Origin of the sequence: Sporosarcina sp. 179-K 3D1 HS (genome assembly GCF_047228905.1) — a bacterium.
Lineage (GTDB): Bacteria > Bacillota > Bacilli > Bacillales_A > Planococcaceae > Sporosarcina.
The window spans coordinates 1-115343 of sequence record NZ_JBFEGI010000003.1 but is presented as its reverse complement, the minus strand read 5'-3'; the positions used below and the strand labels follow the sequence as shown (position 1 = coordinate 115343).

119 protein-coding genes and 3 pseudogenes (1 of these 122 running past the window's edge) are annotated in these 115343 nt (G+C 44.7%); 78 read left to right on the top strand and 44 right to left on the bottom strand.

Annotated features, from left to right (window positions below):
• From AB1K83_RS05710 to AB1K83_RS05675, 8 genes are all read left to right on the top strand, one after another.
• On the top strand, positions 1 to 571 hold the final stretch of the coding sequence (locus AB1K83_RS05710) for a type I restriction endonuclease subunit R, EcoR124 family (protein WP_413057200.1). 2105 nt of this gene lie to the left of the window's left edge; only the last 571 of its 2676 coding nucleotides appear in the window; the start codon falls outside the window, past its left edge; the stop codon is at positions 569 to 571.
• Between the two features lie 59 nt (positions 572 to 630).
• Complete coding sequence (locus AB1K83_RS05705; protein ID WP_413057199.1) at positions 631 to 828, top strand: type I restriction enzyme endonuclease domain-containing protein; 198 nt, start codon at positions 631 to 633, stop codon at positions 826 to 828.
• A 147-nt stretch (positions 829 to 975) separates the two neighbouring features.
• Positions 976 to 1956, top strand: coding sequence for a hypothetical protein (locus tag AB1K83_RS05700; RefSeq protein ID WP_413057198.1), 981 nt, complete (start codon positions 976 to 978; stop codon positions 1954 to 1956).
• A 338-nt stretch (positions 1957 to 2294) separates the two neighbouring features.
• Positions 2295 to 3608, top strand: coding sequence for a hypothetical protein (locus AB1K83_RS05695; protein WP_413057197.1), 1314 nt, complete (start codon positions 2295 to 2297; stop codon positions 3606 to 3608).
• A 965-nt stretch (positions 3609 to 4573) separates the two neighbouring features.
• On the top strand, positions 4574 to 4657 hold the full coding sequence (locus AB1K83_RS05690; protein WP_413057515.1) for a putative holin-like toxin: 84 nt from the start codon (positions 4574 to 4576) through the stop codon (positions 4655 to 4657).
• 416 nt (positions 4658 to 5073) lie between these two features.
• Entirely contained in the window at positions 5074 to 5301 is a 228-nt protein-coding gene (locus tag AB1K83_RS05685; protein WP_413057196.1) for a hypothetical protein, read from the top strand.
• A gap of 355 nt (positions 5302 to 5656) precedes the next feature.
• Positions 5657 to 7129, top strand: coding sequence for a BCCT family transporter (locus AB1K83_RS05680; protein ID WP_413057195.1), 1473 nt, complete (start codon positions 5657 to 5659; stop codon positions 7127 to 7129).
• 61 nt (positions 7130 to 7190) lie between these two features.
• A complete protein-coding gene (locus AB1K83_RS05675) occupies positions 7191 to 7859 on the top strand; it encodes a hypothetical protein (protein ID WP_413057194.1) in 669 nt (222 codons plus the stop codon).
• Positions 7860 to 8028: 169 nt separating this feature from the next.
• Here the strand turns inward: AB1K83_RS05675 and AB1K83_RS05670 are convergent, their stop codons facing one another.
• Positions 8029 to 8829, bottom strand: coding sequence for an IclR family transcriptional regulator C-terminal domain-containing protein (locus AB1K83_RS05670; RefSeq protein WP_413057193.1), 801 nt, complete (start codon positions 8827 to 8829; stop codon positions 8029 to 8031).
• A gap of 116 nt (positions 8830 to 8945) precedes the next feature.
• Here AB1K83_RS05670 and AB1K83_RS05665 point away from each other — a divergent pair, with 116 nt between their 5' ends.
• The 8 genes from AB1K83_RS05665 (at position 8946) to AB1K83_RS05630 (ending at position 17384) form a co-directional block, all read left to right on the top strand.
• On the top strand, positions 8946 to 10088 hold the full coding sequence (locus AB1K83_RS05665; protein ID WP_413057192.1) for a muconate/chloromuconate family cycloisomerase: 1143 nt from the start codon (positions 8946 to 8948) through the stop codon (positions 10086 to 10088).
• The gene (locus tag AB1K83_RS05660) at positions 10075 to 10542 is read left to right on the top strand and encodes a DUF3237 domain-containing protein (protein ID WP_413057191.1); all 468 of its coding nucleotides are present in this window, start codon (positions 10075 to 10077) and stop codon (positions 10540 to 10542) included. The genes AB1K83_RS05665 and AB1K83_RS05660 overlap by 14 nt, the downstream gene beginning before the upstream one ends.
• A gap of 14 nt (positions 10543 to 10556) precedes the next feature.
• Positions 10557 to 11387, top strand: a complete 831-nt coding sequence (locus AB1K83_RS05655) for an alpha/beta hydrolase (protein WP_413057190.1) — start codon at positions 10557 to 10559, stop codon at positions 11385 to 11387.
• A 12-nt stretch (positions 11388 to 11399) separates the two neighbouring features.
• Complete coding sequence (locus AB1K83_RS05650) at positions 11400 to 12092, top strand: CoA transferase subunit A (protein WP_413057189.1); 693 nt, start codon at positions 11400 to 11402, stop codon at positions 12090 to 12092.
• Positions 12085 to 12738, top strand: a complete 654-nt coding sequence (locus tag AB1K83_RS05645; protein WP_413057188.1) for a 3-oxoacid CoA-transferase subunit B — start codon at positions 12085 to 12087, stop codon at positions 12736 to 12738. Before AB1K83_RS05650 ends, AB1K83_RS05645 begins: the two co-directional genes overlap by 8 nt.
• A 275-nt stretch (positions 12739 to 13013) precedes the next feature.
• Complete coding sequence (locus AB1K83_RS05640) at positions 13014 to 14825, top strand: XylR N-terminal domain-containing protein (RefSeq protein WP_413057187.1); 1812 nt, start codon at positions 13014 to 13016, stop codon at positions 14823 to 14825.
• A gap of 198 nt (positions 14826 to 15023) precedes the next feature.
• Entirely contained in the window at positions 15024 to 16568 is a 1545-nt protein-coding gene (locus AB1K83_RS05635; protein WP_413057186.1) for a 4-hydroxyphenylacetate 3-hydroxylase family protein, read from the top strand.
• Positions 16569 to 16601: 33 nt separating this feature from the next.
• Positions 16602 to 17384: a dioxygenase gene (locus AB1K83_RS05630; protein ID WP_413057185.1), complete on the top strand. Its 783-nt coding sequence runs from the start codon at positions 16602 to 16604 to the stop codon at positions 17382 to 17384.
• 101 nt (positions 17385 to 17485) lie between these two features.
• On the opposite strand, the gene AB1K83_RS05625 is transcribed toward AB1K83_RS05630, so the two are convergent.
• The 3 genes from AB1K83_RS05625 to AB1K83_RS05615 all read right to left on the bottom strand — a co-directional run bounded on the left by AB1K83_RS05625 (position 17486) and on the right by AB1K83_RS05615 (position 21144).
• Positions 17486 to 17665, bottom strand: coding sequence for a hypothetical protein (locus tag AB1K83_RS05625; protein ID WP_413057184.1), 180 nt, complete (start codon positions 17663 to 17665; stop codon positions 17486 to 17488).
• A 37-nt stretch (positions 17666 to 17702) separates the two neighbouring features.
• Positions 17703 to 20045, bottom strand: a complete 2343-nt coding sequence (gene helD, locus AB1K83_RS05620) for an RNA polymerase recycling motor HelD (protein WP_413057183.1) — start codon at positions 20043 to 20045, stop codon at positions 17703 to 17705.
• 241 nt (positions 20046 to 20286) lie between these two features.
• Positions 20287 to 21144, bottom strand: coding sequence for a transporter substrate-binding domain-containing protein (locus AB1K83_RS05615; protein ID WP_413057182.1), 858 nt, complete (start codon positions 21142 to 21144; stop codon positions 20287 to 20289).
• A 187-nt stretch (positions 21145 to 21331) separates the two neighbouring features.
• On the opposite strand from AB1K83_RS05615, the gene AB1K83_RS05610 reads away from it, so the two are divergent.
• The 10 genes from AB1K83_RS05610 to AB1K83_RS05565 all read left to right on the top strand — a co-directional run bounded on the left by AB1K83_RS05610 (position 21332) and on the right by AB1K83_RS05565 (position 32083).
• Positions 21332 to 23326, top strand: coding sequence for an acyltransferase family protein (locus AB1K83_RS05610; protein WP_413057181.1), 1995 nt, complete (start codon positions 21332 to 21334; stop codon positions 23324 to 23326).
• Between the two features lie 149 nt (positions 23327 to 23475).
• Complete coding sequence (locus AB1K83_RS05605; RefSeq protein ID WP_413057180.1) at positions 23476 to 24753, top strand: polysaccharide deacetylase family protein; 1278 nt, start codon at positions 23476 to 23478, stop codon at positions 24751 to 24753.
• Between the two features lie 20 nt (positions 24754 to 24773).
• Positions 24774 to 25271 (top strand): sigma-70 family RNA polymerase sigma factor, encoded by a 498-nt coding sequence (locus AB1K83_RS05600; protein ID WP_413057179.1) that lies wholly within the window; start codon positions 24774 to 24776, stop codon positions 25269 to 25271.
• Entirely contained in the window at positions 25268 to 26341 is a 1074-nt protein-coding gene (locus tag AB1K83_RS05595) for a S26 family signal peptidase (RefSeq protein ID WP_413057178.1), read from the top strand. The genes AB1K83_RS05600 and AB1K83_RS05595 overlap by 4 nt, the downstream gene beginning before the upstream one ends.
• A gap of 162 nt (positions 26342 to 26503) precedes the next feature.
• Entirely contained in the window at positions 26504 to 27883 is a 1380-nt protein-coding gene (locus tag AB1K83_RS05590) for an S-layer homology domain-containing protein (protein WP_413057177.1), read from the top strand.
• 134 nt (positions 27884 to 28017) lie between these two features.
• A complete protein-coding gene (locus AB1K83_RS05585) occupies positions 28018 to 28827 on the top strand; it encodes an S-layer homology domain-containing protein (RefSeq protein ID WP_413057176.1) in 810 nt (269 codons plus the stop codon).
• A gap of 129 nt (positions 28828 to 28956) precedes the next feature.
• Positions 28957 to 29394 (top strand): hypothetical protein, encoded by a 438-nt coding sequence (locus AB1K83_RS05580; RefSeq protein ID WP_413057175.1) that lies wholly within the window; start codon positions 28957 to 28959, stop codon positions 29392 to 29394.
• Between the two features lie 177 nt (positions 29395 to 29571).
• Positions 29572 to 30351 (top strand): conserved phage C-terminal domain-containing protein, encoded by a 780-nt coding sequence (locus tag AB1K83_RS05575; protein ID WP_413057174.1) that lies wholly within the window; start codon positions 29572 to 29574, stop codon positions 30349 to 30351.
• Complete coding sequence (locus AB1K83_RS05570; protein ID WP_413057173.1) at positions 30348 to 31625, top strand: replicative DNA helicase; 1278 nt, start codon at positions 30348 to 30350, stop codon at positions 31623 to 31625. The genes AB1K83_RS05575 and AB1K83_RS05570 overlap by 4 nt, the downstream gene beginning before the upstream one ends.
• Entirely contained in the window at positions 31622 to 32083 is a 462-nt protein-coding gene (locus AB1K83_RS05565; RefSeq protein WP_413057172.1) for a hypothetical protein, read from the top strand. Before AB1K83_RS05570 ends, AB1K83_RS05565 begins: the two co-directional genes overlap by 4 nt.
• Before the next feature lie 78 nt (positions 32084 to 32161).
• On the opposite strand, the gene AB1K83_RS05560 is transcribed toward AB1K83_RS05565, so the two are convergent.
• On the bottom strand, positions 32162 to 32878 hold the full coding sequence (locus tag AB1K83_RS05560; RefSeq protein WP_413057171.1) for an SH3 domain-containing protein: 717 nt from the start codon (positions 32876 to 32878) through the stop codon (positions 32162 to 32164).
• A gap of 475 nt (positions 32879 to 33353) precedes the next feature.
• A pseudogene (locus AB1K83_RS05555) lies at positions 33354 to 33680 on the bottom strand (YnfA family protein).
• 198 nt (positions 33681 to 33878) lie between these two features.
• Between AB1K83_RS05555 and AB1K83_RS05550 the strand changes: the two are divergent.
• From AB1K83_RS05550 to AB1K83_RS05525, 6 genes are all read left to right on the top strand, one after another.
• Positions 33879 to 34796: an ABC transporter ATP-binding protein gene (locus AB1K83_RS05550; protein WP_413057170.1), complete on the top strand. Its 918-nt coding sequence runs from the start codon at positions 33879 to 33881 to the stop codon at positions 34794 to 34796.
• Positions 34789 to 35568, top strand: a complete 780-nt coding sequence (locus tag AB1K83_RS05545; protein WP_413057169.1) for an ABC transporter permease — start codon at positions 34789 to 34791, stop codon at positions 35566 to 35568. The genes AB1K83_RS05550 and AB1K83_RS05545 overlap by 8 nt, the downstream gene beginning before the upstream one ends.
• Positions 35569 to 35696: 128 nt before the next feature.
• A complete protein-coding gene (locus AB1K83_RS05540) occupies positions 35697 to 36371 on the top strand; it encodes a response regulator transcription factor (protein WP_413057168.1) in 675 nt (224 codons plus the stop codon).
• A gap of 20 nt (positions 36372 to 36391) precedes the next feature.
• A complete protein-coding gene (locus tag AB1K83_RS05535) occupies positions 36392 to 37300 on the top strand; it encodes a sensor histidine kinase (protein WP_413057167.1) in 909 nt (302 codons plus the stop codon).
• Positions 37301 to 37381: 81 nt separating this feature from the next.
• Complete coding sequence (locus tag AB1K83_RS05530) at positions 37382 to 37909, top strand: D-glycero-alpha-D-manno-heptose-1,7-bisphosphate 7-phosphatase (protein WP_413057166.1); 528 nt, start codon at positions 37382 to 37384, stop codon at positions 37907 to 37909.
• A 136-nt stretch (positions 37910 to 38045) separates the two neighbouring features.
• The gene (locus tag AB1K83_RS05525; RefSeq protein WP_413057165.1) at positions 38046 to 38801 is read left to right on the top strand and encodes a class I SAM-dependent methyltransferase; all 756 of its coding nucleotides are present in this window, start codon (positions 38046 to 38048) and stop codon (positions 38799 to 38801) included.
• A gap of 41 nt (positions 38802 to 38842) precedes the next feature.
• On the opposite strand, the gene AB1K83_RS05520 is transcribed toward AB1K83_RS05525, so the two are convergent.
• Positions 38843 to 39694, bottom strand: a complete 852-nt coding sequence (locus AB1K83_RS05520) for a LysR family transcriptional regulator (protein ID WP_413057164.1) — start codon at positions 39692 to 39694, stop codon at positions 38843 to 38845.
• A 356-nt stretch (positions 39695 to 40050) separates the two neighbouring features.
• Between AB1K83_RS05520 and AB1K83_RS05515 the strand changes: the two genes are divergently transcribed.
• On the top strand, positions 40051 to 41028 hold the full coding sequence (locus tag AB1K83_RS05515) for a 2-hydroxyacid dehydrogenase (protein ID WP_413057163.1): 978 nt from the start codon (positions 40051 to 40053) through the stop codon (positions 41026 to 41028).
• A 74-nt stretch (positions 41029 to 41102) separates the two neighbouring features.
• Here AB1K83_RS05515 and AB1K83_RS05510 read toward each other — a convergent pair whose 3' ends face one another.
• Positions 41103 to 41504: a hypothetical protein gene (locus AB1K83_RS05510; RefSeq protein WP_413057162.1), complete on the bottom strand. Its 402-nt coding sequence runs from the start codon at positions 41502 to 41504 to the stop codon at positions 41103 to 41105.
• Between the two features lie 124 nt (positions 41505 to 41628).
• Between AB1K83_RS05510 and AB1K83_RS05505 the strand changes: the two genes are divergently transcribed.
• From AB1K83_RS05505 to AB1K83_RS05475, 7 genes are all read left to right on the top strand, one after another.
• Positions 41629 to 41958: a PadR family transcriptional regulator gene (locus AB1K83_RS05505; RefSeq protein WP_413057161.1), complete on the top strand. Its 330-nt coding sequence runs from the start codon at positions 41629 to 41631 to the stop codon at positions 41956 to 41958.
• Complete coding sequence (locus AB1K83_RS05500) at positions 41951 to 43141, top strand: DUF2812 domain-containing protein (protein WP_413057160.1); 1191 nt, start codon at positions 41951 to 41953, stop codon at positions 43139 to 43141. Before AB1K83_RS05505 ends, AB1K83_RS05500 begins: the two co-directional genes overlap by 8 nt.
• Entirely contained in the window at positions 43131 to 43268 is a 138-nt protein-coding gene (locus AB1K83_RS05495) for a hypothetical protein (protein ID WP_413057159.1), read from the top strand. Before AB1K83_RS05500 ends, AB1K83_RS05495 begins: the two co-directional genes overlap by 11 nt.
• 265 nt (positions 43269 to 43533) lie before the next feature.
• Complete coding sequence (locus AB1K83_RS05490; RefSeq protein WP_413057158.1) at positions 43534 to 44775, top strand: MFS transporter; 1242 nt, start codon at positions 43534 to 43536, stop codon at positions 44773 to 44775.
• A gap of 521 nt (positions 44776 to 45296) precedes the next feature.
• Positions 45297 to 45509, top strand: a complete 213-nt coding sequence (locus tag AB1K83_RS05485) for a hypothetical protein (RefSeq protein ID WP_413057157.1) — start codon at positions 45297 to 45299, stop codon at positions 45507 to 45509.
• A gap of 148 nt (positions 45510 to 45657) precedes the next feature.
• Complete coding sequence (locus tag AB1K83_RS05480; protein WP_413057156.1) at positions 45658 to 46140, top strand: nucleoside deaminase; 483 nt, start codon at positions 45658 to 45660, stop codon at positions 46138 to 46140.
• A gap of 67 nt (positions 46141 to 46207) precedes the next feature.
• Positions 46208 to 46447 (top strand): hypothetical protein, encoded by a 240-nt coding sequence (locus AB1K83_RS05475; protein WP_413057155.1) that lies wholly within the window; start codon positions 46208 to 46210, stop codon positions 46445 to 46447.
• Positions 46448 to 46497: 50 nt separating this feature from the next.
• Here AB1K83_RS05475 and AB1K83_RS05470 read toward each other — a convergent pair whose 3' ends face one another.
• Positions 46498 to 46701 (bottom strand): cold-shock protein, encoded by a 204-nt coding sequence (locus AB1K83_RS05470; protein ID WP_413057154.1) that lies wholly within the window; start codon positions 46699 to 46701, stop codon positions 46498 to 46500.
• Positions 46702 to 46997: 296 nt separating this feature from the next.
• On the opposite strand from AB1K83_RS05470, the gene AB1K83_RS05465 reads away from it, so the two are divergent.
• The 4 genes from AB1K83_RS05465 (at position 46998) to AB1K83_RS05450 (ending at position 51449) form a co-directional block, all read left to right on the top strand.
• Complete coding sequence (locus tag AB1K83_RS05465) at positions 46998 to 48230, top strand: YbfB/YjiJ family MFS transporter (RefSeq protein WP_413057153.1); 1233 nt, start codon at positions 46998 to 47000, stop codon at positions 48228 to 48230.
• Positions 48231 to 48389: 159 nt separating this feature from the next.
• Entirely contained in the window at positions 48390 to 49619 is a 1230-nt protein-coding gene (locus AB1K83_RS05460; RefSeq protein ID WP_413057152.1) for a YbfB/YjiJ family MFS transporter, read from the top strand.
• 114 nt (positions 49620 to 49733) lie between these two features.
• On the top strand, positions 49734 to 50990 hold the full coding sequence (locus AB1K83_RS05455) for a DNA polymerase IV (protein ID WP_413057514.1): 1257 nt from the start codon (positions 49734 to 49736) through the stop codon (positions 50988 to 50990).
• Positions 50991 to 51083: 93 nt separating this feature from the next.
• Positions 51084 to 51449, top strand: coding sequence for a cytochrome-c oxidase (locus tag AB1K83_RS05450; protein ID WP_413057151.1), 366 nt, complete (start codon positions 51084 to 51086; stop codon positions 51447 to 51449).
• Positions 51450 to 51508: 59 nt separating this feature from the next.
• Here AB1K83_RS05450 and ilvA read toward each other — a convergent pair whose 3' ends face one another.
• Positions 51509 to 52783, bottom strand: coding sequence for a threonine ammonia-lyase IlvA (ilvA, locus tag AB1K83_RS05445; protein ID WP_413057150.1), 1275 nt, complete (start codon positions 52781 to 52783; stop codon positions 51509 to 51511).
• Between the two features lie 176 nt (positions 52784 to 52959).
• Here ilvA and AB1K83_RS05440 point away from each other — a divergent pair, with 176 nt between their 5' ends.
• From AB1K83_RS05440 to AB1K83_RS05425, 4 genes are all read left to right on the top strand, one after another.
• On the top strand, positions 52960 to 53292 hold the full coding sequence (locus AB1K83_RS05440) for a YolD-like family protein (protein ID WP_413057149.1): 333 nt from the start codon (positions 52960 to 52962) through the stop codon (positions 53290 to 53292).
• A gap of 190 nt (positions 53293 to 53482) precedes the next feature.
• On the top strand, positions 53483 to 54193 hold the full coding sequence (locus AB1K83_RS05435) for a cytochrome c biogenesis CcdA family protein (protein ID WP_413057148.1): 711 nt from the start codon (positions 53483 to 53485) through the stop codon (positions 54191 to 54193).
• A gap of 51 nt (positions 54194 to 54244) precedes the next feature.
• Complete coding sequence (locus AB1K83_RS05430; RefSeq protein WP_413057147.1) at positions 54245 to 54577, top strand: thioredoxin family protein; 333 nt, start codon at positions 54245 to 54247, stop codon at positions 54575 to 54577.
• Entirely contained in the window at positions 54570 to 55103 is a 534-nt protein-coding gene (locus AB1K83_RS05425) for a CcdC family protein (RefSeq protein ID WP_413057146.1), read from the top strand. Before AB1K83_RS05430 ends, AB1K83_RS05425 begins: the two co-directional genes overlap by 8 nt.
• 46 nt (positions 55104 to 55149) lie before the next feature.
• On the opposite strand, the gene AB1K83_RS05420 is transcribed toward AB1K83_RS05425, so the two are convergent.
• Positions 55150 to 55557, bottom strand: a complete 408-nt coding sequence (locus tag AB1K83_RS05420) for a DUF2621 domain-containing protein (protein WP_413057513.1) — start codon at positions 55555 to 55557, stop codon at positions 55150 to 55152.
• A 131-nt stretch (positions 55558 to 55688) separates the two neighbouring features.
• Between AB1K83_RS05420 and AB1K83_RS05415 the strand changes: the two genes are divergently transcribed.
• From AB1K83_RS05415 to AB1K83_RS05395, 5 genes are all read left to right on the top strand, one after another.
• The gene (locus tag AB1K83_RS05415) at positions 55689 to 55907 is read left to right on the top strand and encodes a DUF1659 domain-containing protein (RefSeq protein ID WP_413057145.1); all 219 of its coding nucleotides are present in this window, start codon (positions 55689 to 55691) and stop codon (positions 55905 to 55907) included.
• 19 nt (positions 55908 to 55926) lie between these two features.
• On the top strand, positions 55927 to 56145 hold the full coding sequence (locus AB1K83_RS05410) for a DUF2922 domain-containing protein (protein ID WP_413057144.1): 219 nt from the start codon (positions 55927 to 55929) through the stop codon (positions 56143 to 56145).
• Positions 56146 to 56275: 130 nt separating this feature from the next.
• Positions 56276 to 56404 (top strand): YvrJ family protein, encoded by a 129-nt coding sequence (locus tag AB1K83_RS05405; RefSeq protein WP_413057143.1) that lies wholly within the window; start codon positions 56276 to 56278, stop codon positions 56402 to 56404.
• A 111-nt stretch (positions 56405 to 56515) separates the two neighbouring features.
• Positions 56516 to 57109 carry an SCO family protein gene (locus AB1K83_RS05400; RefSeq protein ID WP_413057142.1) on the top strand — a complete coding sequence of 198 codons (594 nt, stop codon included), beginning with the start codon at positions 56516 to 56518 and terminating at the stop codon, positions 57107 to 57109.
• A 24-nt stretch (positions 57110 to 57133) separates the two neighbouring features.
• Positions 57134 to 57805, top strand: a complete 672-nt coding sequence (locus AB1K83_RS05395) for a lytic transglycosylase domain-containing protein (RefSeq protein WP_413057141.1) — start codon at positions 57134 to 57136, stop codon at positions 57803 to 57805.
• A gap of 46 nt (positions 57806 to 57851) precedes the next feature.
• Here the strand turns inward: AB1K83_RS05395 and AB1K83_RS05390 are convergent, their stop codons facing one another.
• Positions 57852 to 58106, bottom strand: a complete 255-nt coding sequence (locus AB1K83_RS05390) for a GlsB/YeaQ/YmgE family stress response membrane protein (RefSeq protein WP_413057140.1) — start codon at positions 58104 to 58106, stop codon at positions 57852 to 57854.
• A 260-nt stretch (positions 58107 to 58366) separates the two neighbouring features.
• Between AB1K83_RS05390 and AB1K83_RS05385 the strand changes: the two genes are divergently transcribed.
• A complete protein-coding gene (locus AB1K83_RS05385) occupies positions 58367 to 58978 on the top strand; it encodes a hypothetical protein (protein ID WP_413057139.1) in 612 nt (203 codons plus the stop codon).
• A 55-nt stretch (positions 58979 to 59033) separates the two neighbouring features.
• On the opposite strand, the gene AB1K83_RS05380 is transcribed toward AB1K83_RS05385, so the two are convergent.
• On the bottom strand, positions 59034 to 59579 hold the full coding sequence (locus AB1K83_RS05380) for a cysteine hydrolase family protein (RefSeq protein WP_413057138.1): 546 nt from the start codon (positions 59577 to 59579) through the stop codon (positions 59034 to 59036).
• 300 nt (positions 59580 to 59879) lie between these two features.
• Between AB1K83_RS05380 and acnA the strand changes: the two genes are divergently transcribed.
• The 3 genes from acnA to AB1K83_RS05365 all read left to right on the top strand — a co-directional run bounded on the left by acnA (position 59880) and on the right by AB1K83_RS05365 (position 63571).
• Positions 59880 to 62597 (top strand): aconitate hydratase AcnA, encoded by a 2718-nt coding sequence (gene acnA / locus AB1K83_RS05375; protein WP_413057137.1) that lies wholly within the window; start codon positions 59880 to 59882, stop codon positions 62595 to 62597.
• 249 nt (positions 62598 to 62846) lie between these two features.
• A complete protein-coding gene (locus tag AB1K83_RS05370) occupies positions 62847 to 63272 on the top strand; it encodes an acyl-CoA thioesterase (RefSeq protein ID WP_413057136.1) in 426 nt (141 codons plus the stop codon).
• Positions 63272 to 63571 (top strand): hypothetical protein, encoded by a 300-nt coding sequence (locus AB1K83_RS05365; RefSeq protein WP_413057135.1) that lies wholly within the window; start codon positions 63272 to 63274, stop codon positions 63569 to 63571. The genes AB1K83_RS05370 and AB1K83_RS05365 overlap by 1 nt, the downstream gene beginning before the upstream one ends.
• Positions 63572 to 63753: 182 nt before the next feature.
• Here AB1K83_RS05365 and AB1K83_RS05360 read toward each other — a convergent pair whose 3' ends face one another.
• On the bottom strand, positions 63754 to 64287 hold the full coding sequence (locus tag AB1K83_RS05360) for a GNAT family N-acetyltransferase (protein ID WP_413057134.1): 534 nt from the start codon (positions 64285 to 64287) through the stop codon (positions 63754 to 63756).
• A 310-nt stretch (positions 64288 to 64597) separates the two neighbouring features.
• Between AB1K83_RS05360 and AB1K83_RS05355 the strand changes: the two genes are divergently transcribed.
• Both AB1K83_RS05355 and AB1K83_RS05350 read left to right on the top strand, forming a co-directional pair.
• Positions 64598 to 65470 carry an alpha/beta fold hydrolase gene (locus tag AB1K83_RS05355; RefSeq protein ID WP_413057133.1) on the top strand — a complete coding sequence of 291 codons (873 nt, stop codon included), beginning with the start codon at positions 64598 to 64600 and terminating at the stop codon, positions 65468 to 65470.
• A gap of 16 nt (positions 65471 to 65486) precedes the next feature.
• Positions 65487 to 66974 carry an acyl-CoA synthetase gene (locus tag AB1K83_RS05350; protein WP_413057132.1) on the top strand — a complete coding sequence of 496 codons (1488 nt, stop codon included), beginning with the start codon at positions 65487 to 65489 and terminating at the stop codon, positions 66972 to 66974.
• Positions 66975 to 66977: 3 nt separating this feature from the next.
• On the opposite strand, the gene AB1K83_RS05345 is transcribed toward AB1K83_RS05350, so the two are convergent.
• On the bottom strand, positions 66978 to 67271 hold the full coding sequence (locus tag AB1K83_RS05345; protein WP_413057131.1) for a HesB/YadR/YfhF family protein: 294 nt from the start codon (positions 67269 to 67271) through the stop codon (positions 66978 to 66980).
• Positions 67272 to 67311: 40 nt separating this feature from the next.
• Positions 67312 to 67914: a glycerol-3-phosphate 1-O-acyltransferase PlsY gene (gene plsY / locus AB1K83_RS05340; RefSeq protein ID WP_413057130.1), complete on the bottom strand. Its 603-nt coding sequence runs from the start codon at positions 67912 to 67914 to the stop codon at positions 67312 to 67314.
• Positions 67915 to 68238: 324 nt separating this feature from the next.
• Between plsY and parE the strand changes: the two genes are divergently transcribed.
• From parE to AB1K83_RS05315, 5 genes are all read left to right on the top strand, one after another.
• Entirely contained in the window at positions 68239 to 70212 is a 1974-nt protein-coding gene (gene parE, locus AB1K83_RS05335; protein ID WP_413057129.1) for a DNA topoisomerase IV subunit B, read from the top strand.
• Positions 70209 to 72638 carry a DNA topoisomerase IV subunit A gene (gene parC, locus AB1K83_RS05330; protein ID WP_413057128.1) on the top strand — a complete coding sequence of 810 codons (2430 nt, stop codon included), beginning with the start codon at positions 70209 to 70211 and terminating at the stop codon, positions 72636 to 72638. Before parE ends, parC begins: the two co-directional genes overlap by 4 nt.
• A gap of 508 nt (positions 72639 to 73146) precedes the next feature.
• Positions 73147 to 73848: a response regulator transcription factor gene (locus AB1K83_RS05325; protein ID WP_413057127.1), complete on the top strand. Its 702-nt coding sequence runs from the start codon at positions 73147 to 73149 to the stop codon at positions 73846 to 73848.
• On the top strand, positions 73845 to 75329 hold the full coding sequence (locus AB1K83_RS05320; protein WP_413057126.1) for an ATP-binding protein: 1485 nt from the start codon (positions 73845 to 73847) through the stop codon (positions 75327 to 75329). Before AB1K83_RS05325 ends, AB1K83_RS05320 begins: the two co-directional genes overlap by 4 nt.
• Positions 75298 to 76377, top strand: a complete 1080-nt coding sequence (locus AB1K83_RS05315) for a LolA family protein (protein WP_413057125.1) — start codon at positions 75298 to 75300, stop codon at positions 76375 to 76377. Before AB1K83_RS05320 ends, AB1K83_RS05315 begins: the two co-directional genes overlap by 32 nt.
• Positions 76378 to 76887: 510 nt before the next feature.
• Here the strand turns inward: AB1K83_RS05315 and AB1K83_RS05310 are convergent.
• The 9 genes from AB1K83_RS05310 to AB1K83_RS05270 form a co-directional block, all read right to left on the bottom strand.
• Positions 76888 to 77259, bottom strand: coding sequence for an rRNA methyltransferase (locus AB1K83_RS05310; RefSeq protein WP_413057124.1), 372 nt, complete (start codon positions 77257 to 77259; stop codon positions 76888 to 76890).
• Positions 77260 to 77277: 18 nt separating this feature from the next.
• On the bottom strand, positions 77278 to 78045 hold the full coding sequence (locus tag AB1K83_RS05305; RefSeq protein WP_413057123.1) for an LAGLIDADG family homing endonuclease: 768 nt from the start codon (positions 78043 to 78045) through the stop codon (positions 77278 to 77280).
• A 335-nt stretch (positions 78046 to 78380) separates the two neighbouring features.
• The gene (locus AB1K83_RS05300) at positions 78381 to 78464 is read right to left on the bottom strand and encodes a putative holin-like toxin (protein ID WP_413057512.1); all 84 of its coding nucleotides are present in this window, start codon (positions 78462 to 78464) and stop codon (positions 78381 to 78383) included.
• A 151-nt stretch (positions 78465 to 78615) separates the two neighbouring features.
• Positions 78616 to 80214 carry an FAD-dependent oxidoreductase gene (locus AB1K83_RS05295; RefSeq protein ID WP_413057122.1) on the bottom strand — a complete coding sequence of 533 codons (1599 nt, stop codon included), beginning with the start codon at positions 80212 to 80214 and terminating at the stop codon, positions 78616 to 78618.
• A 365-nt stretch (positions 80215 to 80579) separates the two neighbouring features.
• A complete protein-coding gene (locus tag AB1K83_RS05290) occupies positions 80580 to 80888 on the bottom strand; it encodes a DUF3784 domain-containing protein (RefSeq protein WP_413057121.1) in 309 nt (102 codons plus the stop codon).
• A 217-nt stretch (positions 80889 to 81105) separates the two neighbouring features.
• Complete coding sequence (locus AB1K83_RS05285) at positions 81106 to 81453, bottom strand: Fe3+-siderophore ABC transporter permease (RefSeq protein WP_413057120.1); 348 nt, start codon at positions 81451 to 81453, stop codon at positions 81106 to 81108.
• A gap of 126 nt (positions 81454 to 81579) precedes the next feature.
• Positions 81580 to 81777 (bottom strand): hypothetical protein, encoded by a 198-nt coding sequence (locus AB1K83_RS05280; RefSeq protein ID WP_413057119.1) that lies wholly within the window; start codon positions 81775 to 81777, stop codon positions 81580 to 81582.
• Positions 81778 to 82914: 1137 nt separating this feature from the next.
• Positions 82915 to 83289: an ADP-ribosylglycohydrolase family protein gene (locus AB1K83_RS05275; RefSeq protein ID WP_413057118.1), complete on the bottom strand. Its 375-nt coding sequence runs from the start codon at positions 83287 to 83289 to the stop codon at positions 82915 to 82917.
• Positions 83290 to 83300: 11 nt separating this feature from the next.
• Positions 83301 to 83804 carry an ADP-ribosylglycohydrolase family protein gene (locus AB1K83_RS05270; protein WP_413057117.1) on the bottom strand — a complete coding sequence of 168 codons (504 nt, stop codon included), beginning with the start codon at positions 83802 to 83804 and terminating at the stop codon, positions 83301 to 83303.
• Positions 83805 to 83909: 105 nt separating this feature from the next.
• Here AB1K83_RS05270 and AB1K83_RS05265 point away from each other — a divergent pair, with 105 nt between their 5' ends.
• The 3 genes from AB1K83_RS05265 to AB1K83_RS05255 all read left to right on the top strand — a co-directional run bounded on the left by AB1K83_RS05265 (position 83910) and on the right by AB1K83_RS05255 (position 86819).
• On the top strand, positions 83910 to 84068 hold the full coding sequence (locus AB1K83_RS05265) for a hypothetical protein (RefSeq protein ID WP_413057116.1): 159 nt from the start codon (positions 83910 to 83912) through the stop codon (positions 84066 to 84068).
• Between the two features lie 66 nt (positions 84069 to 84134).
• Positions 84135 to 85406, top strand: a complete 1272-nt coding sequence (locus AB1K83_RS05260; protein ID WP_413057511.1) for a LysM peptidoglycan-binding domain-containing protein — start codon at positions 84135 to 84137, stop codon at positions 85404 to 85406.
• 162 nt (positions 85407 to 85568) lie between these two features.
• Positions 85569 to 86819, top strand: a complete 1251-nt coding sequence (locus AB1K83_RS05255) for a copper amine oxidase N-terminal domain-containing protein (protein WP_413057115.1) — start codon at positions 85569 to 85571, stop codon at positions 86817 to 86819.
• 57 nt (positions 86820 to 86876) lie between these two features.
• On the opposite strand, the gene AB1K83_RS05250 is transcribed toward AB1K83_RS05255, so the two are convergent.
• Genes AB1K83_RS05250 through AB1K83_RS05240 form a run of 3 tightly spaced genes read right to left on the bottom strand, consistent with a single transcriptional unit; the run spans position 86877 to position 88942 of the window.
• A complete protein-coding gene (locus tag AB1K83_RS05250) occupies positions 86877 to 87569 on the bottom strand; it encodes a TIGR02206 family membrane protein (RefSeq protein ID WP_413057114.1) in 693 nt (230 codons plus the stop codon).
• 29 nt (positions 87570 to 87598) lie between these two features.
• Complete coding sequence (locus AB1K83_RS05245) at positions 87599 to 88267, bottom strand: YdeI/OmpD-associated family protein (protein WP_413057113.1); 669 nt, start codon at positions 88265 to 88267, stop codon at positions 87599 to 87601.
• Positions 88268 to 88297: 30 nt separating this feature from the next.
• Positions 88298 to 88942, bottom strand: coding sequence for a hypothetical protein (locus tag AB1K83_RS05240; RefSeq protein ID WP_413057112.1), 645 nt, complete (start codon positions 88940 to 88942; stop codon positions 88298 to 88300).
• Between the two features lie 108 nt (positions 88943 to 89050).
• Here AB1K83_RS05240 and AB1K83_RS05235 point away from each other — a divergent pair, with 108 nt between their 5' ends.
• Positions 89051 to 89470 (top strand): hypothetical protein, encoded by a 420-nt coding sequence (locus tag AB1K83_RS05235; RefSeq protein ID WP_413057111.1) that lies wholly within the window; start codon positions 89051 to 89053, stop codon positions 89468 to 89470.
• A 105-nt stretch (positions 89471 to 89575) separates the two neighbouring features.
• Complete coding sequence (locus AB1K83_RS05230) at positions 89576 to 89968, top strand: hypothetical protein (protein WP_413057110.1); 393 nt, start codon at positions 89576 to 89578, stop codon at positions 89966 to 89968.
• Positions 89969 to 90023: 55 nt separating this feature from the next.
• Here the strand turns inward: AB1K83_RS05230 and AB1K83_RS05225 are convergent, their stop codons facing one another.
• A complete protein-coding gene (locus AB1K83_RS05225) occupies positions 90024 to 90782 on the bottom strand; it encodes an SDR family oxidoreductase (RefSeq protein WP_413057109.1) in 759 nt (252 codons plus the stop codon).
• Between the two features lie 155 nt (positions 90783 to 90937).
• Between AB1K83_RS05225 and AB1K83_RS05220 the strand changes: the two genes are divergently transcribed.
• Together AB1K83_RS05220 and AB1K83_RS05215 are read left to right on the top strand one after the other, a co-directional pair.
• Positions 90938 to 91723, top strand: coding sequence for an alpha/beta fold hydrolase (locus AB1K83_RS05220; RefSeq protein WP_413057108.1), 786 nt, complete (start codon positions 90938 to 90940; stop codon positions 91721 to 91723).
• A gap of 109 nt (positions 91724 to 91832) precedes the next feature.
• Complete coding sequence (locus AB1K83_RS05215) at positions 91833 to 93083, top strand: amidohydrolase family protein (protein ID WP_413057107.1); 1251 nt, start codon at positions 91833 to 91835, stop codon at positions 93081 to 93083.
• Between the two features lie 76 nt (positions 93084 to 93159).
• Here the strand turns inward: AB1K83_RS05215 and AB1K83_RS05210 are convergent, their stop codons facing one another.
• Positions 93160 to 93654 carry a DUF1641 domain-containing protein gene (locus AB1K83_RS05210; RefSeq protein ID WP_413057106.1) on the bottom strand — a complete coding sequence of 165 codons (495 nt, stop codon included), beginning with the start codon at positions 93652 to 93654 and terminating at the stop codon, positions 93160 to 93162.
• Between the two features lies 1 nt (position 93655).
• Positions 93656 to 96592 (bottom strand): formate dehydrogenase subunit alpha, encoded by a 2937-nt coding sequence (gene fdhF, locus AB1K83_RS05205; protein ID WP_413057105.1) that lies wholly within the window; start codon positions 96590 to 96592, stop codon positions 93656 to 93658.
• 161 nt (positions 96593 to 96753) lie between these two features.
• On the opposite strand from fdhF, the gene fdhD reads away from it, so the two are divergent.
• On the top strand, positions 96754 to 97542 hold the full coding sequence (gene fdhD, locus AB1K83_RS05200; protein WP_413057104.1) for a formate dehydrogenase accessory sulfurtransferase FdhD: 789 nt from the start codon (positions 96754 to 96756) through the stop codon (positions 97540 to 97542).
• A 67-nt stretch (positions 97543 to 97609) separates the two neighbouring features.
• Entirely contained in the window at positions 97610 to 97798 is a 189-nt protein-coding gene (locus AB1K83_RS05195; RefSeq protein ID WP_413057103.1) for a hypothetical protein, read from the top strand.
• 453 nt (positions 97799 to 98251) lie between these two features.
• Here the strand turns inward: AB1K83_RS05195 and AB1K83_RS05190 are convergent, their stop codons facing one another.
• From AB1K83_RS05190 to AB1K83_RS05180, 3 genes are all read right to left on the bottom strand, one after another.
• Complete coding sequence (locus AB1K83_RS05190; protein ID WP_413057102.1) at positions 98252 to 98452, bottom strand: helix-hairpin-helix domain-containing protein; 201 nt, start codon at positions 98450 to 98452, stop codon at positions 98252 to 98254.
• Between the two features lie 217 nt (positions 98453 to 98669).
• A complete protein-coding gene (locus tag AB1K83_RS05185) occupies positions 98670 to 100415 on the bottom strand; it encodes a GMC family oxidoreductase (protein ID WP_413057101.1) in 1746 nt (581 codons plus the stop codon).
• A 15-nt stretch (positions 100416 to 100430) separates the two neighbouring features.
• On the bottom strand, positions 100431 to 101270 hold the full coding sequence (locus tag AB1K83_RS05180) for a gluconate 2-dehydrogenase subunit 3 family protein (RefSeq protein ID WP_413057100.1): 840 nt from the start codon (positions 101268 to 101270) through the stop codon (positions 100431 to 100433).
• Positions 101271 to 101503: 233 nt separating this feature from the next.
• Between AB1K83_RS05180 and AB1K83_RS05175 the strand changes: the two genes are divergently transcribed.
• Positions 101504 to 102358 carry an MBL fold metallo-hydrolase gene (locus AB1K83_RS05175; protein ID WP_413057099.1) on the top strand — a complete coding sequence of 285 codons (855 nt, stop codon included), beginning with the start codon at positions 101504 to 101506 and terminating at the stop codon, positions 102356 to 102358.
• Positions 102359 to 102559: 201 nt separating this feature from the next.
• Here AB1K83_RS05175 and AB1K83_RS05170 read toward each other — a convergent pair whose 3' ends face one another.
• From AB1K83_RS05170 to AB1K83_RS05135, 8 genes and pseudogenes are all read right to left on the bottom strand, one after another.
• A complete protein-coding gene (locus AB1K83_RS05170; RefSeq protein ID WP_413057098.1) occupies positions 102560 to 102961 on the bottom strand; it encodes a MarR family winged helix-turn-helix transcriptional regulator in 402 nt (133 codons plus the stop codon).
• A gap of 74 nt (positions 102962 to 103035) precedes the next feature.
• A complete protein-coding gene (locus AB1K83_RS05165) occupies positions 103036 to 103437 on the bottom strand; it encodes a sporulation protein (RefSeq protein WP_413057097.1) in 402 nt (133 codons plus the stop codon).
• 69 nt (positions 103438 to 103506) lie between these two features.
• Positions 103507 to 104178 (bottom strand): ATP-binding cassette domain-containing protein, encoded by a 672-nt coding sequence (locus AB1K83_RS05160; RefSeq protein WP_413057096.1) that lies wholly within the window; start codon positions 104176 to 104178, stop codon positions 103507 to 103509.
• A gap of 5 nt (positions 104179 to 104183) precedes the next feature.
• Positions 104184 to 104879, bottom strand: coding sequence for a molybdate ABC transporter permease subunit (gene modB, locus AB1K83_RS05155; protein ID WP_413057095.1), 696 nt, complete (start codon positions 104877 to 104879; stop codon positions 104184 to 104186).
• Between the two features lie 15 nt (positions 104880 to 104894).
• Positions 104895 to 105674, bottom strand: coding sequence for a molybdate ABC transporter substrate-binding protein (modA, locus tag AB1K83_RS05150; protein WP_413057094.1), 780 nt, complete (start codon positions 105672 to 105674; stop codon positions 104895 to 104897).
• 207 nt (positions 105675 to 105881) lie between these two features.
• Positions 105882 to 109051, bottom strand: a pseudogene (locus tag AB1K83_RS05145) (ATP-binding cassette domain-containing protein).
• A gap of 149 nt (positions 109052 to 109200) precedes the next feature.
• A complete protein-coding gene (locus AB1K83_RS05140) occupies positions 109201 to 109908 on the bottom strand; it encodes a DNA alkylation repair protein (RefSeq protein WP_413057093.1) in 708 nt (235 codons plus the stop codon).
• A 34-nt stretch (positions 109909 to 109942) separates the two neighbouring features.
• Positions 109943 to 110315, bottom strand: a pseudogene (locus AB1K83_RS05135) (VOC family protein).
• A gap of 263 nt (positions 110316 to 110578) precedes the next feature.
• On the opposite strand from AB1K83_RS05135, the gene AB1K83_RS05130 reads away from it, so the two are divergent.
• The 4 genes from AB1K83_RS05130 to AB1K83_RS05115 all read left to right on the top strand — a co-directional run bounded on the left by AB1K83_RS05130 (position 110579) and on the right by AB1K83_RS05115 (position 114154).
• Positions 110579 to 111583: a zinc-binding dehydrogenase gene (locus AB1K83_RS05130; RefSeq protein ID WP_413057092.1), complete on the top strand. Its 1005-nt coding sequence runs from the start codon at positions 110579 to 110581 to the stop codon at positions 111581 to 111583.
• Between the two features lie 251 nt (positions 111584 to 111834).
• Positions 111835 to 112155, top strand: a complete 321-nt coding sequence (locus AB1K83_RS05125; protein WP_099675914.1) for a YbjQ family protein — start codon at positions 111835 to 111837, stop codon at positions 112153 to 112155.
• 3 nt (positions 112156 to 112158) lie between these two features.
• Positions 112159 to 112392: a hypothetical protein gene (locus AB1K83_RS05120; RefSeq protein WP_413057091.1), complete on the top strand. Its 234-nt coding sequence runs from the start codon at positions 112159 to 112161 to the stop codon at positions 112390 to 112392.
• 154 nt (positions 112393 to 112546) lie between these two features.
• Complete coding sequence (locus tag AB1K83_RS05115; protein ID WP_413057090.1) at positions 112547 to 114154, top strand: acetolactate synthase large subunit; 1608 nt, start codon at positions 112547 to 112549, stop codon at positions 114152 to 114154.
• 87 nt (positions 114155 to 114241) lie between these two features.
• Here AB1K83_RS05115 and AB1K83_RS05110 read toward each other — a convergent pair whose 3' ends face one another.
• Both AB1K83_RS05110 and AB1K83_RS05105 read right to left on the bottom strand, forming a co-directional pair.
• Entirely contained in the window at positions 114242 to 115012 is a 771-nt protein-coding gene (locus AB1K83_RS05110; RefSeq protein ID WP_413057089.1) for a DUF4097 family beta strand repeat-containing protein, read from the bottom strand.
• Positions 115013 to 115109: 97 nt separating this feature from the next.
• Positions 115110 to 115343 (bottom strand): hypothetical protein (locus AB1K83_RS05105; RefSeq protein WP_413057088.1); only part of this gene is annotated, 234 nt, incomplete at its 5' end.

The window sequence follows — 115343 nt, the reverse complement described above, 5'->3', positions numbered from 1 at the left end:
CACCGTGAAGGGTTCCCTGATGGAGGAAGGCGGAGAAGGAGACGGACCTGAGCCGGATTACTCGGAAATCGAATTTTACGGGGACTATACGGCGAAGCTCTACGACATCGACTCCACTTACATCGATCGGCTACTGGAAACATACGCGGCCAACAATCAAGATACCCGTGGAGAAATTGAAAAGGCGTTGCAGAAACTGAACAAATCTCCAGCTGTGAAGCATGTCTATGAAACGATCCTAAATGACATCGATGCGGAGAAAATAGACAAAGATGAGGATATACTCGTAGTCAAGCGACGCTACTTCACGAACGCATATGAAGGCGCAATCGAGAATCTTTCGAACACATGGTTTGTGAATGAAGACCAGCTCCACCTGTCAGCCATCCAATACGTACCGGGATCCGACACCATCCCGAACATCGGAGGCATCCTCGATAGCAAGCAATTTGATAAGTATAAAGAGGTTAACCCGGAGGCCAAGCCGTTGAAATATGGGCCGCAGATGAAGCGGGAGTGGCTGCAGGTGTTGAATGAGGAGATTGTGCCTTATGGGGAGGAATTGCGGTGAGGTAGTTTAAACTAGTTTGTAAACAGTAAACCATTATTGGAAATAGGTGTAGGTTCTCATTGAATTCTCAATGGCTCTGGAACCAGGCACCTCTTCTATATAAAGCCGGTGAAAATGTGGGAATGATTCAGGAAGAAATAGCGCTCTACGATGCCCAATCTTCACCCGACACAGCTGAACAAGTACTTGACGGCATCTTGATTGTAATTGTGCATGAACTGACAAATGTGATTAAAGTAAATATGAACATAGATTAGAACTTGAGGAAGTCTGCTAGACTAAGATGCAGACTAAATACGGTGACTGTGAAGAAATACAGATATCCGCCAGATTTGCAGAAGATGGCGGTGGAGACGTTGAGGCGGGGAATATGTAGAAATAGAAAATTGGAAGGAGTAATAGTGGTGAAAAGATACCTAAAGCACCCAATTGATTACCAAATCCAAATAAATTTAGTTCGTGATTTTAGATATTTTCTGTCAAATCAACTCTTACAGTACGGTGTAAAAGTGCCTCCAGATGATTCAAAAGTAATTTTGAAGTTTTTTGAACTGCAAAGAAGAGTAATAGCGAAGAGACCTAGAAAAGTTCTGATTTCGAAGGACTTTTCTTATCCTCCCGAAATTGCAGCTAGGGTTATGAAGTTGATACGGAAGATTGAGTCTGGGGAAAGTTTACTACCACATTTAAGTAGGAAGTTTTTAGACCCAAATTTCCATGATGCATTATTAAACGATTGGGGGATTCACCATCTTCATTTGGGTACTGAAATAGATAACGATGGCTTTGTTAACCGTAATAGAAGTGATTTTATTAATGATTATCTTCTATTTTTGAGGATCACTGATAAGCACGCGTATCTAATAAAAATTGGAAAGCACGGAGAATGGGCAAATAAAACCCTGTTTGAAATATTGCATAAGTATTGGCCGGATAGTATCTCACAATATAGGATAGTAGACGGTTTAAGTATAATTGGAAATGAGCCTACGGAGAAAGAACGGATGAAATTAAGAAAATCGGGTGCGATTACTTTAACATCTGTAAATGATAAAGCTGTATATTATCCGGTTGGCGGTGGATATGCAACGTCTCAAAATAGTCTTGAAGCTGTAAGGCAATCTCATTACTATTCTAACATGCTTACCTATGCAGAGATTAATATAAAAAGTAATATATCACATATATATATAAGCTTAAAACGGTTATATAGTAAAGTAGATAAAAGTTTGAATTTTCAACTTTTCATTTTCGGTAGCAAATTTTATGTGTGGGAGACAAATAGTAATATATTTATTTGTCTAACTAGAAATAGAGCATGGCGTATTCCGTTAAGTTCAAATGGAAGCAGTACAGTCGATTTCCTTCGATTAGAATTAGAATGACTTTACTCCAAAACTCCAACATTCCAATTGCCAAAAAAATCATCAAGGTCACTCTATTTTCAAGAAAGTTTTTGGCTAATCTTTGAATGGAGGAATAGCTTATTAAAAATTAAAGAGTCAATAATTAATTAGGAATTACGATCGAGCAGACTCTTACTCGAAAATATAAATACCATGGCTAATAAAATTGTTAATTATTGTTACATAATCTTGATTGATTATGCGCATGCAGTTAATAAAAAATTTATGTTTTTTACCAGTACTCCTACAATTATTGATATATTCATCAGCCTTTTGCCTTTTCATTGTGAAAAATTCGTTTTGAGGAGGACTTAATTATGTATGATGGATTACCTAATACAATTGCATCATCCAAACTAATTAATAAAGAATTATTAAAAGAAAAAATCTATGAGGGACCTATTCATTTACAAACAACCGATCACATCATTACACTTGAGGGAATAATAACTTACTCTCAAAAACCACGTCCTAAAATCTTATTTAAGGGAAGAATTGTAGTAGATGGTAAATTAGATTTTTCAAAATTGAATAGTTGGCAAGCTACAACAGATAATGGTTTGAACGGTTCGGTTTTAATTACATCCTTTGAATTTAATTCAAAAGGAGAAAAGCAAATTGGAGGTGAGTTTACTTATGAAATTTGCCAGCAAGACTTTCAACCTAAGGAAAAGATCTGCTTTTCTGTCTTAAACTTTGTTAACAATCGTGGTCAAATGGTTCGGTATGGAGATAGAGTTTATGCTGGGAGGATAAGTATTCAGCATAACGGCTACAAAATTATAATTGATAAAATCCCGGATAGCAAGAAAGTCTTTGATCAGTTAAAGAGAAATGGACGCTTCTCCATAACTCATGTTGGTCAAATTTACAGAAATGATAATAATGATATTGATTTTAAAGAAGTTGAAGAACTACTCGATAAAATAATGTGGACTCTATCATTTGCTGCCGGACACCAGGTAGGTATAGGTCATATATTCAACAAAACGGCAGAGGGCATACATATCACACACTATAGGCTTCCTCTAATAGCAGAATGGAAGCAACATTCCACCTGGTTTCCTTCAAATACGCTTGGCTCTTTAGAAAGTGTAATCGAAGGATTTTTGAACTTGATGGAAGATAACTTTTGGAACTCGCAGATTCCGATTCTATTATCTGGATACTTTGATAGCTTTGGTCCTTCTTATATTGAAAATAAAATTATTGTTTTACAAGCAACGTTAGAAACTCTCTCTTGGTCTTACTTAGTAGAGGAAACAAAAAAGGTAACTCCCGGTAAATTTAAAGCGAGTCGGGCTTCAACTAAAATTAGAAGAATATTGAATGAATTTAACATTGAGGCAACTTTGACTGGAAATCCAACATTAGAAAAACTTATAGACCAATATGAAGATGGTCCGCACCTCTTTACTAAAGTGCGGAACGATATAGCTCACCCAAAGAAAAAATTAGTTAGTCTAGATACCGATACACTTTATTACATATGGAGAATGGGAGTAAGATATTTTGAATTGATTATGTTAGGGTTGGCGCAATATAAGGGAGTTTACAGGGATTCGTTATTAGCACCTAACTTTGAGGGAAAAATGATTAGGGAAGTTCCATGGGTTCAACCGAAGAGCTGAATTTTGAAGATACTTAGTTAGCAATAGCAGTATAAACCGCAACAATAATTCCTAATTATATCTGAATTTTAGGGAGCGTAGGCTAAGACTTGTTTCATAAAGCATTTCAGTTTTAGGGTACCTGATTGAATTCTGAAGTTTGATTTTATAGCGTAATTCAAAGCAGCAGTTTGCGTCAATGACGTGAATAAATGGAGGTGAGACTTTACGAACACTTCATGAAAAAGGATTTGAAGAATTTTAGCCCTTCTGGCAAAGTTGTTTGAGGGAGGATTGACTTCAACTACCCCAATTTAATAACACGCAATTATATGAAATTAATTTTTCGGATGTCATTCCTTACGAAATTTACATAGGTACTATTAGATACCAAGACAATAAGGTTATTTTTTGCCGACAAGAGATCAGGCTCGCATTGGACGAAGGAGCAATTGGGTGACTACTCAAAGTCTCCATAAGTATCTGCGTACTATGTAAAGAGGGCTTTTTCCTTTTTATGAATTAAAGTTTAACGCATGACAAAAATCTAAATTTGAAACGTGATTATCGAATTCTTGAGGAGTTAGGATATAGGGTGCAGGACTCTAAAGGGTAGAAACCGACAAAAGTGCTTTGATAGGCAATATCTTTTTGAATGATGAAAACATTGCTCACCGGGTTGGGAACTTATGGAATCATTGTTTACTGTTGCGTTGATTAAGGCCTATTTTAAAGGAGACAAATATGAAGAATGGTTTAATTTCTTGCATGCCGTAGATTAGTTAGTGAAGGATGCCGAGTTCCAGTGAATTATCAATCGGAAGCCGGCACTTTTATTATGGGAGTGGATAAGATCATTATGCCGGTCTTGCAACGACCCTTACCCGTTTATAGGATTTAGAACATATGTATGCTACAATAAAAGAGTAATAGAATAGGTTACTCAAGGGTGGTCGGCCATTTCCCGGTAGAAGGGAGGTGGTCGCATGTCAGTATCTGAAGCGCTAATGCTCATGTTAACATTCGGAGTATTAATCGTAGCGATATTGTCGTTCCACAATAAAAAATAATCCATCCTTGAGTGGGTGCTCATAGCGGATGGATTATTTTATCTAGCGAGCTGATCTCCCTTGTAGGGAACCTGCTATTACAGACCGCCTAATTAGTAGCGTTGGGCGGTCCTTTTTAGTTTATGCATTTGTTGAAAAAGTATTCTAGTTACCTGTATTGTATTGCATGTTGTTAAGTATTTCAAGCAATCTGTTCGCGAAATGGCCTGTTAGGTTCTCATTAAATTTTGAATTTCACCTGAACCTAGAATTATTTAATAATTTCGCCCCTGTTTTTGCAATAATAACTTAGTTTTGCCGCTTAATTTTCCATTAAATTGCCGTTATCGAATTGTATATACATTTACAACATTTTATTTTTTAACGATTTTATAATATGATGTCAGTAAGATCAACAATATCGTGAGGTGAGCAAAATGGATAAAGATCCGATGTTGCAGGAAATTCTTCATGCCCTAAAACTCCATGGCGAGCATATCGATAAGCGTTTTGAAGAGATAGATCGGAAGTTTGAGGGAATGGACAGAAGATTCGACGACATTACCGTCCGATTGGACCGGATTGAAAAAAAGCAGGACATTCAGCAGATTGAAATTGCTGATGCGCATGAAAAGATTAATTTTGTCACCCGCACTGTCAGCTAACATGACGACATCCTCCGTAATATGCAAAATTAGTCCTCGATATTGTCGTTTAACCATAAAAAAATAATCCGTCCTTTATGGCCAGCTCATAAAGAATGGATTATTTCTTCCAGAAGCTGACCCCTTGAAGGGAACCCGCCATTACCGACCGCCTAATGTTACCAGCATTGGGCGGTCTTTTTTAGTTTATTCAGTGAGCCGAGGGTGCCTGGCACCGTGCTCAGGCAGTTGTGTTTAGACTTCCGTTCGAACGGGTATAATTAAGCGCTAACCTGGTAAGTAGCTATCTCACCGAGAAAACTACATGGTAACCGCGGAGCTTTAATAGTGGAAGAGGTGGAAAGGGGATATTGAATTGCATATCACCAGGGTATTTTGGTATGCGGTCGTTATTTGTATAGCGATTGTACTATGGGGTTCGCTTGCCCCAGATCATTTAAACGAGATGACGGTTGCAGCGACTGCATTTATTTATGACCATTTTGGATGGTTTTACATATTTGTCATTGTCGCGATGATCAGTTTTTGTATTTATATGATGTTTTCCCGTTTTGGCAAGGTGAAGTTGGGAAAGGAAAATGAGAAGCCTGATTTCAGTTTCCTTGCCTGGTTTGCCATGTTGTTCAGCGCGGGCATGGGCATCGGGCTGATGTTCTTTACTACAGCGGAAACCATCTCACATGCTTTCATCAGTTCGCCGAATGCGACGCCAGGGTCCGATCAGGCGATTATCGAGTCCCTTCAATACGCCATGTTTCACTGGGGCCTGCATGGCTGGGGGCTCTATAGCATTGTAGCACTGGTACTGGCTTACTTTAAATTTCGCGTCGGTGCTCCGGGATTGATCAGCGCTACGCTTGAGCCGTTATTTGGCCAGAAGATGATGCGGGGCACAGTGGGTCATATCGTGGATACGCTTGCGATCTTTGCGACTGTCGTCGGTGTCGCATCCACACTCGGCTTCGGATCCGCGCAAATTAACAGCGGTTTGACGTATTTGTTTGACGCCCCCAAAACGTTCTGGTTCCAACTGATCATTCTGTCGATTTCGACAGTATTATTCATTCTATCCGCATGGTCGGGCATTGGACGGGGAATCAAATACTTGAGCACCCTTAATATTGCCGTGGCCTTTATCCTTTTACTTCTCTTGTTTGTAGTGGGTCCGTCCATGTACATTTTAAATCTCTTTACAACCTCCATCGGTAAATATGCAGGGAATCTCATTGAAATGAGTTTTGAACTGAAGCCGCTGGATGGAACCCAGCGCGAATGGATCAATGCGTGGACAATCTTTTATTGGGCCTGGTGGATATCGTGGGCACCATTTGTAGGAATGTTCATCGCACGTGTTTCAAAAGGCCGTACAATCAGGGAATTTGTCGGAGGTGTATTACTTGCCCCGACACTGGTCACATTCATTTTCTTTGCAGTATTTGGTGGATCGGCATTATACTTGGAGCAAAATGGACTGGCCCAGTTGTCCGCATTGGTTACAGAGACGGTGACATTCGGCATGTATGAGCATTATCCGCTTGGCACCGTCTTATCCATCATTACCGTGTTTGTCATTGCGATATTTTTCATCACATCTGCGGATTCTGCCACATTCGTACTCGGCATGTTCAGTACGGGCGGACAATTGAATCCTTCCAATGTGGTCAAAATCATTTGGGGGCTTGCGTTATCCGCGATGGCCGCCATTGTCATGTATTCCGGAGGCATTAAAGGCTTCCAAAATATGCTCATCATCTCAGCGTTGCCTCTTTCCCTGATTATCGTTTTGATGGTCGCCTCCTTTTATAAGATCATACAGCAGAAAGAGTGATTCGCTACACAGGGGATGGCAGGTGACAATGAGCAGGATAAAATCATAAGGTGGGATCATTGTGAATCTGTTGAACGTTAGAAAAGGACAGTTTGTCTACTATCAAAACAAGCTGCACAAAGTGTATTCTGTAAAACCTTTCTTTAAAAAATCGGTTCATCTAATCCGATTAGAAGACTTGGAGCAGGAACTCGTAACTGCGAAAGAAATCACTTTGTATAGACCAAAGCATTTAGATAGTTTTCTGTTCAATTATCAACGATATACGCTTCATAAAGACGTGAAAGCAAAAGTCGGTGATTATATATTGATCATCAATCCTAAGCCGGACTCCTTGGATCATCACCACTTGCACGCAATGGAAATCGTATCTTCGATAGAAGCGAATGGTGTGATTAGCAATAAATCGAATGGGATCAGGCATAGCGAGTATTGGGTCATGGTACCAGGTCTGGAAGAGGGTGCAACCATCATCGATCTGGAACACCCGGATCCGCAAGCTTCCAGTGCACACGAAGCGATAAAGCAAGAACCAGAAGTCCAGTCAGGTCCAACTTATATCCCTAAAATAGGCGATGTTTTCCAGAAAAATAATTGTGACCCCGTCATTCAGGCAATGGTCATTGCGATTAGAGGAGAGATAATCTATTTAGGAGGAGATATGGAGGTCCACCTGGATGAATTGACGAACAGTAATGCTTGGAGCTTAATTGCACACGTGCCTTTGTGAAAGGTGCCTGTGCGCCAAACAACCGTGTTTGTTTGAATAAACACGAATGTTTAAACATTCACGATTATTTCTTGCACAGGCACCACTTTTCCATCTTTCCGTTATCCCCGAGAATTGTAGCTACTAAAAGAGGATTCACCTGGTTTGTTGCAGCCAGATGGATCCTTTTTTATAGTTGAGTGATCCGATGGGACTTGGACAGGTCCGAGCTAATTTGGTCGGCGGTTTGCAGCAGCAACGGAAGAAATTTTTCTTCAATAAGTTGGCTATTTATACGATCGGCATGCGATGAAATATTGATCGCGGCTACTGTTTTCCCTTGATGATTTTTTATGGGGGCTGCTAACGAGCTGAGTCCTTCTTCTAATTGCTGTTCTACGAATACCCAGCCATCTTTTTTTATTTGCTCCAGCCGTGCCAATAAGGCAGCTGGATCGACGACTGTTTGTTTTGTGAATGATTGTAAATGTATTTCCTTGAAAAACTGTTCCTTCTCTTCAGTAGATAAATATGCCATCAACACTTGTCCCATGGAGGTTGCGTAAGCAGGTAATTTGGAACCCACCTCCAAAGAAATAGCCATGATCCGTTTTGTCGGGATTCTGGCAACATAGACAATGTCTGTTCCGTTTAAAACAGAAATAGAAGTCGATTCTCCTGTTTGTTCGACTAGTTTTCTCATATGAGGATGGGCTATTTCCCAAATGTTTTTGGAAGATAGATAAGAATAGCCTAAAGAGAGGACTTGAGCAGTTAACGAAAAATGGCCCTCCTCAGATATAGCAAACCCTAAACTTTCTAATGTAAGTAGTATTCTACGGACCGCTGGCCGGCTCAACCCTGTAATTTTCGCAGCTTCCGTTACAGTGAGCGTTGGATTTTCATGTGAAAATGCCTGGATTACAAGTAAACCGCGTTCCAATGATTGGATAAAATCAGCGTTATTAATGGAATTATCCGAAAACTTCATTGACAATCTCCTTACTTTCATGTTTATATTAAAGTGTACGATATACGATATAATTGTACGTTTATCGTACAACATATACTATTTTCTTGCAAGACTCAAAGTAAAGGAGAATAAGGATGAAAACAGCGATTAAACAGCTTCAATCCGTAATTGTGGATGTTCCAATCAAAAGACCTCATCAATTTTCTACCGAAATTGTGACAACGAAGAGTTTTTTGATCATTCAAGTAGAGTTGGAGAATGGTCTAATTGGGATTGGAGAGGGAACGACGCCGGGCATTTGGTGGAATGGTGAAAGTACCGAGACGATGCAGCTTGTAATTGAGCAGTACATCAAACCGCTTCTCATCGGGAAGGACCCAAGGAATATTGAGCAGTTATTGCAGTCGTTTGATCGTCATGTACGTGCCAATCCATTTGCAAAAGCGACAGTCGAGATGGCGCTGTTTGATGTCGTCGGCAAAATCTACAATGCGCCAGTCCATCAATTATTAGGCGGCTTATTTCAAGAGGCGATCGATGTGAAATGGGCGTTGGCGACAGGAGATGCGGATGCCGATATCGAAGAAGGAAAAGAGCTTGTCCGCAGCAAGCAATATAAAGATTTTAAAATCAAAGCAGGTAAATTCGAGCCGGCTGTCGATGCGGCACGTGCGGTGAAAATTGCGGTAGGGCTGCGGGGAATTTCCACAATCGGCATTGATCCAAATGGTTCTTGGGACAGAGGAACGACGGTCAGATGGATGGATCGACTACACGAAGCGGGAGTCGATTTCCTCGAACAGCCGCTTTCTCCGTTAGATTTTGAAGGGGCAGCCAAATTGGTGGAGATGAAAAAAGTACCTGTCATGGCGGACGAAAGCGTCGCGACCATTCAAGATGCGCACAGACTCGCCCAAGAAAGGGCAGCGGATATCTTTTCACTTAAAATCCATAAATCGGGTGGGATGCGAAATACATTGAAAGTGGCAGCGATTGCAGAGGCAGCAGGGATTTCCTGCTTTGGGGGGACGTCGCTTGAAAGTTCAATCGGATCGGCGGCAAGTATCCATGCGTTCGGCGTGTTAAGAAATTTAGACTACGGTTGCGAAACATTCGGGCCGCAATGGCTTGCAGATGATCTTGTGAAAAAGCCGCTTGCATTTCAGGATGGCAAGATCAGTATCCCTTCCGGTCCGGGACTAGGTGTCGAATTGGATGAAGCAAAGATTGAGAAATATAAAAGAAGGCAGGGGGTACTCGCAAATGGCGTACTTTGATGCACCTCATTTAACTTTTTTATTTGACCTGGAGCTGCAGGTGGAAAAAGCGCATTTGCCGGGGACGACGCCAATCGGAAACAGAAGAATTATCCGGGTGGAGGGCGGTCATTTTAGCGGCGGAGAGGTAAGTGGAAAAGTCATTCCCGGCGGAGACGACTGGATTACGGTACGCCAAGATGGAACCATTATTCAGGACGTCCGTATTTTACTTCAAACCGACGACGATGAACTGATCATGATGTCTTACAGAGGAATTCGAACGGGTCCCAAAGAGGTGCTTGCGCGGTTGGATCGAAATGAAGAAGTTCATGTGGAGGAGTATTATTTCAGAACCAATCCGGTATTTGAGACAGCATCCGAAAAATACGATTGGATGAATAAAAGAATCTTTGTTTCAACAGGACAGCGGTTGGCAACGGGAGTAAAGTACTCTGTTTATCAAGTAGATTAAGAGGCGGTGGAAATATGATCAAAGAATTTCCTCTTGAAAGTGATGTGAAACTGGCGGGCTGTGATACGCCGGGAGAAAAAGGGACGGTCATTGCGCTGCACGGGCTTACGGGCAATCATAAAACGTTTTATCATTATCGAAAGCTTTTGGAGAACGAATACCGGTTTATTACTTACGATTTACGCGGCAGAGGGAACAGCAGTCCGGCAGATGAACAGACTTCCTTATTTCAGCATGCGGAAGATTTGAAAGCGTTCATTGCCAAGAATGAAATTACACGCCCGATCCTGATGGGTTATTCCATGGGGGCTTATATTTGCGCCCAAGTGGCAAGCGAAACCGATGTGGAAGCGCTGATTTTGCTGGACGGAGCAGGAACGACTGAAGAGCGGCAGCGTGGGTTGATCCTTCCTTCTTTGAGCCGCTTGGAGAAGACATATGAATCTCCGGATGATTACGTCGCCCAAACGAGAAAGATTTACGAGTCGCTGCATATTAAATGGGATGACATCATTGAAGATATTGCCCGGTATGAAGTGAAAAAAGCGGCAGAAGGCTATCGACATAAGTCAGAATCCTCTGACATGGAGAAGGATTTTAACAGTTTTTATGAATTTCATCCGAAGAAAGTGTTTGAAAAGATTTCCTGTCCCATCCTTCTTGTGATTGCAATCGGTAAATTAGGAGAAAAAGAGTCTTTATTCACAAAAGAAACGTATACAGAAACAATTTCTGCCGCGAAGGAGATCACCACAATGGAAGTACCGGCAAACCATTACACGCTCCTATTCGAAAAACAACCTGAAGTGGAAGAGAGCATTAATGCGTTTTTACACAATTTGTGAAGAGGTGACGAGATGTATATAGACAAACAAATATCCATTTCTGATGCGCTTGCCCATATTCAATCAGGACAAACCATTATGGTCGGAGGATTTGGGTTAATCGGCAGTCCGCTGTCGGTCATTCAACATTTGACAGAGCATGATGTAAATGAACTGACTGTAATCAGTAACAATGTAGGGGAGGCTGGAAAAGGGCTTGGCCTGCTGCTAAGGCAAGGGAAAATAAAAAAGGCGATCGGTTCTTATTTTACAAGCAACCGGGATGTGGCGAAGTTTTATAATGAAGGGAAAATCGAACTTGAACTATTGCCGCAAGGAACGTTATCCGAAGCAATCCGGGCAGGGGGAGCAGGAATCGGCGGATTTTATACGAAGACTGCAGTAGGAACGGATTTAGCAAAAGGGAAAGAGATCAAGGAAATGAAAGGGGAAACATACTTGCTGCAAGAGAGCTTGACAGCAGATGTTGCGATTGTGAAGGCTTGGAAAGCGGATCGTTTAGGCAACTTGGTTTATTACAAAACGGCTCAAAATTTCAATCCGAATATGGCGACAGCGGCTTCGTTTGTTATCGCGGAAGTGGATGAAATTGTGGAAGTCGGGGAGTTGTCTCCAGAGGAAATTATAACCCCTCATTTATTTGTAGATGCCATCGTCAAAAGTGAGTGGGCGTTAACGAAAGAAGGGGTGAGACAGATTGGATAACAGCAGGGAATTGATCGCAAAACGGGCGGTGCAGGAACTGACTCCTCATTCGATTATTAATCTGGGCATCGGGATTCCCACGTTGGTTGCGGAGTATATTGACGATACGCAGCATATTTTACACACGGAAAACGGTATGCTGGGGGTCACGTCGGTTGAAGAAAAAGACATCGATCCCCTTATTGTGAATGCTGGCAAACTGCCTGTCGGTGAGGCAGTCGGCGCTTCTTATTTTAGCAGTGCGGATTCATTCGGGATGATTCGCGGGGGACATATTGACGTGGCGATTCTAGGTGCACTGCAAATTGATGCGAAAGGAAGGATTGCGAACTGGGCCATTCCGGGAAAAGATATTATCGGTGTTGGTGGCGCCATGGATTTGCTGGAAGGTGCGAAGAAAATCATCATTACCACAAATCATACAGCGAATGACGGCAGCCCTAAATTTGTAGAGACGTGCACGTTCCCGATTACCTCTGAACGGGTGGCCGATACGATTATTACCGATTTGGCCGTTTTTCAATGGCGGGGAGATCATTATGAACTTGTGGAACTAATGGGGAACAGCACTTTAGAAGAAGTCCAGGCGAACACAACGGCAGCTTACACTATTAGCGAGCAAGTATTCCAGCAGGAAAAAGTGTGAGGTAATAAGTACACTGGAGGCTTGTAGATTTTATGTATTTAATAAGGATTGCGCTAAAAATGATTAGTGAAAAATGATGATGTATACCAAGTTGTCATACATCATCATTTTTTCTTAATGATAGTCTGTGCGTTCGAAACCAGGTCGATAGAAAGCATTATTCCCGTACTATATGCAACTCGGATTGCTAACATATATAGTAAGTTCTTGAGGTTTTTAAAAGCGTTTACAATTACTGTGATAAAAATATATAGTACAAAAGGGAGAAGGACAGGATGAAAGCGAATCAGTTATTGCTGCAAAACTTAATTGATATCAATCCTCGCACCGGCATCATTAAACTCCATGACAAACGGATGGGGTTAATTCCCATAGAAGCTTTAGGGATTTTACGTCATGATTTAATAAATACGCTTGGAAAAGAACGAGCAAAAGGTTTCTTAATGCGCTACGGCTGGGCTTGCGGTAAACAAGCTGCCGAATCGTTAAAGGAAAATTACGAATGGAAATGTATAAGAGAACTCGTGATGTCGGGAACAGCTATGCACACCCTTGAAGGAATTGTCACAGTGGAGCCGGATGTTTTAGAAATAAAAGGGGATCATTTATATTTTACAGGATACTGGAAAAATTCGTTCGAAGTTCTCAACCACTTGACGGAAAAAGAGATTAGCAGTGAAGCGGTTTGCTGGACGCTAATCGGCTATGCTAGCGGTTATTTAACGAGCGCTTTTGAAAAAGAAGTCGTGGCGTACGAAAAATACTGCCGTGGGAAAGGGGATGCGGATTGCTATTTCGTCGCTGAAACGGTAGCGCATTGCGATGAAGAGCATTTAAAAGACTTACGCTACTACAAAACTGAATCCTTGCAGACTGTTTTGGAAGACGTCTATTCGGAGATTGAACAATTGAATAAAAATATTATCGAATCCGAAGAAGCCCAAAATCAGCTGACGGAGCTTTTTCTGCAAGGGAAGGATATTAACGAAACGACAAGTGCGATTGGCCGCATCCTGGGCCGCAGTATTGTAATTGACCACTATAAAGAAGTATATTCCTCTCATTTTCACTGTCCTGCAGAGGAAGCCGCCTATCAAAAGCGGGCGGACAGCGGAGTCATTAAAAATGAGCAAGACGGATTGTTTTTTGAAACATTTACGATAAATAGTCATAATACGTGGCTTGGGAATTTGACGATCATCGGAAAATGTAAACCGAACCAAAGGGAACTGTTAATTATTAAACGGGCACTCATGGTATTTACCATTCAAATGTATCACCAAAGTAAAATGACTGAATCGCTTTTGACGAAAAGAGAGCATTTTTTTGATGAAATGATTGAAAATAGATTTATCGATAATATGAATTTGAGCAGACAAGCAGCTGTTTTTGGATTTAATACAAAAGAACCGCATTGTATTATTACCCTTAAAATTCTACCTGAAAAAATGAGAGGACGGGTGTTACATTTTTTAGCAAAAAACGATACTGAAATAGATTTATTTATGAAAGATAATTATATTGTGATTATCTTTGGCGCTAGCAATGATCAAGAAGTCCAAGATTTTTCAGTGCGGTTAATGAATGGCATTAAACGGCATGTACCGGATGTTATTTTGCATATCGGTTCCGGGCGGATTGCTGAAACGGTCCATGATATAGGGAAAAGTTATGTGGATGCCACACGGATCTGTGATTTTGTTCAGCTGACGTATCCGATTAGCAGCAGGGTGGCGACCTATAATGATCTGGAAGGGATTATGATGTTTTTAAATGGCGCAGACCATCAAGAATTGATCAAGTTTTACAAGAAAACCATTGGCACGTTAGTGGATTATGATAATGAAAATTCCGGTAATCTGCTCATTACCCTGAAATCGTATTTAGAGAATAACGGCAATCTACAGCAGACAGCATGTGATCTGCATTTGTCCATCGCCGGCTTGCGTTATCGGATTGAGAAAATTGAATCACTCAGTGAGATCGATTTGAAGACAGGATCGGGACGGTTTAATGCACAGCTCGCTACAAGAATTTACTTTGGGTTGAAAATCATTAATTCTTCTAACACTGCTATCGAGATATAGGAGCAATCCACTAGTCATCTGTATCGGTTATGAATCGAACCAGATGACTTTTTTAGGCCTGGATTTGTGGTACTTAGAGTCCTCCGCAAAAACTGCTAGTCATCGTGAAGTATTTACTATCTATTTGCAGTTACAGATAGTTATGAATTGGTGTAATATTCAATTAAGTAAAGTGATTGCAAAAAAGGAGGAGTATTCTTGACTACACAACAAGCAGTTAGAGTCCCATTGACAGGCGCAGAATATCTTGAAAGTCTCAAGGATGATCGTGAAATTTGGCTGCACGGTGAGAGAGTTAAAGATGTGACAACCCATCCTGCATTCCGGAACAGTGCCCGTTCGATTGCACGCCTTTATGATGCACTGCATGATCCAGAATATCAAGCTACGTTAACGAGAGAAACCGATACAGGAAATGGCGGGTTTACGCAACGCTTTTTCCAACCCGATACAACTGCGGAGGATTTATTCAAAACACGTGATGCGATTGCGCAATGGGCTAAAATGTCCTATGGCCAAATGGGAAGATCCCCAGATTACAAAGCTTCCTTTCTGGCAACCTTGGGCGCAAATCCGGAGTATTACGGAAAGTACGAGGCTAATGCAAGAAGATGGTATAAAGAAGCGCAGGAGAAAAACTGGTTCTTCAACCATGCGATCATCAATCCGCCAGTCGACCGCAATAAGCCGCTGGATGAAGTGAAAGATGTCTTTGTTCACGCAACAGGCGAAACAGAAGAAGGCATCCTCGTCAGCGGAGCAAAGATGGTCGCCACGGGATCGGCACTTACCAACTATAACTTCGTCGCACATTATGGCGCGCTTGCCATTCCAAAGGAAGAACACGCACTTGTCTTTATCGCGGATATGAATACACCCGGCGTAAAGCTGGTCTGCCGTTCCTCCTACGAAATGAATGCAGCTGTGACCGGTAGTCCTTTTGACTATCCATTGAGCAGCCGGTTCGATGAAAATGACTCTGTGCTTGTTTTTGAAAACGCTCTCATCCCATGGGAAAACGTACTCGTTTACCGGGATATTGAAAAAGCGAACAACTTCTTTGCTGAAAGCGGATTTCTCCATCGCTTCACCTTCCATGGCGTGACAAGGTTCGCCGTAAAACTCGATTTTATCGCCGGGCTGTTAATCAAAGCGCTTCGAGGAAATGGAACCGATACCTTCCGCGGGGTTCAAGCCAATTTGGGGGAAGTCATCGCCTACCGGAATATGTTCTGGGCGATTAGTGATGCGATGGCATTGAATCCGGAAAAGAGCGCGAACGGAACATTGCTGCCGAACTTGAATTACGGATTGGCGTACCGTGTATTCATGTCCGACGGGTGGTCGCATGTGAAAAATATTGTGGAGACGGTCGTCGGGGGCAGCCTGATTGTCCAGCCTTCCAGTTCAATGGACTTTAAAAATGCGGAGCTGCGTCCGCTCATCGATAGACTTTACCGCGGATCCAACGGGATTGAGGCCGAAGAGAAAATCAAGGTGATCAAATTGCTATGGGACGCAATTGGTACAGAATACGGTGGCCGTCATGAGTTATATGAACGGAACTATTCGGGCAATAACGAGAATATCCGGATGGAGAACTTGATTGTCGCCCAAGCGAACGGGAATGCCCAAGAGTTCGAGGATTTCGTCCAGCAATGTATGGATGACTATGACTTGGATGGCTGGGTGAATCCGACTTGGATCAACAATGATGATATTCAAGCTTATCAGAAAAAATGAAATACAATCTATAACAATGGGGAGGAATTTGGAATGGTAAAACAAGTTGCAAAAAAGAACGAACGGGTGGAAGAGGTCTTTGCTTTATTTATTAAACACGTGAAAAACTTCCTACAAGAAGCGCATTTAAATCATGAGGAATATACAAACTTTGTCAATTGGGCAGATCGGCTGGGGCGCAAAGGGGAATTGCCGCTGTTTGCGGATGTGTTTTTGGAAACCCACGTGTTGAGAGCGATGTACACGGACAAGCCCGGCACACAGCCATCTCTTCTAGGCCCATATTTCATTGAGGGATCGCCTTTGATCGAAACAAAGGACGGCAAAATCCTTGAATTGACGCAGCGTCCTGATGAAGCTGGAGAAGTTATGTACTTTAGCGGGAATGTAAGCAGTACGGATGGCAAGCCGCTTGCGAATACCCGCGTGGAAATGTGGCAAAATGATGCGTCCGGAAAATATTCCGCATTCGATTCAGACGCACCTAGATATAACTTCAGGGGCCATTTCTTCACAGATGAAAATGGGGATTTTACTGTAAAAACAATCGTCCCGCTTCCGTATTCCATTCCGACTGACGGTCCGACAGGAGAGTTTTTGGAGTATACGGAGCAGCATCCGATGCGTCCGGCCCATCTTCATCTAATGTTTGAAGCGGAGGGGCATGAAACGCTCATTACGCAAGTGTTCTTTGAAGGGGATGAATGGCTGGAAACGGACGTGGCCGATGGGGTGCGTTTAGACTTAATGACGACACTTGAGGAGAAGGATGGCTATAAAGTATCCTCATTGGATTTTGTAATGCGTAAAAATTAATAATCTCAAATGACGAGGGGATGATACAATCCCCTTGTTTTTGTATCAACAGGAGTGAGGGGCATCTTGTGCGGTCCAAACAGAGTATGTAAAGAAGGGATTTACGGAAGGAATTGTAAGATGAATAAAGAGGAAGCGGTCTGCGCGACAGCTTCCTCTTTTTGTTGTTTTTCTTCATCCTGATATTCGAGCAACCGGCCGTCCAAGCGTTCCAGCTGCTTGACCTGCGAATGGGGGAAACCCTCCATGTTCGTTTTCTGGAACATATCCAGCAAGAACAATGTATTTTCCCTTTTGCGAAAAAGCACCAACCAAGTCTTACGTCAAGCGATGAAGTGAACTTTCTTCTGCAATCGTGCGCAATAAAGGGCTAGGTTCGCCTACGCTGTATAAATGCAAATAATGCATAGCCCGGGTGCACGCCGTATAAAATAATCGACGCAGGCTGTCATCTCCGTATACTTCCGCGGATGCGTTGTAAATGATAACCGCGTCGAATTCAATGCCTTTGGCCAAATACGCCGGTATGACGACAACGCCTTGCTCGTATTCAACCGATCCGCTCTTCACGAGCTTGATATCCTCAATACCGCGCAAGGAATCGTATGCAGCAGCGCTTTCCGCTGCAGATTTGCATATAATCGCGATGGTGCGATACTGCCGTTTCTGTAAGTCTGCCACTTTGGATGTAATGGAGCGATGCAATTCCGCTTGATTGGACAGTTGCGTCAATTGGGGTTTCTCGCCACCGCGGTCGAACGCTTCAATCCGTTCGCCGTTCGGGACGAGTGCACGCGTAAATTCGACGATCGGTCTTGTGGATCGGTAGCTGCGGGTCAAGTTGATGGCCGCCGTTTCATCCGGACCGTATAAGCTAGTCAACGTTTGAAAATCAACCATTTCACTTGCATGGGCGAATATGGCTTGGTTAAAGTCGCCGAGCACGGTCATTTTGGCGGCAGGAAACAGACGCTTCAAAAATTCGAACTGGAACGGGGAGTAATCTTGTGCCTCGTCTACTAGTATATGTTTGATTGAACTGTTCGTTTGAAAGCCTTGAATCAGCTCTTTCATTAATAAAAACGGTGTGGCATCTTCGTAAAACAGTTTCCTTTCATCTAGCATTTTCACGGTAGACCGGCAAATATTCGGCCATTCCTCTGGTGCTTCCTGATCCATCCATTGGCTGATCCGGTTAGGGTCTGTGAATAGATTCCTATAAATTCCCTTGATATTGACGAACCGCAACGCTTTGATCCGTTTACGTATCGGTCTTAACTTCTGTCGGACAAGGAAGCGGGCTAACGCATCAGGATCCATTTCGTAATCATGAATCGCTTCTCCCCGAAAACCGCGCTTTTTCGCCAAGTAGGTGAATGCTTGGTCGTACTCCTCATCGCTAAGCAGTTCGATTTCCTCCTGTACCCATGGCTTCTTTCGTTCGTTCCTTTCAGCTTCATTTATTTGCTTTAATAACCAATCCTTCAATTTTTCAAGTCTGCTATGAAATCGGAGTTCGGTGTCCCTGCTATAAAACCGTTCCGCAATTTGTGCAGCGGTCACGATTGGCGTTCCTCTGAAATTGATCTGCCTGAATACCATACCGGATACCTCAAGCGATTCCCGGTATGCCTGGAGCGCTTCGAAAAAGTGAGGGGTGGCCTTGAATCGGATGCTTGCCATCCTTGTTCGATATTCCGGGTTATCCTTTGCAATCAAAACATATTCCAATTGGTCGTACGGATTTTCCACTTTAAATTCATTTTTCAACCGATGATCCAAATATTCCTGGAATGTGACTTGCTGCATATTCTCTTCGCCGAGCTCTGGCAACACATTGGAAACGTAACTATTAAATAAAGAATTCGGTGAAAACAGAATGATTTGATCGGCTGTTAGCACATCGCGATTTTTATAGAGTAAATACGCAACCCGCTGCAGGGCTGCCGATGTCTTCCCGCTGCCGGCTGCGCCGTGCACAATGAGCATCCGCCCTCGATCGTGCCGGATGATCCGGTTTTGTTCCTGTTGAATGGTGGCTACGATACTGTGCATATGTTTGTCTGTCCCTTTACCCAGCACTTCTTGTAAAACCTCGTCTCCAATCGTAAGGCTCGTATCGAACATCGATTGGATCAAGCCGCCACGAATGAGGTACTGCCATTTTTTCTCCAATGTTCCATGGATGACACCTCCCGGGGTAGCGTACTGTGCAGGACCAGGTGGGTAGTCGTAGTAGACACTCGAGATCGGAGCCCTCCAATCGTATATCAGAATGTCTTCTCCGCTTGGATCCATGAGCGTGGAAATGCCGATATAGATTCGTTCTGTAGTCGGAGTTCCATCTTCAATGAAATCGATGCGACCGAAATAGGGCATCTCTTGCATCCGCCGCAAAGAAGCTAATCTCTTGGAGGCATGTCGATGCGTGCTTTGGTTGACGGACAGTGCTTGAGCTTCTTGTCGTAAGCCGATGATCGTCTCCAGATAATCGTCGAACGTATCCAAATTCACTTTTACTTCATCCCAAAAATGTTTGCGGATCTTCACGACTTCCTTCCGCCGCCTGGAAGTTTCATCCTCCAATTGATTGATTTGCTCCGCAATCGTCTCCATTACGGAGTTCACTCGTTCTTGCTCCTGGCGAAGTTCCAAGTCCATATCCACCACTCCTTATTAAAAATAAAGGTTGACAAAAAAGGATTTCATGAGATACAATTAAAATAGGGTAACTATACATAAAAAACCATTTAAAGTGTATCCTTATAAACTTACCATAGTTTCTCTTTTTTATCAATGTGTTTTCCCGATCAAAAAGCCATAATTTTATTAATAAAAAAGAAGAGTGGAGGCCGCCTGCATAAACGGTTTCCACTCTTCTTTCTATTTACTGCCGGGTTTGTCATTCTTCTACTTCTTCACTGTCCGGATTGATTCCAAATTCATTCCGTAATTCTTCAAAAACGCCTTTCAGTTCCATTTCTTCCATCCAGAAATTGACGGTGTTCAGGAACTGTTGATCGCCTTGCTGCATGAGATACCCAAATTGACTTGGCTCCCACGGGTTTTCGGATAATGCTGCATACAGGACGTCGTTTTCCCTTGCATAGTGGATGGCTTCGATGCTATCGGTGATCATGACATCGACTTCTCCGCTCGCAACCTTACCTGGGATATCTAGATTGTTTTGGACGACAATTACTTTTGCTTTTGTAATATTTGCATCAACAAATTTTTGGTTTGTCCCACCAGGATTCACTCCAATGGTCACGTCAGGTTGATTGATTGCTTCTAAGCTCGTAAACTTGTCCTTATCTTCTGCGCGTATCAGTGGTGATTTTCCAAATGGAATATATCCGTGTGAAAATTGTGCTTTCATTTGTCTTCCCATATTCCGAGTGATTCCACCCATGGCGATATCAAACTTATCTGCCAGCAAATCATCCATTAAAGTAGGCCATGTAGTAGCAACGAACTTTACTTCGACCCCCAATTCTTTTGCAAGTGATTTGGCTGCCTCGATATCATACCCCTCATATTGTTTCGTTTCTGGGTTGAGGTAGGTGAACGGTTTATAGTCTCCCGGTGTCCCTACTCGGATATAGCCCTGGTCAATAATTTTATCCAACCTGGAATCAAACAGGGATTCTTTAATAACTTCCTTATCTTTTTCACTGGCTGCTGAGGTGAATAATGAGTAGGTCAAAAACCCGGTTATTGCTAGAACAACTGCTAATACTGCTTTCAAACTATTTTTCATTCCCAAAGCCCCCTATAATATTCATACTATTTTAATAATTATATCTATTGCTTGATAGCTTGTCAATTATCCAACCGTCTGCATAAGATCCCTCCAATATTTTTAAAAAACCTTTGAAACTTTTCCCGAAAATCTCCGTCTGTACGTTGCTAACTAGAAGTATGATGGCTGGGAGTGTAGTGGTCGAATGAAAGATTTAAAGCAAACTCAAAAAAGATATCGCCCGGAGATTGAAGGGTTACGTACGATTACGACGTTGTTAATAGTCATTTATCATATTTGGCTGGGGAGGGTATCCGGAGGCATTGATGTATTCTTTGTTCTATCCGGCTATTTGATAACCATGTCTCTTCTATCGAGAATGGAGAGAGCGGGTAAAGTGCACCTTGGGGAGTTTTTAATGGGACTCGCGAAAAGGCTGTTCCCTCAAGCCTTATTGGTCATCATCATGATTGGAAGTCTGGCATTGCTGTTTTTACCTTCGTTGGAATGGAGCCCGATCATTGCCCATATGGCCGCGTCTACGCTCTATTTTGAAAACTGGCGTTTGGCGTTCGATGCGGTTGATTATTTAGCGCAGGATCATGCGGTAAGTCCATTTCAACATTTTTGGTCATTGGGTGTACAAGGGCAATTTTATATCCTATGGCCGATTTTAATCACTACTGTGTATGCTCTAGCCCGGAAAGTCTTGAAAACGCCGGTGCGTAAAACGTTTTTATTAGTATTGTTCGTCGTCTTCATCTGTTCGATCGGTTATTCTATATATCAAACAACAGCGAATCAGCCTTGGGCGTATTTTGATACGTTTGCACGCATGTGGGAATTTAGCATTGGCGGGATGTTAGCATTGGTTGTACCGTATGTATTTCTGAATAAATGGCTAAACACGGTGCTGGGTTGGTTGGGGCTCTCTATCATTTGTGTAACAGGTTTCTTGCTTCCGGTCTCAACGGGGTTTCCCGGTTATCTAGCGCTAGTTCCGATTAGCGGGGCATTATTGGTGTTAATCGCTACCGAAAATAGTACGAAATTCGGTGTGGATCGATTGTTAAGCGTCAAGCCGCTGACTTTTCTAGGCGGCCTTACTTATGGGATTTATTTATGGCATTGGCCACTTTTGATTTTCTATAAGGCAGCGACGGATGTAGAAACCGTTCCGATCGTCGAGGGGATCGTCATTATCATGGCGACGGTTCTTTTATCACTGCTCTCCACAAAATTACTGGAAGCACCGATTTTGAAGTTGGATAAAAAAAGAATGAACGGCAAACTTGCGGCTGTCTTATGCGGCCTGTTGGTCGTAACAGGAAGTTCCATACTAGCCATTACTACATATATCGAAAAGGCGAAGGCCGATGCGCTGGTCGCCAGTTATGATGAACAAGACTTTCCGGGAGCAAAGGCTGTCTATGAGAATACCGAACCCCCAAAAGGAATCGATCCCATTCCGGCCTCTATCGATATTCAATCAGATCTTCCTTCTTTTTATGAGAATCCAAACTGCTTTGCGAAAAATAGTGTCCATGTACAGAAATGTTCATATGGAGTGGTAGCGGATCCCATCTATACAGTTGCGCTTGTCGGCGGATCGCATTCTGGACATTGGTTTCCGGCCCTGGAAGTTTTAGCAGAAGACCTGAATTTCCAGATTGACGTCTACAATCATGATGGCTGCCGATTTACAAACGAAGATCCGGAGCGGCACTTAACCGAGGCTTGTTTACAGTGGAATGAGAATTTGATCAAACATTTAAAGGAAGATCCGCCAGACTTGGTTTTCACCACGTCCACATTGAATAAGCGAAAGACGATACCGACTGGTTATATTAATCAATGGAAAGAGCTGGAGGGGATCACCACGATATTCGCTGTACGGGATAATCCTCGGATGAAAAAGAATATCCCTAGCTGTCTAGAAAAAAATAACAACCCGCTGCGCTGTGCAATTTCTAGGGACGAGGGAGTGTCGAAGGGAGTGCCTTGGGAGAATACAGAAGGCATTCCTTCGAACGTGGTTTTCGCAGACCTCACGGATTATTTCTGTGATCAAACCACTTGCTTTTCCGTCATCGGGAACATCATCGTGTATCGTGACGATAACCATATCACAGCAACGTATGCAAAAACATTAGCTCTTCCTTTAAGGGAACCTTTGAAGCAGGCGTTGGAGGGTTTATAAAAAGAGCATGTCTGTTGTCTGTGTTACAGAATAAAAAGAATGCCAGGTTCTCCATTTTTTCAGTCAAAAAAACTTTTTAAAAAATCTTTGAAACTTTTTCTGAAATTCTCCGTCTGTACGTTGATTAAATCGGCAGTGGGGGAAAATAGATGAGAAAAATGTATAGTAATGCGCTGTTGCTTGTGTGCTTAAGTGTAGTGATGCTATGGATTGGTGCGAAATGGAATGTGGTGGAGTCGGCGTTTTTTAAGGGGCTCGGAGGCGCGTCTGCAGAGGAGGAACCGTTTGTCATAGAGAGAGAGTTTGAGCGGGTTCTGACATTGCCGGAGCGACAGCCCATTTATATGAAGGGGGAAGCCTTTATTCAAATTGGCGAGTTGGAGGCCAATCAGCCGGTTGTTGTCACAGGTGAGAATGAGGTGTATTATGAGCTTCGTCTAGGAAATATGACTGCCTTTGTCCGGAAGGGGAAGGAAACGGTTGAAAAAAAGAAGCTTTCGACATTGGTGCGTACGGAGCGGTTCGCTGCTGTCAGTACGCTGCACAAGACCGCAGTGTATGAGGAGGCGGACTTGCAAAGCGCCATTTTCCTGCAGCTGGAAGAAGGGTATCGCTATCCAATCATAAAAGAGATAGAGGATTGGTATATCATAGCCATCGGAGAGCGGCCGGGATATATCGAGAAGCAGACCGTTACGTTGGACAAAGGTCTGCCTGTGTTGGTTTACCACCATATATTGCCGCGCGATCTGATGGAAACGACAGCAAGTACGATTTCGTTGGAGGCGTTTGAGCAGCAGATGGAGTATTTGTCGGATCATCAATTCATGACGCTGACCGCACATCAGCTCTATGATTATTTGGAAGGTCGTCTAGTTGTACCGGGCAAAGCCGTGCTCATCACCTTTGACGATGGTTTATTATCGACAAAGGAATATGCGTATCCGATTTTGAAACAATACGGGTTTCGTGCGCTTCAGCACATCATTTCCTCACGTACGGATCGTGCACAAGGCGTGCAAACTTTTCACACGGAAGGACCGTTGCAGTATTTAACTGCTGCCGATTTGAATGAGTTGGCGGATGTTTTCCAATTTGAAGCACATACGTATGAGTTGCATTCACTTCAGAATGGTGTAGATTTAGGTGTTGGGTTAGACCGTTCTCAAGAAGAAATAGTCCTAGATTTACAGAGGAATTTGGAGCAAGTGCCGGCAGCCGTTTCATTAGCTTATCCATATGGACATTATAATGAAGCATTTATCGCTGCGGCTAAAGAAGTCGGGCTGTTGGTCGGTTTTACCACAAGTGAGGGTTACGCCAATCGGAGTGCTTCCAACTATGAAGTCTGTCGGTTTGGAATGACAGAAAATAGGTCATTTGAGCAATTTGTTGCGTATGTGGATGGGGACATGACGTGGCCGTAGAGAAGGGTGATTTTTCGTAAATGAATGAGATGGATCAAATAATCGATGAGCATTCGCGCTATTTAGTGCGCATCGCTTATTTATACGTAAAAAATTGGTCGACTGCAGAGGATGTTGTACAAGAAGTCTTCATTACTTATTTTCAAAAGAGCGACCAATTCCGCAATGAGGCGTCACTAAAAACGTATTTGACGAAAATGACAGCCAATCGTGCAAAAGATTATTTGCGCTCGTGGAAACATAAAAAAGATGTGCTGTTTGATACCATTTTCGCTTCGGCGCAAGGCGTAGAGGAGGTCGTGCTGGAGCAGGAGCAGCTGGCTTCATTAGAAAAGAATCTTTTCCAGCTTCCGTTGAAATACCGCGAGCCTTTAATCTTATTTTATTATGATGAGCAGTCGATAGCGGACATTGCAAGCTATCTGAAGCTCAATGAAAATACTGTGAAAACACGGCTGCGCAGGGCGAGGCAGCAACTGAAGGAATTTTTTGAGGAAGAGGAGGTGATGGGCAATTGAATGATTTCAAACAGAAGCTCGATCAAATGATGGGCGATACAACGGAGCAGGAAAGACGGATCAAGCAACGTGTGCATGAAAATCTACGGCCAACGGCGAAAAGTTTTTCCTGGCAAGTGCTGTTTGCCGCGGTGGCGGCACCTGCATTGGCACTGTTCCTAATTTTTACAGTGAACCCTTCCGATCTGCTTTCTTCCGATCAGGGACGGGGTGTTCCGTATGATCCGCTGGATGATTTGGCAAAGATTTCGGCGCTGCAAAAAAAGAAGCAGCTGTCAGTGGTGGAGTATGAAGAGTTTGCGGAATTACCGCATTTCGATCAAGTGGACGGTTTGTATTATATCGATAAAGAACCGTTCTCATTAGACGGAAGTTCTGATACCTTCCATACCGTCATCGAGCGCAAAGAGAACCTATTCGATGAGGTTGTCTATGAAGCAGGGGATATTGTACGAACGATGACCAATACGACAAGCCATTTGCCGACCTATAACGATGTCTATTACGAGGTCATTGCAGTCCCGGGAGATCGGGTTGTGTTGAAAAATGGACAGCTGAAGATTAATGGCAAACCGTTGCAATCCGAAATTATGAATCGGTATGAAAAAATGGGCATCACGATTGCAGGCGGGTACGACCAGGTGTTGAATGCACGGGAATATTTCTTATTGAACCATTTCCCGGCAAATGGAACGATGCAGGGGGCCACCATCACGCCCGTACACAAAATCTATGGGGAAGTGGTCGGCGTTGCAACGGAGGAACGTACCGATTCGATGTATTTGGATTATGTATCGGGACAGCTGACGGGTGACTATAGACCGGAGCAATACTTTGATTTGTATTTATATGACGAGCTGCTTGGCTTTCAAAGCTTGCCACAGACGCCGGTATTTACACAACTCAACCGGTTGGGTGAATTGTTTCTAGAGGCTTCTTACCGAAAAACGATTCCTGTTTCAGAAAATGAAGTGGAAATCCGCTATCAATATGGGAGAGAAGGCGTCGCGGAACAAGTGTTTCATATGAAGCGGGATACGGATACGGGTAGCTGGGTGATAGAAGAATAGGTATGGGTGTTGGGGGAATGGGAACCCCGGCACACTTCAAGAATTGATGGAAACCAGGTTGGCAACTGCCCAGAAAAACCAAGCCGTCAACCAACCGCTTATGATATAGGTGCACCAATCTGGTTTTCTACCGATTCATCAAAAATATGGAGGTGTTTCATCTTGATAAGTAAGCGAGCCGCAGTAATAATGACTCTGCTACTCCTATTCGCAGCCATTCCATTCCGAGTGCAGGCTGCCGCCAAATTTTCCGACGTTGATACACATTGGGCGAAGAATGAGATCATGTACTTATCCGAACGCAATATCATTGGTGGTTATCCGGACGGTACATTCAAGCCGAATGAGCCGATCACCCGGGCGCAGGCTGCGGCCATGCTCATCAAAGCGTTGAACATTCCGCTGACAGAAGATGCGTCCGTCCAGTTCAAAGATGTATCGAAGAATTCACCGTACTACGCAATTCTCGCGACGGTGAATGAAAAAGGGATTCTTCGGGGCGATAATGGTTTCATGCGTCCCGGTGAAATAACATCCCGTGCGCAAATGGCTGCGATTTTGCGACGTGCGTTCAACTTGCCGCTTGACAAGCAACCGACATTTGTCGATGTCACGCCGGCTCACTGGGCGTATCAGGACATTAATGGGATTGCGAAACAGCGAATTGCGGGCGGGTCGGACGGCCAGTATATGCCGGCAAACCCTGTTACCCGTGCACAATTTTCGGCATTTCTGGTGCGAGCGCTGGATGATGACATGAAACTCAGCCGCTATCATTCTTATGTCAGTATGAAAGGCATAGCTGTTGAGCATAACGGATCCTTATATACGATCTCTCCGGATTGCTATACATGCGGGAAACTGATCAAAAAGGATTTGAAATCAGGCAAGGAAGAAGTGTTATTAAGCAATGAAGATTTTTCTTCTGATGGCGGCACATATGTTGTCAGGTTCAATAAAGGATTCCCGCTCATCGTCTATAACGAAGAAATTTTTCTACCGTTTTGGTCTGCGGTCCATGAAATGACCGATGTCCCGTTTTCATATGGGTTGATTCGTACGAAGACGAGTATGGAGGATGCGCCCATTGACTCTGCTTTGATGAAAGGAATGGGTGGGCGGACATTCCGCAATCTATTTGTTTGGAATGATCGAATCTACTATACGAATGAAAAAAATCAAGATGAACCTTATTTAGAATGGAATTTTAACCAAAGCATCCCGCAAGACAGTCCGCTTATCCTCTATTCGACAGCGATGGATGGCAGCGATCAGAGAAAAGAATTTGCGTTCAATGCACGGATCATTTTTGATGAAGTATCCGCTATGCCAAGCGTTCCTTATGTGAATCAAAACAATAAATCAGTATTGTACGATCACTCAACCATGTACTATTTCAACAAGGCAGGCGTCTTCAAGTATAGTCTGCTAGATAAAAAGGCGAGCAAGATTTCGAATGTGTTGGCAAAAAATATGGAAGCGACAGCTACGCAGTTAATCGTCACGGATCAAAATGGGAAGAAACATACGTTGAAGAAATAATATTAGCAAGTACCAGGTTGGTAGCTGACCAGAATATAAAACTGTCAACCAACCGTTTATTATAGGGCGTACCAACCTGGTTTTCAGAGATAGAGAGCCTAAGGAGGCATCGAAACTCAAGGAGGATTATCATTTTGAAAAGCAAACTAACCGCTGTGTTGATGGCTTTCCTGCTTCTATTCACGGCAGTGCCAGCTCAGGTAAAGGTACAGGCTGCTACACAGTTTTCCGATGTACATAACCATTGGGCGAAGAATGAGATCAAGTACTTATCCGAACGTCATATCATCGGCGGCTACCCGGACGGCACCTTCAAGCCGAATGAGCCGATCACCCGGGCGCAAGCCTCTGCCATGCTCATCAAGGCATTGAACATTCCCCTGTCGGAAAATACGTCTGTCCAGTTCAAGGATGTATCGAAAAATTCACCGTACTACCAGATTCTCGCAACGGTGAATGAAAAAGGGGTCCTCCGGGGCGACAACGGCTACATGCGTCCTGGCGAACAAACTTCGCGGGCACAAATGGCCGCGATTTTGCGCCGCGCGTTCGAGTTGCCGCTCGATAAGCAAGCGACCTTCATTGATGTCACGCCCGCACACTGGGCGTATCAGGACATCAACGGAATTGCGAAACAGCGCATTGCGGGTGGATCGCACGGCAAATATATGCCATCGAATTCCGTCACTCGTGCACAGTTTTCCGCATTTCTAGTCCGTGCACTGGATGATAAGATGAAACTTAGCAAATATCGTACGTATGTGAGCACGAAAGGGAAGATTGTGGAACAGGATGGCTATTCCTATTTTACCGAACTAGCCAAGGACGATAACTATTTTTATCAAGTTGTGAAAGAAAATAAAACAACCGGCAATAGGGAAGTATTGTTGAAAACCACGGAAATCTCGAAAAGTGCATGGGATACTGATAGCGTGAGTTACTAGCATCAAGACACCCGGTTCGTTCTCTATAACGATGAGATTTTCATACCCTACCATAGTGGCGGATTTGCGGAAGCTTTTGAACTTCCGTTTGCTTACGCAGTGATGAAAATCACGACGGATGGACAGAATTTGGTGAAAATGAAAGAGCCGGGCAACTTCGAGTTGAACCGCAACCTATTCATCTGGAACGACCGTGTCTACTTTACGTTTGAAAGGGACTACTTGCCTGGTGTCCATGCAGATGAATTTAAAGACACTACGCTCGACCTCTATTCGACTGCTATGGACGGCCGCAGTGATAAGCGGAAAGAACACGCCTTTGTCGCACGCGCAACGTATGACTTATTTGATGAATATGGAAATAGGGAAGCAGGGGCAGACAACCTTTCTGTGTTGTACGACCACTCCACGATTTATTATTTTAATAAAAAAGGAGTCTTCAAGTACAGCCTGCTTGATAAAAAGACAAGCAAACTCTCGAATATCCTTGGGAAAAGGATAGAGGCCACGGATACGGAGTTGATCATAACGGACATAAATGGCAAGAAACATACGTTGAAGAAATGACAAGGTGCATGCCTATAAAATATGTGATGAATTTATAAAAAGAGTGGAAGCGTCCATACGACGTTTTCCACTCTTTTTTATATGGCCGAAATATTTTCACTCCAACCTGTATCCTTTTCCAAAATCAGTATCTATCTACTTGTTGAAAGGGATATTTACTATGTTGGAGGGATACTCATGAATTTACTGATCAACGAGTCACCATTGCTCATTCTGCCTTCATTGGCAAAGAAAGTCGGTTTGAACGAGTCGATCATATTGCAGCAGCTGCATTTCCGTTCGCTCATTTCGCACTATGCAAAAGACGGCTATCGATGGGTGTGTAAAACGTACGAGGAATGGCAGGAGGAGTTTCCGTTCTGGTCGCTCGATACCATCAGACGGGCGATCCGTAAGCTGGAAACCGGGGGAATTGTCATTTCGACGTCTGCGTTCAACCGGATGAAAATGGACAAAACAAAATGGTATCGGATCGACTATGCAAAGTGCTCATCACCGTTTGGGCAATCTGCACCGTCGATGCCGGCAAAACCATCTCACGGAGAAGGGCAAATTGCCCTGTCTGAAGAGGGCAATCTGCACTCACCAATAACTAAAGAACTTAAGAATAATAAAAAAGATATTGTCGAGACACGTCCCGACGTCGTAGTTGAAGTGATTGATTACTTGAATGAACGGACAGGGAAGAGCTTCAAGACGAATTCAAAATCGACGGGACGGATGATTGGAGGCAGATTGTCGGAAGGCTATACACTCGATGATTTTAAATCAGTCATCGAAACGAAGGCTAGGCAGTGGTCGGCTGACCCGCGGATGCGCCATTACTTACGGCCGTCCACGCTGTTCGCGCCAACCAATTTTGAAAACTATCTCAACGAGGCGCCTGCCCGGGAACCGGAACGGAAGCAGGTACACCGGGCGCCCGTGCTCGATTTCGGGAAGGGGGAAGTCGAATGAGCGGTTTGGAACTGGCAGAAAAAAGCTTGCTGGGCACGATGTTTGCGGAAACTTATTTGATTGGCGACGGCGGTTTGCAGGAAGCGTTCTTCACGAAAATAGCGCATCAACGTATTTTCACACTCATGCGACGACTCGCTGCAGAACACAGGGCTGTCGATTATATTACCGTCCTGACGATGGCGGAACCGGCGGAGCTCGGGGGTGCCAATTACGTGTCCAATCTGCAGAACTTCGCCAACCCGGCCCGGTTCGACGAATACAAAGCAATCGTCATTGGGGAATGGAAGACGAGGGAAAAGCAGCGCATTCTGCAGCTGGCACAAGTTGAGAATTGGTCGATCGTTGATATTCAGAAAGCGTTCGATAACCTAGAGGCTGAAAACTCGGCGCAAGAAGAGGCTTCCATTCAAGATGATCTAGCCTCGTTGTACGAACTCCCTTTCCAACCAGTACGAGAAGAAGGAGGTACGCCGGCAGGGTTGCGGGACCTCGACAACTTGCTGAACGGCTTTCAGGACAGTGAATTGACGATCATCGGCGCCCGTCCGTCGATGGGGAAAACGGACACGCTGAATCATTTGGCACTCCATGCGGGACTGGCGGGACATTTGCCAATCATCTTCTCGCTGGAAATGAGCCGCAAATCCATGATCACGAGATTGATTGCGTCCGCCGGCGGCTATAACCGGTTGCGGATGCGTAATCCTCACCGCTACTTCGATGAGAAGCAAAAAGCGGGATGGACTCAAACGATCGGCTTTCTGGACGGGGCCGGCATCCACATCGATGACCGCAGCGGGTTGACAGTCGGGCAAATCAAGGCGAAAGCCCGGCACATCATCAAAACGAATCCCGATAGGAAGCCGATTATCTACATCGACTATTTGCAGTTGATCCGCCCCGACAATATGCAGGACGACCAAACTCGCAAAATCGGACAAATCAGCTACGACTTGAAAAACATGGCGAAGGAATTCGGCTGTCCCGTCGTTTGCCTATCGCAATTGAGCCGGGGAGTGGAAGGGCGTAAGGACAAACGGCCCCTCATGAGCGACCTGCGCGATTCCGGAAATATCGAGCAAGATGCGGACGTCATCTGCTTTCTCTATCGGGACGGTTATTATGACAAAGACAGTGAAGACGGCAATTTGCTTGAAATCATCGTGGCGAAGCATCGGAACGGACCGACCGGAACGGCGACGGTCGCCTATAGGAAGGAAACCGGAAAGCTCTTTGATATCAACTGGGATGAAAGGAAGGGGTTGGCATGACAGTGACAGTGAAGGAAGTGTTCGACTTCGCAGTGGAAACGGATATGACCCAGTTGGCGCATCGTATCTACTGGGCGCTTGGGGAACGATTAGTGGAGTTGCAGGATGATAGTGAACTACTTCATGGACTTCCTTACGATGATCCGGCGATTGACAGCATGACGGAACGGAACGTGCTTGGCATCGGGCGCGTCCAGCTGTTCGTCCTCGAGACAGCAAACGTTGAGTGGTATTCCTTCATCCTCGCTGAAAGCTCTTTCGAGGCCTTCCATCTGCATGCAGATCTTTTCCGAGAAAGGCCGAGGAACGTCACAAGATCGGAACGGCTCATGATTCCGGAGATGTTGCTGGCGGATACGGGGGAAGAGGTAAATCTATATGACTATCGGAAAAGCGTCGTGGAATTTCCGGCATATGTTGGTCATGCAAAGGCGGGGGAGAGGGTGTTGTATCGATAGGAAGAGGTGTTTGGAAAATAAAAACAAGAGTTGCCCGAAAACGATATTCCGGCAACTCTCGTTATAATCAATTACTTATTATCCTTCTTTCACAGATACTAGCTCTGTAAAGATCTTTCCGTTTTTATTTGTACTTTTAATAATGCCGATCCCTTTTGCAAAGTATTCCCTTGAACCATCCGGGAAACGTAGAATGACAACATTTTTGAAGGTGCCGGCTTTCACGGTTATAGATTTCGTTGTGCTTTCTACTAACACCTTTTGATCCTCAAACATGAGAGACGAATCGGTTGTGTACGTCCCTTGTTTTAATGGATACGGAACGTTGACAAAGATGAAATCCGAACTCGATACACCCATCAGCAGCCCTTTTTTGGTTTCGATATACGTAAAGTTCGATAAATGCGGGTATAGCGGACTTTTCTTATTATATAAGTACGTGTATTCGTCTTCCTTTTCTACATAAAACGTTTCTTTCTTATTTTCCAAGAAGGATGGTTCATACGTCAAAATCAATCCTTCTTTAGGCGTGAGGCCCCCGGTAACAGTGGTTGATGCAGCTTTCGGATTTTCCTTAGATAAAGCGGATGTATACACATATCCCTTACTTTTGCCGGCTTGTACATAGGACCATCCATCGGATGAAGACAGAACCGTCACCTTCGAATGGTTTTGAATGGTACCCATTTTATCGGCATTTTGATTTGGTTTCGCACGCAGGAAAATGTCTGTTTTGGCTTGTACAAACATTTCTGTTGTCGCTGCGGTTACGGTGGTCTGGAGAGGGAATGCCATCAACAACATCATTGCTAAGAATATTTTTTTAATTTGAACCACTCCTTGATCTAGTCACTACTATAAGCCTATGAAACAAGGTCTGAAAAAAGAACGGATGGCAGGGAGGCTAGGGCGTAAAACAACCATGAATATTCGCACTCTTATTACTGTGTTTCCACAGGCATGCTCATTTCAAACGAAGGGGATGGATATTATGAAAAAAGTGAGGATATGCCTATAAGAACAGACGGTAGGTGGAATGAAGTTTTCTATGGATTGATGTGTTGAAGTTCGATCCCCGTTTGTTATTATTCCACGCAAAAACACAGAATCCTTGCGGCAGGGCGATGTTTTATTAGTGAAATGAAAAATGGCGTGGTGAAGGGGTAGTACGTCGGGGAAGGAAACGGAGTGGCATCTGCGACTCCGTTACTAGTTGTTAAAATAAAAAACATATAAATCAATAAAAAGATAGATGGCGCAGAAATTTATTTCAGTGGCGAGGTGCAAATAACATTAATGAAACACCCGCTAAACAGATCGCCGCCCCGACCCAATCATACAAATCCGGTGTTTTTCTATCAATCCCCCATCCCCACTAGACGGACAGGATGATAAATACCCCTCCATAGGCAGCATACACTCTGCCGAATGATGGGAACGATTGGAAGGTGGCAATGACACCATATAACGCCAAGGCGATTCCTCCGAACACTCCCCAATAATAGGGCTTCCCTTCCCGTAACCATAGCCAAATCAGATAGCCTCCGCCAATCTCCGCCAATCCGGCAACTATAAATAATACAATTGCGTACATCATCGTATCCACTCCTGAGCGCTTAATTGACACAATGATTATAACGTATCCATGGGCTTACATGTGTGCGTCACTCAGGTTACGTTTGTTATTCATTCAAGGTGTATCAAGATTCTTTACACTTTCTTTATACTTTTCCGGCCTATTTATTTAGACTTGCGTCTTATTCTAAGTGTATTAGCAATGAAAGGATGATCGTGTATGTCGGAGACGATTCTTAAAGCGACGAATGTATCGAAAATATACGGGAAACACAAAGTGCTCGATCACGTATCGATTGAAATTAAACGAGGGATGATTTATGGGTTGATCGGGGAGAACGGTGCGGGGAAATCGACATTCATGCGCACGGTGATGGGGTTAATCTCAATTGACGAAGGGGACATCGAGCTGTTTGGGGAAACCAGCTTGAAAGGATTGCAGCGTGCTAGAAGAAAAATGGGGCAGTCCATTGAAACGCCAGCACTTTATGCAGAATTAACAGCCCGCCAGAACCTGCAAGTCCAAGCGGCTAATGGAGGCGTGGGCGAGCGGGATATCGATGATTTGCTTCGCCTCATGAACCTCAGTCATACAGGCAAGAAGAAAGCGAAGAACTTCTCATTAGGGATGCGCCAACGGTTAGCAATTGCTTCGACGCTAATTACGAACCCCGAATTCCTGATCTTAGACGAGCCGACGAACGGTCTCGATCCGTCAGGGATTGTGGAAATGAGGGAAATCATTCAACGGCTCGTAACGGAGCGGGGGATTACCGTCTTACTATCCAGTCACTTATTGGATGAGCTTTCACAAATTGCGACTCACTACGGTATTCTGCATGGTGGAAGAATCATTAGCGAGCTTTCAAAGGAAGAGCTAGCTCGAGAAACTCGACAATTTATTGAGGTGGAAACGGCTGATGTGCAAAAAGCAGTCGTCATACTCGATCAGCTCGGAATCAAGGACTATGAGGTGATCAATGGAACGGAAATCCATATTTATGAACAGCTGGACGGTGTAGCTGCCATTAATCGCGCATTGGTCGTAGCGGATGTGGACGTTTCACGGATTGGCACGTCGCGACAAAAACTCGAAGATTATTTCTTGCAGCTAACAGGAGGGACCGCCCATGCTTAATTTGTTAGCAGCTGAAAAAATAAAACTGCTCCGCAGCAAAAGATTATGGATTGTTCTCGGTATTCTATTCATCCTTCCTATTATGCAGGCCGTGAGTTTTCATTTTGAGGTGCAAAATGGAAAAGAGCCTGTCCAAATCATTGAGACTGTGATCAATGGAGCGACCGCTATTTTAATGATAAAAAAGAATGGATTCACTATTTTGCTTGTATTAAGCGCTTTTATTAGTTTTTTGATTGGTGAAGAATTTCATAATGGAACCATTCGCAATGCGTTGTCGTTAGGTCAGAGCCGCACGCATTATTATTTATCTAAACTTGTCATCGCTGCACTAGTTTCTATTGTTAGTGTAATTGGGCTGACGGTCATCGGCATGATCAGTTATTCCATCGCGTTTGGTTTCGGCGGCATCGCAGAGATTACAAATTATACTAGTTATGCTGTAAAAACGTTCAGTACGCTCAGTTTATTACTCCTGTCTAGTGTATCTGTCTACGTGATGATCAGCTTTCTAACAAAAAATAGCAGCCTGTCATTGATATGGAGTTTTCTTTATACAATCGCAACCGGTTTTCTTCCGTCATTATTCCAACAAACCGAACATTTCAAGCAAGTTACCAACTGGTTTTCGCAGACATTTTTATTTTATTGGGATTTTGCCCAACCAGCAAGTGTCGCTCAATACCCTCAGATGGTTTTAGTCAGTCTCATCACGATTGTGATATCATCAATGGTAGGAATCCTTTTGTTTAAACGATCAGACATAAAGTGAAACTTCAATCAGGGGGCTCATTCCCCACTGATTGTTAGTTGAACCAATCGGGCTTTTACGGTCAGTTGATCTCCCACCTTAAGGTGGGAGTCTTACTGCCCGTTAATGCGGGATAAAGTAGGTCGATAATGATGGCAACGATTTTAATTATAGAAGATGATACGGCAATTCATTCACTGATCGAGGAAGCGTTGTCCCTAAACGGCTTCGATACATTAAGTGCTTACTCAGGGACGGAAGGGAAATTGCTGTTTGAGCAAAAGGAGATCGATGTCGTCCTCTTGGATTTGATGCTTCCGGGCATGGATGGAGAACAATTTCTTCAGGAAATCCGGAAGACCTCAATGGTTCCGGTCATGGTGATTTCAGCAAAAAATGACCAACAGTCGAAATTGGAACTTTTATCGAACGGGGCGGATGATTACATTACAAAACCGTTTGATGTAAAGGAGCTGCTTGTACGGATCAACATTCAATTACGTCATGCAGCAAAGGCTTCGGTCAGTGAAATGAAAGAGATTCAGTACAAGGGAATCCGTGTAAATATGGATACGCGCGAAGTGCAAGTGAATGGCCAAACGATCCATTTAACCGGACGCGAATATGCCATCCTCCTTCTGTTCCTGGAGAATCCGAAGAAGGTGTTCAGTCGCGCTAATATTTACGAAAGCGTTTGGAATGAACCATTTTTCGATGGCGACAAAACGATCAATATGCATATTAGTAACTTGCGAAATAAACTCAGCTCAGCTGATACAGACTATATCAAAACTGTATGGGGCATAGGCTTCAAATTTGATTAACGAAAAGGAGCGTGATTGTTATGTGGGCATTGGTATTTGCTTTCTTGACTGTCGCGCTTCTTCTTTATATTTATTTGGTGAAACGGGAGATGCGGAAGTTGAAGCAGGAGGTCCAGGAGATTCCAGCTCGCGCCAGTTTTGGCAGTCGGCTTTCATATGATTTCCGGCAGAAAGAATGGATGCAACTCGTCGAGGAACTGAATCACATGATCGATGCGTTCGAAGAGAAAAACCGCCAAGCGAAGCAGATGGAAGAGAATGTGAAGTTATCCATCGCTGGGCTCTCCCATGATTTGCGGACACCACTGACGTCCATCCACGGCTACGTCCAACTGTTACAGGAGACAACGGATGAAACGAAGAGAGCGCATTATGTCAAAATCATCGAACAGTCCGTCAAACGTCTAATGGAAATGACCGACCATTTCTACGACCTGGCCCGCATCGAGACGAATCAAAAGAAAATGGAGCTTTCCTCCATTTCTCTTTCTGCCGTAGTCGAAGAAATCTTCCTATCCTTTTATGAACAATTCGAAGAACAGCACATCGAACTCCAATTTCCCGAACAACCGCATACCACGCCTATCATCGCGGACAAGTTCATGCTGATCCGCGTCATTCAAAATATCGCCCAAAACATACTTCGCTATGCAGGAAGTCAAGCCGTGATCAGCTATGAGAAGGCAGAGAATTATTTGGTGTTCAGGATAATAAATGACATAAAACCAGATAGTAAAGTCGCCGCGGAAAAAGTGTTCATGCGGTTCTATACGGAAGATACGAGCAGGACGAACACCGAAGCAAGCGGGTTGGGCCTATATCTGTCCAGGAAGTTGGTGGAGAAAATGAATGGAACAATGGATGCCGAGTTGAACGGGAATTGGTTCAGTCTTCAGATCCAACTGCCTATTCATAGGAATCGAACGTAAACTGCAGCTGGACAAGCGTTTATGCAGAATACCTAAGCGGGTAGAATGAATGGGAGATAGAAGCAAGGGAGTGATCTGACATTGAAAAAAGCGGTTTTTCTAGACCGGGACGGCGTCATTAATGAAGTGCTGACGGACCGGGTGAAGTTTGTCAACCGGCCTCGGGATTTTTATTTTTTGCCGGGTGTGCCGGAAGCCATCAAACGGTTGAACGCTGTTTTCGACTATGTGTTTGTTGTCACAAACCAAGGCGGCGTCGGGCTCGGGTTCATGAAGGAGGCCCAACTGAAGACTATTCATGAGCATATGGTGGCCGAGCTTCGGAAGGAAGGCGCGGTCGTTCATGACGTGGCATATTGCCCGCATAAGCCGAAAGCGGGCTGCGCTTGCCGAAAGCCGAACAGCAAGCTCATCGAAGACCTTGCCGAAACGTATGGGGTGAATCTGTCCGCGTCGTATATGGTCGGTGATACCGATACGGATATTATCGCGGGGAAGAAGGCGGGGACGAAAGGGGTCTTCCTTGGAGATGCCGACCCGCTTGCGGATGCGGTCGTTCCGGATCTTCCCGCTGCGGCCGATTGGATTATTGAAGATGCGGTACAGTAGATTTTCTCAAATTTCAAAAGCAATATAAAGCGAAGGTTGATTCTTAATTGGAATCAACTTTCGCTTAAATAATTATTAGATTAACCTTCAACTGACATGATAATCTGAATGTATCAACATTCAGGAGATGGTATTAATGACTAATTGGAATGCGACACTTTATGATAACAAACATAAGTTTGTTTCAAAATTTGGAGAAGATCTGGTTTCCATCCTAAATCCACAAAAGGGAGAACATATTCTAGATGTTGGTTGTGGTACAGGAGATTTAGCTCATGATATTTCAAAAAGTGGTGCTACTGTTACCGGCATTGATGCTTCCCAGACTATGATTGAAGCTGCTGAAGAAAAGTACCCTGATATCCATTTTAGTGTGCAAGATGGTGAGCAGTTTTCATTTGTCCCTCAATTTCATGCAGTGTTCTCAAATGCTGCTATTCACTGGATGAAAAATCAGCGGAAGGTTATTCAAAACTGTTATGATGCTCTTCTTCCTGGTGGCCGTTTCGTGGCTGAATTAGGTGGAGCTAATAACATCCAATCTATTGTGGATGCCGTAAAGGAAGCATCCGACCGTCTATCAATTCTGTACGATGCTGCTTTATTTCCTTGGGTATTTCCAACAAAAGAGGAAATGACGGAGCATCTTATAAATGTTGGTTTTCATGTAATAACAATCGAACATTATGAAAGACCAACACCTTTAATTGGAGAAGATGGTATTCGCAATTGGCTTGATATGTTTAGTAACAATATGTTTAAAAAACTTACAAATGATGAAAAAGAAGCACTATATAACGAATGTGAACGTATTTTACGACCTCAACTTTATAATAAAAATGGTTGGGTTGCAGATTATTGGCGGCTTCGTTTCATTTCAAAAAAGCCTTAATACAAAGCAGCTTAGATACTCCCATACATCTAAGCTGCTTTTCATTTTTTATATATAGTGATACATGCTTGTATAAATCGGTTAATTAAAGGATGTGTGTATTTAGTATGAACGAATGTGGCAGAAAGAATGTCATCACCTATTTGAGGAATTTGTGCAAAAAGCACTCCGTTTTCTACTTCCGTTTGGACAACGCTTTTGGGCAAGAATGCAATACCCATCCCCTGTTTAATAAAAGTTTTAATGACTTCTGTTTGGTTCAGCCTTTCTATTTGGCAACCCCTCGGTAATTGACGTTCTATTTGCTCCCAATATGGGGAAAAGGCATGTGTATAAATAGGGAAGGTTTTTATTAATAAATGAAAGTCATCTCTATCAAACGGTTTAGGTCCAACAATCATAACAGGTTCATTTGCAATCATCGTCGTTAGCAGCTCCCTAGTTGAAGGAACTTTCGATAACCCGATATCAATTTGTTGCCGAAAAACAGCCTCACCTATCTCATTTGATGGTAAGATGTCAATTTGAATAATTACATCTGGTTGAAGTTGTTTAAAAAGCTGAATGATAAGAGGTAGTGTGGAATTTGCAATTTGCGGAGCCACCCCTATTGAAACCTTTTGGGAATATCCAGCTTGAAATGCGTTCATTTCTTGGACGATTTGCTCTTCGAACGCTATTAATTGAATTGCTCGAGGTAAAAAATAATGCCCATTTGCATTTAGAACAACTCGTTTTTGTACCCTATCAAACAATTGTATATTCAATACTTTTTCGAGCTTTTGAATTTGTTTGGTAACAGCTGATTGTGTCATCATTAATTCTTCTGCAGCTTCTCGAAAGTTCTCCTTCTTCGCTGCCAATAGGAATGTTTTTAGTAATTCTATTTCCATATCTTTTTCCGCCTTTAATTATTTGCAATCTAGCCCATAAATCCATATTAGATTGTTTAGTATATTTTAGCTATTGAATAGGTTTTTTTCTCCATAAAGCTTGGAGTTTCTACATTTATAAGGCGCGTTTTCTGTTATGGTTGTTAATTCACAGTCGTGGCTGTTTATCACCCTTACTATAGGATTCACCTTTGTCATTGGTGCACTGGCAAAGAAGAACGGGTGGTTTCATTTTCAACCTCAAGTAAAACTTACGATTCAGGAGAAACAGCGATTATAAGATAGATTCCTCTTTCAAAGTCGGGCTAAACGGATTACAATTGCAGAAATGAATGTAGATAAGGAAGGATTTCGCAATGAAGAAAAAGATAATCGCCTACGAACGTTTAGAACAACCGGTATTTGAGGAGCTGCAGAGAGAATACGATATTCGTTTATTCCACGGGATCGACCCACGGAATAACCGGGAATTCCTCGACTTTCTGCAGGAGACGGAAGGGGTGATCGGGATTCGGTTCCCGGCCGATTCTGACATGCTGGACAAGGCTCCAAATTTGAAGGTCGTCAGCAACGTCTCGGTCGGGTACAACAATTTGGATATTGAAGAGTTGACCAAACGGGGTATCCTGGCGACGAACACGCCTGGAGTCTTGGACGACACGGTGGCGGATATGGCGATGGGATTGATGCTTTCCACCGCCAGAAGAATGCCGGAATTGGATGGATACGTGAAAGCGGGCAAGTGGACAGGAACCCTTCCGAATGAATGGTACGGCACGGATGTCCACCATAAGAAGCTCGGCATCATCGGGATGGGGCGGATCGGAACGGCGATTGCGCAGCGTGCCCACTTCGGTTTCAACATGGATATCCTCTATCATAGCCGCACGCCGAAGCCCGATGCGGAAGAGCGGTTTGGGGCGACTTACCTAGGCTTGGATGACCTTCTGGCGCAATCCGATTTCGTCTGCCTGATCACACCGCTGACAGAGGAAACACGGGGGTTGATCGGAATGAGGGAGTTTCAGCTCATGAAGCCGTCCGCAATCTTCCTCAATGTCTCCCGGGGAAGCACGGTCGTGGAAACGGATCTCATCGAAGCGCTGAAAAATGGGGAAATCGCGGCCGCCGGTCTGGATGTCTACATCCAAGAGCCGGTCGACCCGTCCAATGAGCTGTTGCAAATGAAAAACGTTGTCACTTTGCCACATATTGGCTCCTCTACATTTGAAACGGAGTTGAAGATGGCCGAACTGGCGGCGAAGAATTTGCTAGCGGGCTTGAACGGGGAAAAACCTGTTACCCTCATCAACCCGGAAGTGTGGAAAGGATAAAGGACTTTTCAGTTGCCTTGCATGCAGCGATTTTTGCTGTGTGCAAGGTTTTTCATTACACATCGGCCGTTCCGTCACCCTTTAAATAAAAAGAGATACAGGTCTACAACGAGATAGACTGTGCAAATTAGCGGAATCAGAAAGATGCCTAATTTGGTTTTCTTTTTCCATATCAAGTAGGAAAGAAATGAAATCATACATAAACCAACAAATAGCGTGGCCGGAAAAAATATTTGATAACCTACCCGTTCGGAAAATGTGATATCGCCTGGATAACTGGAGGCGGCGTAATTACGGTCCAAATTTATATAAATATGACTGCCCCAGACCCAAGCGTACGTGATCAAAACGCCTAGTAGCAACTCTAGCAAAAAAAGTGTATGTTTCACTTTGTTCATCTCGATCACCTCATGACAAATGATGTGCAAGTGGATGCTTCCTGCAAACAGGACGTCTATGAGCGACAATAGTTTCATCCACGTACGGTCCCCTTTGCTCCTGAGCCAGTTCGTTAGATTGCTAGATTTTTATTTACAAAAATGATATTTGGAAGTACTATTATGTCACACGATATATCGAGACGCATAATAGAGAGGAGACATGCGGAAAGTGACGTACAAGGGAGGGCCGATGACCGAGGCGATGTACTATGTCTTGCTGGCGCTGCTGCAACCGAACCATGGGTATCAGCTCATGCAGGCCATTGCGGACGTTTCGCGCGGCAGATTGCAAATGGGGCCGGGGACGCTGTATGGTGTTCTTTCCCGGATGCAAAAAGACGGTTTGATTTCATTGGCGGAAGAGGACGGCAGGAGGAAGACGTATCAAATTACAGCAGCGGGGGAGCAAGCGTTGCGCGCGGAGTATAATAGGCTGCAGTCGCTCCTGCGGGACGGCAGCCTATTGGAGGGAAGTGACGGGAATGAATAAAACAGTGCTCAAGCTGCGCCCAAGTGATTATTGGCGGATCGGCAAACATGAAAGCTGGCTTGCGGATCTGGCGGCGCAGGGGCTTCATCTAAAAAAGATGGGTTCTAATTTTGCCCGGTTTGAAAAGGGCGAGCCGAGACAAACGAGGTACCGGATCGATGTATCGATCGAGCAGAAGATGTCTCCGGAACAGATTCAGCTCTATGCGGAAAATGGGTGGGAGTACGTGACAAAACGAGGTGATTTTTACGTATTTTCCTCACCGGTTGAACGCCATGCACCCGAATTACATACAGATCCCGCCGAGCAAGCGTATACGTTGAAAAGGTTGGACCAGAAATTAGTCATGAATGCTGTACTCACCGTTGTGGCAACCCTGTTGATGATCGGCATGCTGTCCGCCATCTGGTTACTCGATAACGCGCCGATGTTAGTGCTGGTCGAAGGGATGGCGATTCAACAGACAATAGTAACTATTTTCGTCGGATACGTCGCTTATACGTCACTGCAGGCAGCCCTTTCCATCCGCGCGTTGCGAAAAACGTTGGTGGAAGGAAGACCGATGGACCATCAGGTGCCTTGGCAGAAGCGTTACCGCCTTCGTTCGACGCTCGTTCTGCTGTTTGCGATCGTGATCGGGTTGAGCGCCATCCTTCCGTTCACCCAGCTCGTAAAAGGGGAGACGAACACCTTGCCCGAAACGGATTCCGAATTGCCGATTGTCCGATTGGCGGACATCGAGCAAGACGCCAGGATGGTCCGCGGGGAACCTTATCTGATCGATCAGGTGGATTGGTCCAATCGGTACACGTACCATTGGGGACCGCTGGCGCCCGTGCAATACGAGACGGATGAAAACGGGGTTGTCCCGGGGAAGGTGTGGGGGGATCATAGCGGAGACTATTCACCAAGTGTCCATACAAGGGTTTTCCAGCTGACGGCGGCTGCGATGGCAGATCCTCTCGTGTCGGATTTAGTGGAACGCTATCAGTTCGGAAATGAACAATTCATCGAAACGGAGCATCCGGACTTGGATCGATTGCTGATCCATGAGAAAAAGGAAGCGAAAGAACTCGTTGCCTCCATAGGAAAAACCGTTATGTATGTCCGGTACCACGGCCATGCGGAGTTGACGGCGGTCGTGGAAGAGACGGTGGGAAAAATGAAACAGATTGCAGAGTGAACGAGCGCTTGCGCAAGCACTCGTTCAGCGTGCGATTCTGAATCATACACACGCGATTTTTACCACAACGATGACAATGATAGTGATTGTCAGAAGCCAGCCGTTTTGCTATGATGAGTTCGACTAATTAGAAACGGAGGTTTTCTTTGTGACAGCATCCATGAGATTACGATTCCCAACTTCAACCGTTAATTGAATACGTTTGAAAGCTCTGCCTACGTTCAGAGCAACGGGATTGGTCTGTCTATTTTTCAGAAAACCTATATGTTACGGTTCTGTAAAAGAGGGGGATGGGTTCGCCCCTCTTTTTTGTGTCTTTACAAATAGAGCAGGGCCGTCTTCGGAATGTAGGTGAAGCCATATAAATTCTGATAGAAATGGGATGTTAATCAATGAACACCATAAACAATCCTCTCCAGGAGAATTGGCTAAAGAATATTATCCTCTTTTTAAGTAGCCAGACAATCTCACTTTTCGGATCGTCCCTCGTTCAATACGCCATTATGTGGCATATTACGCTAACGACGAAATCCGGCTTGATGATGACGTTATTTATTATTTGTGGGTTTATTCCAACCTTTATATTGTCCCCGGTGGCAGGGGTTTGGGCGGATCGGTATAACCGGAAGATACTGATCATCGTAGCGGATGGCTTGATTGCATTGGCAACGTTAGTCCTTGCCATCCTCTTCTTGCTGGGGTTTAATGCCATTTGGCTGCTTTTTGTGATGGCGGCGGTCCGTGCTTTTGGAGCGGGCATTCAAATGCCGGCTGTCGGTGCGATTTTACCGCAGATTGTCCCTAAAGATAAACTGACGAAGGTGAACGGGGCAAATGGAAGTATTCAAGCGCTTATCATGTTCATCTCTCCCATGGTCAGTGCGGCACTATTAGGACTGACTTCGCTTGAAATCATATTCTTTATCGATGTGATTACGGCAGCGATCGCGATTATCACACTTCTTGCCTTGAAAATTTCTGTACATGAAAAGGCATCGGAAAAACAAACGACAAGCTACTTCAGTGACTTTAAACAAGGGTTACAATATGTGAATAACCATGCGTTTCTGAAGAAATTCTTCCTGTTCTTTGCGGTATTCTTTGTATTGATGGCACCTGCCGCATTTTTGACACCGCTGCAGGTCACACGTAGTTTCGGTGATGACGTGTGGCGATTATCAGCAATTGAAATTGCCTTTTCCATCGGCATGATGGCAGGGGGAGGAATCATCGCTGCTTGGGGCGGTTTCCAAAATAAAATCAAGACATTAGGATTCGCAAGTATCATCATGGGCGTCTGCACATTGGCACTTGGGATCGTTCCGGTCTTTTGGGTGTATTTAGTCTTCATGGCTTTATTCGGTGTTGCCCTGCCAATCTTCAATACACCCGCCAACGTTTTGTTGCAGGAGAAAGTGGAAGAAGGTTATTTAGGAAGAGTCTTTGGCGTCATGGGGATGATTTCAACTTCGATGATGCCTCTTGGCATGCTGCTCTTCGGCCCCATTGCAGATTTCATTAAAATCGAGTGGTTGCTAGTCGGAACGGGGATATTCATTATCATACTAGCTATTTTCCTTGGTCGAAATACAGTATTAATTGAAGCGGGAAAACCTGACTTGAAGGAATTGTAAAAGCGAGAACGGGGGTCACTTGACCTCGTTTATTACAGAATAGGAGACATCATTCAATTATGAATTGGTGTCTCTTTTTTTATTGTCTTAACTGTGCTTTATTCAATATGAGATCCTAATTAGCATATAAATTGAAGATGAAGAAATATCTGTAAATTTTTTGACGCATAAATTTATTATGTAACGTAAATAAAGTAATGAATTGAGAGGAGGAACTTACATGCTGAATTTTTTTTTATGGTTGGTGGTATAGGCATTCTTATTTCCTGTATCTCGATTGGGGCTTGGACAAATAGACCACACCAATTTTTTCATTCTGAAACAGAAGATCATATGAATTTCAGAATAAAAATGGCAGTGCTTTCTGGTATAGTTGGAGTAATCTCTTTTGGGATTGCTGGATCACTATATTTTTTTACAAACAAATAAGATCTATTATATCTTATAAAAATCACCTGACAGGGTGCTTTACTTCAAGAGCATTGAGCTGCTTGGACAGTTCATCTTAGGGGGGCATGAAAATGACTATATTTAAAAATAAGCATTTTACAGGCGTCTTATCGGTTGTCGTTCTTGCTTTATTTGCACTATCTTTCTTAACACATAGTTATAGTTATTTCCATACGAAAGAAATCAACTTACTGAGCACTCGATGCTATGAAAATGATGGAAAAGTTCTATTAGAAATTCATAATAATCTCACGGGTGCCTATTCTTTTGAGTGTCAGGAATAGGTGTCTTCTTTAAAGAGCAATGTTAGCAAATTAGCTCTACTTGCCAAACGCCTCCGAATTTGATTGACTTTTACTAAGATCAGTCTTCTGCAAACGGGTCACGTGTATGGAAGATTGATGCAAAAATAAAAAAGAGGTGGATTCAATTATGATAAGTGATTCAGATTTGAAGCACCTGCGACGTTGTCTTGAACTAGCAACAACGGCACTGGAGAAAGGGGACGAGCCATTTGGTTCCGTACTTGTCTCCGCCAACGGAGAGGTGCTCGTCGAAGACCACAACCACGTTGCGGGTGGGGACCATACGCAACATCCAGAATTCGCTTTGGCGCGATGGGCAGCCAATAACATGACACCTGAAGAACGAAGCCAGGCGACCGTCTATACGTCTGGCGAACATTGCCCGATGTGTGCTGCGGCCCACGGGTGGGTTGGGTTAGGCAGGATCGTTTATGCAAGTTCTTCTGAACAGTTAGTACAATGGTTGAATGAAATGGGAGTGGCTCCATCACGCGTTAAGAATCTGCCCATTGAAGATGTGATTCGCGATACGACAATAGACGGCCCTGTTCCTGAGCTAGCGGAGCAAGTTCGGGAACTTCATCGTCAGTTTTACGCAAGGGGACGTTGAACCATAGCCCGCCCTGATGAGTAAACCTGTCATAGTGTGCTCATCGCTTTCTTATGTGCAGGCGGGGATGCTGGCAACAACGAATTTCATCGGCTATTTGGGGATGGTCTTGTTTGCCGAGATTTTGGCAGCGAAATGGGGGTTACGCAAGCTAGTCGTGCTGGGCACCTTCATCGTGGCGCTGGCATTGATGTATTTGCTGTCTGTCGACAGCTACGGGATGGCTTTGCTCGGAATTAGGACCGATTTCACATATACCCCGCCACACGTCGGCTTAGCAGGTTATCCACGGGTCAAAATTTTATAATTTCCCAAAGCAATAAAAAAAGACCCTGCATAGGGGTCTTTTTTTAGCTATTAGGAAGCTTTTTGAACGTTTGTAGCTTGTAGGCCACGTTGTCCTTGTTCAATTTCAAATGTTACACTTTGACCTTCGTCTAAAGATTTGAAACCGTCGCCTTGGATCGCTGAGAAATGTACGAATACGTCTTCTCCGCCTTCACGCTCGATAAATCCAAAACCTTTTTCTGCATTAAACCACTTAACTGTACCTTGTTCCATTATTATTGCCTCCTAGTGCGGATCTCCACACAATGTATTACTATCCTTGCTCAAATCCTTAGACGAAAAACAAAATATATTCTCAATCTGAAGAGAACAAAAATAATTCTTCCTAACAATAACAGACATATAAAGAAATAGCAAATAATACAACTCTTACTTCAAATAAAGATATAAACATCGACTACAGGCGTTTAAAATGTATAGAAAAGACTGTCTATTCAAATAAATCGTTGTTATAGTAGATATAAGCTAGGATCACTTTCGAAGATGGAAAGGGAAACAAGGGGGGTGGCATGTTGGTTGTCGATCAACCGATTTGGAGATATGCCTTTGCGAGTGTCATTGTGACAATCAGTACACTTGGTTTTGCAAGGATGTCCTATGGGATTTTGATGCCTTTCATGAAAGATAGTTTGTCGCTTTCTTATGAACAGGCGGGGATGCTTGCGACGACGAATTCCATCGGCTATTTGGGGATGGTCTTGTTTGCTGGGATTTTGGCGACGAAATGGGGATCGCGCCGGCTTGTCGTGCTCGGCACTTTTATTGTGTCGCTGGCGTTGATGTATTTGGCGTCCGTCCATAGCTACGGGGCGGCGCTTGCTGGAATGGCTCTACTCGGAGTTGGAACCGCTTTCGCGTATACGCCGCTGGTCAATATCGTCGTCGGCTGGTTCCCGCATCGGCGGGGAATGATGATCGGCTTTCTGGTGAGCGGTCTCGGGCTCGGAACGCTCATCTCCAGTACGCTCGTCCCGTTTTTTACAACGTGGTTCGAACTGGAAGGGTGGCGGCAGTTGTGGTTTTTCTATGGGGTCTTGTCGGTCTTATCCGCGTTGACGGCGCTGCTTATTTTACGCGATCCGCCCGTCCCTTTGTTGGATGAAGGGCAGAAAAAGCAATCGCTTTGGAAAGAGGTCTATCTACATAAGCGGGTGCTTCTTGTGGCGACTATCTATGGATTGATCGGTTTCGCGTATTTGATTCCGCAAAGTTTCCTGTTCAGTTTCATCCTCGAAGCGGGCATCAATCCTTACCAAGCAGGTCAGATCATGGCGCTCGGTGGTATCATGTCGATTTTCAGCGGACCGCTATGGGGGAGCATTTCCGATAGGATCGGACGAAAACGGTCAATGCTCATCACATTGATCATTGGCTCCTTCTCCATGGCGCTTCCCGTCGTCTTTCCGGTTGCGCTCGGCTTCATCATTAGCCAATTTTTATGGGGAGTCACCATGGTTGGCATGCTGTCGCTCATTCAGGCGTTGGCTACGGAGCAGATCCATCCGTCTTACGCACCGATCGCCCTTGGCTACGTCACGATTTATCTTGCGACGGGGCAACTGCTCGGTCCGGGTCTCGGCGGCTGGATCATTGACAATGTCGGGGGGATTCCTGCCGCACTTCTGCTATGTGCTGGGCTGTTACTCATCGCTTTTCTCCTGTCCTTCAAGATCGAAAAGAGGAGCGCCGCACATCCTGTCGCAGAGCCGTTCGTTCCTACACCTAAAATCACCAACCCGTAAGATAGACGCGGTTGGTGATTTTACTTTTTAACAAAAAAACCAAGGGGCCAAGGGAATTCGAAATTTAGAGAAAAAACTGTCCATTGAAATCAACTCTTGTTATAGTAGAGATATGCTAGATTCACTTTGAAGAGGTGAAGGGAAACAGGGGGTGGCATATTGGAAAGAGAACAGCCAATTTGGCGATATGCCTTCGCGAGTGTCATGGTCACAATCAGTACACTCGGTTTTGCGAGGATGTCTTATGGAATTTTAATGCCCTTTATGAAAGAAAGTTTGTCGCTTTCTTATGAGCAAGCGGGAATGCTCGCGACGACGAACTCAATTGGCTATTTGGGGATGGTCCTGTTTGCCGGGATTTTGGCGGCGAAATGGGGTTCACGTAAGCTCGTCGTACTCGGCACTTTCATCGTAGCGCTTGCCTTGATGTATTTGGCGTCCGTCCATAGCTACGGAACGGCTCTTGCCGGGATGGCTTTACTCGGAATTGGAACCGCTTTCACCTATACGCCGCTCGTCAATATCATCGTCGGGTGGTTCCCGCATCGACGAGGGATGATGATCGGCTTCATGGTGAGCGGTCTCGGGCTTGGCACACTCATCTCCAGTACACTCGTCCCGTTTTTCACGACGTGGTTCGAACTGGAAGGTTGGCGGCAGTTATGGTTCTTCTATGGCATCTTGTCCATCTTGTCGACGTTGACGGCGCTACTTATTTTACGCGATCCGCCAGTCCCTTTATTGGATAAGGGACAGAAAGAGCAATCGCTTTGGAAAGAAGTGTATTTACATAAGCGGGTGCTGCTAGTGGCGGGCATCTATGGGCTGATTGGTTTCGCGTATTTGATTCCACAAAGCTTTCTGTTCAGCTTCATCTTGGAAGCGGGCATCAATCCATATCAGGCAGGCCAGATCATGGCGCTCGGCGGCATCATGTCGATCTTCAGCGGTCCGCTTTGGGGAAGCATTTCGGATAAGATCGGGCGCAAGCGATCGTTGCTCATCACATTGATCATCGGATCCTTCTCCATGGTGTTGCCCGTCGTCTTTCCGGCTGCGCTCGGCTTTATCATCAGCCAATTTTTATGGGGAGTTACCGTGGTCGGCATGCTGTCGCTCATTCAAGCATTGTCCACTGAGCAGATCCATCCGTCCTACGCTCCGATCGCCCTCGGCTACGTCACGATTTATTTTGCGGCGGGACAATTGCTCGGCCCGGGTCTGGGCGGCTGGATCATCGACAATGTCGGCGGAATCCCTACCGCACTGCTGTTATGCGCAGGGCTGTTGCTAGTCGCTTTCCTTCTGTCCTTCAAGGTGGAGAAGAAGAGTGCCGAGCGTCCGGTTGCCGAACCATTCGTTCATTCACCAAAAACAACCAATCCGTGAGTCGATGCGGATTGGTTGTTTTCCTTTTCTGGAAAATATGTCAACTTGAATAAAGGCGCTTTCTCACGCTATACTAGAAATAGAACAAATGTTTGTATAGCGAGGAGAATGCCTATGTATGAACATCTGCCCGAACGAAATATCATTTGCCTCGACATGCGCAGCTTTTACGCCAGCTGCTCGGCCGCAATCGAGGGGCTGGAAGTGATGGAGACACCGATCGCCATCATTGGGAATAAAGAGCGCAAAGGCGGTGTCGTCCTCGCCGCTTCACCGGCGCTCAAGCAGCAATTCGGCATCAAGACCGGCATGCGGCTTTACGAAATCCCGGACGATCCCGCCATCCATCTGATTGAGCCGAAAATGCAGTTCTATATCGACGTCTCGATGGAAATCACCCGGCTGCTGCATCGTTACGTACCGAAGGAAGCCATTCATGTCTACAGCATCGATGAGAGTTTTGTCGACCTGACCGGGACCGAGCGCCTATGGGGTCCCCCCGTCGAGACGGCCAAGCGCATACGGGAGGATCTGTTCCAGCAATTCCAGCTGCGCTCCGCCTGCGGGATGGGACCGAATATGCTGCTATCGAAACTGGCGCTCGATCTCGAGGCGAAAAAAACGGGGGTCGCTCTTTGGCGTTATGAAGATGTGCCTGAAAAGCTATGGCCGGTCGCCCCGCTGAGCCGGATGTGGGGGATCGGCAGCCGCATGGAAAAGAGATTGAATCAGATGGGTATCTTTTCGGTCGGCGATCTGGCCCGCACCCCTCTTGAACATCTCGAAAAGAGGTTCGGCATCATGGGCAATCAATTATATTACCATGCGCACGGCATCGACCTATCCGACCTCGGACTGCCTCCCCTTGTCGAAGGGCAGGTCAGCTATGGAAAAGGGCAAGTACTGTACCGCGATTATGTGAAAAGAAAGGACATCCTGACCGTATTGCTGGAAATGTGCGAAGACGTGGCGATGCGCGCACGGCAAGCGGGAAGGATGGGGCGTACCGTCCATCTGGCGGTCGGCTATTCCAAGCATGCGCTCGGGGGCGGATTCGGCCGGTCGCGCACGATGGAGGAAGCGACCAATGATACGATGGTCATCCATCGGCTCTGCACGGAACTGCTGGATGAGTTCCATGACGGGCGGCCGGTGCGCCGTTTGCATATCAGCCTCGGCAATCTGGAAGAGGAGCATTCCATGCAGCTCAGCCTGTTTGACGAGCATAAGTGGCGGAACCGGCAACTCGGCGAAACGATGGACGCCCTTCGCACGAAATACGGTTCCACCGCCGTTCTCCGTGCCGCTTCCTACACAGAAGCGGGTACGGCGATTGAACGGGCCAAACTGATCGGCGGACATTTTAAATAAAAGAAGCATGCTGTTGGCCCAGCAGTAGTTGCCCCCACCTATGGCGCATAGAATGAAGAGAAAGTTCATTTTGAGCAGAAAGGGGGGAGTGGATTGGGAAAACAACTGATTAAAATTGCAGTCGTTTACTTTCTGATCGGGATTGCTTTGGGCTTATACATGTCTATTACTCATGTGTTCAATTTGGCGACTGTGCATGTGCATATCAACCTGCTCGGATGGATGTCACTGGCTATTATCGGCATCTTGTATCATCTCTATCCGCATTTAGCGGGAACCGGAAGCGCCAAAGCCCATTTTTGGCTGCATAATCTTGGCTTGCCTGTCATGATGATCGCAATTGCGCTCGCCATTTTGACAGCAAACCCAGTTTTCTTTGTAACGGCTACCATCGGCGGAGTCATTACGGTCATCGGCATCTTCATTTTTGGCTTCAATGTCTTGCGGAACTTGACATAACTTTGGATGCGAAAAGCCGTCAGCCCGTAAATAGGAGGCTGACGGCTTAAATTGTTACGTTAAACGAGCAGGTCAAACAACGTATGGTCGTTATTGATCTCTTTATATTCGAAACCGCATTTGTTCATGCGCTCAATTAAGCCAGGGTAGTCTTCTCTGTTTTTCAGCTCTAGGCCGACTAGTCCCGGACCGCTCTCTTTGTTGTTCTTTTTCGTGTATTCAAATGTCGTGATGTCATCATCCGGTCCGAGCACCTCATCCAAAAATTGACGCAGAGCTCCGGCGCGTTGGGGGAAATTGACGATGAAGTAATAGAGCAATCCTTCGTAAATCAAGGACTTTTCTTTGATTTCCTGCATCCGGCCGATATCATTATTGCCGCCGCTGATGACACAGACGACGTTTTTACCTTTAATCTGCTCTTTGTAGAAGTCCAGAGCCGCAATCGACAAGGCGCCTGCCGGTTCCGCGATGATCGCATGCAGATTATACAGTTCTAAAATGGTCGTACATACTTTGCCTTCCGGGACCGGGACGATATCCGATAGATATTTACGGCATAAATCGTAGTTTAGACTACCTACACATTGGACGGCTGCCCCGTCGACAAATTTGTCAATGGATGGCAAAGCGATCGGCCCTTTGTTCGCAAGAGCTGCCTGCATACTCACTGCCCCTGCCGGCTCCACGCCGATCATCTTCGTATGCGGAGAGACGTTTTTAATATATGTGCCGAGACCGGACATCAGTCCGCCTCCGCCGATGCCCGCAAAAACGAAATCGATCGGCTCCTCGATATCATTCATGATCTCCACCGCGACAGTCCCTTGTCCCGCCACAATATCATGGTCATCGAATGGATGGATGAACAGCCGGTCTTCCGCTGTTGCGCAAGCCATCGCATTGGTCGACGAATCGTCGAACGTATCTCCTGCAAGGATGATCTCAACCTGGTCGCGGCCGAACATCCGCACTTGATTCACCTTTTGCTTCGGTGTCGTTTGGGGCATAAAGATCTTGCCGTGAATGCCGAGTTGGGCACAAGCATGGGCCACGCCTTGCGCATGGTTGCCGGCACTGGCGCAAACAATCCCTTTTTCGCGTGCGATATTCTCCACTTTTTTAATTTTATAATAAGCGCCTCGCAATTTGAAAGAACGAACGTATTGCAGATCTTCCCGCTTGATATACACATGGCAATCATATTTTTCGGAGAGTCGCTCGTTTAACTGCAAAGGCGTATGGATAACCACATCTTTTAAAAATTGATGCGCTTTTAAGATATCTTCGACGTGCATCGTCTTCGCTTCCTTTTCCGCTTGTTTTGTCGCCATTTTATTACCTCCAACTATCAATTGAACATTTTACAATGATAACATGAAATCCGAAGGCTGTGTAAATATTCACAAATATTTAATTTGAAATGAAGGCGAATGGAGAGAGGAGAATTGCTTTTCCTGTCCGTTTTCCATTAGAATGAATACAAACAAACGTTCGGAAGGTGATTGCATTGATTCGAGATCGGGGACGCATAAAATGGACGGCGATGATGTTGCCGGAGCATGTACAACAGTTGCGGGATTGGCATGAAGAAGAGCATCTCCCGCAGAGAAGGGAGCCGGATGAACAGCACTATGAGGAATGGAACCGGTTGATGGCCAAAGCGGCAGAAGAGGGGAGTCCGCTTGCCGTCACGTTCTGGAAGGCAGGAACATCATGTACCGTGGAGGGCGTCATTGCCCATATCGACTCGTCCTCATCCTTGCTACGGCTGTCATCGGTGAAAGGGGAGTCCTGCCTCATTCCGATCGGGGCCATTGAACATATTTCCGATATCGGGTAATTGGAGTTCCGCGCTTTTTCGGGAAACTGCCCATTTAATAAACTGCTCCATGACAATGATAGTCACTTTGAAAAAACAGGGCAGTGCCATGTGTCCTCCCGGATTGTCATAAACTGTTCACAGTCAAAATAGGCGTATTCCGGCCTCAATTTTGTTACGATTGAAACAGATATATGAAGGGGAGAGAATGATGGCAACAGATTTAAACTATCTTCTAGCGTTCGGAGCCGGCTTTCTCAGTTTCATCTCGCCTTGTACGTTGCCGCTTTATCCGGCATTTGTCTCGTATATTACGGGCATGTCCCTGGATGAGTTGAAACCCGATTCCAAACGGATGACCAAGAGCGGCATGCTCCACACGCTATTTTTCCTAATCGGATTTTCAATCATTTTTATTGTCATTGGTTTCGGCACGACGTTCGTCGGGAAGTTCTTTATCGAAAACCAAGAGTTGCTTAGGCAAATCGGAGCCATCTTTATCGTGCTGTTCGGTTTGATGATTATCGGCTTATTCACGCCCGAGTTCTTGATGAAGGAACGGAAACTGCAATTTAAAAACCGGCCGGCGGGCTATTTAGGTACGCTGTTGATCGGTATTGCCTTTGCAGCTGGATGGCAGCCTTGCTCCGGTCCGATCATTGGTTCCATTATCTTTCTTGCCGGCACTAATCCGGGATCAGGCATGACGTATATGCTTCTGTACGTGCTCGGTTTTGCCATTCCATTCTTTGTGTTGTCGTTCTTCATTACACGGCTCACCTGGATCCGCAAACACAATGCCCTTATTATGAAAGTCGGCGGGTATATCATGATTGCGGTTGGGATTTTATTATTCTTTAACGGACTGCAATGGTTGACGAGTCTCCTCAGTCCGATCTTCGGAGACTTTCAAGGATTTTAATGGGAATCAAATCAACACAGTCGTCGAATAGATTATGAAGTGGAGGAGTGAATGATGAAGGACATCGGTTCGTTTCAGGAATGGAATGACATCGCAGAGAAAGAGCCGCAACTTGGACTGTTCGTGAAAACGGACCACTGCTCCGTCTGCGAGGGGCTTTACCCTCAAGTGGCGGCTCTTGCGGAGCGGTACCGGTTCCCGTTCTATCGGGTCAATGCAGCGGAAGTGCCAGAGATTGCAGGCCAACTTTCCCTGTTCACCGCTCCTGTCGTCCTCCTGTTTCACGAAGGCAAAGAGACGGCGCGATTTGCCCGGTTTGTCCAGATGGAGCAATTGAAGCAGCGAATGGACGAACTTGAAAAGTGGGGAATCGCTGATGCTTAAACTGCAGGAACTCATCGATTTTATTTTTACTGAAATTCCGCCTTTGTATTTGATTGTCGGGTCTACCGTTCTGTTCCTCGTCATGGGAACGTTCGCCTTTTTCGTCCGTGCAAAAGCGGCAAAGAGGCCGATTTCTCCCAAACGGATTATTTTGCCTCCCTTATTCATGTCGTCGGGGGCTCTCATGTTTTTGTTTGAAGAGTTCCGGGTCCCTTCGCTGCAAGTAGTGGAAGCTATTATAGTAGGCTTGCTGTTTTCCATCCTCTTGATCCGCACGACCAATTTTGAGATCAAGCCGGACGGTATTTATGTCAAGCGGTCCAAGGCTTTTCTTTTCATCCTCGGTGGCCTTCTCGTCTTCCGGCTTATAGCGAAACTGATATTAAGCAGTGCTATTGATGTCGGGGAGCTGGGAGGCATGTTTTGGATCCTCGCCTTCGCCATGATCGTGCCATGGCGGATCGGCATGCTCCTCAAATACAATAAAATACGAAATGAAAAAAGTGTCCCGGTCAATACACAATGACCGAGGACACTTTTTTGATTGGATGGAACCGCTCCATGATAGTAAATTAAAATAAATGCTCATATGGAGTCATGTCGATTTCCATCGATTTCAACTTTTTGCGAAGAAAATTATGGTCCCGTTTCGGAGTAGCTAGTATATAACCGCGGATAATATGATCGAAATCGATTGTTTTAGCTTTATCATCCAAGGCGATTTGACCAATTTTGGACGCAATCTTTTGCTTGGCGACATCCCGGAAAAGTTCCGGGACCGGGCTGACAAGCTCATTCAGCAACGCTTTCGCTTCGTCATTCCACAGATGGAGCGATTTATTGACATAAAACTCTTCCCAATCAAGTGTTGATTTCCCGTCCGCCTTCGGAAATACCTTTAAAAATTTCCGGAACATGAAAAAGCCGCCGATCCCGAACAAGACAACCAGGACGACACACCAGAACAGGATGAACCACATAAATAGATCTTGCAACAGAATTCACCTCTTCCATTCTATCCTCATTATAAGAGCTTTTTCGAAAAATTTCACGAAGAATGTATCCCTTTCTTGCCTAACTCGCTATATAAAGAGCGAAGGGAGGTGATTACATGGTAACAATCGAATTCAGAAGCGCCATCGGGCGGGTGTATTTCGATGGCGGCATGTCGGAGGAGGGGAAGCTGATCCGCAAATCGAAATCCTATCGCTACCTGGCGGAGAATGTATCGGCAGATAACTTGTACGCAGCATTGAGCCAACTGGCTTCGCTGTCGGCCCTGCCATTCATCGGAGCGGAAAAGGTGGAAACTTCGGACGTGATTAACTAATTGAAAAGGGGGAGAAATTATGGCGAAAACATTACAATTGAATTTTGCGACGGCAACCGGCAAGAAACTGATGTTGCCGGTGGACGATCCGCGGGAGAATCTGACTCCGCAAGAAGTGACATCCGCGATGCAGGCAATCATCGCTTCAGGTGCCTTCCGGGTGGATGGCTATCCGCTTGAAACCGCGACAGGCGCCCGCATTGTCGAACGCCATGTGACAGACTTTGTAAAGGGGTAATCCTGTAAACGAGCCGGCCTTCCAGTTTCCAGACTGGGACGCCGGCTTTTCAGCATTCAGAAGAACCTGCTGAAATTGTCCGGAAGAACATAGAGACTTTATGAAAAAAGAAAGAAAAGGGGGAGACAAGATGGAACCATGGTTGGATCTTATACAGGAAATCGGATTTCCCATATTCGTATCGTTTTACCTATTGCACCGTCTTGAGTCGAAATTAACCGCCATTCACGAAGCGCTGATCACGTTAAAAGTGAAGTAAACTTCACAAATTCGTCGTAGTTTGGACAAGGAACCAATCCCGGTTTACTTGTTTCAAGCTGTTTCTTCCGCTATGATAAATTTAATAACACATAGCGGGGGAGACAGTGTATTGAGATTAATTAAACTTCCAATTCTGTTCATTTTAATGATAATTGTAAGTGCTTGTTCAGGCTCAGGAGGATTCAAAGCGGATCACAAATACGAAGTGCCTGCATTTGAATTTACGAATCAGAACGGCGAGTCCGTTTCACTGGACGACTTGAAAGGAACGGTCTGGCTTGCCCAATTCGTATTCACGAATTGTGCAACCGTTTGTCCGCCAATGATGATGAATATGGCCCAAATTGAAGAAGATCTGCACAAAGCCGGTGTGGAAGATTATAAAATCGTCTCATTCAGCGTGGACCCGAAAGTCGACACGCCGGAAAAGTTGAAAAACTATCTGGAAATGTTTAATGTTAAGGATGAAAATCGATGGGAGATGCTCACTGGATTCACGCAAGAGGAGATCGGGGAGTTGGCAATGAAGTCTTTCAAGACGGTCGTGGCCGATATTCCGGATTCCGACCAAGTGCTTCACGGCACTACGTTTGCCTTGGTGAATCAGGAAGGACAAGTTGTCAAGTTATATAGTGGTAATGTCGATGTCCCATTCGAACAAATCGAAAAAGACGTGAAGGCCCTCATTAAAGCAGGAGCATAATCGTTGAATTGAAGGCGGGGTTCAATGAAGAAACGGAAAAAGAAAGGGATATCGATGAAGCTCAAAGCGATGTTCATCGTTTTGCTCATTCCGATTGCAGTCACCGTATTTACATTGACCGCCATTATTTGGACCGGTATCAAACATCCTGAAATTATCAAGAAGTCAGCGAGCACCTTGCTTGATTTCCAAGAGAGACATACCGGGACGACGATTCCGGAAGAATACATTCCGATTTATAAGAAAGCAGCAGACCAGTACAGTGTTCCGTGGACATTACTGGCCGCCCATCATCGAATTGAAACCAAATTTTCGACGATGGATCCCCTCCTTTCTCCAGTAGGCGCCGAAGGACATATGCAGTTCATGCCTTGCACATTCGTCGGGTGGAGTTATCCAGGTTGCACGGGCCTCGGCAAGGGAGATATTCCCGAGAAAGACAAGACCAATCCCGCCGTCATTAAAAAATATGGGGGGTATGGCGTCGATGCAAACGGCGATGGTATAGCAGACCCGTATGATCTAGAAGACGCCGTTTTCAGCGCTGCCCATTATTTGGCCAAAAGTGGGGCGGCTTCCGGCGATTACAAAGAAGCTATTTTTCAATACAACCACAGTGAAAAATACGTGGAAGACGTGCTATGGTTTTTTGAGGAATTTGAATTGTATCGAGAGGAAATCGAAAATACGCCATAAAAAAACGCCGGTTCAGCGAGAACCGGCGTTTTTTCATTCACTTCATTTATGAAGCTCGACGCATAGATCTTAAAATAAAGCTCACTATGAATACAAGGACAATCGCACCGATCAAGGCTGGAACGATGTAGAAATCAGAGACTCTCGGTCCCCACTCCCCAAGAAGCATTCCGCCGATCCAAGCACCGACAATCCCGGCAATGATATTACCGATGATACCACCCGGAATATCCTTACCTAAAATTAGTCCGGCTAGCCAACCGATAATTCCTCCAATAATTAAAAACCATATAAAGCCCATTTGCTTCATCTCCTTTTTCATGATTTGTATGATCGCGTCTTAGTATTTGTAATATCCGTTATTTCAATACCTCAAACATCAATGTTTCAAAAATACATGGAAATTAATAGAAGAAAAATTGTGAAATTTCGTGAAAAGGGAACAATAAAACGGATTCCGCCCTCAAATTATGAACTTCTTCCGAATCATAAAACCTGGATGAATTAACAATTACCAATTAGGCATACTACTTACAAGAACTGAGAAGGAAGGGATGCTGTATGTCTTTAGAATGGTTTGACCGGGTTTGTGAGGAATTGCAAGATCATCTGGAATCCATTTGCGAGCAGTATGATGAAGTGGGTCAGATGACCATTGTGCGCGCAGCGAAGCATCCTAGGATCGAATTTTTTGTGGATTCGGATGATGATGTAAGGGAATATTTTTGCACTATTTTCTTTGATCCCTTGAATAATGAATTTTATGTACGGACGCTCGAATTAGAGAACGACTATTTTTCCAAAGCCATTCTTCCGGATATTGAAGACATTATTGAAGAGGTCCACGAGAGCTTCCATGACTTTCTCGAGGAAGATGAGGATGATTTCGATGAAGACTGGGAGGAAGACGATGATTTGTTGGAGGCGGTGAATGTCGAATGGGCCGCACCCGAAGTGGTTGCCTTCACCAATGAAGAAGAAGTGCGAGTGACTCTCCAGTTCGGGGTCATCGAGGAAACGGGCGATGGCATTCTAAGGCGCATGACCCGTATTCAAACAGACGATCAGGAGCTGATCGAAGATGAATCGCATTTTATTTTCACCAAAGAAGAGGCCGAGACGATCCTGGCTTTGATTGCCAGTAACTTGAATACCTTGAAGAAATACGAATGATAAAGTGAAAATGAAGAAGAACTGTCTTAAGGATGCCTCAAGACAGTTCTTCTTTTTATTCAATCACGGTTGCTCCTAATGTGTTTTTGAAATGTCGCAAAGCCCATTCATGGCCGGCCGGATCGAAGCTGGCCACGCCACGTTCATGGATTGTAATATCGTACCCAAGGTTATAAGCATCTACCGAAGTATGTAAGATGCAGATATCCGTACAGACACCGACCAGATGGATTTCCGTAATACCGCGGGAGCGCAGCAGGATATCCAGGTCAGTACCCGCGAAAGCGCTATACCGTGTCTTGTCCATCCAATGGATTTCCTCTTTCCGTTCTTGGTATAGTGACTGTAGGGAACCGTAGAGATCTCTGCCCGCTGTGCCTCTGATGTTGTGGGGAGGGAATAGTTTAGTCTCCGGATGATAGGGATCATCGAGTTTATGAACATCCACAGGCATGACGACAAATTGCCCTTCATCTAAAAAAGTCCGCGTCAATTCGGTAATATAGGATTCGAGCGCAATACCGGGCTCGCCGCACGTCAAGGCCCCGTCCCTTGCCACAAAATCGACTGTGTAATCAATGACCAATAACGCTTTATTCATGAATAAACGCCCCTTTCCAAGATTCCCCTCTATCATGCCATAATAAAGAGTTCTTTGCAGCAAATGAAAAGCGTCATACAGTCATTGGTATAACTTATGAAAGACTATAAATATAATGTATTTTACTTATATACATTGTTACTATATGATGGAGTAGAGAAAAGATGCTCATTTATATTTGGCAGTGGGTCGAGGTGGACATTTCATAGGGTGTCGCACCCTTTGTCTATGTTCATATCTTGTGTCTGCTAGTAGACTGCCTGTTGCAGCCTTTTCAGTTACAAAAGGAGGAAATCATCTATGGCAAAAAGCAATTTGCACAATAGCCGCACGTCGTTTGAATTGAACGGTAAAACGTATAACTATTACCGTTTGAAAGCAATCGAAGAAGCCGGCATTGCGAACATCTCCAAACTACCTTATTCGATCAAAGTGTTACTTGAATCCGTATTACGTCAACATGATGGCTATGTCATCAAAGACGACCACGTGGAAAATTTGGCTAAATGGGGCAAAGATGCAGATAAAGACGCAGAAGTTCCATTCAAGCCATCCCGTGTCATCCTGCAAGACTTCACTGGCGTTCCAGTTGTCGTCGACTTGGCGTCCCTTCGCTCCGCAATGGCGGAAATGGGCGGAAACCCTGATAAAATCAACCCGGAAATCCCGGTTGATCTAGTCATCGACCACTCCGTACAAGTTGACCGCTATGGCTCGGAAGATGCTCTACGCATCAACATGGAACTTGAGTTCGAGCGTAACGCAGAACGTTATCAATTCCTAAGCTGGGCACAGAAAGCATACGATAACTACCGTGCAGTGCCTCCTGCAACAGGGATTGTTCACCAAGTTAACTTGGAGTACTTGGCTAACGTAGTACACGCTATCCAAAATGAAGACGGCACATTCGAAGCTTACCCGGATACGCTTGTCGGAACTGACTCCCATACAACGATGATCAACGGTATCGGTGTTCTTGGTTGGGGTGTCGGCGGTATCGAAGCGGAAGCTGGAATGCTTGGTCAACCTTCATACTTCCCGATTCCTGAAGTGATCGGTGTGAAACTTGTCGGAGAGCTTCCAAACGGAACAACAGCGACGGACCTTGCATTGAAAGTGACACAAACGCTTCGCGCGAAAGGCGTTGTCGGCAAGTTCGTTGAGTTCTTCGGACCTGGCGTATCGAAACTTCCACTTGCGGACCGTGCAACGATTGCCAACATGGCACCTGAGTACGGCGCAACTTGCGGATTCTTCCCGGTAGATGAAGAGTCTCTTGATTACATGCGTCTAACTGGCCGTGAAGAAGATCACATCCAAGTGGTCAAGCAATACTTGATCGAAAACGATATGTTCTTCACTCCGGACAACGAAGATCCGACGTATACGGATGTTGTTGAAATCGACCTGTCTAAAATCGTGGCAAACCTTTCCGGACCAAAACGTCCTCAAGATTTGATCCCTCTTACGGACATGAAGCGTGCATTCAACGAAGCAGTCGTTGCGCCTGAAGGAAACCAAGGTTTCGGATTCTCTCCGAAAGAGCTTGAGAAGACTTCCACTGTCGAGTTCGAAGATGGACGCAAAGTGGACATTAAAACAGGTGACCTTGCGATTGCAGCGATTACATCTTGTACGAACACTTCCAACCCATACGTCATGTTGGGTGCGGGACTTGTAGCGAAAAAAGCAGTTGAAAAAGGATTGACTCCTCCTGCTTATGTGAAAACTTCACTAGCACCAGGTTCTAAAGTTGTTACAGGCTATTTGAAAGATTCGGGTCTGGATCAATATCTTGATCAAATCGGATTCCACACAGTCGGATACGGATGTACAACTTGTATCGGAAACTCTGGACCGCTTCTTCCTGAAATCGAAAAAGCGATCTCAGCGAACGATATGCTCATGTCTTCCGTCCTTTCCGGAAACCGTAACTTTGAAGGCCGGATCCACCCACTTGTGAAAGCGAACTACTTGGCTTCACCGCCACTTGTTGTTGCGTACGCACTTGCTGGTACGGTTGATATCGACCTCGAAAAAGATCCGATCGGGAAAGACAAAGATGGATTCGATGTCTACTTCAAGGACATCTGGCCAACTACGGAAGAAGTTCAGGAAGTGGTCAAAGCGACAGTTACACCTGAATTGTTCCGCAAAGAATACGAGCGCGTCTTCACTGAAAACGAAGCATGGAATGCAATCGAAACAACGGATGAAGCATTGTATGATTTCGATGAAAACTCGACATATATCCAAAATCCTCCGTTCTTCGAAGGCCTTTCGAAAGAGCCGGGCGATATTCAAACACTTGCTGGTCTTCGTGTCGTCGGTAAATTCGGTGACTCAATCACAACCGACCATATCTCTCCTGCAGGGGCGATCGGTAAAGATACACCAGCCGGAATCTACTTGCGCGAGCGCGGCGTAGAGCCACGTTTCTTCAACTCTTACGGTTCCCGTCGTGGTAACCATGAAGTGATGATGCGCGGTACATTCGCGAACATCCGGATCCGTAACCAAATTGCAAAAGGTACAGAAGGCGGATTCACAACATACTGGCCGACAAAAGAAATTATGCCGATCTATGACGCAGCAATGAAATACCAAGCGGACGGCACAGGTCTTGCGATTATTGCGGGCAAAGACTACGGTATGGGCTCTTCCCGTGACTGGGCGGCGAAAGGGACATCCCTACTCGGTATCAAAACAGTCATCGCGGAAAGCTATGAGCGGATCCACCGTTCGAACCTTGTCATGATGGGCGTTCTTCCACTTCAATTCTTGAACGGTGAAAACGCAGAATCTCTTGGCTTAACAGGCGAAGAGGCAATCAGCGTCAACATCGCGGAAGGCGTAAAACCACGCGACATCCTGAAAGTGACTGCTACTTCTCCAGACGGAAAAGTAACAGAGTTCAACGCTCTTGCACGTTTCGACTCCGAAGTAGAAATCGACTACTACCGTCATGGCGGAATCCTGCAAATGGTTCTTCGTGACAAATTGAAAACAACGAATTGATTTGATTACGGGGCTGTCCGCATACGGGCAGCCCCTTTTTCGTGCATGGTGCCGCTGCGCTCATAACTTTCCACGAGCGCTCATATTTCTAAACAAGCGCTTATAACGGCAGAGAATCGCTCATATTCCGAAACAACCGCTCATAATCGAAGCACTTATCCCCCCTCTTAAAAGGGGCTATCCAGCTACTCGGACAGCCCCTATGCTTTTCGCCACTACTTTTAGTATAATCAGAACAGAGGTGATTGCATGTTTATCAGTGAAAAGGAAATTGAAGTGCGCTATGCGGAAACCGATCAGATGGGGGTCGTCTATCATGCGAATTATTTGGTTTGGATGGAAATTGGCCGCACGACATTGATTCAAGACCTTGGGTTTACATATGCGGGCCTGGAGAAAGACGGCTATTTGGCGCCCGTCATCGACTTATCGATTCAATATAAAGCATCCATGCGGTATGGAGAAAAAGCGATAGTCCGGACCTGGATCGAAAAACATGAGAAGTTGCGGACCACCTATGGATATGAAATTATTCATGAGGATGGAACGGTGGCCGCGACCGGTACATCGGAACATGTCCTCGTAAAGAAAGACAATTTCCGTCCCGTACCGCTACGTAAAATCGATCCGGCATGGGACGCGAAATATACGGAAGTCCGTCGGGTGAAAGACTGATGGCATTCGGAATCAAACGCGCCGAATTAGTGGCCTGGAAAACGGCGGTCCAGCAGGGAAAAATCGCTTTTCTGACCCATTACTGGCTGGATGACCGATTCCCCGGCTGCAAAACGGTTACGAAAGCGGGATGCGCCGATTTGGAAAAGTTGATCGATTGGGGCCGTCAATATGGTCTGAAGAAAGAATGGATCGACATGCGCGATGATTATCCGCATTTCGATCTATTTGGCGAAACGGAACGCCGTATCTTGCATAATGAAGGGTTGATTCATCAACTGAACCGGTTTAACCAATGAAAAAGCGTGGGATTCTATATCTAACGGGTTCGGTTGATGGGGAGGAAATATTGAATAACAACATAAAAGGAGAAACCATTCACATATGAATTGGTGTCTCCTTTTTCGTTGTGAACTATCTAACTTCATCTTACGGGGCAGGATAGTTGAAGAATCCTAAAAAACTAATCATTTATCAGCGTTTACTCCGAAAAAGCTTTTGAGTAATGAACGACACCTTGAACATTTTCTAGAGCATTCTCTATTAATTCCAGAGCCATAAATACTTCATCAGGCACCTCAAATGGAGCTTGTATATTCCATAAGCTAGCTTGTTTAAAACCGAACTTGGGATAATAGTCTTTATGCCCTAAAACAATTACTGAACGATAACCAAGGTCTTTTGCATTTTCTAGCGCAGCGTGAATTAATTGACTCCCAATTCCTTTTTTCTGATACTCGGGAGTGACGGAAACTGGAGCAAGTGCCAAAGAATCCACTGCGTTATTACCATCTATAATTTTTATTTTAGATAAAAGAATATGCCCTATAACGTCTTTGCCTTGATTTAATGCGACTAAAGAAAGTTCAGGAATGAATGCATCTGATTTTCTAATCCTATTTACAAGTAAATGTTCTCTCTTGTCGCTATATTCTTCAGCTAGAAAGGCCTTTTTAATAATTTCTTCAGTCGTATAATATTCAGTAGGGAGTTCTTGTCGAATTAAAATATCCATTTATAGTCTCCTGTTCTTTTAATAAAATTCATCTGCACTATCCTATAAATGGCACTTTCTCATGCAATAAGTTGTAAAGAAAGTGTTACTCACCCAGCTCTAAACATAAGTATGACAAACAAAAACCTCCAATTTAGTATGTTCATATTTTACAGTGTTAGGTTGTAGTGGTCAATCTCAAGTAAATTACATCCTTCTTGTGCTAATGGGGGGCACCCTGCTCTTTTGTTCTATTCGACAAGAACTGTCATCCTTTTCCAAATGAACGTGTGATACACTTATGGAAAGGAAGTAACTGGGAGGTGTTTGGTTGGGACTGCATTACGTAACGTTGCCCAATGGGGAAACGATCGCTTACCAGAAAAGGGAAGGGGGCGATCAAACAATCATTCTCGTCCACGGAAATATGACGTCTTCCAAACACTGGGACGTTCTATTGGAATCGCTATCTCCCAAGTTCACCCTCATCGCTATCGACATGCGCGGATTCGGTGGCTCCACATATCACCAGCGGATCACCTGCATCAAGGACTTTTCCGATGATTTGAAAGCCTTCGTAGATACACTCGGACTTAAGCAGTTTCATTTGATCGGCTGGTCAACCGGTGGTGCAGTAGGCATGCAGTTCGTCGCGGATTATCCGGGGGATTGTGAAAAATTAGTCCTTCTCGCTTCCGCATCGACACGGGGATATCCATTTTATACATCCCGCTTGGCTCGTTTGAACCGTCGATTGCTGACAATCCGGGACATTGAGCGAGATGGCAAGACACAAGCGATCCAAACGCTCTATGATACGGGCAATCGAAAAGGTTTGAAGTCGGTTTGGGACAGCTTGATCTATACGCATACACAACCGGAACCTGCCCGATATGAAGAGTATGTGGACGATATGCTGACACAACGGAATGTAGCGGATGTCTATCATGCGTTGAACCATTTCAACATCAGTTCCCATTCTAATGGGTTGACGGAAGGCACTGGACAGGCGGCGTCCATCCGGATACCCGTGTTGGTTCTATCAGGGGACCGGGACCTCGTCGTGCCCAGGCACATGACGGAGGAAATACTCGCTGATCTTGGAAGCAACGCTCAGCATGTTCTCTTACACAACACAGGCCACTCGGCGCTAATCGATTGTCCCGATACCGTCACCAAAGTGATCGAGGATTTTCTGGAATGAAAGGCGGTGTCTATTGATGATCGAGGGAACGGGCTGGATCATGGACCGCATTCGGCTTTCCCCACGCAGGGAGGCTGTAATCGATATCTCTTCGGGAGACAAATGGACATACGCCGACTTGAAAGAACGGATCCTCCGTTGGACTGCGTTTTTCAATGAGAACGGCTATCCTCAAGGGGAGCGGGTCGCCGTCCTGGCCCCGAATCAACCGGATCTGTTTGCTCTATTGTTCGCATGTGAAGTACAAGGATTGCTCTTTGTGCCATTGAATTGGCGATTACATCAGGCCGAACTCCAAGTCCTTTTACGAGACTGTGAACCCGTTGTCTTATTATTTGATCGGCAGTTCGAGTCATTGGTTCAACAAACCGGATTTTCCGAGACGATGCCACTAACGATAGTAGAAGAGACAGATGTACTGTTAAAGTGCCCCGATTCAACGATTTATGAGGGGGATGAGTCTCCGTGGATGATGTTGTACACAGGGGGAACGACAGGCGCACCAAAAGGGGTCGTCCTTTCAAAAAAAGCGGTCAATTGGAATGCGCTGAACACAATCGCCAGTTGGGGGCTGACCGAGGAGGACCGCACGATCAATTATATGCCTTTATTCCATACAGGCGGCCTAAATGCGCTCAGTATACCGATCTTGATGGCAGGCGGAACAGTTGTCTTAGGGAGGCAATTTGACGAGGAAGAGGCGTTACGTGCGACAAATCGGTATGAGGCGACAATTTCTCTCTTTGTCCCGACGATGTACCAAGCGATAATTCAAACGCCGTATTTTCAACAAGCTTCTTTTCCCTCCATGAAAGTCTTCCTGTCCGGGGGAGCACCATGTCCTCATGCCATCTATGAGGCATTCCAGCACAAAGGGGTTTCATTCAAAGAAGGTTATGGACTGACGGAAGCCGGGCCGAATAATTTCTTCATCCGGCCTGAAGTGGCATGCCAAAAAATCGGGTCCGTCGGAAAAAGCATGCTGTTCAATCAAGTCCAAGTGGTAAATGAACAAGGGAAGAGATGCCGTACGGGAGAAGTGGGGGAACTCTGCGTAAAAGGGCCGCATCTGTTTAGCGGTTACTGGCGAAAACCGGAGGAAACGGCGGCTGCGATTCAGTCCGGTTGGTTGCGGACAGGCGACCTTGCCAAAATGGATGAGGACGGAGACCATTTCATCGTGGGCAGGAAAAAGGAATTGATCATCACGGGAGGAGAGAACGTATACCCCCAAGAGGTCGAACAATACCTGCTTCGCATGGCAGGGATCCGGGAAGCGGTTGTCATAGGGCTCGACGATGACAAATGGGGAGAGGTAGTAGTGGCCTATTTGACATTGCGAGATGGGGCAACAGTGACAGAAGAAGACGTGATAGCACATTGTAAGAAGGCTTTAGGGGGATTCAAGGTACCGAAAGAAGTTCATTTCCTTGAAGCCCTTCCAACAACGCCAGTCGGAAAAATCGATAAAAAAGCGCTCCAAAAAAGCGTGCGGTCTGTGTAGTCCTCACGCTTTTTCGTAGCTATATACCAATTCATTCAGTTTTGGGTCGACATTGACATGCAGGTCATGTTCGACGAAAAACCATTGATCCCTTTGTTCGATATAATAGCGCACGCCTTTATGCTCCGACTCCACAGCGATCTCATCCGGCTCTTCTTTCGTAATGCCTAGCGAAAAACCTTGGTGGAGCGGGCTTGCGCCGCCATAGCGGGCAAAGAATTTCACACTGTCGCCTGATTCGACATCCATTTCTTCTTCAAACCAGGTCAGAGCGTCATCCGATAAGATGATTTTCATGCGGGGGACACCAGCCTTTCGGGTTGCTGTCCCCATTGTATTACAACCACTTCACTTTTGGCTCGGTTCCTGCTTTAATTCGGCCAATATTGGCGCGGTGGCGGTAAAAGATGAATAATCCAAATAAACCAATCATGATCATCATGTAAAAATCGCCCGTTCGGACGTAATAGATCACACTATACAAAAATCCGACAACCGCCACAATCATGGAGGTCAAGGAAACCATTTTCGTCAACTTCAATACCAACAAGAATGTAAGCAATAAAATGACGAAAGCGGGCCAATTATATCCGAGCAGCACTCCACCGGAAGTCGCAACCGCTTTCCCCCCTTTAAACTTTGCAAAAACAGGGTACATATGACCAACAACGGACAGGACGCCTGGCAGCAATGGATGGACCGCTAACTCATGAAAGAGCGGAAGAACCAGCAGCAGAACCGCTACCGTCCCTTTCAAAATATCCAAAAGGGTGACAGCCAGACCGGCCTTTTTTCCGAGAACACGGAATGTATTTGTCGCTCCCAGATTTCCACTGCCATGTTCGCGGATATCGGTATTGTAAAATAACTTTCCGACCCATAAGGCGGAAGGGATCGAACCAAGCAAATATGCGAGGAGCAAAAGTAAGAAAAGTTCCATAGGATACCTCTTTTATTCGTTTAATATGTATGGTAACAGTGTAGCAGAACAGCGTCATGCCGACAATGGGATGTTCCCGGGCATAAGGTGAGGTCATGGTAGAAGACGGACTGATTCAATTTGCTGATCAACGACTCATCATTCATGGAATTCCATAGCAGATGACTTCTTTTTGCTAGGGCAGCCGTGGTCTCTGTCATTGCAATCATGCGGACTCTTCTATACAATAAATTGAGCAAGTAGCGGAAAACGTTGATTTGACAAGCTTTCCGCATAGCGATATGATAAACAAAAAAGGAACATTCGTTTGATGGGGGTTGCAATTTGGCGAAAATACAAGATACGTATACGTATAACGATGATTCGATTCAGGTCTTGGAGGGCCTCGATGCGGTACGAAAAAGACCCGGGATGTATATTGGGTCCACCGATTCAAGAGGACTCCATCACCTTGTCTATGAAATCGTCGATAACGCAGTAGATGAGGCATTGGCGGGCTATGGTTCGGAAATTGACGTGACGCTCCATAAGGACGGCAGTGTCAGTGTCCGGGACTATGGCCGCGGGATGCCAACCGGGATGCACCAAACGGGCATACCGACGACAGAAGTCATCTTGACTGTCCTTCACGCAGGAGGAAAATTTGGACAAGGCGGCTATAAGACGAGCGGGGGGCTCCATGGGGTAGGGGCATCCGTTGTGAATGCTTTGTCGGAATGGCTGGAAGTGACGATTTACCGGGATGGGAAGACATTCAGGCAACGATTTGAAGACGGCGGCAAGCCAGTTACCACGTTGGAAGAGATCGGCACGACCCGGGAGAAGGGAACAACCATTCATTTCAAACCGGATCCAACGATTTTTTCAACTGTCAAATATCAATATGAAACATTAAGTGAACGCCTGAGGGAATCAGCATTCCTGTTAAAAGGCTTGAAGATTGAATTGAAAGAGGAAGAGTCGGACAAACACGATGTCTTCCATTATGAAACGGGCATCGAAGCGTTCATTGCCTATTTGAATGAAGAAAAAGACGTCCTGCACGACGTCGCATATTTGGACGGGGAAGCGGAAGGGATCGAAGTTGAATTCGCTTTCCAATTTAGTGACGGCTATTCCGAGACCATTTTATCGTTCGTCAATAACGTCCGTACGAAAGACGGCGGTACACATGAAACCGGTGCCAAAGCAGCGATGACCCGGGTCTTCAATGAATACGCGAGAAAGACGGGTTTATTGAAAGACAAAGATAAAAACCTGGATGGTTCGGACATCCGGGAAGGGATTTCCGCTATCGTCTCGGTACGGATTCCTGAGGAAATTCTGCAATTTGAAGGGCAGACGAAAGGCAAACTAGGTACAAGTGAAGCCCGGAGCGCAACGGATGCCATCGTTTCCCAAAAACTGCTTTATTTCCTCGAAGAGAATGCGGATTTAAGCGCCTCTCTCGTGCGCAAGGCGGTCCGGGCACAACAGGCAAGGGAAGCGGCACGAAAGGCACGGGAAGATGCCCGTTCCGGTAAGAAACGGAGACGGGGCGATACGCTATTGTCCGGCAAGCTGACGCCGGCCCAATCCCGGAATGCCGCCAAGAACGAATTGTATCTTGTCGAAGGGGATTCCGCAGGTGGTTCGGCCAAGCAAGGAAGGGACCGGACTTTTCAGGCGATTTTGCCACTGCGGGGGAAAGTCATCAATACCGAAAAAGCGAAACTCGAAGACATTATGAAAAATGAAGAAATCAATACGATCATCCACGCAATCGGCGGGGGCGTCGGAGCGGATTTCCAAGTCGAGGACATCGCCTACGATAAAGTCATCATCATGACAGACGCAGACACGGATGGAGCCCATATCCAAGTGTTGCTGCTGACATTCTTCTACCGCTATATGAAACCGCTCATCGAAGCGGGGAAAGTGTATATCGCACTTCCGCCGCTCTATAAAGTATCCAAGGGGGCGGGGAAAAAGGAAGTCATCGAGTACGCCTGGACCGAAGATGACCTCGATTCCGCCATCCAGAAGATCGGCAAAGGATATATGTTGCAACGCTATAAAGGACTTGGGGAGATGAATGCGGACCAGCTATGGGATACGACGATGAACCCCGAGACGCGCACATTGATCCGGGTAACGATTGAGGATAGCGCGACATCCGAACGCCGGGTCACGACGTTGATGGGCGATAAAGTCGAACCGAGACGGCGCTGGATTGAAGACAACGTCGATTTCGGCATGGCGGAAGAACATAATATACTGGATAATGAATTTCTGCACGTCGAGGGGGAGTTTGAATGACTGTATCGGAACGTTACCAAGATCTACCCTTGGAGGAAGTGATCGGCGACCGGTTTGGAAGGTATAGTAAGTACATCATTCAAGACAGGGCATTGCCGGATGCACGAGATGGCTTAAAACCGGTGCAACGCCGGATCTTATACGCGATGCACCATGAAGGGAATACCCATGAGAAAGCATTCCGGAAATCTGCGAAAACGGTAGGGAATGTCATCGGGAACTACCATCCGCATGGCGACTCATCCGTGTATGAAGCGATGGTGCGGATGAGCCAAGACTGGAAACTCCGCCATATGATGATTGAAATGCACGGGAACAATGGTTCGGTGGACGGTGATTCGGCAGCTGCGATGCGATATACGGAAGCTCGGCTTTCCGCCATTGCCGGTGAAATGCTGCGGGATATCGGGAAAGATACCGTCGATTGGATTCCGAACTTCGACGATACGGAACCGGAGCCGACGGTACTGCCTGCTCGTTTTCCGAATTTGTTGGTGAATGGTTCAACCGGGATTTCGGCTGGTTATGCGACAGATATCCCGCCGCATGCGCTTCATGAAGTATTGGATGCTGTCCTGATGCGGATGGACAAACCCGACGTATCTGTAGATGAACTGATGACGGTTCTCAAGGGGCCTGATTTTCCAACGGGGGGCATCATCCAAGGGACAGCGGGCATTAAGACTGCTTATAAGACCGGGAAAGGCCGCTTCATCATCCGTGCGAAAACAGCGATTGAACAGTTGAAAGGCGGCAAATCCCAGATTGTCGTCACCGAAATTCCATATGACGTCAATAAAGCGAATTTGGTGAAGAAAATCGACGAGCTCCGTTTGGATCGGAAGCTGGATGGGATTGCAGATGTACGGGATGAATCGGACAGAACCGGTCTCCGAATTGTCATCGAGTTGAAAAAGGACATTGACGGGAATGGAATTCTTCAATATTTATTGAAAAATACCGACTTGCAAGTGACCTATAACTTCAACATGATTGCCATTTCGGGTCGACGGCCGACGTTGATGTCTCTTCCGATGCTGCTCGATGCGTACATAGACCATCAGAAAGAGGTTGTTACGCGTCGTTCCCGTTATGATATCCAAAAAGCGAAAGACCGGCTTCATATCGTGGAAGGTCTTATGAAGGCATTGTCGATTTTAGATGAAGTCATTGCAACAATCCGCGCTTCGAAAGATAAACGGGATGCGAAGAATAATATCATCGCGAAATTTGCGTTTACCGAAGTGCAGGCGGAAGCAATCGTTTCCTTGCAACTTTATCGATTAACGAATACGGACATTACCGAGCTGCAGAAAGAAGACGAAGAACTACGCAAGTTGATTGAGCAATTGGATGCCATATTAAATAGCGATAAGAAACTTTCTTCCGTCATAAAAAAAGAACTGCTCGCCATCCGAAAGCAATTTGCAGAACCGCGTCGTTCGGAAATCGAAGAGAAAATCGAGGAAATCAAAGTCGATTTGGACATTTTGGTGCCGAGCGAAGAAGTGATCGTTTCGGTGACGAAAGATGGTTATGTGAAGCGAACGAGCGTCCGTTCTTATAGCGCATCAAACGGCACTGGACAGGAAATGAAAGAGTCCGACTATAGCTTATTAGAAGCGCCGATGAATACCCAACATCATCTCTTGCTGTTCACTTCGGCGGGCAATTATCTCTATCAGCCGGTGCATGAGCTGCCGGATATCCGTTGGCGTGATCTGGGCCAACATATCTCAAGCATCATCCCATTGGAGCAAAACGAATCCATCGTTGCAGCAATCGGCATAGAAAATTTTGAAGAAGAAGCGAACATTGTTAGCGTCTCGCGAAACGGGATGATCAAACAATCGAAGCTAGCCGACTTCAGAGTCCAACGATATTCCAGGACATTCAGAGCCATGGGTATTAAAGAAGGGGATGCTTTGATTGATGCGCGTCTCGTAACAGGAGACGAAGATGTCCTTTTGATTACCCATGGCAGTTATGCGCTTCGGTTCCCATTAGCGGAAATATCGGTTACTGGGGTCCGGACAGCCGGCGTCCGAGGCATTAATTTGAAAGACGAAGACTATGTCGTAGCTGCAGAATTCATTCAAGATGAGACGGCTTCCATATTGATTGCCACACAGCGGGGTTCAGTCAAACGCATGAATTTGAATGAACTGGAGCCAGCCGCGCGCGCCCAACGCGGCGTAGTCGTTCTAAAAGAATTGAAGACCAATCCGCATCGTATCATTGGCGCAAAATTGATGAAAACCGATGAGACCATTATATTGGCAACCGATAAGGACGAGAAGATACCACTTGTGGCAGGAACGTTGAGACTAGTGGATCGATATTCAAATGGCAGTGCCATAGTGGATGAGAAAAAACAAGGACAAGTGAGAGCAATCTATAAAGAAACAAAACCTGAAAATGAATAAAACAGAAAAGGACTGTCCTGTATAGGCAGTCCTTTTCGCTTGGGGAACTTGGGGAAGTGGAGCTGCGCTCATAACTATTCATAAGCGCTCATAAAAATGGATTCGCACTTATATTCCCGGAGAACCGCTTATAACTCCAGGCTGGCGCCTATATTTCTTCCCAAGCGCTGATAACAGTAGAGAACCGTCCATATTACTAAACAACCGATTATAACCAATCCGTCTATTGTCAAAAACCAAGGCTATCCAGTAATCGATAGCCTTGGTTTTATTCTAAAAATACATCCAGGACCAGTTAGAACTTCGAACTACCAATTATAAAGGAAAGTTTCCTATGGAGATTCATGCTGAGCTGAATGTCGAAGGCTTCCTGACCTGCTGACTGCCCCTGGTTCGGCAGGTCTTTATTAATTCCATTTTAGACGTGATAGGATGAATATATAAAGCTTTTATAAAGTTAATAGAAATGTACGATATCGGTGATAGAGTTAGTTCAGGAGGAGTAGGGATGGGTGAACAGATTTTACTTGTGGAAGATGATAGGGAAATTGCACGGATTATCCAGGATACGCTACGACAACAAGGCTATGGGGTGACGTGGGCAACGACGGGAAGGGAAGGCTGGGAGGATTTCCGACACGGGTGCTTTGATCTCGTACTTGTCGATTGGATGTTGCCGGAGATGGATGGAATCACACTCTGCCGGAATATCCGCTTGGCGAGCGACGTGCCAATCATCATGATTAGTGCGCGCAAGGAGGATACAGACAAGGTGGAAGGGCTAGATACGGGCGCGGACGATTATCTCGCGAAACCGTTTAGCCTCGTAGAATTAAAAGCCCGAGTCGCTTCACAGCTCAGAAGGTGGCGACGGTATCAGGGGCAAGAGAGGCTGGCGCAGCGGTCCCACTACAATGGCGGTCTAACGATTGAATGGCAGAGTGAACGAGTGCTCCTGAAAAACAAGGATGTTCCGCTCACTCCAAAGGAATTTGAACTACTGAAACTGTTAGCGCAAAATCCGGAACGTATCTTTTCGAAAGGTGATCTATACGAGCATGTTTGGCAACAACCGGACCTGGGGGACGTGCACACCGTGACGGTCCACATCAAGTCGGTTCGGGAAAAGCTGGCCGATCCGGTAAAGACACCGCATTTCATCCAAACGGTGTGGGGAAAAGGATACCGGTTCATTGGTGAACTGACATGAGGATTCGAACGTGGCTCTTGGCATCATATCTCATCGTCATGCTGCTACCGCTTGGAGCGGCGTACGGGCTGTTCGCATGGATCAATTCTTATCATGAGGAACGTAATGTCGCGGAATATATGGACAACCTTGTCAAATTGAACGAAATCCAGGGGGTGTTAGCGGAGCCGTCGTTGTACCAGCCGAATACGGATTGGTCAGAAGTCGACAAGCTGGCGAACAGCCGGATTGCCATCACACTCTACACGGATATCGGCTTCATGGTGCATTCCACAAGTCCCGTCAGGCAAAGTCCTCTGGCGTTCATGCCACGGAAAGAGCTTTATGAAGGGTTTTACGAATTGCGCCAGAAATTCGGGTTGGTCACGTACAAAGAACCCGTTTTCGTCGGGAATTCCCTTATCGGTGTATATGAGATCACATGGATTCGTGATGAATGGGTGGCCGGCGTCAGCAAGCGGACATGGCTAGTTGGCGTGCTCTTCGCTGTATTCTTCCTCTCATTGTTCGCGGGGGTGGCCTTCCTCGTCAACCGGAAATTGAATCGTCCGCTTCAGTTATTGATGGGGCAGATGGACTCGTTCGGCAAAGGGGAACCCACCCAGCCCATTCCCAAGCGGAAAGATGAACTCGGAGAACTCGCTGAAAGCTTTGAGGCGATGCGTACGGAACTCATCTCGGCGAATCAAAAACTAACAGCAGAGCAAAAGCAAAAGGAGTTTATGATTGCGAGCATCTCTCATGACTTGAAGACCCCGCTCACGTCCATTCGAGCATACGCGGAGGCGCTCGACGATAGGGCCCTATCTACGCGAAAGCAACGGGAATACCGAAATGTCATCATCTCGAAGGCAAATTACATGCGGCAGATGCTGGACGACCTGCTCATGTACACGTTGCTGCAATCGAGCGCCTATGAGATGGCGCTTGTCCCGGTGGACGGGGAAGAGTTTTTTGACATGCTCGTGTCAGGGTATGAGACACTTTGCGATGAAAAGCAGATTGATCTGCGAGTGACATGCGTAGTTACAGGTACATATGCGGTCAATTCAAAGCAGCTAATGCGGGTTGCCGATAACCTAATGATGAACGCTATTGCGCACACGGAAGCGAGAGGGATAATCGGTCTTACTGCCGTGAATGTGGCCGAGGCGCCGAACAGGTGTTCAGACTTCGTAAAAGAGGCACTTGACGCGGAAGACGGCATGTACTTGATTGTCCAAAACGAGGGGGAAGGCATCCGGGAAGACCAACTGGCGAATGTGTTCGAACCACTATACCAAGCCGACGAGGCGCGGACAAAAGCGGGGGAACGGGGCACTGGCCTTGGATTAAGCATTACCAAACAAATTATAGAGAAGCATGGCGGAACGGTACGTATTGTCTCTCATCATGGAATCGGGACGGCCATCATATGCTGGCTGCCGCACTGGAAAGGAGCAACAAAGAATGAATTGGATCAAACCACTATCCGGGATTAGTATCCTGTTATTTTTTGCAATCGGTCTCGCAGCATGTAACACAGGGGATGCTAAGTTCTCACCCCTGGAAGTCATCAATACGGCGCTACAGGATGCCGATAAACCGGTCGCCTATTATGGGGAATATACAATAAAGACAAATGATGACTCAGGTGACATCGAGGCAAAGGAATGGGTGGCCTCGGATGGGAAGCGACGTATCGAAATGACGTCCAGTGACGGCGCGGGGCAAACGTTAGTAGTGAATGACGGCAAGCAGATATCGATGTACGATGAATCAAGCAATACAGCGATGATCATGGAAATTACCGAAGATGACATGCGCGAGCTAAGCCAGCAATCGCCGCGTCAGCAAGCTGAACAAATGCTCGAACTCATCAAGGATTCCCATGAACTGTCGACTGGCGATGAGGGGAAAATCGCGGGACGACCTGCATACCATATCATCGCTAAAACGAAAGACGATAAGACCATAATTGGCGACCAGGAAATCTGGATTGATAAAGAGACATGGATAGTGCTCAAGTCCATCTCTAAAAGCAATGAGCTTACGATGACCCAAGAATACAAGAAAATCGACTTCAGGCCGGATTTGAAAGAAGATCTCTTCGCACCCTACATTCCGGAGGGGGCAGCTGTGGAAGTGATGGACGAAGCCGGCATGGCTCCGATAGAAGTGACGGCGGAAGAAGTGAAAGCAGCGCTTGGTTCCTATTACCAGGTTCCCGAAATGGAAGGACTGAAACTGTCAGCCATTACGGTACTTGAAGGATTGGAAGAACGCCCGGAATTCTCCTTTGACTATACGATAGACGATATCCCGGCATTCTCGGTCACCGTTTACAAAGAAATGTCGAATGTCTTAAGTTTTGGCGGCATGCCCAACGAGAAAAAGATAACGATTCGCGGGAAAAATGGGACGAAAACGGAGAGCGGGAACTTCCGATTGTTGAACTGGCAGGAAGAAGGCTTGCGGTATAGCGTCATTTTGCAAAATCCGGAAATTGGATTTGAAGAAGTGAAACGGTATTTGGATCAGATGGATTAATTATGTGGGGTGCCGGGTTTTCGTTAATTCGAAATCTGGCATCCCACATTTTAATTAGGGGGAGATCAATTTGGATTTAGGTTATATTTGGTTATGTTAAGCATTGTAGTTGCAGGATAATTAATAGGAAATGGCTTGAAAAACTTTAAAAATCCAATTACAAACATTTTTAGCGGAATCTTTAATGAAGATAACGATTACGAATTATTATCAGAAAATGATCTTTTTATGAGTATATCAAAAGAAGATGCGAAGTCTCTAATTCAGGAACACCCGGACGTACCGCATATTATCATAAACAATAATGTGTACTAGCAAAAAACAAAGAGTTGCGCGGCTGGTTAAACATCTTGTGAGAGCAACACTTTGTAGGCGCTTTTTGTAACTCAGTAAAAAGCGCCTTTTTCGGTTTTATCTCAATGTTTCAAGTATACTTATCAAAGACACGCAGCTATTTATAATTTATATTATGACCATGGCGTTATTTTGAATACGTTAATTAACACCCTCTCATTCAATCCGATATCTATAATTACGATTTTTCACGCTATCAAAATCTATATGATTCACGCTATGCTCGATTACATCATTGGCATTTAAACGATTCGCTTTCGCAAAATCTTTAACACTCTCCAACAATTCCTTATCGTACGTCGTTTTGTACTGCACGCGATCTTTTGGTCTTGTTTTTTTATCATATACAATCGTTCCTTGCTCCAGCAGATTTAGCAAACCATCTTCTAGCAAGTAATTAATATGTGTTCGATGTTGTGCTGCTAAATCAGATAACTGTTCAAGCAGCGCTTTACTAATATTTGTACGGAACGCTTCTCGCGTTTGATCTGTTGTATGAATAAGTTTTCCATCTTTCAGTTTCCACATAGTTTTTTCCTCCACTCATTAATCATTTATGCTTTGTGACATATATTTTTGCTTAGTAGAAATGCAAACAGAATCATTGTATATGATTTTAGCTAATTTAGGCAGCTCATGTTTACCTTTTATCCATACACGATATATGGCAGTATTGTTTTTGCTAGTTTCCATTGTTATTTCTGAGCGAAGCATCCAGGATTGCATCACTGCAAGTAATCCTTCGGCGAATTGTTTGCTTGCAGTGGTAATATTCATTACGTAGCCTTTCGGTTGCACCCAACCATCGCCATCAACGACACCACGAATAAATGCTGGCATATACTGTTCAGGAATTTCAGGAAATTGAATCGTCAATGATTTATTTGGCACGATTCCCATTTTCGCTAAATCATTTTTTATTGTTTTCGAATTGATTAACAACGTTGGAACCGTACATGTTCCACCAGCTGGGGCTATGATATAATCGGCCTGCATTGCTTGTGCAATTCTTTTTAGTACTTGCTCATCTTTTTGGGCAAAGCATATTGTGTGAGTTGATTTTCTAATGTGTCCATCTGTTATTAGCAGTCCTAGTACCCAAGCCATCTCATCTGACCAAGTCTTGAAAAAATCTTCATTCACTTTATTTTTTCTCGGTTGTCCCGGCGGTTTTAATTTCACATTATGCTTCTTCAATACATTTCTGATCGCAGAATCTGAAATGCCGATGATTGGTTTCATTTCCGCATATGACATCCCATTTTTATACATCTCAACAATCATTTCATCCGTTATCCCTCGATTTCTAATCACGTCCCCTCCCCCCTTTTTGAATATTGTTTATATCCCAATTATACAATCATATGTTCGTAAATTCAAATTTATGGTCATAATAGTAGCTAATTTAACCATTAGATCAGCCATCCATTGCTCCAGTTAACATTGCATCATTTTCTTGAACGTGCATATCAAAAAAGTTGTATGACGTCTAAATCTAACGTATACTAAAATAAGCAAATGAATAGAATAAAAAGAGGCCGTCCAATGCGCGAACATTATAACGGCCAATGTAATAGCAGGTTCCCTCCAAGGGGATCGGCTTCGAGGAGAGATAACCCATCCCACCGAGCGTCTAACTCAAGGATGGGTTATTTTTTATGGTTGAATGACAGTATTAATACAATCAATGCTCCAAATGTAAGCATGAGCATCAATGCTTCATATACTGACATGGCATCACCTCCCTTCTTGCGGGAGTGAGCCGACCACCCTTGAGTCACCTATTCTATTACCACTCCATCATACCATACGGGCTTTCGGTTTTTGCCCCATCTCTAAACAAAAAAACTACAGTGCACCTTTCACACTGTAGTTACATCTCCCTCAATACCCGGAGTCTTCCGACGTCAAGTTATCCAGCATCGTATAATCATATTTCTGCAGCGGCTTTTCCGCTGGGCCCTCGATCACTTCACCGTCGTAAGAAAATCGGGAGCCGTGGCAAGGGCAATCCCACGTCCTGTCCCCACTGTTCCATTCGACCTCACAGCCGATATGGGTACAAGTGGTATCCACAATATGAACGTTCCCCTCATCATCCCGAAAGGCGCCTTTCCGATGCCCATCCAACATAATGACCGCCCCTTCCCCATTCGATAGCTCCTCAGGTTTTGTACTAGGCGAGTCCAATTTTCCTTTAATTAATTGCCCGACCACATTCGCGTTTTGGACAAGGAAATTTTTCAGGCTGGGCTGCACGTAAAACCGGGAAGGCGAATACAGTTTCTGGAACCGGTTCTCTTTCCCGGTGACTAGATCACGGTAAAGCAAGGCAGCGGCCGTTCCATTGGACATCCCCCATTTCCGGAATCCGGTTGCAATCAAGATGTTGGACTGTCCTTCCGTTAACGCACCGATGTACGGGAGGTTATCCAAAGTGACCAAATCCTGCGCTGACCATCGATAAACGACCTCCTTTATGCCGAATACTTGCTCCCCGAACGCCTCCAATGCTTTGTAGTATTCCATCGTATCTTTTCCTTGACCGGTTTTATGGCTTTCCCCGACGATGATCACCAATTCTTGCCCGTTATCATCCGCAGAACGAAGCGATCGATTGGGCTGATCTCCACTCAAATACATGCCGCCTGGAAACTTCTTTTTCGTTTGAATCGCAAGACCGTACGACCGATTCGCATACATTCGGGTCGAATAAAGCCCCGTGCCTTCATAAAACGGGAAATGCGTGCAAGCCAGCACATGCTTCGCGGATACCCGATGGTCGTCTCGAGTCAGAACGACAGGACGTTCCCCGGTCTCAATATTGACGGCTGTCGTTCCCTCAAAAATCCGCCCGCCCTTTTCCAAAAATAGCCGGATGAGATGGACAAGATATTTGGTCGGATGAAACTGCGCCTGGTCCTTCATGACGATCATATTTTGTACATTTTCAATCGGGAAAGGAAATTGAGTGACATCCGCCAATCCGCCGTTGATACCGATCTTTTCATACGCTTCCGCTTCCTTCTTAACCTTCCTTGCACCCTGTTCGGTAGTGGCGTATATGTACGCATCCTGCACGCTGAAGTCACAATCGATCTGGTGCAGCTCTACCGTTTCTTTAACGAATGCAAGAGCCTCCGAATTTGCCTCGTAATACAAACGTGCCTTGGTTCTTCCAATATTATTGATGAATTCATCGTAGATGAGGTCATGTTGAGCTGTAATTTTAGCAGTGGTATGGCCGGTCGTTCCGTTCAATACTTGTCCCGCTTCGAGCACAGCAACTTCCAAACCTTCCTTCGCTAAAAGATAGGCGGTTGTAATGCCCGTAATTCCCGCCCCGACGATTACCACATCTACAGAAAGATCCTCCGTTAAACTTGGGAACTCGGGAAAATCAACCTTCGCCCTCCAAAATGATTCCACGTCATGCGGCAGCTTTCCATTTTCATGATTCTGGGTCACAAATATATCCTCCATTCGGTATTCATACAGATAAAGGAAGGATTCCCTTAGGTCGCCAGATTAAACCATCCACAAAGCTCAAAAAGCCGCCATTGGTTTAACGGGTTCGGTTGATGGGGAGAAAATGCAAAAACACACCCCAATAAGCAACTAAAACAGCATATGATTCGCCCTCCAATTGACAGTGGAAAAAGCAAAAAAATGCTCAGGCATAATAACCTGGGCATTTTTTTGTCCTATCATTTGTTCAACAATCGCGCCCGATTCTGGCATAACGTTGTACGACAATTCCGGCCAGTTAATGAATCCAATCGTAGGTTTGGATGTAGCTGAAAAGTCATGTCAAGCCTCCTTAGATAATAAAATCTTTCCCTTTTAATCTATTCCTTTTTAAATCGATCTCCCAAGTTAGAATATATTAAGCTAAATATAATAATAGTTACAAATAAAATTAAACCAATAATGAATAGTACATCGTTTTTTAGTATGTCACTTAATACCCAAAATACCATACTTGCTGATAAAGCTAGAATTGTTTTTCCGTAAAATTTACCCAACGCCAGTTTATCGTATTTTTCTTTATCCTCTTGAGATAACATGTTAAATCCTGCGATAAGAAACGTTCCTTTTCCATTCAACAGAAATACACCGATAATAGTAAATACAAGAATACCAAAACTTAATAACATGGTAACACCTCCATGAAGTAGAATGCTTAACAACACATACGAATGCATGTTAAAAAAGTTTCAGGGTTGAAAGTTATATAAATCAACATGATCTATTGCTTTTAATACCATTCCTGTTCATTGTATTTAGCTGGCTTTCGTTCAATAAGGTTTCTCTATAAAATGTCTCGATTGCGATACAGACACAATCGTTTTTAAAGCAATCGCGCCCGATTGCTTAAATCAAATAGCTATAAGCTATAAAACCAGCAAGCACCACGACAAGTGCTGCACTTGTCGTGGTGCTTGAGTTTCCCCTTTTCCAACTTATAAAACTCGTTGCAAACCAACTACCAAGCAACATTATGACCCCTATATGTTGAATTATTTTCGTTGCTGAAAAAATTCCAGTAAGCAACAGCAATGCCCCTAAAATCGGGATTCCTAAACCAAGATAGCCAGAAGGACTCTTTAATTCAGTTCTAATTGTAACTCGATCTTCCTTATCCATTTTCAAGTACATGTTTGTAAAGAAGACTATTGGTATAACCCATATCGCAATTATTAAAATCTGAATAAATATCATGTTTTTACATCCTTGTTATTTTTTATTTTGGCCCCTATATGTAATATTAGCGCTAATCCTTATTAGAGAATTGCGCCGATTTGTTGTATCAAAAGCGTAAAACTTTGTTCGTTATTTATAAATATATTACTCACAATTTTCATCTAATCGCCGACGAAGCACTAGAGCCGAAATAGTAAATATAACGAAAGCTGTTGTTGAACCCGCAGAAACTATCTTCAATACATTTCCTATTGGAGTGTTGAATAACAGAGCAACCGAGATGATCAGGACGGCACCAGTTAACCCCATCCCTGAAATTGAGAAAGCCAATACCTTGTTCATCAAACCCACCTCCCGCATAGCTAAGACTGAGATAAAAAACACTTTACTCATATCAGTTCTTCATTCCGATTCAATAAGTAACAAAATGGCCCGATTGTATTAATTGCTATTTTTATTCTTAATAGCATCTCTGCTCATTAAAAAATAAGCAGTGCCAGCGATGAATAATCCTGTGTTAAGCCACATCACTATGCCATCCCATTCGTTTTTTAACAAAGTCATATTTGTTAGGTTTACAAAAAACATTGCAGCTAAAATAACAACAATCCGGTTATTTCTCTCATTTCTCCACCTCCAGAAAATGGCCCGTTTGCTGAATAAGCTGTCTTTTTATATTTTAGCACAAAATCTTTTACTCCCTTACACGTCTTCAGTTATTTCAAAAAAATTTTCTCAACCTCCAATCAACAATCTTATTAGCAGTGCAATTAGCAGAGGCACTAAATTTATGTGCTGTTGTTAATTGGTTTACCAATTGTATTGCTGTTTTCTATCGATAATTGCCTTAAACATTGATATAGCAACAAAAATGGGGACATCAATTCAAGTGCGAATTGCGTCCCCATTTGCTATGCTTTTTAACGTTTTCTCCCCGTGTACCGAACCCGTTAATATTAATTGGGTATATTTTTATTCCTCTCTAATCAATTCGGCTTGTTAAGGGATTGATTTCAAATCAGTTGTATGGCAATGAGATTTAACGTATACTTAATATAATAAATGTATAGTATAAAAAAGACCGTCCAATGCGCTAACATTGAAACGGTCTATGTAATAGCAGGTTCCCGCCAAGGGGATTGGCTAATTGGTGGAAATAACCCATCCTAATCGAGCCGTCAACTCAAGGATGGGTTATTTTTTATGGTTGAATGACAATATTGAGGCCCGCAGGAAGCGGGTCATGCAGTCGTTGCGACAGGATGTCGCGGTTTTAGACTGCCTTCCTATAATGCTCCGAAAGTAAAAACGAGCATCAACGATTCAAATACTGACATGGCAACACCCCCTTCCAAATCGGGAGTGAGCCAACCACCCTTGAGTCACCTATTCTATTACCCTTCCAGTATACCACACGGATGTTCCTATGAATGATAAATTTTCGGTATGACAGTCGTTGCAGTCTCCAACTCAATCAAACTAGTCAAAACCATCCCTTTTCAACGAAACAATGTTCTTATTCCGAATTTCATATAAAGCTTCCGCATACTCTTCTATCATTTCCCGTTCTACCAGCCTCTCTACAAACCTGGCAGGGAGATTTTCATATCCCACTTCCAACCCTTTCAGCCCTCCCGCAATCGCTGCGATCGTGTCGCTGTCATAGCCCTTGTTTGTTGCACCGATCACCACTTCTTCAAATGTCCGGCTGTTTAGAAGCCAATAAAAGACCCATTCCATCGTATGGAAGACAAATCCGTCCGGGGGACAACCCGGCTCCTTGCTGTAGTTTACATCATATCTCGACCCTCGAACCTCAGTTCGTATGGAAGCGGATAGCTCCTCCCCGTTCAATAGCCGATTAGCTATCCGATTGTAAATGACACAGGCCTCCGCCGCCGATCATCAAAATGGGTCATCTTCGACTGCTGTATCGACAGCTCTCCTATCCTCTTTTCATCCGAATAGGCTATAGCGATAGGTAAGCATCTCATCAAACTGCCGTTTCCTGCGCTCTTGCCCCGTAAATCGAAATGCGTTTGCTCGGCCGCCTGGAACCAGTCACCGGCAAAGTTCCGAAACGTTTTTGAAACCGTTACACCCATATCCTTCGGTTCAGTATTTTCCCATAACAGGAAGTGTCGGCCGATTTCTTCAATCGGCTCTGCAACATTGCCCATGATTCCTCTGGCGACAGCCAACGTCATTGCCGTGTCATCGGTTGTTTCCCCCGGCGCCACACCCCAATATCCGCCGCCTCTCATTTCAGTGACAACTCCATACTTGTCCCCAATTTCCTTCTCCGTCATTGCCCCGAGAGCATCGCCGATAGCCAGGCCGAACAAACCGCCTTTGATTTGATCCAACATTTGCAATCCCCCTATCTACTCTGATTCAGGTGTAAAATTAAGGAATGGACCGATTCAGGGTTATGTTATACTTACACTAGATTATATGACATAAGGGGGATACATATGGGAATCTTCGGATTTTTCAAAAGTCAATTCATCGAAGTGATCGAATGGACGGATCCGGGTGCCGACACGATGGTCTACCGCTTCCCTGTCCAAAATACCGACTATCGGGATATCAAATATAAACATATTTTATTGCCGATCTGGATTTTGACATGATTTTCACTCTTACCCAAAAAGTTTCATAGGATACTAGGTGAAATGAATTGGTGAGGAGCGATTGTAATCAATATCCACGTCGTACAACAAGGGGAAACGGTATGGACCATTTCCCAGCAATATCAGGTTCCAGTTGCCGAAATCATATCGGCCAACCAGTTGGAAACCCCTGACAGATTGCCGATCGGCATGTCTTTGGTGATTCCCACCGATAAAAAAACACATGTCGTCCAACCCGGGGAAACGGTAAGTACGATTGCTAGGCGCTATGGGGTGACGGTACAGGATCTGGTCAGCGCCAATTTGATCCGGGATATCAACCTCATTACTACAGGCACCACGCTTGTCATTCCTGTCAATAAGCCGATCATCGATGTCAATGCCTATACGATCAGCACTGGAAAAACGGGGGCACAAGAAATCCTCGATGTGGGCGACTATTTGACGTATTGGATGCCCTTTGCCTATACGATCCAAGTAGACGGCGGATTGAGTGCCGTGGATGACGAGACCATGCTGGAAGCCGCGGATGAGAAAGACATCGTTCCCGTCCTCTGCATAACGAATTTCAGTGCAACCGAAGCTGGATCCCGCCTGGCTTCCACCATATTAAACAGTGTGGAACTGCAAAACCGACTTCTCACCAATCTACTGACGATCATGCGGGACAAAGGCTATAAAGGGATCAATGTGGATTTCGAGAATGTCTTCCCTGCCGACCGTGAAAATTACAATCAGTTTTTGCAGCGGGCGGTGGATCGTCTCCATCCCGAAGGCTATTTCGTGTCCTCTGCCCTCGCTCCAAAAACGAGCAGTGAACAAAGAGGCTTATTATATGAGGCGCATGATTATGAAGCACATGGAAGAATCGTCGATTTTGTCATCCTGATGACCTATGAATGGGGATACCGGTTCGGACCGCCCCAAGCCATCTCCCCGCTCAACCAGATCAGGCGTGTGCTCGATTATGCGGTAACCGTCATACCGCGCAACAAGATATTCTTCGGTTTCCAGATCTATGCACGGGATTGGCTGATCCCGCACGAACGGGGTCAAGAAGCAGAGACGTTCAGCCAGCAAGAGGCCATCCGGCGGGCGACCGAGCATTGGTCTGCGATTCAATATGATCCGGTAGCCCAATCCCCTTTCTTCCGCTATACGGATGATCAAGGGCGGCAGCACGAAGTTTGGTTCGAAGATGCAAGGAGCGCCCAAGCAAAATTCGACTTGGTGAAACAATACAACTTACGCGGCATCAGTTATTGGGTGCTCGGCTATCCATACCCGCAAAACTGGCTGTTACTTGATGATAATTTCACCATCCGGAAACGAAGATAATTATAAAACAACTCATTCTGACAGAAACTAATCAGAATGAGTTGTTTGATTGTTATGACTAAAAACACATATACATAAATTGGTACTTCCTCCGTATTTCAAAATAGTGGAAACTAACTTACTCTTGGACTTATAAAAATAGCTGGGGAGGAGAATGAATACATGAAAAGATGTAAAGCAGTTTTCTTGTTCCTACTGACGTTGTTCTTATTTTTTGGAACATCAAGCCATGTGTTTGCAGCAAACCAGAGCTTTATTGATCAAGTCCGAAATGAATATGTGAAGTATGAGAAGAAGTCGACTACTGCCTATCAGGAGTATAGGGAAAAGTCAGTTAACGCGTATCAAGCCTATCATAAGAAACAAGTAGCTTTTTTGAATGCCTTCGATATGCAAACGAGCGATGATTTATCGAGACTCACCCAATTATTGAATGATGACGTTGCACGGTTAGAAATTCAGTATGGGAGTCAAAAAGAATACGCATCTAAATTAAATGACTACAAAAATGCCATTAATCCCAACTCATTAAGCAGTCCGCTGGGAGCCTATTCGCGGAGCATCAGTTCGACTTCTTTAAGTAGTGCCATGGGCGATTTACAACGAGCGACAAATGAAAACTCCCTAAGCAGTCCCATGTATAGCTATCGTCAAGCTATCAATGAAAATTCATTGAGCAGCCCGATGTACAGCTACCGCCAAACGGTCAATAGAAATTCGTTAAGCAGTCCGATGTATGCTCTCGATAAGGGCAGTAGTGTAAACTCCCTTCCCAGCGTCATGTATGCGTACAATAAAGGCCGGGTTTCCCAAAAAAATGCACGAAAAAAATGGGATCAGTTGTTTAAAAAAGAAACCTTACACATTCAAAACAACAGTAAGAAAGCCAAAGATAACATAGATAAAACAATCGAAAAAACCGATCATGCGATACTGAATCAAAAACACAAAACAGTCAATGGCATTCTGAAACAGCGCAATAAATCACTCGAAGAAATTTCGAAATTGCGCGCTACCTCTTTTGGCGAAGGCATTTCTTTTGAACCGTTGCTTCCTAATTTGAATGAAATCAGTGTGATGGTGGATGGCGAATGGCTTGCGCTGAAACAACTGCCCATTATCCAAAATGGCCATACGTTCATTCCCATTCGTTCAGTATACGAAAAAATCGACTCATCGATAAAAATTAGCAAAAAAGGAAACGTCATTTCGGCAACTAGTCAAAATATGAACGTCACTGTTACAATTGACAAGAAAAATGCAACGATTAACGGAAAAGCAATCACTTTAGACACGTCACCGAAACTGATCGACGGCCAAACAATGGTTCCGCTTCAACTATTGAGCGAATCATTGCCTGTCAATGTACGTTGGGATGCCGCCAGTCAAACCATCATTATTAATACGAAGTAATTTAAATAAGAGCTATCCAAAATCGACTACATTCGAATTTTGGAAGCTCTTATTGATTTATCGGGAGGACCGCTTCCCTACTATTAGCCATAATAAAATAAACAGTAGCACAGCAACGACTTCCAGAGAAAGGATATACCATGGATATGGTCCTAGGAAATCAAGCAAACTTCCATTTGTGGGTTTCATTCGTAGAAACATGTAATTCCCATCCACTGCCCAATTAATGATGGTAATGAACGGAAGAAGGATGTTCAAAACAAGCATCGTTTTCCAGATCCCTTTACATGTGGGACGGTATCCTTTCATCCAGACAAAATAGAGGGCGGTCAGGATGATACCTAGATGCGTATAGAAGAAATGAAAATATCTGAAATGAGGAAAGCTCAGATCGAGAACGGGCGTCACAATGGCTTGAATCGCCCCACCGATGCCGGCATAAAAGACGAAGTCGAACAAATGCCGGTTCCCTGTCCATAATAACAGGATGGACGCAAGCAGGGTCAGGCTGCATAATTCCAGAGGGAGCGACTCATATAAATGCCATCGACCGGTGGATACCATCCATAGATGATACATAATTTCGAACCAAAGGAGAGTGAAAGCGAATATCCGTTCAAGCAATGCCTTATTTTTTATTGGGGAAGCCCATTTCTCTCTTGCAAGGAATAGAAGTGCAATCACAAAGACTATGAAACCGATGGCCGAGAAATGTGCCAACGAAAACATTTCAAACTGCTGTCCGTTCATGAGATCTAACTCCGTTCGCTTAACAATCACTAGTTGTCCCTGCGGTAAAGATCACGGCTCTTGTAACTGGCACGTAAAATCCTCTTCATTTCATCGTGTCGTTTCGCTTTCGTCGCCTCTTGTTTTGCGCTATACACATATCGCGCCCAATCTTTTTGGTATCCGGGAGTCAGCGCTTGATAAAAAGCGAGCAAATCCGGCGCATCCTGTAAATCTTTTTCTATTTCAGGAATGAACTCAATATAATCATCCACACACGAACTCGGTTTGGTAGAGACTTTATTGACCCCCTTGGAATCTTCCTTCAAGCCGACAACGGTAAACACGGAGTCCAAACCGACCATCCGGGAAAACTTCAATGTGCTTGACCCTACATACCCATCCTCATCGGCACCCATTCCTGGCAATAGCTCATCCCGGTGGATATACGTCGGATACACTGTGTTGCCCTTTTTAGGATAGGCGATAAACAGATAGCCGTTCGGATTCAAGGATTGATTTGCAATGACTTCCTTCACCATTGTCCGGAGAGATTCCAAATCCACAACGAAGGCGAAAATCACATCATACGGTTGGTTGGCGAAACTTGTATCATAACCGTCCCATCCTTGAAAATAGTCAGTATCCCCAGGCGCATGAAGTACAGCCGCCTTGTTATATTTCGTCAAGTTCAATTTTTCTACAATGGTCTTCGACATACCATTCACCTCAGAGTTTTCTGTCATGCCCTACCTGGCGTAATCCACTAAAAATCCATTCAACTCTTCCCTGGTTGTAAGTTCATTGCGGTAATTAAGGACTTTATTTTCATATCCAATATGAATGGCACTGACTCTCGCACCCGCCTCTTGAATAGCCTCCACTGCTTGCCAGACCCGGTCCAGTTCCGCTTCTACGTCTTGTACGGTCACTTCACTCATGTTCGCACCTAGCTCCACTGTCACCGATTCCTTATAATCCGGGATGCTCGAGCCGGTATCTTTTTTATTCTCAACCGATCCGACAGAAACTATGACAGAATCTGCATCTGTGAAAAAGGGGCGTATGATCGGTTCGATCTCCTTTTTTAATTCATAATCCCATCTTTCATGCAGGTACGAATCGTCAAACTTGCCGTCTTCAAAGCCGACGTAGAACAAAACACCGTCTTCATCCGTTGCATAGCCATAGTATTCCGACCCATGCATCACATCAAAGACCATCTTTTTCATAGTAAACTCTTTCCCATACTTTTCTTCCGCGGCGGCATGCAACGCTTTTTTCTCTTCTATGTAGTTCCAAGGCCAACCGAAATTCCAATATACAATCACCACTCCTACCAACAAAATGATTAGTGTGATGATTCCTAAACATCCCTGCCGTACTGCTTTCATGTATCTCACCCTCTCCAAATTCCATTTCAAATCAGTATACCAGAATGTTTCAGGGACTAGGACCAAGGGGAAAAGTGGAAGAAAGATGAGCAATGGGAAGGTGGGAATATGAAGCAACTTCTAAAACTGATGACAATTGGAGTTTTGGCTGGTTGCCTGTTAGCAGGATTCCTGAAATTCATTTATCAAACCACCGGCAATCAGGCATACCTATTACTATACAACGTCGATTACATACCAGTCCTTCATCAATGGGAAGACGTCCCCCTATTTGGCATCTTCTTTCATTTTGTTTTCTGCATAGCAAGTGTCATCGGTTTGTTTTATATTTTGAAGATTTTCCAATTTGAACAAAACGTTTTCCCTTATGTGGCCGTTTATACGATTGGAAGCGGTGCTCTCTATTTTTTGACCTTGCTCACGGAACAACCGCCGGCAGCTAATGACATCATGGCTTGGGTCTCTTGGACATTCGGCCATGTATTATTCGGCTGTTCAGTAGGCTACCTTGTTAAAGTTTGGAAATGAATCTAGTGATCCAATCATAGCCGGATTCGAAATAGGACTAAATGCGTCTCCCCTATTTTTGAAAATTCGTTAAACTAGTAAGTAACTATACTCGGAGGTGAATTCATGGCAAATGTTCTCACGAAGCTATGCAGATTCTTTTTAGGGTTTGTTTTTCTTGTAGCGGGTGTTAACGGTTATTTCGTCATCTTCGGTTTGGAGCCGTTTATTGCGACAAGTCCCGAAGCCATGGCTTTGTTCGAGTTCGATTATTTATTGATTGTAGAAAAGTCTTTGGAAATCATCTGTGGTATTCTACTTCTTATGAATCAATTCGTTCCGCTTGCTCTTGCCATCCTGTCCCCGATTATAGCCAATATCTTATTATTGCATCTCTTCCTTGATCCTTCTTTGCTCCTTTTGGCTGTGTTACTAGTCATCACCTTTAGTTTTTTAGTATTTTCTTATCGGAAGAACTTCATATCCTTATTGGAAAGAAAGCCAAAACCCGCTTCGTGACGAATGAAAAAACCGGATCAGCAGAAGCGAACCTCTCCCAATCCGGTTCATCCGATTAATAAGCCATCCAACCGCCATCCGCTGTCACAACCGCGCCATTGACAAAACTGGATTCATCGGAAGCGAGGAATAATGCGACTGTGGCAATTTCCTCCGCTTCCCCCGTCCGCGGGGCATTTCCGCTTCCGGACATGGCCCGTTCCATTCCGAAGGCGTTCGGCTCGCTCATCGTCGCTCCGATGTTCGTGTTGACGCCGCCCGGGGCGATCGCGTTACAGCGGACCCCTTTCATGGCGTATTGGAAAGCGACATTCTTGGTCATCCCGATGACTGCATGTTTGGAAGCGGTATAGGCGACTCCCGCTCTTGACCCTTGCAAGCCGGCCGCCGAGGCGACGTTAACGATGACGCCTTGCCCTTTTTCCAGAAAAATTGGCATCGCTTTCCGGATGGCGCGCATGGGCCCGGTCAGGTTGACATCCAGCACACGATCCCACATCTCATCCGATACGTCACCGATCGGCAGGAAATTGTCCATGATGCCCGCATTGTTCACTAAGATGTCGACCGTACCGAAAGCCTCCAGTGTCTTATCAAACACATGTTGGATATCGCCTTCTTTCGCCACATTAGCCATAACCCAGATTGCTTGTCCGCCATCCTGTTTGATCTCTTCCACAGTCGTTTGGGCAGCATTCTGATTCAGGTCACATACGACGACTTGTGCTCCTTCCTTTGCGAATAATCGGGCGATCGCCTTGCCCATCCCCGATGCCGCCCCGGTTACGATAGCCACTTTGGATTCCAATCTCATATCCATCCCTCTTTTCATAATATTTATCCCATATCGCTATACTCATCGCTTAGAAGGGTATAACAATAAGTGAAACGAATTGACTCTCATGCGCGAATACTCTGAAATTACTATACCATGTTTTGCTAGAATGAAACATAAACCACTGAGGAGGAATGAGGAGTAAAATGACTACTTTTCAACATAATGGTGTCAATCTATATTACGAAGATACGGGAGACGGACAGCCGATCTTAATGCTACATGGCTTGACGAGCAACCACGAATCGTTCCGCCCTGAAATCGAAGCTTTGAAGAAAGATTATCGCGTCATCGCCCCGGATGCTCGTGGCCATGGGGCGTCCGATCGCATGCCGCATTTTACGTTGGATGACCATATAGAGGATATCCTGGCACTCATTGATCATTTGCAATTGCCATCCATCCGCCTGCTCGGTGTTTCAATGGGAAGCTATATTGCACAAGGTGTGGCTGTACAAATACCGGAGCGCGTTAAAAAATTGGTTCTAGTCGTCACGAAATCGCATGGAAGCGAATCATCCCTCGTACAATTGCTGGATCGCCATGCGGAAGAGATGAAAGGCCTATCCCTGCCTGAAAAATTGATACACGCTTCACGGTACATGTATTACAACGAGACAGCGGTGAATAATAGGCTCCATGAGACCGCAAAACATAGCAGACAACTGACGGTGGATGAACAGAAGATCGCCTCTCAAGCATTGATGGGGTTCGATTTCCGAAAGGAACTTCACCGAATCACCGCGGAAACACTAGTCATTAGCGGAACCCATGACGGCCTCAATCCACCCGCATATGGACAAGAGACGGCGGAATTGATTCCAAATGCGACCTACATGGAGTTCAAACTTTCCGGGCATGCGCCGAATGTGGAACAACCTTGCCTGTTCATGGAAATCATCGAAGATTTCTTGAAGTGATAATAGATGCTTAATCGCCGGTACTGTTAATTCTTGAAGCTGTATTACTAATACAAATATATATAATTTGATAAACTATATATAATAATTATGTAAAGGAGTCATGTGGATGAAAAAATTTATCAATGCCACTATATACGGAGACCCGGAATCCAATGAAATGTTAGTGGAGAACAATCAGTTTAAAGCAATAGGCAGCGATTTAGGGAGCGCGGATGAAGTCATTGATTTAGAAGGCCGTCTCGTGTTGCCGCCTTATGTGGATCCTCATTTACACTTGGATTACATCTTTTCAGGACTGGGCGAAGGGAATGCCAATGTGTCAGGAACGCTATTTGAAGGGATCCAGCGTTGGAGTGATAATAAGAAATCATTGACCGAAGAACTCGTGCGAGAGCGTGCCATAAAAGGGATTCAAAAAGAAGTGAGTAAAGGGGTTCAATTTATTCGGACGCATGTCGATATTACGGATCCCAATCTAACTGGAATGAAAGCTCTCCTTAAACTGCGTGAGGAATTAAAAGATATTGTGACTTTACAACTTGTCGCATTCCCTCAAGAAGGATTCTTCCGCTATAAAGGCGCAGAACAGTTGATGGAGAAAGCACTTGAAATGGGGGCTGACGTCGCTGGAGGAATCCCTCACTTTGAAATTTCATATGAGCATGGTGTTGAATCATTAAAACGTATCGTTGATATGGCGATTAAATATGACGTGATGATCGATATTCATTGTGATGAAAACGATGATCCAAATAGCCGGTTTTTAGAAGTGCTAAATGCGCTTGTGATGGAAAAAGACTATGGTCCTTACACCACGGCAAGCCATACAACGAGCTTCGGTTCTGTCGAGAACAGCTATGCCAATAAAATGTTAGGTTTATTTAGAGAATCACAAATCAACTTCATTTCTTGTCCGACGGAAAATGCACATTTGCAAGGACGGGGCGATAGTTATCCGAAACGTCGTGGCTTGACACGAGTAAAAGAATTGTTAGCCAACGGGAATAACGTAGCGTTTGCACAAGATTCCATTGCGGATTACTGGTATCCTTTAGGAAATGGAAATATGATGAACATTTTGGACAATGGAATCCATTTAGCGCATTATACACATATTGACGAAATCAATAAGGCGTTCGACTTGATTACATATAACGGTGCAAACGTTATGAGGGTGAACGACGAGTATGGAATCGAGCCAGGAAAACCAGCGAACTTCATCGTCTTAGATGCAACAGATGCGTATGAAGCTATTCGCGAACGTGCCGAAGTCCTGGCATCCATTCGGAACGGTGAATATTTGTATAAACGGGAACCACGGAAAAATGAAGTGGAAATTGATTTCCTGAAACAGTAAATATAGGCTTATGAAAGACCGCAAACTCATATACGAATTTGCGGTCTTGCTTTATTTTACCACCATGGGATAATCATCAATCACGTGGCGTTTCACCCGCCAATTCCTTCCCCATCCCCTTCAGAAAATCGAGGCCAAATTTCAAGGCTCGATTAATATCGGGGTCATTGATAGCTGACAGCAACTGAAAGATGCTCACCTGATCGCCATTTCCACGGAATAATTCCGCTTCATCCAGCCCTCGTTTGACGCCTTTAGCTAGTTTCGCCGTCACTTCGGGTTCGATCGAAGAGAGGACGCCGGCCGTCCCCATTACATGATTAATCAGATGTGTTACAGGCTCGCGGGATACTTGTTCAAGTGCGATGCCTGCGATTTTCTCCTTCGCTTGGACCATCGCTTGTGCAGCGTCCAGCACCCCCATCTTGTCCAATTCACCCGTAAGTTGAAGAATCTTCTGGAGGGCTTCATCCTGCTCGGTGATCAGCGCCTGTAATTGTTCCAACTTTTCCTGATGAAGTTGTTCGGCCGTTTTCTCCGATTTCCGGATGGATGTAATTGGTACAGCCATACTACCCTCTCCCTTCTTGATCGGTTAAATGAACATAGCCGGGACGGGCCCATTTCCGTTCCACTTCCACCCCGTCTTGTGGATGGCGTTTTTTATTTCTCGGATTCGATGCGGGCAATGGATTTTTCTGCACTTCCCGAAGGACTTCCATCCGGACTTTCGTCTGTTTGAATGCAGGTGTGTTCGTCCGTTGATCGACCGCCGGGCCAGTTAAGAAGTTGATGGCAGATTCCTTTTTCGTGGAATTCATCGGCAAGAACAACTCATTAGCCTTCACCCGATCCGTGACGAGCGCTGGCAGCTTCAATGCGCCATAAGGAGAAATCAGTCGAACAACGGTACCGCTCACCACGCCGCGCTCTTTGGCCAGCTCCGGGGACACTTCCACGAAAATCTCAGGCACTTTCGACTGGATGCCTTCGGATTTATTCGTCAAATTCCCTTCATGGAAATGTTCCAGCAGGCGCCCGTTGTTGATATGCAGATCGAATTCGTCATTGAAGGCGGCCGGCTCCACCCAATCGGAAAGCGCAAACCGTGCTTTTTGATCGGGAAAATTAAACCCGTCTACATAGAGAAGCGGTGTGCTGGATCCGTCGAGACTCCCCCAAAGGAAACTATTCCAGCCTTCCAATCCCTGGTAATCCGCCTGACTGAAAAGTGGTGACAAGCTCGCCATTTCTGCAAAAATCTCGCTCGGGTGCGTATAATCCCATTTCGCGCCGAGACGGTTAGCGACTTCTTGGACAATCCACCAATCGGCTTTCGCTTGGCCAAGCTCTGGTAATGCTTGATAGAGCCTTTGAACTCGTCGCTCCGTATTCGTAAAGGTACCGTCTTTCTCCAGCGATGGAACGGCAGGCAAGATGACGTCCGCGTATTGAGCAGTCCTTGAAAAAAAGATGTCTTGGACAACGAGAAAGTCCAATTTGGATAACACATCATGCACATGATTCGCATTGGAATCGACGAGCGCCATATCTTCCCCAACGATGTACATCGCCTTCATTGTGCCCGCATCCACCGCCTGGAGCATCTGGATGTTGTCCAATCCTGGCCGCCCTTCAATCTCCACGCCATATGCCTGTTCAAACTTCTTGCGAGCGGCATCATCCGTTACATGCTGGTAACCAGGCAGCCATCCCGGGAGCGTCCCCATATCACAGGCACCTTGGACATTATTATGCCCACGAAGCGGATAGGCCCCGGCTCCCGTCCGACGGTAGTTCCCTGTCGCCAACAGTAAATTGGAAATAGCGGCCGACGTATCCGACCCGCCGGTATTTTGGGTGACCCCCATTCCCCAAAGGATGCACGTTCCGTCCGCATCCCGGATCATTTCCGCCGTCCGGATAAGCTGGTCTTTTGCAACGCCGGTCACTTCTTCAGCATAGTCCAATGTGTATCTTTGTAGCACTTCCCGAAACTCTGCAAAATGAAGGACGTTCTCCCGGATGAAAGCATCATCATGCCAGCCTTGCTGGATCATGTAGTTTGTCACAGCCATGAGCCACACTTGATCGGTCCCTTGTTTAGGGCTGATGAAAATATCGGATCGCTCCGCCATTTCATGTTTCCGTAAATCCGCCACAATCAATTTCTGGCCATGCAGCTTATGAGCCCGTTTTACTCGAGTCGCAAGGACTGGATGCCCTTCCGCCGGATTCGCCCCGATAATGATGACAAGCCCCGCTTCCGCAATATCTTTGATTGTTCCCGCGTCCCCGCCCATTCCGACCGTACGGAAAAGACCATCTGTCGCAGGCGATTGGCAATAACGGGAACAATTGTCCACGTTGTTTGTCTCAAATACTTGGCGCGCCAATTTTTGAATGACGTAATTTTCTTCGTTCGTAATTTTAGAGGAGGAAATAATGCCGACGCTATCTTTTCCATTGTCTCGCCAAATGCCGCCCAAGTTCTGCGCAACGAGATCGAGCGCTTCTTCCCATGATGCCTCCACAAAAGAATCTCCTCTGCGAATCAATGGCACAGTCAACCGCTCCTCGCTATTGACAAAATCCCAGCCGAACTTACCCTTCACACACGTAGAAATCGCATTGACTGGCGCTTCCGAGACCGGCTGGATTTTCAAAATGTGCCGATCTTTCGTCCATACTTCAAATGAACAACCAACCCCGCAAAACGTACAAACCGTCTTCGTCTTCTTCGTTCGCGTTTCCCGCATCGCCGCTTCTGCATCCGAAATAGCCATAATGCCGCTATACCCGGGCTCCACCTCTTTAACGAAGTCAATCATCGGTTCCAGCACATTTTGCGGCATAGCCGTCAAAAATCCCGCTTCCCCCAGCATCGATTTTTCCATAAGAGCGTTGCATGGGCAGACGGTGACGCAATGCCCGCAGCCGACGCAGGAGGAGTCATTGATTTTCGCGCCGCCATCCCACAAGACAATTGGTCGTTCCCGTTCCCAGTCGATGGACAACGTTTCATTCACCTGTAAGTTCTGGCACACTTCCACGCATTGCCCGCAAGCAATGCATTGATTCGGATCATATCGATAAAAAGGATGCGTGAAGTCGAGGGCATCCGTTGGACATTTCGGTTCATATGGATATTTCTGATGCTCGATTCCCATCATGTCGACCGTATTATGCACTTTGCAATTGCCGTTGTTATTGTCGCAGACGGTACAATACAGCAAATGATTTTCAAGAATACGGTCCATCGCCTCTGTCTGCGCTTCCTTCGCACGAACCGAACCCAAAGAAACTCGCATCCCATCCACTGCGAATGTGGAGCATGCGCGTTCGAGCCGCCCGTCCACTTCCACGATACACGTATCGCAAGTTTCAATCGGATCGACTTCTGGCAAATGGCAGATTTGCGGATGAGCCATTCCGTTGCGGTTGATCACTTGTAAGATCGTCTCGCCTTCTGTCATTTCAAAAGGCGTACCATCTAACCAGACTGACATGCAATCGCTCCCTTCTGTATCAAAATAAAAACCCATTGCACCCTACTTTCCACTCAGTATAAGCCATTCTAGCACTAGTTACAATATTGCTAATATGAGAGAAAACAGTGTATTGTGTAGGTAGATTAGGATTTGAACGAAGAGATAAGGGGCGCGTAGAAATGAATCTAGCAGAGAAACGAACCGTTCTCCAGTTTGCCAACGGCTCCTTCACGCAACAGGAAGATGTGATAGTTGCGGAGCACCCGGTGACAATCCGGATTAACGGAAGGGAGTTCATGACCATTGTTTGCTCTCCTGATCATATAGAAGAAATGGTGATCGGTTTCCTGGCATCCGAAGGAGTCATACCAAAATACGATCACATTAAGCAGTTACGGGTAGAAGAAGAGGTTGGCGTCGTCCATATTGAAACAGACACCATCTATCCCTATTACGAACAATTATTAAATAAACGGTTTATCAATTCCTGTTGTGGAATGAGCCGACCGGGATTTGTCTTTGCCCATGACGCACTTACCGCAAAAAAGATGACGGGAACGAATGTAAGCCTCACTCCTACGCAATGCTTCACTCTAATGGAGGAAATGGAGCGATCCGCAGACCTGTTTCGTCAAACAGGCGGCGTCCACAATGCCGCACTTTGTACTCCTACCAAACTGATTGTGTCACGGATGGATATTGGACGTCATAATGCGCTTGATAAACTATACGGGCATTGCTTGAAGCATCGAATAGCGGTACGAGACAAAGTAATCGTGTTCAGCGGTCGTATTTCATCTGAAATTTTATTGAAAGTCGCCAAAATCGGTTGTGAAATCGTCCTGTCAAAATCAGCCCCATCGGCACGGGCTTTGAGTTTGGCCGAAGATCTTGGAATTACAACAGTCGGTTTCATCCGTGGCCAATCGTTTAATGTGTACACGCATCCGGAGCGGATCATCCGATAATTTGGAATGAATGAAAAGAAAGTTTCAAGCCAAATTAAGACTCCAGATGGATAAAGGAGGTATTGGCTTGGAACCAACGAAGCGGAATCAGTCGGAGATTAAGAAAAGGAAAGCGGCGTTGAGCCAGATGCACGTCGAAATGGCAGAGGAAGCATTTGAGTTAAAGAAATATCGGGAAGCTGTCCAAGAGGCTTGCCGGATCAGTGAGATGGAAAATGCCAACACGCAAGTAAACAATTCCAATGACTCAAAATAAGTACCAATAATCCCGGCTCCTCATTTCGAGCCGGGATTTTCAACTGATGCTTCTTCTTGGAAAACTAAACTGCCAGTTGTGTAATCGCCACCGTCGTATGTTCCACCGCATTGTTTTCCATTGCCATATCAAAATGGAGGCGAGCGTCCGCCATAGCGTTGATTGCCGTATTTATCCAGGAATGCTTAGGCCCAGAAAGTTAATCGGTTTTTTTAGCTTCGAAAACCAGATAGAATATCAAATATATCAAGGCTACAAAATGTAAAGTGAGCATGGCTATGTAATAAGAACTTGAATTATCTTTCAATAAATAGTTGGTGTATCTAGCTGTATTAATAATTAAAATGGCAAATAAAAGAATTTTCATTTTCCTACTCACTTCATTACACCTCTTTTACTTTACTACTCAAATTATCATTAAGAAATCAGCCTAGAAGATCTTTTGATAGCGATTCACTCTTCCTTAAAGGCCATTCCTTTATAGGCCAATGCTTCCCGCAATTGTTGTAACGCTCTGGGTCCGATGCCATGAAGTTTACTTAGATCGGCTTCTGTCATCGCGGCCAGTTGTTCCAATGATTCGATCTTAGCTTCTGTCAATGCACGTACAGCCGGTTTTGCCATACCTGGCGGCAAATTATTTAGCGACTCCATCGCTGCATCATTCCTTTCATTCTAAATCCATGTACAGGTATTGAGTCCTCATCCAATTATAACATGGCATAATTGCACAGGACCTCCCAATCCAAAATCAAATAGAACCAGGCCTGGACCCTAAGATAGGATCCAGACCCTGTTATATTCCCCAAAGGAGATAAGCTACAATAAATAATGCCTTCCATGGGATGGAAAACGAAATACTCTTGCCGGTTTATACCGTACTTTTCTGCTGCCTCCCTACTACCAGTTGGCCGCCGTTTTTCAAATATTTATCGATCCCTTCCGCCGCCCGGTAGCCTAAAGCACCAACTGTAGCAGTCGGGTGATGGCCGGCGAACTGTGGAAATGCAGAGGCGCCGACGACGAATATGTTATCGACATCCCACATTTGCAAATAGTTGTTCACTGCTGACGTGGCCGGATCGGACCCCATGATGACCCCTCCCGCATAATGGCCACCTTGATAAACATGGTCAAATTCATGTGGAATGGTGTCCTTGTCAACAATGTCAGCTCCCATCGCCTCCACGATCTCACTACACTTTTCGATTCCGAACTTCGCCATGTTCCGGTCATGGTCCGTATATTTATACGTCACCCGAAGAAGCGGGTCGTTAAATTCATCTTTATAAGTCGGATCCAGATCGAGATAATTATGCCACCAGGCCATGGTGGCCATCGTATACCAGACGACCAAATTACGGTGGGCATAATATATGGAGTTTTTCTTGAATTCGGGGCCCCATTGTGGTGTGCCCTTGGGTACATGATTACTGGCGATCGCCGCATCCCCATATTGCCTCAATTCGATTCCGCCACCATTTATGAAATCCAGATTCGTATGATCGAAGTTATCGCCAGCAAAGTCACTGAGCGCTCCGCCTAGCGCCCCCGCACCTGCATAGAAATTAAATTTACGTTCATTGAAAAACCCTCTGGCTCCTAAGAAAGTGATACCGAACTGCCCATTGTAATTCCGGCCAATTACGCCTTTCCTTGTACTCGGGTTATATGGCTGTCCAATTTCCGACAGCATTAACAAACGGTTGTTCGTGAACGTGAAGGCGGCCAATACGACGACATCTGCCGGCTGTTCGTATTCTTGTCCGGTAATCGTATCGACATATAGAACACCGGTAGCCTTGCCGCCTTTATACAGTACACGGCGGACATTGGAATTCGTACGGATTTCACAGTTCCCGGTTTTCACCGCGGTCGGAATGACAGTGACGAGCGGATCGGATTTCGCTCCAAAATCGCAACCGTACTGGGTACAATACGCGCAGTACACACATCCACTCATCACCTCTCCGTCCGGATTCGTATATCCTTGCGATAGATTTCCGGATGGCACTTGATAGGGATGATACCCGAGTTTCTTTGCAGCATCTTTGAACAAACGGATAGCCGGAGATTCTTTCATCGGTGGATTCGGATAGTCATCGGAACGTTCGGGGCCCAGTGGGTCGGGTTCCCCTGAGATGCCCGCGGTCTTCTCCCACCGATCATAATACTTATCCATTTCGGCATACGTGATGCCCCAATCTTGGATGGTCATGCCTTCTGGAATCTTTTCCTTCCCATACCGATCGACTGTCTGAGTGTAAATCTCGAAATCATACGGCTTCCAACGGTACGTAGCACCAGCCCAGTGCACACTGCCGCCACCCAAATTCGTGCCCGCCATCATCTCTTGCCGCGTCCGGACCGGCAAGGCGATTTGATCCAACGTGTTACGGGAGGTGATGGTTTCCGACGAAAGGTTCTGCATCATTTCAAAACGGTTGGTGAAGCGCAGTTCGTCTTTCACGCCTGTGTAATCCGCTCGTTCTTTGTTTTCTCCGCGTTCCAGCGCTACCACTTTATAGCCGGCTTTGGCCATTTCCGCCATGACGACGCCACCTGCCCATCCGGTGCCGACGACCACTACATCGACTTTTTCTAATTTAGTTGCCATGCTTTCCAGCTCCCATTACGCATTTTTTTGATAATCTTTCAAGCTTTGTTGTTCCAGGACGACAAATTCTTCCTCTTCAATCTGCGGTAGATATGATGCACGGGGACCCGGGTATTCTTTCATCTTCCAACCCATCATATCTTTGTTGCCTCCATACAACGGATCAGCGTAAGCCCCTTCAACCGTCGTTTGTCGCAACAGATGGAAGAAATCTTTGGAACCATATCCTTTCATATCCACTTTGCCATCCTCGAACATCTGCAACACTTGATCCTGCTGTGGTCCTTCCAGTTCGATAAAACGGGCACCGAATTCCTTTTGAGCGACATGATCCATTTCTCTCAGACCAATGAGGAAAATTTCATTCCTCCGCAATCTCGTTTGGTACCTCGGTGTTGGGAGTGGTTGCTGGGTTTCCACGTTTGGCCCTTGCCGATCTTGATTTCGTTCCTTATCTTGTGCTCCTTGAACATATTCGTTTTGATAAAATGGCCCATTCATATATTCTTTGGCATTCATCCCCCATTCCCCGTTTAGCTGCTTGTCAATGAAGTACGGGACTCCAAGCGCAATAGCGCCAGGACCCAGATCGTCCTCCGGGAAAATTCGTTCCGTAGCTGCCGATAAAATATCAAAGTCCTCTTTCCGGCTGAAAAACATCCGGGCATCTTGTAAGCCTCCGCTCATCTGTTCCGTTTGGGTCTCTGTATTTTCCTGTCTCCGATTAGTCAACAAACCGCCTAGTAACGAACCCCCTACTACCCCGCCGGCAACTAATCCAGTGTTCTTTAAAAACGTACGGCGGCTCATGCCCTCTTTTCCGGTATTGTTTGTATCATCTGGTTTATTTGTCACTTCAATCTCCTCCCAATCCACATAAATAGAAGTATTTCACCCCATTATTTCCATCATTTCCCCCGTACAAACATCAAAAAGGCGACATGCAAAAAAAGGCGTCAGTCAATCGGAGGATTCGTTGACTGACACCGAAAACCGAGTTTAATAATAGGCATCACGGGAATGAAAACTGTATAGTTCTTCATATAAAGGCCAAAATAAGTTGATTACCGAAATAGGAGGTATTGTTTGTGGAGAGAAGTTCATCAACTGAGAATTTCCAGCCCATTACTTCCGTCAATAGTGACGTCGGAGTGGAAGTGACGCCGGACATTTATTGTTTCACAAACCAAATCGTCAATGTCATATTTTACGGAAGGCAAGGAGAAGAAGGCTGGGTCTTGATCGACGCCGGAATGCCTACCTCTGGGGCAAAACTTAAAGAAGAGGCCGAAAAAAGATTCGGAGCCGGGAAACCTCCGAAAGCCATCATTTTGACTCACGCCCACTTCGATCATATTGGAGGTTTAATTGATCTACTCGAGGAATGGGACGTTCCTGTCTACGCCCATCCTTTGGAAATTCCGTATATCACGGGACAAAAAGATTTTCCTGACCCTGATTTCATGGTGGAAGGTGGGATGGTAGCAAAAATGTCTTCCATTTTTCCAACTGAAGCGATCGATATCGGGAATCGGGCAAATCCCCTTCCCGCCGACGGCTCCGTCCCTTTCATGCCGGGATGGAAATGGATTCATACTCCAGGCCACACGGAAGGTCATGTCTCCTTTTATCGAGAATCGGATGGGGCTTTAATAGCGGGGGACGCCTTTGTGACCGTCCGCCAAGATGCTTTATATAAAGTATTTACGCAGAAACGTGAAATAACCGGCCCGCCCCGTTACTTGACTCCGGATTGGGAAGCCGCCGAACGGTCGGTAAAAGCATTGCAAGCGCTACATCCGAAAGTGGCGGTTACCGGACACGGTGTTCCTGTTTCAGGCGAATGGCTGGAAGAGAATCTGACCAATCTTGCCAATCACTTCGTGGCGATGGCCGTCCCGGATTACGGCAAGTTTGTTGAGGATGATAAACCGACTCCATAATTGAGCGAATTGAAAAGTTCCCCTTTGTCATAGTGACGAGGGGGCTTTTTGCGTTACGTGATCGGATCATTAATTGTCCGATAGCTATACTTGTGTATTGCAACTATTAAAATATGCAACTATTCGCAATTTGCAAACATCTTTTTATTCGATTGAATATTGCAACTATATTAGTGCTCATGTACTTGCAAAGTGCAACTTCTAGTCATTTTGGAGCTTATTCGTAAGTGCTTGGACAGATCTCATGATTGTTTCCTTCTCAAATTCATTCATCCCACTGAAGAACTCGGAAAAACGTGTTTCAAACAGCTGTTTCACTTCCTTGACAACTCTCTCCCCTTCTTTTGTCAGTCCCAAAAAATAGAATCGGCGATCTTGATTGGACGGTACCCGTTCGACATATCCCTTCCGTTCCAGAGTTTGCACTTGCCTGGAAAACGTAGTTATATCCATCGCGACTTGCCGGGCGACTTTTTGCATCGTCGTATCGTCAAGACCGTCCAGCTCAAACATTATCGTCACTTGGGTCAATGATAGCTCTTCGGGAAACTCCTCATACACTCTCTTGATAAATCGAGTCAGAGAAAAATAAAATTTCAGCAAAACTTCCACCCCTTTGTTTACATAATATTATTACGCGACCAAAAAACGCACCTGTCTAAAAAGTGCGCTTCGCGTCAACCGTATGTAATTTGATCTTCATCGTGTACATTTACCGCATTTTTAATAAAAACGGTTGTCCGTAAGATGAGAGATTCATTCTCCTCAGTCTCCCAACGTTCATCTGGGACGATTTCAAACGGGATCATGTGAGTCTCTTTCGATTTTACGCTCCCGACCATTTGAAATTCCTGCTTCGATATCGTATTATCAATAATTGAAAAATCACTGTCCCGCACATCTCGTGTCGTCCTTTTCAATAATTCAACCTCTATATGATCGATCAACTGCTCACTATTCCCGCCTTCGATATAAATCGTTCCCGAAAGGGTTTCACCGAATGCGACAGATGGTGAGCCTACAATTGTATCCACTTTCATTGCTCCATAGCCAATGCTTGATAAAAATTGCTTTAACATACATAGTTGCCTCCTAAACGATAGTATCTTTCCCTATTCCCTATATAACCCAGTATAACGCATTTATCCTTAATAAGTTGAAGTGGAACATCCTACTCGGTCCCCCACTTCCTGATTTTTGATTTTGCCCTTTTCTATATATAGAATCCTGTCCCCCAGTTTCCGGGCTTCCTCCATATCATGTGTAACGATCAGGAAGGGGATCTCCCAAACATCATGTAGCCGAAGAAGTTCGTTCTGGCAATCAACCCGTGTTTCCCTGTCCAATGCGGAAAGAGGTTCATCCAACAATAAGATGTCCGGTTCCGTTGCAAGTGCACGTGCCAACGCGACCCGTTGCTGTTCACCGCCAGAGATTTGGTGAGGGTATTTGGTCAATAAATGCCGGATTTTTAACAGATTGGTCAATTTGTCCGCTACAGCGTGTCCTTCCCCTTTCTTTCTCACTCCGTACGAAATGTTTTTCTCTACGGTCATATGAGGGAAAAGCGCATAGTCTTGGAACAGATAACCAACACGCCGAGCACGTGCTGGAAGTGATGTATGGCCAGTCCGAAAAAAAATGGTTTCCCTCAAGCTAATGATACCTGCATCTGGTCTCATAAGACCGGCAATTCCATTCAAGATGGTCGTTTTTCCAGAGCCCGATGGCCCGACCAAAACGACGATTTCCCGATCCATCGTGAAATGAACATCCAATTCGAAATGGGCAAGCTGCTTTTTCATTTGGACATCAAGCATATGTATCACACCCTATTTTTTTCATTGGTGAAGCGCCGCATGTTCCGTTTGCTCCACCAGGTTAACCAGAGAATCGTGCTAAAACCGAGCGCAACGATAATAACTACCCAAAATGTCGCCTTTTCCATCTGCCCCGCTTCTACAGCAAAATAGATCGCCATCGGGATCGTATCCGTTTTTCCAGGGATGTAGCCCGCCAGCATGAGAGTTGCACCAAATTCACCCAGTCCCCGGGCGAAAGACAGGACAAGCCCTGCCAATAAACCCGGCCAGGCAAGCGGAAAGGCTATCGTCCAAAAGACACGCCATTCGGAGGCTCCCATCGTCCGCGCCGCATTTTCAAGTCGAACATCAATGTTTTCGAAAGCGGCCGTGGCGCTTTGATACATTAAGGGAAATGAAACGACGATTGATGCGATGACGGCCGCATACCAAGTAAAGACGATTTGGATGTCAAATGTATTCCATAGCCACCCACCGATCCACCCCTTTTTTCCAAAAAGAATGAGTAAGCCAAATCCAACAACCGTAGGAGGTAGCACAAGTGGCAGAAGAAAAAATGATTCCACTATACTTTTTCCAAAAAAGGATTTCCGCCTGAAAAAATAAGCAAAAAACAAACCGATGACGAAAACGAAGGAGGTGGAGATGACTGCCACTTTCAATGACAAGAGTAGTGGTGTGTAACTGATTTCGGACATAGGCCCTCCCCCCTTTTACTGAAACCCGCATTTCCGCAGCAATTCTTCCCCATCATCACTTATCAAATAATCCAGAAAGGCCTGCGCCGCTTGTTGGTGTTCGGATTCCCGTATGATGGCACCCGGATAGACAATTGGGGTATGCCATTCCCCATTCGCTTCTGCCAACACTTTCACCTTGTCTGATATAGCCGCGTCACTTGAATAGACGACCCCCAGATCTGCATTTCCCATCTCCACATGAGTCAACACTTGCCGGACATCCGAACCGAGCACGAGTTTGTCCTGCAGTGGCTCCCACAATCCTAGGTGTTCAAACACTTCTTTCGTATACCATCCCACTGGCACAGCTTCCGGTTCGCCAATGGCAAGGTGTTGAATAGAGCGGGGATTGATTTCTGGAAAGGAAGGAATGCCTAAGGTCGACTCCTTAGCCGAAATTAAAACGAGGGAATTCGACGTGAAATCGACACGTGAATGTTCCACGATTAACCCCTTCGCCTCCAAGCCATCCATATCCTTTTCGCTTGCGGATAAAAAGACGTCTGCAGGCGCACCTTGTTCAATTTGCGTAGCCAATTTTCCGGAGCTTCCAAAATTGAAAGTCAATGTTACACCTTCCTGGCGACTCTCATATGTACGTTTAATATCCGTCAGTGCATCCGTCAGACTAGCGGCAGCCGACACCATCAATTCCACTTTTGGTGTCTGCGAAGTTTCCGATCCACCACCCGAGCAGCCGAGCAACGTGGAGGAGAATAAAAAGATGGACAAAAACAGGGCCATTCTTTTCATTTTGGCAAAACCCTCTTTCTCTTAAACATCCATTAGAGTTGAAAAGACATAGAACTGTAACTGTATATTTGAAAATACCACACAACAATAAAATAAACATACAGATGCGCTCGGTTAATATAATAAAAACCCAACTTCTCTGCAAATAAAAATAGAGAAGTTGGGATTTTCCGTTACTAGCTGACATCTATCCTTCAAAATTCTAATTTAATTATTTTGCTCAAGGCATTGATAAACTGCCATCATATCTTGCTTATTCAATTCACGGATGCGATTGAAAATCTGAATGTCTGCAACAGCCTCAATAGTTAAGCTTTCATCAACAACATCACTTACTGTTCCAGTTAACCACGTTTTTATTTGTATGCCTTCAACAAGTTCCTTAAGGCCTTCTTCATTGATGCCTGTAGCATGACAACTTACACATGGAATGGTTAATTTAAACACACCATCATGCAGATTATCTTCCGATATCACTTTTTTACCTTTACAGAATGGACATGGATTGCCCTTTCTGATTTTATTAATTTGGGTAATTAATTTTTTGTAACCAAATGCTTCATAAACATATGTCAGTTTTTTGTATTTCCCATTTGTGAAATACTGATCGATAATCGTTTCTCTCGTTTCATTGATATTTGGGAAATCACAGATTGTCACTTGATTATTATTGCTGATGGATTCGACATTGCCATTGATTGTATCCCAGAATGGGTAGACATTTTGTAATACGATTTCATAACCCGTAAAGCTTGCCTGCTCCAATTCAAACATTTTTAGGGCGACTTGTGTATTTCTAGACAACAAAGAGACATCTTCCGTCAAGTTCATCTCGCCGCCTACAATCGATTTCAATTTGACGAGTGCAGGCAAGTCACCTATGATCTTCAATACTTCGTCAACCGGCTGTCTGATCAATTCACGAATATCTGTGACTCCGAATTTAAGCGGCTTATTGTGGTTTAAAACAGTCCCCTCACAAATTGGACATGTAATCATTTCTTTAGAAGCTTTCATTTGTTCTTTAATGATTGATTTTGAAACGACCATATACATCCCAAGGATTGTATTGAAGCCTACCCATGTTCTTCGCGTCTTGCCTTCCCTGTCATAAAATGACTTCTCAAAATATCCATACCAAAATGTATGCTTTTCTTCATCGGACATCTCGTTATAGCTTTTTGTCAGGTCATGACCTAATTCATTCTTCATTTCATCAAATAGGAATTCAAGCTTTTCGTATTTATAAAACTTCAATACTTCCATCACGTCTGGATGGAACAATCCATCCCAAAATGGAACATTTTTGTCTTGAATGATAAGATCTTTATCAAATATTTCTATCTGAAGACGTCCTGAGCATGATGGACAGTGATTATCTTTATTATAGAAATCAAAGCTTTTCGTGTCTTTGTTCGTCGGATGCGCCGCCACGATATGGTTGATGAGGCCTCCAATTTCATAGAGAAAGCTATATTGGCTATACAAGTGTCTTTCAAGATCCATCGCAATGACTGGCGCGATAGTGTCAGATTCGAATTCACCATAAATTAATCGGGCCATTGATGACAAACTTTTTAAGATGCCTCCTTTATAAATATTCTCTGCATTTTTAAAGTATTCGATATGATTTTCTTTTAAAACGCTAATGCCATTTTGCTGTTTGAGCGCGGAGGAAATAGGTAACGGTAGTTCGATATCCTCCCTATTTTCATGCTCATAATAGCAATGATGACTAACAATATCCAAATGCGTTACAGGCTCATTCTTCCGCTTTCCGAAATCGATTATGAAATCGGAGCTTTCCATCATATATTCATTATGTTCAATCATAACGATTGAAACTGTTTCACTTGCAAAATCAGCCGAATACTATCAATGAATTGATTTAAGATATTTTGGGATAAACCTTTTGATGGCTCGTCAAAAATGAAAAGCGTGTGCGGTTTTCTTGAGTTAGCAAACAGCTCCGAAACTAAATGAACACATTGAAATTCACCAGTAGATAAAGTCTGTGTCTTTCTTTCCAACGTCAAATAACCGAGGCCGAGTTTGATCAATAAACTCAAGCGTTTATGAGCGATGTCTCCATTTGGCAGTTCATCAATAATATCTTCAATCGAGCGCTCAAAAATATCATCAATTTCGTCACTATATTTGTTGAGTTTCTGTTTGATGTCAAGAAAAGTTGCAACAGTTGATCGGCTCGTTATCGATTGGTTGCGGTCCTGCCCTACCATCACCAGTTTATCTTTCGGGTATCGCTTCAGAAAGTCTTTGGCTACACATTCATTGACAAGTGTAGACTTACCGCAGCCAGACTCACCTGTAACCGTTACAAGTCTATTTTTTGGAATCTCAAATTCAGCCATTTGAATATTACGGCAGTAAAGATCCTTAAATTGATAGTACTCTGTGGGCTTTGTCTCATTCCGTTCCTGAAACACAGGTTTTGGACGAGGTGATTCTTCCACAATTTTTCCGCCGTATTTACCACTGCCAGGTCCAAAGAACAATTGCTCATCAGTTGTATCGAGCACCGTGTCAGAATGGTCGATGAGCCAAATTTGATTCTTATAGCCTAATTGTTTAATCTGCGCTAAGATTTTCAACAGCGTTTGGCGATCAAGACCGACAGAGATTTCATCGATGATAATGACGGTGTTTTCGCTTGCAGCCATAAACTCCGCCAAGTAGAGTCGTGTCAATTCTCCGCCTGACAATGTACCCATAATTCGATTTAAAGTTAGGTAACCGATATTCATATTGATAATATTTTTGAGGATATGTTGTTTCGCTTCACTAATATGTAATTCTTCTGCTAGTAAGAGGATCTTTTCGACGCTCAAGTCGTTGATATCGGAAACAGTATGAGGTTTATCAAATAAATCAATCGCATATTTCTCAACTTCTGGGCTATAGCGTTTACCACCACACGTTTTACATTCAACATTACTTGTACTACCGCGCCCTTTACATTTTGGGCACCAGCCTAATTCATTATTGAATGAAAACACTTCCGGGGATATATCAAATTTGTCAGCAAGACAAACACGAATTTCTGTAAAAACGCCGGTATGTGTGCCAATTGTGGAACGTGGATTGGAAGAAATGGATGATCTTCCGAGAAACAACACTAATGGCATCTCTTCCATTTTTATGGCACTGAAATTCGTTTCCATAATATTGGGGAATAAATACTGGTATTCGGCCTTTGGCAATAAGGAAACGAGACGCTTCTTCGATTCTTCGCCGATTGTTTGACAAAAAGTTGTTTTTCCTGATCCAGACAATCCAGCGATACCTAATGATTTATCTATTGGAAGTGCTGCATCTAATCGCTTAATATTATTCGCAATCAATTGATTTATTTTCATTGTGGCATCCTCTCCATTCTCTAACTTTAGTATTGCCATGTTAATAAAACTTCATTACAAAACTTTCGACCTCAATCCTTTGTTCCAATAAAAATGACGCTTTCCGAGTTCTAGGAAAGCGCCCGATAGTTGAATAGCGAAGCTACTGTTTAACATCTAACATATTTGCGTTTGAAACCAATCTTCCCTCTATCTACTTCCTTTTGAATGCTTTCGTAAGCGTTTAGAATACTGCTCTTTTTCTTATCCCGTTTGACTTCTACTAGACCTACTTCCTTTGCGGTTTCGACCGCCTTTTCATGGAGTGGCAAGTATGAAAAGCCGACAGTATAAAGGAAGTTATTCATGGCAGCTTTGGTTCGCTCTGGCGAATCGTGAATCGTATTTTTCACCATTTCAAGCATGTCGGCAATCTTACTCTCGGAAAATTCAACGTCTGAGCGATTTCCTAATAGCCAGCAGTAGCAACTCCAGCCCGCTGACATTCTCAGTTCCTCACCGCTCGCAATCCATTTATCGGCAACTTCTTGTGCAATATCCGCTTCCGCTAAAGTGACGGCCACCACATAATCGGATAGCATATAAAAATAGGCCGAATCTATCCAACGATCAAAATCCGACGCAGTCATTACTTTTGGATCTGCAATAATACCTGCAAAGTACATGGCGTCATAGTTTCCTGTCTCATAAAGCTCTTCAGCTAAAGCTTGATCCAATTTTATTTTCTTTGCGATCGGCTTCATCGCACCTGTCGCTACACCAAAAAGTGGTTCACGCGCACCATTGGACAAGTATATTTTTTTAGTCCGTTCCTTGCCAAGGGCTTCAAGCTCCTGCATAACCATATCTAAATTCATCGTTTACCACTACCTTTTTAGAATATCTTTTCCTTCATCTGTGTTGATCAAAAAGAATTGGATTACCATCCGGATCTTCAATTGTAAAACTTGCTGGGCCTTCGCTAGTTTCATCGGCCTCAGATAGCATCTTTATACCTTTTTCTTTCAGCTGTTTCTGAATCTCCCGAATGTCAGTAAACGAATGAAGGTTTTCGGCATTTTCATTCCATCCCGGATTAAACGTCAAAATGTTTTTTTTCGAACATTCCTTGAAAAAGGCCAATTATGCAGTTCTCATTCTTCATAATGAGCCAATTTTGGGTAATATCCCCTCCGAAGACCTGAAACCCCAGCTCTTCGTAAAATGATTTTGATTTGTGGATGTCTTTTACATTTAAACTTACAGAGAATGCGCCCAGTTTCATAATTTCTCCTCCCATATATAAATAATATTCAAGAACATTTATTGCATAAATTGAGTATACATTATTACTTTGAGAAACACATAAGCCCCATTAGCTTATTATTTATCATTACTTGTAAAATTATTCGATTTTTCTAAATTGGTAAATCATTGCTTGATGAGACAGGAAAATTATGCTACAGTTAACACTATAAAATGAGCGAGCGCTCAATCACGCAACTAAGTATCCAATGCTTCAATATATTAATTTCAAGGGGGATTGAGATGAAGGCGATCTTGTTAAGAGAATTAGGAGGACCTAATCAAGTCAGTTACGAAGAAGTTGAAATTCCGACTCCAAAATCAAATGAAGTGGTAGTCCGGGTGAAGTATGCAGCATTAAATCGAAGAGACTTATGGATCACTTATGGAATGTACCCTGGGATGGAGCTGCCGTCTATTTTGGGAGCGGATGGGGCTGGTGAGGTTGTAACTGTTGGAGATCAAGTAACAGAAATAAAGGTCGGCAGCACTGTTGTCATTAACCCAAGCTTAAATTGGGGGGATAGCAGAGTCCACTATAATCCGGATCATCGGATATTAGGAATGCCATCTGATGGTACGTTCGCCGAATACGTCGCCGTTCCAGCCGAAAACGTCTATGCCAAGCCAGACTACCTTACTTGGGAAGAAGCAGCTGCACTCCCATTGGCAGGCTTAACAGCATACCGCGCTCTGATGTATAGGGGAAATCTACAGGAGGGTGAAACCGTTCTCATTCCTGGCATCGGTGGTGGTGTTGCATTAGTGGCACTACAAATCGCTGTCGCTCATGGTGCCAATGTATTTGTTACATCGAGTAGCGATGAAAAACTCGAAAAGGCGAAACAGTTAGGAGCAGCAGGCGGAGTGAACTATCGCTCGGACAATTGGGTAAAAGATATGAAAAAATTAATGGGCGGTGCTGATGTGATCATTGATGGCGTCGGCGGCGAAAACTTCAATCATATGATCACTTTAGCGAACCCGGCCGGTCGCATCGTCAACTTCGGTGCGACAAGCGGTCCAATAAAAGAACTCGTACTTCCCCGTATCTTCTTCAAGCATTTAGATATTAGAGGAACCACAATGGGGAGCCCGGAAGATTTCAGGGAGATGCTTCAATTTTTTGAAGAACATCGGATTTCTCCGTACACTGATAAATCCTTCCCCCTCGAGGCAGCCTCTGAAGCCCTGGTGTACATGGAAAAGGGAGAGAATTTCGGTAAAATCACGTTGGAGATTGAGTGATAGGCATTGTCCGGAAAAGAAAATCACTTCGAAACAGCAGAAAACTCATTTGCATATGCAAATGAGTTTTCTAATACTATTTGATATTTAGCCTCGTTTTAATAAATCAAGCTTCAGCACTACTTCCTGTTTGCCGTCCACTCATGATACGGTTCACCGTAATTTATCTAAATGAGATTTTAACCTAAATGTACTGGTAAATACTCCTATTCATCTATATAATTATTATTATTGTTAAGGAGCGGATTCAGATGATGATCGTAACAACTGAAAATATTGCTAATCACCAAATTACAGAGGTGTTAGGTCCAGTATTTGGTTTAACCGTAAGAGCAAGAGGAATAGGTAAAGATATTGCTGCTGCTTTTAAGGGGCTAGTAGGTGGAGAGATAAATCAGTATACAGAAATGCTTGAAGATGCCAGAAAACAAGCAATGGATCGTATGGTGAAAAATGCCACAGCAATGGGTGCAAACGCTATTATTATGATGCGCTTTGACTCAGGTGAAATCGGTCAAAATATGAGTGAAATCGTAGCCTATGGAACAGCAGTTATTGTAGAAAAGAGATAACTAATGAAATGGATTATAGGGTTTTACGGTATCCAATTCCTTATTCTGGTTGTTTTAATTATCGGGTCCTGGCTAATTTGGGATCGTCGCTTTAAAACGAAACACGGCAGGCAAGTACCAAAAGGATTCATACGGACAAATGAGGTCTCAATTGATCCAATAACAAATAAAAGATTAGTCGTTTATTACAACCCAGAAACTGGAGAACGCTTTTATAAAGAGGAAAATAAAAATTGAAAGGGGGCCTGTTTTGAAACAGACCCCTTTTCAATTTTCTATTTTATCCGCGTTTACTTATGATACGGTTCACCACACCATAAATGCAGACGGTTTTTTTAAAAGATTTAAGGGGACAATAGGGAAAAGACAGTAGGTAGAGGAGTAATGTATCATGAAAGCAACAGATTTACTTATTCAGTGCTTGGAAAATGAAGGGGTTGAGTATATTTTTGGCATCATGGGTAAGGAAACCCTCGACCTGATGGATTCATTATCTAAGTCTAAAAAAATTCAGTTCATAAATGTTCGTCATGAACAAGGAGCAGCGTTTATGGCAGATGTTTATGGCAGGCTAACAAATAAGGTCGGTGTTTGCTTGGCAACTTTAGGACCTGGAGCGACAAATCTTTTGACCGGAATAGCTAGTGCAAATCTGGATCATTCTCCGGTTGTCGCCATTACAGGTCAAGCAGGCTTTGAAAGGCAACTTCAAGAATCTCATCAATACTTAGATATAGTTAAAATATTTGAACCCGCTACCAAGTGGAGTGTTCAAATTAAAGATTCGCAATCCATACCAAAAATCATTCGCCAGGCATTTAGATTAGCACAAATGGAAAAGCCAGGTGCTGTTTTAATTGAATTGCCTGAGAACATAGCATCACAAATGGCTCCAACCCTGCCATTACCAGTATTGCCTCTTCCAAAAAGTACTCCTAATTCACAAGCTATAGAGGATGCTCGTACATTAATAAGCCAAAGCCAAAAGCCACTGGTCATAGTTGGAAACGGGGTTATTAGGCAAACAGCTATACATGAACTCCTGACTTTTGTAGAGAACCTACAATCCCCTGTTATTCATAGCTTTATGGCAAAAGGAGTTTTACCTAAAAACCATCCGCTTAATTATTTTACATTTGGTTTTAAAAAGAAGGATGAAGTATTACCAATTATAGAGCAATCTGATTTATTAATTGTCATTGGTTTTGATTTTGTTGAAAGTGCACCTAAGGATTGGAATAAAGGAATGAAACCCATTTTGCATATTGACACGCTGCCCGCTGAAATGGACGAGCATTACCCGGTGAAGAAAGAGTTGGTTGGTGATTTAAACGAGACTTTCCAGCAACTTAATGCACCGGATTTACCATCTAAACCATGGGTTCCGGTTGGTAATCTCAAGGAACAAATTAAGACAGCCTATCAAATCGATTTAGATGTTAAAGAAAATCTATCACTTACTATCGAGAATATCTTAACGGTTATTGAAAATAACGCTACCGAAAACACCATCGTGATTTCTGATGTAGGTGCCCACAAGCTCTCTATCGCCCGTACTTATCAATCAAAACAGGCAGGTCGACTCATCATCTCAAATGGATTTGCCTCAATGGGTATTGCGTTACCCGGTTCTATTGGTGCTAAATTAGCTTGCCCGGACGCTCCAGTTATTTGTATTACGGGAGATGGAGGGGCTTTAATGAATATTTCCGAATTAGAGACCGCCAAACGACTTGGCCTGTCATTGATCATCATTGTATTAAATGATTCAACATTAAAATTAGAGGAACAAATGATGCAAGAGAAATTCAGTAATAGCTTTGGTACGGCATTTGGAAACCCTGACTTTGTGCAGCTTGCTGAAAGTTTTGGAATAGCAGGAGTTAGACCGAATCAATTGAATGAATTTGAACAAGTATTGAAAAACACCTTAACACAAAACAATGGAATTACACTGATCGATATTAAAATGGGAATGGATACACAATCGACAAAGTGAGCAAGGGGAGATGCTTTTTGAGCAAAAAAGCACCTCCCTTATATTAAAAACTGCCCCTATTTAATACGCATTTTCCTGACGGCCCCTTCATTGAACTACTATAGCGCCGACGTCCGATTGTAATTTTACGAGGTTCTCTCCGTTTCCGAAGACTGTTTTATTGTTTTTGGACCCGAAAATATTGATGGAGCCGATGTCGGTCTCTGCCAAAATCGTCGTGTTGGTCGGCTTTGTTTTTGTCTGGACAGAAATTTTCCCCACATCGGTCTTCAAATCGATCGGCCGATCCAAATCCGGAGTCACTAGGGAAATCAAGCCTGTGTCGGTCTTCGCTGTAATTGCCCCTTCCACATGGTCGAGTTCGATTAATCCATTATCCGTCTCTACTCGAACAGTATTCGCTTCCACGTCTTTCACGGCGATTTTGCCATTATCCGTTTCCAAATCCAATTCCTTTATTTGAAGACTCTCCACTGAAATTTTACCGTTATCGCTCTTCACCTTGAGTGAATCATATTGCTTCTTGGGCACTTCTATAACAAGCGTCGGGGGTGAGTAACCAAATGGGATGACCCACGTTCTTTTATCCTTTAACTTGACTGTCAAAGTACCATCATCTACTTTCGCTTTCACCAAACCTTTACGCTGTTTCTTCTTACTGATGATTTCAATCGTTGTCGTATCCTCTTCCGACGGTCGAATCTCTACTAACGCATTTGCCCCGCTCACCTGAAGCCGTTCGAATGAATCCGCTATGACGATCTGTTTGTCTGCGCCAAACAAGGAATTAATCGCATACCGAACCCCGAATACCCCCACAATCAAAATCAGTATGACAATGATTATCTTATTCCGCACCCACTATTCCACCCTTCTCTCAATCGTTCTAACACTCTTCACTATGTAGTATAGGATGAATCGTTTCAGCGGAGAACAGACCACGGCTGTGTTTCGCTTACGGCTTAGGTCGTAGTTTAACTTGAAGCGGCAAATCGAACCCTGCGCTGTTCGAAAGATGTGCCTTAATTTCTGCAAAGTGCGCAGAAATACGGCAAATCGAACCCTGCGCTGCCGAAAGATGTGCCTTAATTTCTGCAAAGTGCGCAGAAATACGGCAAATCGAACCCTGCGCTGTTCGAAAGATGTGCCTTAATTTCTGCAAAGTGCGCAGAAATACGGCAAATCGAAC

What these genes read in the sequence shown, in the direction of transcription:
- AB1K83_RS05695 (WP_413057197.1), top strand. Translation starts at nt 2,295, where the DNA reads ATGTATGATGGATTACCTAATACAATTGCATCATCCAAACTAATTAAT.
- AB1K83_RS05690 (WP_413057515.1), top strand. Translation starts at nt 4,574, where the DNA reads ATGTCAGTATCTGAAGCGCTAATGCTCATGTTAACATTCGGAGTATTA.
- AB1K83_RS05685 (WP_413057196.1), top strand. Translation starts at nt 5,074, where the DNA reads ATGGATAAAGATCCGATGTTGCAGGAAATTCTTCATGCCCTAAAACTC.
- AB1K83_RS05670 (WP_413057193.1), bottom strand. Translation starts at nt 8,829, where the DNA reads ATGAAGTTTTCGGATAATTCCATTAATAACGCTGATTTTATCCAATCA.
- AB1K83_RS05665 (WP_413057192.1), top strand. Translation starts at nt 8,946, where the DNA reads ATGAAAACAGCGATTAAACAGCTTCAATCCGTAATTGTGGATGTTCCA.
- AB1K83_RS05660 (WP_413057191.1), top strand. Translation starts at nt 10,075, where the DNA reads ATGGCGTACTTTGATGCACCTCATTTAACTTTTTTATTTGACCTGGAG.
- AB1K83_RS05655 (WP_413057190.1), top strand. Translation starts at nt 10,557, where the DNA reads ATGATCAAAGAATTTCCTCTTGAAAGTGATGTGAAACTGGCGGGCTGT.
- AB1K83_RS05650 (WP_413057189.1), top strand. Translation starts at nt 11,400, where the DNA reads ATGTATATAGACAAACAAATATCCATTTCTGATGCGCTTGCCCATATT.
- AB1K83_RS05640 (WP_413057187.1), top strand. Translation starts at nt 13,014, where the DNA reads ATGAAAGCGAATCAGTTATTGCTGCAAAACTTAATTGATATCAATCCT.
- AB1K83_RS05630 (WP_413057185.1), top strand. Translation starts at nt 16,602, where the DNA reads ATGGTAAAACAAGTTGCAAAAAAGAACGAACGGGTGGAAGAGGTCTTT.
- helD (WP_413057183.1), bottom strand. Translation starts at nt 20,045, where the DNA reads ATGGACTTGGAACTTCGCCAGGAGCAAGAACGAGTGAACTCCGTAATG.
- AB1K83_RS05615 (WP_413057182.1), bottom strand. Translation starts at nt 21,144, where the DNA reads ATGAAAAATAGTTTGAAAGCAGTATTAGCAGTTGTTCTAGCAATAACC.
- AB1K83_RS05610 (WP_413057181.1), top strand. Translation starts at nt 21,332, where the DNA reads ATGAAAGATTTAAAGCAAACTCAAAAAAGATATCGCCCGGAGATTGAA.
- AB1K83_RS05605 (WP_413057180.1), top strand. Translation starts at nt 23,476, where the DNA reads ATGAGAAAAATGTATAGTAATGCGCTGTTGCTTGTGTGCTTAAGTGTA.
- AB1K83_RS05600 (WP_413057179.1), top strand. Translation starts at nt 24,774, where the DNA reads ATGAATGAGATGGATCAAATAATCGATGAGCATTCGCGCTATTTAGTG.
- AB1K83_RS05575 (WP_413057174.1), top strand. Translation starts at nt 29,572, where the DNA reads ATGAATTTACTGATCAACGAGTCACCATTGCTCATTCTGCCTTCATTG.
- AB1K83_RS05570 (WP_413057173.1), top strand. Translation starts at nt 30,348, where the DNA reads ATGAGCGGTTTGGAACTGGCAGAAAAAAGCTTGCTGGGCACGATGTTT.
- AB1K83_RS05565 (WP_413057172.1), top strand. Translation starts at nt 31,622, where the DNA reads ATGACAGTGACAGTGAAGGAAGTGTTCGACTTCGCAGTGGAAACGGAT.
- AB1K83_RS05560 (WP_413057171.1), bottom strand. Translation starts at nt 32,878, where the DNA reads ATGGCATTCCCTCTCCAGACCACCGTAACCGCAGCGACAACAGAAATG.
- AB1K83_RS05550 (WP_413057170.1), top strand. Translation starts at nt 33,879, where the DNA reads ATGTCGGAGACGATTCTTAAAGCGACGAATGTATCGAAAATATACGGG.
- AB1K83_RS05545 (WP_413057169.1), top strand. Translation starts at nt 34,789, where the DNA reads ATGCTTAATTTGTTAGCAGCTGAAAAAATAAAACTGCTCCGCAGCAAA.
- AB1K83_RS05540 (WP_413057168.1), top strand. Translation starts at nt 35,697, where the DNA reads ATGATGGCAACGATTTTAATTATAGAAGATGATACGGCAATTCATTCA.
- AB1K83_RS05535 (WP_413057167.1), top strand. Translation starts at nt 36,392, where the DNA reads ATGTGGGCATTGGTATTTGCTTTCTTGACTGTCGCGCTTCTTCTTTAT.
- AB1K83_RS05525 (WP_413057165.1), top strand. Translation starts at nt 38,046, where the DNA reads ATGACTAATTGGAATGCGACACTTTATGATAACAAACATAAGTTTGTT.
- AB1K83_RS05520 (WP_413057164.1), bottom strand. Translation starts at nt 39,694, where the DNA reads ATGGAAATAGAATTACTAAAAACATTCCTATTGGCAGCGAAGAAGGAG.
- AB1K83_RS05515 (WP_413057163.1), top strand. Translation starts at nt 40,051, where the DNA reads ATGAAGAAAAAGATAATCGCCTACGAACGTTTAGAACAACCGGTATTT.
- AB1K83_RS05510 (WP_413057162.1), bottom strand. Translation starts at nt 41,504, where the DNA reads ATGAAACTATTGTCGCTCATAGACGTCCTGTTTGCAGGAAGCATCCAC.
- AB1K83_RS05505 (WP_413057161.1), top strand. Translation starts at nt 41,629, where the DNA reads ATGCGGAAAGTGACGTACAAGGGAGGGCCGATGACCGAGGCGATGTAC.
- AB1K83_RS05500 (WP_413057160.1), top strand. Translation starts at nt 41,951, where the DNA reads ATGAATAAAACAGTGCTCAAGCTGCGCCCAAGTGATTATTGGCGGATC.
- AB1K83_RS05490 (WP_413057158.1), top strand. Translation starts at nt 43,534, where the DNA reads ATGAACACCATAAACAATCCTCTCCAGGAGAATTGGCTAAAGAATATT.
- AB1K83_RS05485 (WP_413057157.1), top strand. Translation starts at nt 45,297, where the DNA reads ATGACTATATTTAAAAATAAGCATTTTACAGGCGTCTTATCGGTTGTC.
- AB1K83_RS05480 (WP_413057156.1), top strand. Translation starts at nt 45,658, where the DNA reads ATGATAAGTGATTCAGATTTGAAGCACCTGCGACGTTGTCTTGAACTA.
- AB1K83_RS05475 (WP_413057155.1), top strand. Translation starts at nt 46,208, where the DNA reads ATGCTGGCAACAACGAATTTCATCGGCTATTTGGGGATGGTCTTGTTT.
- AB1K83_RS05470 (WP_413057154.1), bottom strand. Translation starts at nt 46,701, where the DNA reads ATGGAACAAGGTACAGTTAAGTGGTTTAATGCAGAAAAAGGTTTTGGA.
- AB1K83_RS05465 (WP_413057153.1), top strand. Translation starts at nt 46,998, where the DNA reads ATGTTGGTTGTCGATCAACCGATTTGGAGATATGCCTTTGCGAGTGTC.
- AB1K83_RS05455 (WP_413057514.1), top strand. Translation starts at nt 49,734, where the DNA reads ATGTATGAACATCTGCCCGAACGAAATATCATTTGCCTCGACATGCGC.
- ilvA (WP_413057150.1), bottom strand. Translation starts at nt 52,783, where the DNA reads ATGGCGACAAAACAAGCGGAAAAGGAAGCGAAGACGATGCACGTCGAA.
- AB1K83_RS05435 (WP_413057148.1), top strand. Translation starts at nt 53,483, where the DNA reads ATGGCAACAGATTTAAACTATCTTCTAGCGTTCGGAGCCGGCTTTCTC.
- AB1K83_RS05430 (WP_413057147.1), top strand. Translation starts at nt 54,245, where the DNA reads ATGATGAAGGACATCGGTTCGTTTCAGGAATGGAATGACATCGCAGAG.
- AB1K83_RS05425 (WP_413057146.1), top strand. Translation starts at nt 54,570, where the DNA reads ATGCTTAAACTGCAGGAACTCATCGATTTTATTTTTACTGAAATTCCG.
- AB1K83_RS05420 (WP_413057513.1), bottom strand. Translation starts at nt 55,557, where the DNA reads ATGTGGTTCATCCTGTTCTGGTGTGTCGTCCTGGTTGTCTTGTTCGGG.
- AB1K83_RS05415 (WP_413057145.1), top strand. Translation starts at nt 55,689, where the DNA reads ATGGTAACAATCGAATTCAGAAGCGCCATCGGGCGGGTGTATTTCGAT.
- AB1K83_RS05410 (WP_413057144.1), top strand. Translation starts at nt 55,927, where the DNA reads ATGGCGAAAACATTACAATTGAATTTTGCGACGGCAACCGGCAAGAAA.
- AB1K83_RS05405 (WP_413057143.1), top strand. Translation starts at nt 56,276, where the DNA reads ATGGAACCATGGTTGGATCTTATACAGGAAATCGGATTTCCCATATTC.
- AB1K83_RS05395 (WP_413057141.1), top strand. Translation starts at nt 57,134, where the DNA reads ATGAAGAAACGGAAAAAGAAAGGGATATCGATGAAGCTCAAAGCGATG.
- AB1K83_RS05390 (WP_413057140.1), bottom strand. Translation starts at nt 58,106, where the DNA reads ATGGGCTTTATATGGTTTTTAATTATTGGAGGAATTATCGGTTGGCTA.
- AB1K83_RS05385 (WP_413057139.1), top strand. Translation starts at nt 58,367, where the DNA reads ATGTCTTTAGAATGGTTTGACCGGGTTTGTGAGGAATTGCAAGATCAT.
- AB1K83_RS05380 (WP_413057138.1), bottom strand. Translation starts at nt 59,579, where the DNA reads ATGAATAAAGCGTTATTGGTCATTGATTACACAGTCGATTTTGTGGCA.
- acnA (WP_413057137.1), top strand. Translation starts at nt 59,880, where the DNA reads ATGGCAAAAAGCAATTTGCACAATAGCCGCACGTCGTTTGAATTGAAC.
- AB1K83_RS05370 (WP_413057136.1), top strand. Translation starts at nt 62,847, where the DNA reads ATGTTTATCAGTGAAAAGGAAATTGAAGTGCGCTATGCGGAAACCGAT.
- AB1K83_RS05365 (WP_413057135.1), top strand. Translation starts at nt 63,272, where the DNA reads ATGGCATTCGGAATCAAACGCGCCGAATTAGTGGCCTGGAAAACGGCG.
- AB1K83_RS05360 (WP_413057134.1), bottom strand. Translation starts at nt 64,287, where the DNA reads ATGGATATTTTAATTCGACAAGAACTCCCTACTGAATATTATACGACT.
- AB1K83_RS05350 (WP_413057132.1), top strand. Translation starts at nt 65,487, where the DNA reads ATGATCGAGGGAACGGGCTGGATCATGGACCGCATTCGGCTTTCCCCA.
- AB1K83_RS05345 (WP_413057131.1), bottom strand. Translation starts at nt 67,271, where the DNA reads ATGAAAATCATCTTATCGGATGACGCTCTGACCTGGTTTGAAGAAGAA.
- plsY (WP_413057130.1), bottom strand. Translation starts at nt 67,914, where the DNA reads ATGGAACTTTTCTTACTTTTGCTCCTCGCATATTTGCTTGGTTCGATC.
- parC (WP_413057128.1), top strand. Translation starts at nt 70,209, where the DNA reads ATGACTGTATCGGAACGTTACCAAGATCTACCCTTGGAGGAAGTGATC.
- AB1K83_RS05325 (WP_413057127.1), top strand. Translation starts at nt 73,147, where the DNA reads ATGGGTGAACAGATTTTACTTGTGGAAGATGATAGGGAAATTGCACGG.
- AB1K83_RS05320 (WP_413057126.1), top strand. Translation starts at nt 73,845, where the DNA reads ATGAGGATTCGAACGTGGCTCTTGGCATCATATCTCATCGTCATGCTG.
- AB1K83_RS05315 (WP_413057125.1), top strand. Translation starts at nt 75,298, where the DNA reads ATGAATTGGATCAAACCACTATCCGGGATTAGTATCCTGTTATTTTTT.
- AB1K83_RS05310 (WP_413057124.1), bottom strand. Translation starts at nt 77,259, where the DNA reads ATGTGGAAACTGAAAGATGGAAAACTTATTCATACAACAGATCAAACG.
- AB1K83_RS05300 (WP_413057512.1), bottom strand. Translation starts at nt 78,464, where the DNA reads ATGTCAGTATATGAAGCATTGATGCTCATGCTTACATTTGGAGCATTG.
- AB1K83_RS05295 (WP_413057122.1), bottom strand. Translation starts at nt 80,214, where the DNA reads ATGGAGGATATATTTGTGACCCAGAATCATGAAAATGGAAAGCTGCCG.
- AB1K83_RS05290 (WP_413057121.1), bottom strand. Translation starts at nt 80,888, where the DNA reads ATGTTATTAAGTTTTGGTATTCTTGTATTTACTATTATCGGTGTATTT.
- AB1K83_RS05285 (WP_413057120.1), bottom strand. Translation starts at nt 81,453, where the DNA reads ATGATATTTATTCAGATTTTAATAATTGCGATATGGGTTATACCAATA.
- AB1K83_RS05280 (WP_413057119.1), bottom strand. Translation starts at nt 81,777, where the DNA reads ATGAACAAGGTATTGGCTTTCTCAATTTCAGGGATGGGGTTAACTGGT.
- AB1K83_RS05270 (WP_413057117.1), bottom strand. Translation starts at nt 83,804, where the DNA reads ATGTTGGATCAAATCAAAGGCGGTTTGTTCGGCCTGGCTATCGGCGAT.
- AB1K83_RS05265 (WP_413057116.1), top strand. Translation starts at nt 83,910, where the DNA reads ATGGGAATCTTCGGATTTTTCAAAAGTCAATTCATCGAAGTGATCGAA.
- AB1K83_RS05255 (WP_413057115.1), top strand. Translation starts at nt 85,569, where the DNA reads ATGAAAAGATGTAAAGCAGTTTTCTTGTTCCTACTGACGTTGTTCTTA.
- AB1K83_RS05250 (WP_413057114.1), bottom strand. Translation starts at nt 87,569, where the DNA reads ATGAACGGACAGCAGTTTGAAATGTTTTCGTTGGCACATTTCTCGGCC.
- AB1K83_RS05245 (WP_413057113.1), bottom strand. Translation starts at nt 88,267, where the DNA reads ATGTCGAAGACCATTGTAGAAAAATTGAACTTGACGAAATATAACAAG.
- AB1K83_RS05240 (WP_413057112.1), bottom strand. Translation starts at nt 88,942, where the DNA reads ATGAAAGCAGTACGGCAGGGATGTTTAGGAATCATCACACTAATCATT.
- AB1K83_RS05235 (WP_413057111.1), top strand. Translation starts at nt 89,051, where the DNA reads ATGAAGCAACTTCTAAAACTGATGACAATTGGAGTTTTGGCTGGTTGC.
- AB1K83_RS05230 (WP_413057110.1), top strand. Translation starts at nt 89,576, where the DNA reads ATGGCAAATGTTCTCACGAAGCTATGCAGATTCTTTTTAGGGTTTGTT.
- AB1K83_RS05225 (WP_413057109.1), bottom strand. Translation starts at nt 90,782, where the DNA reads ATGAGATTGGAATCCAAAGTGGCTATCGTAACCGGGGCGGCATCGGGG.
- AB1K83_RS05220 (WP_413057108.1), top strand. Translation starts at nt 90,938, where the DNA reads ATGAGGAGTAAAATGACTACTTTTCAACATAATGGTGTCAATCTATAT.
- AB1K83_RS05215 (WP_413057107.1), top strand. Translation starts at nt 91,833, where the DNA reads ATGAAAAAATTTATCAATGCCACTATATACGGAGACCCGGAATCCAAT.
- AB1K83_RS05210 (WP_413057106.1), bottom strand. Translation starts at nt 93,654, where the DNA reads ATGGCTGTACCAATTACATCCATCCGGAAATCGGAGAAAACGGCCGAA.
- fdhF (WP_413057105.1), bottom strand. Translation starts at nt 96,592, where the DNA reads ATGTCAGTCTGGTTAGATGGTACGCCTTTTGAAATGACAGAAGGCGAG.
- fdhD (WP_413057104.1), top strand. Translation starts at nt 96,754, where the DNA reads ATGAATCTAGCAGAGAAACGAACCGTTCTCCAGTTTGCCAACGGCTCC.
- AB1K83_RS05190 (WP_413057102.1), bottom strand. Translation starts at nt 98,452, where the DNA reads ATGGAGTCGCTAAATAATTTGCCGCCAGGTATGGCAAAACCGGCTGTA.
- AB1K83_RS05185 (WP_413057101.1), bottom strand. Translation starts at nt 100,415, where the DNA reads ATGGCAACTAAATTAGAAAAAGTCGATGTAGTGGTCGTCGGCACCGGA.
- AB1K83_RS05165 (WP_413057097.1), bottom strand. Translation starts at nt 103,437, where the DNA reads ATGTTAAAGCAATTTTTATCAAGCATTGGCTATGGAGCAATGAAAGTG.
- AB1K83_RS05160 (WP_413057096.1), bottom strand. Translation starts at nt 104,178, where the DNA reads ATGCTTGATGTCCAAATGAAAAAGCAGCTTGCCCATTTCGAATTGGAT.
- modB (WP_413057095.1), bottom strand. Translation starts at nt 104,879, where the DNA reads ATGTCCGAAATCAGTTACACACCACTACTCTTGTCATTGAAAGTGGCA.
- modA (WP_413057094.1), bottom strand. Translation starts at nt 105,674, where the DNA reads ATGAAAAGAATGGCCCTGTTTTTGTCCATCTTTTTATTCTCCTCCACG.
- AB1K83_RS05140 (WP_413057093.1), bottom strand. Translation starts at nt 109,908, where the DNA reads ATGAATTTAGATATGGTTATGCAGGAGCTTGAAGCCCTTGGCAAGGAA.
- AB1K83_RS05130 (WP_413057092.1), top strand. Translation starts at nt 110,579, where the DNA reads ATGAAGGCGATCTTGTTAAGAGAATTAGGAGGACCTAATCAAGTCAGT.
- AB1K83_RS05125 (WP_099675914.1), top strand. Translation starts at nt 111,835, where the DNA reads ATGATGATCGTAACAACTGAAAATATTGCTAATCACCAAATTACAGAG.
- AB1K83_RS05120 (WP_413057091.1), top strand. Translation starts at nt 112,159, where the DNA reads ATGAAATGGATTATAGGGTTTTACGGTATCCAATTCCTTATTCTGGTT.
- AB1K83_RS05115 (WP_413057090.1), top strand. Translation starts at nt 112,547, where the DNA reads ATGAAAGCAACAGATTTACTTATTCAGTGCTTGGAAAATGAAGGGGTT.